Below are 110,555 nucleotides of genomic sequence, written 5' to 3'. Positions count from 1 at the left end.
AATCCAGAGCGGCTCTGCGCGACTCTGGATTGCTTCGCTACGCTCGCAATGACGAAGGTTATGTGTAGGGAGCAAATGCGGGGCAGGAAGCGGTCCGCTCCGCAGGCCGTGGCGAGGCGGCCTCCTTTTCCGCCCTTTCCATCTGGCCCCGCGCCCACTAATAGCGCGCCGATGAGCAACGTCCCCCACCAGTCCCGGCGCACTTTCGCGATCATCTCGCACCCTGACGCCGGCAAGACCACCCTGACCGAGAAGCTGCTGCTGCAAGGCGGCGCCATCCACTTGGCAGGACAGGTCAAGGCCCGCGGCGCCGCGCGCCGCGCGCGGTCGGACTGGATGAAGATCGAGCAGCAGCGCGGCATCTCCGTGACCAGCTCGGTCATGACGTTCGAGCGGGACGGGATCACCTTCAACCTGCTCGATACGCCGGGTCACGAGGACTTTTCGGAAGACACCTACCGCACGCTCACCGCCGTCGATTCGGCGATCATGGTGATCGATGCGGCCAAGGGTATCGAGCCGCAGACCCGCAAGCTCTTCGAGGTCTGCCGCCTGCGCTCCGTGCCGATCATCACCTTCATCAACAAGGTGGACCGCGAAGGCCGCGCCTGCTTCGACCTGATGGACGAAGTGGCCGACATGCTGGCGCTGGACGTCTGCCCGATGTCCTGGCCGGTCGGCATGGGCGGCCTGTTCGAGGGCATTCTCGATATCGAGAGCGGCAGGATCAGCCGTCCTGAGGGCGCGAGCAAGGAATTCCTCGGCAAGGTCGACGAGGGTGCGCCCCTGCCCGATGCCGTGGCCGAGGAACTCGAACTGGCACAAGCCGGTTATCCCGAATTCGATGTTGAGGCCTATCGCGGCGGCGACCTTACGCCGGTCTACTTCGGTTCGGCGCTCAAGAACTTCGGCGTCACCGAACTGATCGACGCGATCGAGAAGTTCGCCCCGCCGCCGCGTCCTCAGCCCTCGAACGAAGGCACGATCGAGCCCGACAACAAGGAAGTCACCGGCTTCATCTTCAAGGTCCAGGCCAACATGGACCCGATGCACCGCGACCGCATCGCCTTCATGCGTCTGGTCTCGGGCACCTTCAAGCGCGGCATGAAGCTGACGCCCTCGGGCCTGGGCAAGCCGATCGCGGTCCATTCGCCGATCCTGTTCTTCGCGCAGGACCGCGAGATCGCCGACAATGCGGAACCGGGCGACATCATCGGCATCCCCAATCACGGCACCCTGCGCGTGGGCGACACCCTGTCCGAGAAGAACCAGGTCCGCTTCACCGGCCTGCCGAACTTCGCGCCGGAAATCCTGCGCCGCGTGGCACTGAAGGATCCGACCAAGACCAAGCAGCTGCGCAAAGCGCTGGACGATCTTTCCGAAGAGGGCGTGATCCAGGTGTTCTACCCGGAGATCGGCTCGCAGTGGATCGTCGGCGTGGTCGGGCAGCTCCAGCTCGACGTGCTGATCAGCCGTCTCGAAGCCGAATACAAGGTGGAAGCCGTGCTGGAGGGCTCGCCCTTCGACACTGCCCGCTGGATCAAGGGGGACGACAAGGCGCTGCGCGACTTCGGCGAGTTCAACAAGATGAACCTCGCCAAGGACCGCGACGGCGACCCGGTGTTCATGGCCCGCTCCGCCTGGGACGTGAGCTACCAGCAGGAACGCAACCCGGACCTGACTTTTAGCGCAACCAAGGAACGCTGAGCATATCGTCGTCCCGGAGTTGATCCGGGACCGCTGGCCGTGAACGGCCCACTTTGCGGTAGGGCGCCTTTCCGCAAGCGACCGCCTAAAGAACCGACAGCGGTCCCGGATACAGTCCGGGACGACGATTAGCTATGGAACTTCGGGCCGTTTCAGCGGATTGCTACGCTATCCCCTTGGCCGGAAGTCCCTCGTTGCAGATCAAGTTCGCCAGCTACAACATCCACAAGGCCGTCGGTCTCGACCGGCGCCGCGATCCCGAGCGCATCCTGACGGTCCTGCGCGAGATCGACGCGGACGTGGTGGCGCTACAGGAAGTGGACCGCCGTTTCGGCCGCCGGATGAGCGCGCTGCCGCTCGACGCGATCCATACGACGACCGACTACGTTCCCGTGCCGCTCTCGATGAAGCCGGACAGCCTGGGCTGGCACGGCAATGCGATTCTGGTGCGCAAGGGGATCGAACTGCTCCAGGCGGAAGCGGTTCCGCTGCCGGTGTTGGAGCCGCGCGGAGCGATCCGCGCCGACCTCTCGCTCGATGGTCACCGCTTCCGGGTAGTGGGCATGCACCTCGATCTTTCCGGTCTGCGGCGCAGGTTGCAGGTGCGAAGTGTGATGGCCCATGTCCACGAATGCGAGGCCGCCGTGCCCACGGTGATGATGGGCGATCTCAACGAATGGTCGGCGGGCGGCGGCTGTTTTCGGGAATTCCACGCGCCCTGGCAGGTGCTGGCGCCCGGCCGGAGTTTTCCGTCCCGAAGGCCCCTGGCCAGGCTCGATCGCATCATAGTGTCCGAAGAGTGGGCGGTTTTGGGAACAAACGTTCATCACAGTCCCCTTGCCGCGATAGGATCGGACCACTTGCCGGTCTTTGCATCGCTTGAGTTGCCTAAAAAATAGGCAACTGCTCAGGAATCGAGCGGCGGTTCATGCTGCACTTGCGTTGAGTGGAAGAAGTTCACCGCCGAATCCTGCCGATTGGTAAATTGGCACGACCCTTGCTTATTCAGTTTCAACCGGCGCGGGGCCGGTAAGAAACAGGGGATAGGCATGAAGTTCATCATCGCCATCATCAAACCCTTCAAGCTCGACGAAGTTCGAGAGGCGTTGGGCGCAATCGGGGTCGCCGGAATGACGGTGTCCGAAGTGAAGGGCTTCGGACGTCAGAAGGGTCAGACCGAAATCTATCGTGGGGCCGAGTATTCGACCAACATGCTCCCGAAAGTGAAGATCGAAGTGGCCGCGCCGGACGATCTGGCACCGAAGATCGTGGAAACGATCCAGCAGGTCGCCAGCACCGAAGCCATCGGCGACGGCAAGATCTTCGTCCTCGACCTTGCCTCTGCCGTGCGCATCCGCACCGGCGAGTCCGGGGACACCGCGCTTTGACCGGCGCTTTCGACAGGAGGGAAACCACGATGAACCGCAAGATTCTTTGCGGCGCGGGCGCACTGGGTGCGTCGCTGTTCGCCGCCATGCCTGCCTGGGCGCAGGAAGCCGCCACGGCTCCGGCCCCGGTGCCCAACCCCGGCAACAATGCCTGGATGATGACCTCGACCCTGCTGGTCCTGCTCATGATCCTTCCCGGCCTCATGCTGTTCTACGGCGGCCTGACCCGCTCGAAGAACATGCTTTCGACGATGACGCAGATCGGCGCCGCCGCCTCGCTGGCGATGGTGCTCTGGGTCGTCTACGGTTACGGCCTGGCATTCGGCCCCGAGGGCAATGCCTTCATCAGCTGGGGCAAGTTCTTCCTCGCCGGCGTCACGCCCGACAGCACGGCGGCGACTTTCAGCGATGAAGTCATCAGCGAATATATCTTCATCTGCTTCCAGATGACCTTCGCCGCGATCACTCTGGCCCTGGTGCTGGGTTCGACGGTGGAGCGCATCAAGTTCTCGGCGGTGATGGTGTTCGGCATCGTCTGGCTGACGATCGTCTACTTCCCGATCGCGCACATGGTCTGGGCAGCCGGCGGCTTCCTGTTCGAAGGCAAGATGTTCGGCACCGAACTTCCTGCCGCGCTAGACTTCGCGGGCGGCACCGTGGTCCACATCAACGCCGGTATCGCCGCGCTGGTGGCCGCGATCGTCCTCGGCAAGCGCAAGGGCTACCCGCAGGAGCCGATGCCGCCGCACTCGCTGACGCTGACCATGGTCGGCACCGGCTTGCTGTGGGTGGGCTGGTTCGGCTTCAACGCCGGTTCGGCGCTGGAAGCCAACGGTTCGGCCGCGCTTGCCATGATCAACACGTTCGTCGCCACCGCCGCCGCAGGCCTGGCCTGGATGGTCACCGAGCGTCTCGCCGGCCACAAGGGTTCGGCTCTCGGCTTCTGCTCGGGCATCGTCGCCGGTCTTGTGGCGGTAACGCCGGCCGCCGGCAACTCCGGTCCGTTCGGTGCTCTGATCCTGGGCGCAGTCGCCTCGGTCGTCTGCTTCTTCGCGGTCAGCAAGCTCAAGCCGATGTTCGGCTATGACGACGCGCTCGACGCTTTCGGCGTGCACGGCGTGGGCGGCATCGTCGGCGCCATCGGCACCGGCATCGTCTACTCGCCTTCGCTCGGCGGCCCCGGCGGCGCCGACTTCTCGATGGGCTCGCAGGTCGCCACTCAGGTCATCGCGGTCCTGGTCGCCATCGTCTGGTCGGCCGTCGGCACCACGGTTGCCGTCCTCATCGCCAAGGCAGTCACCGGCCTGCGGGTCGCTCCTGAAGTCGAACTCGAAGGTCTCGACATCGGCGAGCATGGGGAGCGCGCCTACAACTAAGTTCAGAGTTTGGCGGCGGCGGATACTTCTTCCTCTCCTACGATCCGTCGTCGCCTACCGATGTTCCTCCTGCGAACACAAACTGAAAGGCCGGAGCCAGCCGCTCCGGCCCTTTTTTTGTACCGCGACGGTATGTGCATCCGCTTGACGGCTTGCGCGCAGAAGCCTTCCGAACGCTGAACCGTTCAGCCTTCAGCGATCATCGGGGATGGAGATAACCGGCGCGAACGACGGCACCGAGAAACTCGGTGGAGCCAGGTCCTCGTCTTCAAATCTTGAGGAGCCCTGCGAGGCAGGTCGAGCGAGCAGAACGACAAGGCGCGCGTAAGCTGCGCCCCCGCTAAACCCGAACGCTTCTCCGGATCAGTTGCCGGCGGCGAACATGTCGATCAGCTGGCGGATCGGAGAGACGTCATACCCCGCTGCTGCGGCCCTGGAGGCGATCACCGAGGGGTTATCGCCGGCTTTGGCCCGGGCGAGTGCCCAGAGCAGGGTGGAGCGCGTGCCGGAACGGCAATAGGCCAGCACCGGCCCCTCCGCCGTGGCGAGGGCATCCGCCATCGCTGCGACCTGGGCCTGGCTGAAGCCACCATGGCCTACCGGGATGGCGACATAGTCGATTCCGGCGGCGCGGGCTTCCGATTCGATCACCTCGCCGGGCGTCTGGTCGTCGCTTTCGCCTTCGGGGCGATTGTTGACGATCCGCACGATGCCCATGGCCTTCGCTTCGGCGATGGCGTCGGTGCCGATCTGCGGGCTGGCGAAAACGGTGTCGGTAATCTGGCGGAACATCTAAGCGAGTCTCCGGTATGAAGCGGGAACGTTCGGCCCCGGTTCGGCCTGAAATTCGTCCACGTCAAGGGCCCTGCTTTTGTCAAAAGCAAGCCGGACCGCCATGAAAATACGATATTTCGTCAATCGGGCGGGAATTTGGCACGTAATTGTGTTCGCCATGTGGCAGAACCTCGTGTATGACTCGCGATTGCAGATAGGATCCGGCTTGTCCCGGCTGTACTGTCTGCCGCCCGGCGCGGTTCGTCCACGTGACCGGGTTCATGCTTTTTGGGGCGCAGCGAAGGTACGTTCGTAGACATGGGTTTTGACAGAGGTCGTCGCGGAAGGGGACGCGACAAGCGCGATGGTGGTTTTGGTGAGAACGAGTTCGATCCGTTCTTTGCCGGCCAGGATCGCTTCGGTGGCGGGGACCGGTTCGGCGGCGGCGGCGATCGCTTCGGCGGTGGCGGTGATCGCGGCGGTTTCGGCGGCGGTGACCGGTTCGGCGGCGGCGGCGGTGGTGATCGCGGCGGCTTCGGTGGCCCGCGTGGCGGCGGCGGTGGCGGCTTCGGCGGCCCGCGTGGCGGCGGTGGCGGCGGCATGCCCGCCCAGGTCGTTGGCCAGGGCAAGGGCGTCGTAAAGTTCTTCAACGGTGCCAAGGGCTTCGGCTTCATCCAGCGCGATGAAGGCGGCGAAGACGTGTTCGTCCACATCAGCGCTGTCGAGCGCGCCGGTCTCGAAGGTCTGGCCGAAGGTCAGCAGCTCGAATTCCAGCTCGTCGATCGCGGCGGCAAGATTTCGGCCAGCGAACTCGTCGTCGTGGGCGACGTGATCGCGGTGGAAAAGCGCGAACCTGCACCGCAGCGTCAGCTGACCGGCGAAAAGGCCACCGGCACCGTGAAGTTCTTCAACTCCATGAAGGGCTTCGGCTTCATCACTCGCGATGACGGTCAGCCGGATGCGTTCGTGCACATCAGCGCCGTCGAGCGTTCGGGCCTTGGCGCCCTGAACGAAGGCGATCGCGTGGAGTTCGACATCGAGGTCGATCGACGAGGCAAGTACTCGGCGGTCAACCTGGCGCCGCTCCAGGCTTGATCCCGATTGCAATGTCGCCGGTCATTTGACCGGGGGCCTGCAAACACCTAAAAGCGCGCAAATGGCGGTCCGGATAGGGCCGCCATTTGTCGTTTGTGATTCCCGTTTTCACTTCACTGATTCGTTATCGAGGAATTCCGTCATGTCGATCACTCCGCTGATGCCTGTGTACCCCCGGTGCGGCGTTCGGCCCGTTCGCGGCGAACATTGCCACCTCATCAGTGAAGACGGTCGCCGATTCCTCGATTTTGCGAGCGGTATCGCCGTGAACCTTCTCGGCCATTCGCATCCGGGCCTGATTGGCGCGATCCAGAAGCAGGCCGAGACGCTGATGCACGTCTCCAATCTCTACGGCAGCCCGCAAGGCGAGGCGATCGCCCAGCGCCTGATCGATCTGACTTTCGCCGATACGGTGTTCTTCACCAACTCCGGCGCGGAGGCGGTGGAATGCGCAATCAAGACCGCGCGCGCCTATCACCAGCATGTCGGCAATGACCACAAGTACGAGCTGATCACCTTCAGGAACGCTTTCCACGGCCGCACGATGGCCACGATCAGCGCCTCCAACCAGGAAAAGATGCATAAGGGCTTCCTGCCACTTCTGCCCGGTTTCAAGTATGTGGAGTTCGACGATCTGGAAGCAGCCAAGGCGGCGATCGGGCCGAACACCGCCGGCTTCCTGGTCGAGCCGATCCAGGGCGAAGGCGGCGTGCGCATCGCTTCGGACGGATTTCTCCAGGGCCTCCGCGCACTTTGCGATGAGCATGATCTTATGCTGATCCTCGACGAAGTGCAGAGCGGTGTGGCCCGTGCCGGTACGCTCTATGCCTATGAGCAGTTCGGGATCGTGCCCGACATCATGTCGACGGCCAAGGGCATCGGCGGCGGCTTCCCGGTCGGCGCTTGCCTGGCTACCGAAAAGGCGGCGCGCGGCATGGTGATCGGTGCGCATGGCTCCACCTATGGTGGCAATCCCTTCGCCATGGCAGCCATCGGCGCGGTGCTCGATGTGGTTGCGGACGAGGCCTTTCTTGCCGATGTTCGCGCCAAGGGAGAGCGTCTGCGCGCCCGGCTGGAGCAGTTCATCGGCAACTATCCCGAGCTGTTCGAATCGGTCCACGGCCGCGGCCTGTTCATCGGCATCAAGCTGAAGATCGAGCCGCGCGCCTTCGTGGCCCACATGCGCGACAATCATCAGGTGCTTACGGTCTCGGCCGGCGACAATGTCGTGCGTGTCTTGCCGCCGCTAGTTATCGATGACAGCCACATCGATGAATTCATGGAATGTCTCTCCGCCGCAGCGGCGAGCTATCAGCCCGAAGAGGTAGCCTGATGAGCCGGGATTTCGTAGACCTGAGCGATGCCGGGGGGCCTGTCCTGTCGGCGATGATCAATGATGCCATCGATCGCAAGGCGGCGCGCCGGGGCTGGCCGAAGGGCAAGCCGGATGCCGATGCGCCGCTCGCCGGTCATGTCCTGGCGATGATCTTCGAGAAGAACTCGACCCGCACCCGCGTCTCATTCGACATGGCGATGCGTCAGCTCGGCGGCTCCGCGCTGATTCTGGAATCGGGTTCGACGCAGCTCGGCCGTGGTGAGACGGTGGCCGATACCGCCCGCGTGCTCAGCCGCATGGTAGATGCGATCATGATCCGTACGGACGATCACGCCAAGATCGAGGAACTGGCGCGTCATGCCGACGTGCCGGTGATCAACGGCCTTACCGATCTCTCGCACCCGTGCCAGATCGTCGCCGATCTGTTGACCATAGTCGAGCGTGGCTTTTCGCTGCCCGGCTTGCAGGTCGCGTGGCTGGGAGACGGCAACAACGTGGTCAATTCGCTGATCGAGGCGGCGGGCCTGATGAAGTTCACCGTCCGCGTGGGTGGCCCTCTGGGCTATGAACCCGACGCCGACTTCGTCGATCGCGCCAGGGCGGCGGGCGGCGAGGTGATCTTCACCCAGGATCCCCTGGAAGCCGTGCGCGGCGCGCATGTGGTTGTCACCGATACCTGGGTCTCCATGGGGCAGGCCGGCGGAGACGTGCATATCGCCGCGATGCAACCCTATCAGGTCGATGCGGCGCTCATGGCTTTGGCCGCCGAGAACGCGATGTTCCTGCACTGCCTTCCCGCCCATCGCGGGGAGGAAGTGACGGACGAAGTGATCGACGGCCCGCAGTCGGGCGCCTGGGACGAGGCGGAGAATCGTATCCACGGGCAGAAGTCGGTTCTGCTCTGGGCATTGGGCAAGCTGTGAGCGACGAGCTGCCCCGCACCGACGACACCGGCTTCGACCGGGTTCTGGCCTTCACCGTACCCGCGCGCAGCGCGCGCGGGCGCGTGGTGCGGCTCGGCCCGGTACTGGAAACCGTGCTTTCGGCGCATAGCTATCCCAAGGCCGTCAAGCATGTGCTGGCGGAGGCACTGGTTCTCACGGCATTGATGGGCTCGCTGCTCAAGGAGCGGGGCGCGCAGCTCACCTTCCAGGCCCAGGCCGAAGGCGGGGCGGTGGACCTGCTGGTTTGCGACTACCGAAACGGCGAATTGCGCGGTTACTTGCGCCACGATCCCGTCCTGGCGGAAAAGCTGGACGAAGATTGCTCGCTGGAGACGATCTTCGGCAACGGCTACCTTGCGATCACGTTCGACCTCGATGTTTCCAACGAGCGCTACCAGGGGGTCGTGCCGCTGGAAGGTTCCTCTCTGGCGGAAGCCTGCGAAAACTACTTCCTGCAATCGGAACAGTTGCCAACCGTGATCCGCGTATCGGTCCGTTCGAACGGGCCGCGATGCGTGGCCGGGGGCCTGCTCATCCAGCACTTGCCCGATGGCGAAGAGGGCAAGGAGCGTCTGCATGCCAAGGACATGCATCCGGATTGGGAGCACGTCTCGATCATGGCGCAGAGCATCCAGCCTGCCGAACTCGTCGACCCGGTGCTCAATCTGGAACAGCTCGTCTGGCGCCTGTTCCACGAGGAAGAGGAAGTGCGCGCGGAGCCGCTGGAACCGTTGCAGCGCGGCTGCCGTTGCTCGGTGGAATACTATCAGAGCATTCTGGGCGCGTTTCCCGAATCCGAGCGGGTCGACATGCGTGACGAGACCGGTATGGTGCCGGTCGATTGTGCCTTCTGTTCCAAGATCTTGCACGTGCCGGTATAAGTACATCATTGTTCTGCCGGGTTGTCTTACTGGCGGGTAATGACGATATGGGGCGCATGACCCAGCTCAAGGCACGAAAATTTCAGATCCCGACCCGCCGGAAATCGCGCCGGAAGTTCCTGGGCCTTCGCGGGCCTGCCGGCGCCGTGCTGCTCGCGGCGGGCGGGGCGGCCCTGGCCGTCGCCACGGGCGCAGTGGCCGAGAGCCGATCTTTGATCATGCTCGACCAGCTTGAGTCGGGCGCATGGGAACTGCGCGAGCGGGGCGTGGGAGGGGTGGTACGCAACGTCTGCGTGCGCGGCGGCCGAGAGTTGATCCAGCTCCATCATCAGGGGCTGGCCTGCAAATCGGTGGTTGTCCAGGATACGCCCGTGGAAGTCGTGGTGCAGTATACTTGCGCTGGGCAAGGGTTTGGACGGACGCGCATCCGTCGGGAAACCAACGCGTTGATCCAGATCGATACGCAGGGCATTGCGGGCGGCCAGCCTTATTCCTATGCGGGAGAAGGGCGCCGCACTGGCCCCTGCCGCGACTGACGTCTGTCGCAACTGACGCAGCAGGCGCAAGGTTGTCATCGCCCCGGCGAAAGTTTAGCTCAGGCCGATGCAGCATTCCCAAGATATCAAGGGCCGCAAGGCGGTCGTTCTTCTTTCCGGCGGGCTCGATTCCATGGTTTCGGCCGGTATCGCGCGCGAAGCGGGCTACGCGGTTAGCGCGCTGACCATCGACTATAACCAACGTCATCGCTGCGAGATCGATTCCGCCCGCACGATCGCCGATTTCGTGGGAGCGGAGCGTCATGTCGTGCTGCCGCTCGACTTGCGGCAGTTCGGCGGCTCGGCGCTGACCGCAGATATCGACGTGCCCAAGGACGGCGTGGGGGAGGGCGTGCCCGTTACTTACGTGCCGGCGCGCAACCTGGTTTTCCTGTCGCTGACCCTGGCCTGGGCCGAGGCGATCGGCGCGGCGGACATCTTCATCGGCGTGAATGCGCTGGATTACTCCGGCTATCCGGACTGCCGCCCCGAATTCATCGCCGCGTTCCAGGACATCGCACGGCTGGCGACGAAGGAAGGCGATCAGGGAACCGAATTCCGCATCCATGCGCCGCTTCAGTTCATGGGCAAGGCCCAGATCGCGCGTGAGGCACATCGTCTGGGCATGGACGCAGGCATGAGCTGGTCGTGCTACGATCCGCAACCTGGCGATCTGGCCTGCGGAGAATGCGATAGCTGCCGGCTGCGCAAGGCCGGGTTCGCGGATGCGGGGCTTGTGGATCCTACGCCTTACGCTGCCTGACCCTGGACAGTACGAGACGAAAAGCCCCGCTTTTGCGGGGCTTTTTTTTGTGGCCGGAAGGCGCGTGACGCAAGCAAAAGAAAAGGGGGCCGGATCGCTCCGGCCCCCCAATCTTGTACCGTTGCCGGTCGCTTACATGCCCGAACCCGGACCGTAAGTGATTTCGACGCGACGGTTCTGCAGCTCGCGCACGCCGTCAGCAGTCGGAACGCGCGGGTTGGCTTCACCGAAGGCCTGGCTTGAGATCGAGCCGTCCGGAATGCCGTGGCTGGTGAGGTAAGCACGAACCGAGTCGTTACGGCGAGCCGAAAGACCGAGGTTGTACTTGGGCGAACCCGAACGGTCGGTGTAACCGGCCAGCATGATCGGCACGCTGTTGCAGTTGCCATAGGCACTGACGGCGCTGTCGAGAATGGTGGCGGCTTCCGGCGTGATGTCCGACTTATCCCAGTCGAAGAACACGATGTACGGACCCTTGTTGCATTCCACAACCGGCGGAGGCGGCGGCGGAGGCGGGGGCGGCGGGGGCGGCGGGGGCGGCGGCGGGGGCGGCGGGGGAGCAGCCGGTTCGCCGAAGTTGTAGCCCAGGGTCGCCAGGAGCGAGTGCGAGCGCCAGCGGGTGCTGATCTCGTTGCCGGAAACATCGACGAAGTCGAGGTTGTTGACGTTGCTGAAGCGATACTTCAGGCCGACGTCCACGTGGCTGCTGATCGGCGCGCGGATACCCGCGATGGCCTGCCAGGCGAAGCCCGTGTCCGAATCGTCGAAGATGTCGTAGTGAACGCGACCAACGCCGGCGCCACCGCCGACATAGCCCTGAAGGCCGTCATCGGGACCGAAGTCGAGCAGACCGTTGACCATGAAGGTCAGGTTGCTGCCGTCGGGACCGTTGCTGCCCATGAACGAAGCCTGGCGATAGCTGGCTTCGGTTTCGAGACGGAACGGACCGAAGTCGTAGCCGAGAACGGCGCCGCCGTCGAAGCCCGTGCCGAATTCCGCCGTGGCGACGTTGTTTACGCCGTTCACGTCGAGATCGGCGTCTTCGACGATCATCGCGCCGGCGTCGAGCTCAAGATACCACGAGTTGTCGCGCGCAAGCGCGGGCGTGGCGATAGCTGTCGAAGCCAGCGCCAGGCCAAGGACGAGTTTCCTCATATGTTTCCCCTACTAAGAGATTTGGAGCCACCGAGTGCCTCGAGTGTCTACCCCCTCAGCTTTCCGTGTGCAAGCGCACATTGCGTGCTACTGTTGCAGAAATGTCGCGTTTTCGGGGGGTTGGTGAAGCGTGTGACCCCTTTATTGGAAATCGACTGCACCGTATTACCCCTGTCCAACGCCACTCGTTATGCTGATGAAACGATACCCAAGGCTTGCAGGACGCCGATCAGTTCAACGATCGTCGCCCGAGCCTGAACATCAACTGTCATCCCTCCAAGTGGTTCCAGGGGAAGGGAAGATTTTCTCCAAAAATTATGAAACAGGCGTTCCTGGCCGCTGGACAGGTCGAAGATCCTCAGGCCATCCCGAGGGGCGACGAACAGCCAGTTTCCGCCCTGAAAGCCGGCCAGATGCCCATCGCGACCCGCCCACATGCCGGTCGCTCCGGCGGCGACCAGCCACGTTTCGCCCGATGCGGGATTTTCCGGAGGGTCGGTCCGCTCACTGAGGACAGTGCCGTGAAGCAACATGTCGCAGCGCGACAGCGCCTCGTTGACGAAGGCTTCCTTCTGCGCCTGGCCGGCATAGAGCAGCGGCAAGTCGAATCTGGGGCTGGTGCTTTCGAACTGGATGGGATCGCTCATGGAAAATCCTCGGCTCAGGTGAGTTGGAACAGGGTGAGGGGGGCGGAAAGCGCATGGGTGCCCTGTTGGCGCACGCGGAACACGCTGCCCGGCAGCAGCGTGGAAAGTTCGGCGAGCAGGGCGGGCGACAGTTCGGCCCGTGGCTGAGTGAGGGTCCAGGTCGCGATCGGGCTTTCGTCGGGCCCGTAACCGAGCAGATAGCTTTCGACCTGTTCCACCAGCGGCACGTCGATGCCGTTCTGCCACACCCATTCTCCGCGCGCGCGCCGAACCCAGCGCAGGGACAGCACGCCGTCGCTTCCCAGCGTTGCGCGGGGATGGACCGGTGCGGGCGGACGCAGCGTCAGTCCGCTAGCGCGCACGGGCGCAAGCACGGCCGCCTGATCACCCGCACCGAGCGCGACGATCCTGCGATCGAAAGCGGTGCCGACAATCGCCGTGTCGAGCGCGACAGAGGAGCCGTCCAGCAGCACGACAGGTTCATCGGGCAAGTGAGCGGCTGCGTCCGTCGCGCCGCGACCGCGCAGGAAGCCGGAGAGCCGCCAGCGTCCGCCACCTAGCGAGTTGGCCTGGGCGAACTGGAGGATCTCATCGCCGACCAGCAGCAGGTTCGCACCTTCGGCGAGTTGCCTTGTCGTTGCGGAGGCGAGTTGCATGGCGGGGTCGATCAGCGCGATCTCCAAGCCGGATCCGCGCGCGAACAGGAGCGGGCTCGACGCCGGCAGTCCGGTCAAGGTCGTGCCCATGATCGCCCGCCGACGGCCACTCGGACCAAGCGGGTGCAGTTCACCGTCGCCGCGATCGGCAAAGAGCGCGGCGCCCCGCCAGTTCGCGCCGGCAGAGGAAACCGCGGCAAGAAGGCGCGGTCGTCCGGAATCGCCGCCGGTCGGATCAAGGGGCAGTTCGAAAGCCGTCAGGACGGTTTCGGCGGAAGGCAGGTCTTGCGGGGGATTGATCCGCCCCGGGTCCGCGCCCGCCCGACCTGGCATGTCCGCCGTGAGCGGGGCTTCGCGCGCGGCGGAAATCTCCACCCCGGAATGGCGCCACTCCCATTCCAGTACGCGCCATTGCCCCGCGATCCCCGGAAAGCTGACGAGAGCGCCCGGCGCCACCTCCGGGTCGAGAGCGCCGGTGCGCCAGGTTATCCGCTCGCGGCTCCAGTCGGCCCGTCGGCGGTTGCGCTCGATCAGGGTTCTGGCGGTATCCGCGTCAAGGGCGACCGGCAGTTCGATGGCGCGCGGCGCACCGATGGCGGCTTGTCCCGAGGCATGCTGTACGCTGGGTAGGTAATCGCGTTCGCTGTCGAAATAGCGCAGCAGCGAGACGGGCTTGTCGTCGGCCATGGCGCGGTCGCGGGAAAAGCCGCTTGCTCCGCCGAATTCGCCGTCATCGGCAGAGATCGTCGCCGCGCCGAGATTTATGCTCCGCGCTTGCCGAAGCCTTCGGGCGATGACCAGCGTTTCGGGCCCGGCATCGAGATCGAGCGGGATCACCTGGTCGATGGTTTGAAGTGCGCCGCTGAGCGGGCCGTCGCAGGTCATGCCGAGAAAGCCGTCAAGCGGCACGGAGGCTTCCACATCCTCGACTAGATCGCCCACGATGGCGGCAAGATCGAAGGTCTCGTCGGCCAGCACTTCGAAAGTCAGGGAGGGGATGCGGTTGTAGAACTCCGACAAGTCGAGATCCTCGAACACGACGTAGGCCAGATCGCGATGGGCCGGGCAGCGGGCAGCGCCCTCGGCGGCGAGCATCAGGGGGTCGCAGGTCTGATCCGCATGGCCCCGGTGGATGCGCAAGGTGCCGCCGCATTTGAGGTCTCCCTCCACCCCGCGCAGCAGGCGGCCGTCAGCCCAGATCCTGCCGAGCCCCGTGATCGGGCGGCTCGCCAGGGCCACGGCGAAGCTGGCGGTGTAGGCGTAAGACGTGATCGCGGCGCCGCTCTTGCCGCCGCCGAGCGTTTCGCTGCTTTCGACGAGGTCCGTTGCCCAGATCATCTGTCCGGCCACCCGCATGCGACCGAAATGGCGGGGCAAGGGTTGGCCATAGCTGGAGGTGGTGACTTCCAGCTCCTTCAGGCGGGCGCCTTCGCGGTGGGGCGAACCGAACACCACGGTATCGAGCTGCCGCCCCATCATCGAGCCGATCGCGCCGCCGATGGGGCCGCCGAGCGCGGTACCGACGGCGCTGAAGACGAGTGTTGCCATGTCAATTCCTTTCGATGGGCAGGCGCCAGCGGGCCAGGATCGGCCAGTCCGCGGGGATCGGGCCGAGCACGACGCGACGCAGTCCGGCATGGGCGTGGACGATGTTCGTGCGGTCCACGGCGATGGCGAGGTGGTGCTGGCAGGGGCCGGGACGGAACATCAGCACGTCGCCCGGTGCGACTGGGGATGGCTGGGTTGGATTCGGCTGCGGTGCCAGGAGCAGACCCAATTTGCCGGCGATGGCGTCGGCATCGTCGCGGCGCAGGGAGCGCAGGCGATAGCCGTTCGGCACCAGGGCCGTCGCCTCCATGGCGGCAGCAACCACGCCCAGGCAATCAAGCCCGATGCGCGGGTCTCGACCATTGAGGCGGAAGGGAATGCCGACGAAGGCGCGGGCTGCGTTGGCGAGGTCTTCTCCGGTCAGGGAGCGTGGCACGCTGCCTGTCACGTCGCTCGTCATGCTGGCCCCGAGCCATCCGGGGCGGGATAGCGGGTGAGCATGTCGTTCCCCGGCAGGAAGGGCTCGCCGCGAAAGTTCGCCGCATTGCCGAATCGCGCGCCGCAGGTTTCGAGAGTGTGGTCGCAGCCCTCGCGCAGGAACGCGCGGGTGCCCGGCGGCGCCTGAGCATCGAGCGGCGCGTCGACCATCAACCGGCTGTCGCTGATGCCGATCACGCGCATGGTCATCCCCGCCTGTGGACCTTCCAGCCAGCGCAGGACGCCACCCGCAAATAATGCCGGATCGAGTGCCGGATCGTTTGGCGCCTCAAGCGAAAGCGTGTTGTCCTCGATATCGAGATCGGCGAGCCGGACCTCGGAGGTGAAGCGCAGGGCCGCGAGATTGCAACCCGGCCCACAGAACGCGGCGCGGCAGGATGGGCTCGTGCGCGGAACGGGATCGCGGGCGAAATCCTCCTTGCGCGACACGAGATCGGCGGAGAAGGCGCCATCCTCCTGCGAAATCGATCCGATCGTACCGGTATAGAGCCTGTCGCGTTCTCCTGTTTCCCAGTCCACGAGGCCGATCGTCACGCGCGCGCCGTCGTATCGGCCGGCGGCAAGGTCGTCAGCCGAGATCGCCTCGTGGGTGAGGCTGCCTCGTACCTCGGCGTTGTCCGGCTCGAATCCGGCGGATTTGCGGATCGAGGACGGCACCATGCCCGGCGAAGCGCGGTGCAGCAGCCCGTCGAACCAGAGGTCGGCGTCATGGGTGGTAAAGCCCAGCGTCACGCCGTCGCGCCGATCGAGGCGCCAGAAGGTTGCGACCGTTTCGAGATCGCCGGTAAACCAGACGCGGCTCATGATGCCTCCCGGATCTCGACGACCGGCACGCTCGGCGCTTCACCGGCGGCAAAGGCTGCGCCTCCGATTTCGAGTTGGTCTTCGGCAAAGCGCACGGGGACGTCGAAGCGGAAGCCCGCGCTGACGGTGGCGCCGGCTGGCGGTGCCAGATCGAACAGCACGGTGCCGAGAGCATCGAGGCGCCAGCCGCCGCGCTGCAGTTCTCCGTCGATCGCGATGAGCACGCTGCCTGGCCTTGGGCGAGTGATGCGCCGGACTTGCGGTTCCTCGCCGGCGCCATAGCGCTTCACCAGCGGATAGGCGGTGCGCAGCGCGTCGCCGGTGCCAAGATGCTGATCGGCGGCGGTCGGATCGCCGGTCATGCCGTTCGAACTGAAATCGCTGGGGTCACGCAGGAGGAAACCGCGCGCGGGGCCGCGCCGGGCGCGGTAGAAGGCCAACAGTTCGCCGAGTTCGGCTTCCGAGCGAACGCCCGGCCCCAGGTCGAAACGCAGCCGCGCATCGGACCACAGGCTGTTGCGCCGCTCGAAGCCGGAGGCCGTAACCGAGATCGTCGTCGAGAACTCCGGAACGACCGTGGCGTCGCGTCCCAGGGCAAGCGGATAGGGCACTTCATCGAAAGCCTGCATCTGATCGGCTCCTGAAGGGGGGAGGGGAAGGCGGACGAAACCGTCGCGGGCGACCTGCGGTAGCGCCCAGACCACCACTTCGTGCGGGGAGCGGGTGAGCGCTTCGTCGATGCCCGCGTCGATGCGGCGCCACTGGTCGGCTTGCTCGGCCTTCAGCACGAATCCGGCGAGATAGTCCTGCTCGTGCGGCGGATAGCCAAGACGCTGGTTCACGGTGGCATAGGCGCCGCGCCGCAGTGCATCGGCACCGGCAGTGAGCCAGTCGTAGTCCTCCACCTGGAGCCGGTCGAACGCCGGGGAGGCCCAGCCGACCGGGAGGTTGGCGCGGTACATTTCAGGCATGGCGGGATCGAGCACGGTCGGGGTGAAGACCAGCGCCAGGGCTTCCACCACGCCGGGCGCGGCGGCGATGCGGACGGCCGTGACAAGATCGGCCGTGGATTGCGCCAGGATAGCACCGGCGGCATCCAGCAGAGCTTTTCGTGGTTCGTCCAGCGGTGCGCGCAAGTCCGGGATGGACGGCGGCGTGCCGCCGAAGCGCGCTTTCGCGGCATCGTCGTAGATGCAGATCCGTCCATCCGCGAAGCACCACCACCAGGGTTCGCCGACCTGGAAGCGCACCGGCGCACCGGCTTCGATCATGAGGCGCGCGAAGGCGGCTCCCACCGATTGCAGCCAGTCCATCGCCTCGACATTCGCAGGCGAGAGCAAGGTGGAGGGCGGATCCCAGCCGGTGAGGGCCGGTTTGCCTTCGAAATCCCGCTGCTTCCAGGCGGCAGGGCAGTGCTGGTCGAGCAGTTCGTAGGACAGCGAGGCGACCGGGCTGAAACCCAAGGCCATGCATTCCGCGAAGAAGGCGCGGTGCCAGGCCCGTGTGGGGGCATTAAGCGGATCGGGCGCATTTCCCACAAGGAAGGCGCCGTCCGTGGCTGCGAGCCGGAAATAATGGCTCATGCCGACATAGTGGACCAGCGAGCCCCGGTAGCCGAGTTGCCGAACGCTGCGCAGCAGGCGCGCGGGGGTCTGCACGCCCTGATCGTCGAAGCCGGTGGCCATGGCCAGCCCATTGGGCGGCAGGATGACGTCGCCGATCTCCACCATGGCCCGCGCACCGTCGGTGCGGATCTCGCTGAGTTCGATCCAGCCCTCGGCTTCGGCGCTGAGCGGATCGGCGCTGCCGTCATAGCCGGGCGGGCAGAACGAGATGAACATGCGGTCGATCGCCCCCGGCCATACCCGGTCGGCGGAAGGCAGGGAGAAGCCGGCGTCGAGTTCGGAGAAGCGCAAGGTGATCCGCGCATCCTCGCCGGTGCCCTCGGCATAGTTCCAGAGCCGCACGTACCAGACGCGCGCCGCGCCCTGTGCGTCCCGGCCCTCGACCGTCAGCGTCGGGCCGATGCCGGAATCGAGCGGAATGACGCCCGAGGAACGCCAACGGAAGCTGAGCGAGGTATGGGCATAGTCGCGGTCCGTGCGATAGGCGAGCAGGGGATGGTCGAGGCGGTCCTCACTGTCCCAGATCAGTCCGCCCAGGTCGCCCTTGCGCAGGAAGGAAGCGTCCACGCGCAAGGAGTCCGGGCCTGTGGAGACGATCGAGGCCATCATCGGGCGCGGGAAATTGACGGTCCAGAACCGAGGGTCGAAGCGGCTGATCCAGTCGCTTGCCTGTCCGTTGCGCTTTCTTGCAAGCCAGAATGCCATGGGGGTCTCCGAAAGAAGGGGATCAGCGGGCGGACAGCGCGCGGCGCACCGCGCTGGCCACTTGGCGGGACGAGCGCTGGAGCGATTGCGGCACGCTGGACCCGCGCGGGCCGGTCATGTTGATGGCCACCTTGACGTCGCGCGTGGATGCCGGTGCCCCGGTTTCGATGCGCCCGGCGGAAGTGGGAACGAAGAGTTCCGGTCCACGCTCGCCCACGACATAGCCGCGACCGGGGGAGACATTGCCCCCCGTGGCCCGGCCGGGCAGGCCCAGCAGGCCCGATACCAGCCCGGAAAGGTCAAGGGCTCCCGATGTTGCAGCGGACCCGCTGCCCGACGACCCCAACAGGCCCTGCACGGACTGCGCCGCGATCTCGCCCAGCGTGCCGAGCGCGATCCGCTTCAGGTCGTCGAAGCCGAGGCTGCCGCGCCGGATCGCGCCGGTCAGGCCCTTTTCAAGGGCTAGGCCCGCCTGCGTGAAGCCCGAGACCAGATCGCCGTCGATACTGGCGCGCATCTGCGCGATGTCGCGGGCGAAGCCTTCGGTGCCGGCGCGAACTTCCACCAGCAGGCTGTCGATGTCATCGCTCATTGTCGTGCTCCATCAGCTTTTCCAGCAGGGGCCGGTCGAGGCCCGGCGGTGCATCACCCGCGAGCAGGCCAAGCGCGGCGGCGAGTTCGGCGGGCGTGGCTGCCCAGAATTCCGGAGGGCGCCAGCCCAGCGTGCGGGCGGCCAACCCGCAAAGCGCCAGCGCGGCCGGGGCAAACCGCGTCTCGCTCATCCGCTGCCTTTCAGAATCTGGCCGAGCAATGCGCGTAGCGGCGTGGCGCAGGCGGCAAGCCCCTGTGCCACTACCGCTTCACCAACCGCCTCGCGTGCGATGGAGCGGTGTGGTTCGAGGCAATGCCAGAACAGGGCGGCCATTTCGGAGAGGCGGAGCCGGCCCTCGCCCGCTCGCTCGACGAGGGCGAACAGCGGACCGAGTTCCTCCTCGGCCGCAACCAGCGCGGTGAAGCTGGGGCGCAGGATATGCGTGCTGCCACCGATCATCAGCGAGGCTTCGCCGCGCAAGGGGTTGGCGAGCGTCATGCCGCCGCCACCGCGCCCGAGCTTTCGAGCTGGATCGTGTAGTTGCGCTCGCCGTTGAAATCGCCGGCATAGTCGAGCCGCTGAACGAGGAACCGGCCGCGCAGCTTCTCGCCGTCCTCGAAGCTGAGTTCGTAGTCGTCGAGCGTGCCGGCCATGGCATTGGCGCGGATCTTCGCTTCGGCGGTGCTGCCGAGGAAAATGCCCGCCGCGCTCACCGAGACGGAGCGGACCCCGGCGCCGGACAGCAGTTCGCGCCAGCCGCCGCTGTCCTTGCTGGTGACGACGACCGTATCGCCCGTCACCGACATCTGCGTCGTGCGCAGGCCCGCGACGGTCTGGTAGGTGGCGGGCGAGCCGCCGCTCGAGATCTTGAGAAGGAAAGCGCTGCCTTTCTGGGCGGGCATGGTGTGTCTCCTTGAACGAAAGGGGGATGAGCGGGAGGATCAGGCGGCGAGCAGGCGGAAGCGATATTCGAGCAGGACGGCGCGGCGGCTTTCTCCGCGCTGTTCGGCGCGGGCGCGCAGGAACTGGGCGGTGACGACCTGGAACCCGGCCTGATCGCGCGACAGCTCCGCGACCCGCGCCTCGATCGCGGTGACGAGCGCCGCCGCCGTATCGGGCGCATCGCCTCGGCAGTGGAGTTCCAGTGCGACGCGCACTTCGCGGCCCGGCATGGTCTTGCAGCTCCAGTCCGTGCTGGCGCTGGAGGCGATCGCCAGCCAGGGCAGGCTGGTGCGCGAGGGGGCCTCCTCGACTATGGCATTGAGCTGGGCGGCGAGCGCGGGATCGGCGGAAAGCCAGTCGATCAGGGCGGCGCGGAGGGCGATTTCCATCACTTATCCTTTCGCGAAGAGCGGCCAGACGAGGTCGGCGCGGCGCCAGCGGCTTTCATCGCCGCGTGTTTTCAGGGCGCGCATTTCGGCATGGGCGGCGGCGATCTTTCCGGCGCGATCGGCAAGGCGCCGGGCCACGGCGGCGAAGGAGGCGGTGGCGTCGGCCTGGATCATGCCGCTCATGTCAGCCGCATCCTTCGCCAGGGCCGCCACAGCGCCGCGACGGAGGCGGGCGGAAGCGGAGCCGCGCCGTCGCCGTCGCGCTGGCGATGCTGATGCGCAGCCAGCCGGATCACGCCATGGCGCAGGCCATCGGGGAGGCTTTCCCAGTCGTCGGCCAGCCCGGCGGTAAAGCGAACCGCAACCTTGTGCGCCGTGCCGGAATGGAACCGCACGCGCCCGGTGCCATCGGCATCGAGATCGACCTCGTAGGTTTCGGTGGAAAGCGCGAAGCGGGTGCCGTCGGCGCTTACGCCCTCCACCATGGTGATGGCCTGGACCGGGCGGGTGGAGAGGGCATGCCATCCCGTCCGGGCAGGCAGGATTTCCTCGCAGGCGGCGACCAGCGGCATCCGGCCGGTGAAGGCCTCGCAAGTTTCCAGCGAGCAGGCGAGCAAGGCGGAAAGCGACGCATCGTCGCGCAGGGTGGTCACGCCGAGCCACTGCTTGAGCTCGGCAAGCGTCGAGGACGGCAGCACGGCCGGCGTAAGAATGACCCGGTTCATGGAGTCTCCGATCGGAAGGAAGGAGGCGGGTGGCCCGCGCCGTCGCCCTTTTCGGCAAGGGGGACGGGCGATGACGCGGGCCGCTGCTCAAGGTGCGTGGGAAGGGGAAAGGGCGAAGGGCTTCCCACGCGACCCGGATGGCGTCAGGCCGTGATCTTGAGCAGCTTGATCGCGTCGGAATCGAGCACCTGGCCGCCGATCCGCTTGGTCGCGTAGAAGTGGACGAACGGCTTGTTGGTGAAGGGATCGCGCAGGATCGACGTCGCGCTGCGCTCGGCGATAAGATAGCCGGCGCGGAAGTTGCCGAAGGCGATCGGCAGGGCGCCCGCGGCGACGTCCGGCATGTCCTCGGCTTCGACCACCGGATAGCCCAGCAGACGGTTCGGCTGGCCTTCCATCAGCCCCGGCTGCCACAGGAACGAGCCGTCCGCCGCCTTCAGCTTGCGCACCAAGGCCAGGGTCTTGGCGTTCATCACCCAGCTCGCGCCCTGGCGGTGGCCGCTTTTCAGCGAATGGACGAGGTCGATCAGCTTGAGTTCCGGCGCGGCATCGAAGCCGGTGGCATTGCCCGAGCCCAGGAACTGGAGGGTGCCGAAGGGCCTCGCGGCATCGGTGGTGGCGGCATTGGGCGCCTGGAGGAAGCCCTTGGGCTGGTTGGTGCCCGTTCCGCTGACGAAGGCGGCGCCTTCCGCGCGGGCGAATTCCGCAGCGATCTCGTCCGCCAGCCAGGACTGGATGTCGAAGGCCGCATCGTCGAGCATGGCCTGGCTGGCTGCGGGGTTGGCATAGAGTTCGCCGGAAGGCGGTGCGATCTCGGCGAAGCTGGGCGTGGCGGTTTCGACGCGGGCACCGGTTTCGCTCACCCAGCCGGACGTGGTGCCGCCGGTGGTCACGAGCTTGCGATAGCCCGCTGTGCCGGTCTGCACGACCTGGGCGATCGCGCGGATCGGGCTGATGGCCTTCAGTCGGGCCGAGATCAGCGCATCGACTTCGCGCGGGACCGCGTAGCCGCCGTCCGAAGCCACGGTGCCGGAGATCGACTTGATCTCGCTTTCGCGGCCGGAGCGCAGGTAGCCATCGACGAAGCCCTTCACTTCGACGCTGGCGGCGGAGGCGGCGCCGCCTTCGATCACCGGACGCGCCGCCGCGCGGCTGACACGGTCAAGCCGTGCCTTCACATCCTGCACATCGCCGCGCAGGGTTTCGACGGCGGCTTCGGTGGCATCCTGCCGGGCGACGAGGTCGAACGAGGCGTCGAGCGTTTCGACGGGGAGCTTTTCGACGGGGATAGGGGATTCCATCGGGCTTGGACCTTTCGGTTAAAGCCGCCAAATCGTGGCGGCGGGAAAAAAGGAGGAGATCAGGAGATCAGGTGCACCCGTGCGCCGAACTGCATCGGGTGGGTGACGAGGCTGACCTCGAACAAGTCGAGATCGAGGAGTTCGCGGCCCTCGATGCTGTTGCGGCTGGCGCGGGCGCGGTAGCCGAACGACAGGCCCGTCACCGCGCCGCGCCGGAGCGAGAGACCGGCCGCGCCGTCCGGGTTGTCCACCGAGGCGACCACGCGCAGGCCGCGTGCGTCCTCGGCGGCGGTTTCTACCCAGCCGATTCGGAGATCGGGGCGATGCTGCCAGAACAGCGGGAGCGGATCGCGCCGTTCCGCAAGGGTGCGGGCGAACGCTCCGGGACGGATGATGTCGCGCCCCGCGTCACGCTTGCCGAACAGCGCGGCATATCCGGCGAAGCGAAGGGCGGCGCTCATCGCAGCAACCCGAAGCGTACCGCGAGGCCGAGCAGCAGCAGCGCCAGCACGCCGCGCACCAGCCAGCCGATGGCGGCGGTCTGGGCACTGGCCTTGGCATCGCGCCAGGCCTGGAGCAGCTCGCGCAGTTCCAAGAGATCGCCCGGCGCGGTGGCATCGTCCAGCCCGATCCGGGAGAGCATCCGCCGCGCGCCGACATCGCTGGCTTCCTCGACGATGGCGCGCAGGGTCACGAGTTCGCTGCCTTCGGTTGTCGCCTGCGCGAGAAGGCCGGCGAGCATATCCTTCTGGTTCATGATTTGTTCCCTTCATTGCTCGGGCGCGGCGCGAGTCCCAGCAGGGATCGCTTCTCGTCTTCGTCCAGGAAGTCGGCGGCGCTGACTTGCGCCCAGAGCCGCTCGCGGTCTTCCGCAAGGGCGGGCACCCGATCGAGGTCGATCGCAAGGCAATACCCGGGGTCTTGGTCCGGGAACCACGGCGAAAGACCCTCGCAGAGCCCGGCCAGGATCTTGCTTGCCAGCGGCAGCAGGGTGAGCCGCCAGAGTGCGCGGTTGGCCTCTCGGTAGTTTGCGTAAGTGGCGTCTCCGGGCAGGCCGAGCAGCATCGGCGGCACGCCGAAAGCCAGCGCCACGTCGCGGGCGGCGGCCGCCTTCAGCGTGGCGAAGTCCATGTCGGCCGGGGTCATGGCCATGGCCTGCCACTTGAGGCCGCCCTCCAGCAGCATCGGCCGCCCGGCATTGCCCGAACCGGCATAGGCTTGGGTCAGTTCGGTCTTGAGCCGGTCGAACTGGTCGCCGGTCAGCGTATTGCCGTCTTCCGCCTCGTAGACGAGCGCGCCCGAGGGGCGGGCCGCGTTTTCCAGCAGCTGGCGGTTCCACTGCGAGGCGGCGTTGTGCGTGGCCACGGCTTCGTCGGCGGCGGCAAGGCAGCCCGCGCCATAGTGGTCGTCCGCCGGGTGGAAATGGCGGATGTGGATCATGTTGGGAGCGGCGTCCTCATCCAGCAGGGGAATCGTCAGGCGCCGCCCGGCCACGTCGTAGGCGAAGGCGGCGGGCCAGCCGTCCTCACCCGCCACGATCGAGACACGCTCGGGCCGCAGGGCGAACAACTCGACCGGGCGTCCGCGCGCATCTTTCAGCACCTGCACATAGGCGTTGCCGTGGAGCAGGAGATGGCAGGCCAGCGTTTCCAGCAGCGACTGCCCGGCACTCGTCTCGGAAACGAGCGCCATGAGCTGGGGGTCGGCAGGCCGGAGCGGAGCGCCGCCGATGCCTTCGGCGACCAACCGCACGGCGCGCTGGGCCACAGGGTTCTCGAGATAGGCCCTGCGTACCGCCGAACCATATTCGAACGGAGCACGCCCCCCGCCGTTTTCGGCGAAAAACCAGGGCGAAGCCGCGCCGCGCGCCAGCGGCACGCGGGCACTCTCGCCCTTGAAGGCGGCAACGAGCGTATCGATGAAGGACACTGCTGGGGTTCCTTTCAATAAGGGGCCGGAGCGGTTCGGGCCGCATCCGGAGGAAATCACGCCACTCGCACCCGAGGTGCGCCGCCTTTGCCGAGCATCAGCTCACTCAAGGCCCAGACCAGCGCGTCGGCGCGGTCGGGCGAGCGCCCCGGTCCCTGATAGGAACCGCCGGCGATCAGGCCGCACATTTCGTCTTCGAGCGCCGGAAACGGTCCCGCATGGCGGACCCGTCCGGCCTCGTAGAGGGCGGCCACCGGCTCCGCGCGGGCGACCTTGCCGCGGCTGGCGTGGACCAGCCGCAGGGGCAGCGAGAGTTGCGCGGCTCGCAGCACCGAAGCGACCATGGCGCCCCCTTGGTTGGCTTCGGCCACCACGCGGTCGGCCTGCCAGGCCTCGGCCGTACCGGCAACGGCGCGGGCCCAGCGTTCCGGTCCGGCCTTTTCGACCGAGGCGTCGGCGATGACATGGGCAAGGCCGCCTTCGTCCACGCCGACCACCACGATCCCGCAGGCGTCACCGCCCTCCGAAGCCGGTGGATCGACGCCGACGACGACGCGGTTGCACGGCGGAGCGACCTCCTCCCGGCAGTTTTCCAGCAGGGCCCGGCTCCAGAGGGCGCCCTCGATATCGGCGATCAACTCGCCGTCGATTTCCTGCCGCCCCAGCAGGCTGCGCGAAAAGGAATCGCGCATGGTGTCGAGGAAACGGTCGGGCAGGTTGGCGGCATTGTCGAACGTGCTGCCGCGTGTCACCGTGACGTCGCCCCGCTCGCTTTCGGCCAGCAGGCGCATGACCAGCGGCACGCTGCGCGGCGTGGTGGTGGCGACGACGCGCGGATCCTGCCCCAGCCGCAGGCCCATGAGCAGGTTGTCCCAGCTTGCCACGGCGCGGGCCGAGGCATTGTCCCACTTGGCGACCTCGTCGCACCAGGCGTGGCTGTGCTGGGGGCCGCGCAGCGCTTCCGGCTCGGCGGCCGAATAGAGCATGGCCTGCGCGCCGTTCGGCCAGGTCAGCCGCCGCAGCGACGGTTCGAAGACGGGCCGACGCCACGGCGCGCCGACCGAAAGCAAGCCGCTTTCGCCCTCGACCATGACCGAGCGCGCCTCGCCCAGATGCGCGGCGACGAGCGCAATGCGGGCATCGGGATGCGTTTCCGCGATCTCGTTGACCCATTCCGCGCCGCAGCGGGTCTTCCCGAAACCGCGTCCGGCCATGACCAGCCAGACGCGCCAGTCTCCGGCCGGGGCGATCTGCGAAGGCCGTGCCCAGAGGCGCCAGTCCCAGCGCCATTCGCGCTGGCCGGAAGCGCCGAGCCCGATAGCGAAGGTTTCCAGTTCGCCATCGTCGGCCTGGGACAGCCAGTGCAGGGGATCGGCTTCAGCCATGTCCTGCCTCCGCATCTGTTTCCATTCCGGATTCGCCTCCGGCTTCGAGCGCTCGACGCGCGGTCACCTCGGCGCGCAGTTGCGCCAGTTTGGCGTGGATGGAGGCGCGCACGGCGGCCAGATCCTCGTTTTCACGCGCGGCGCGTTCACGCGCCACGGTCTCGCGATGAAGGCCAAGGAGGCGAAGGGCCGTGGCATTGTCGAACTTGACGTCCCCATCCTTGGGATCGCCGAAGCGCAAGCGGAAGAGAACTTCCATTTCCAGGTTCTCGTAGCCCTCCAGAAGGGCGACATGCCATTCGCGGGCGAATTCGGGATTGACGCGGCGCAGCCTGTAGGCCGTTCCGGGGGGCACCCCGGCGGCGAGACTGGCGGCGCTGACATTCGAGGTTTCGGCCAGCGCGGCCAGGAAATTCCGGCGCCAGCGCGGCTCGATCGGCTTGGCTCGCCGGCACGGTGCAGCGCCGGACGGAGCCGGGTTCGGCTCGACCATAAGGACCATCCCTGGAGTTGATTGGAGGCGGTTCGAAAGAGATCGAAGCGAATCAGTCGCTCTCGATGTTCTCTGTTTGTACCAATAGCGCATCCGAAAGTCAAGCATTTATAACCAAATGGGTTATGGCTTGCCGCTATGCCGTCGGCCTACTAAGCACGGCGTCCATCCTGATCCGGAGAACCCGATGCTGCGCCGCCTTTACGACTGGACCATGGCCAAGGCGGCGCACCGCCATGCCGAATGGTGGCTGGCCCTGTTCGCCTTCATGGAAGCAAGCTTCTTCCCCGTGCCGCCGCATCCGCTCCTCGGGCTGATGTGCCTGGCCGAGCCGAAGAAGGCGATTCGCTTCGCGATCATCGCCACGCTGGCGTCCGTGGTGGGAGGCCTGCTGGGTTATGCCATCGGTCACTTCGCCTATGCGGCGTTCGGAGAAGCGCTGCTGCAAGCGCTTGGCCTGGCGGACAGCTTCCCCAAGGCGGCGTGCTATCTGCGCGAATACGGCGCGGAAATCATCGTGGTGAAGGGCGCCACGCCGATCCCCTTCAAGCTGCTGACGATCACAGCGGGCTTCATCGGCATGAACCTCGCCGTGTTCATCGCGGCCTCGGTCGTCTCGCGCTCGATCAGCTTCATGATCGTGGGCGTGCTGTTCCGTCTGTTCGGGGCGCCGATCAAGGCGGTGATCGACAAGCACCTTGGCAAGGTGACGGCGGCTTTCGCGGTGGCCGTGGTGGCGGGCTTCCTGGCGGTGGCTTTCCTCGGCGGCGGCGCCAAGGAAACCAACCAGAAATGCGACCTGATCGCCGTCACGAAAACCGCATGACCCTGGACTCTAGCCGCTTACCCTGACGCATCGCGGCGACTACCCTCGGCTGAGAACAATCTCGCGCGAGGGTAGGCAGGGTGACGGACAGGTCCTCGAAGTTGGCGGAACTGGCAGACCGGCATGACATTCATCAGGTTCTCCTGCGCTATGCGCGCGGGCTGGACCGGCTGGACAATGCCCTTGTCCGAAGCTGCTATTGGGACGATGCAGTCGAGGATCACGGCCATTTCGTGGGTCCGCCCGACGCGTTCGTCGAATGGGCGGATCGCACGACGCTGATGTTCGAAGCGACCCAGCATGCGATTCTCAACCACGTCTGCGAGCTGGCGGGCGACGAAGCCTTCTGCGAAACCTATTACCACTTTTCGGGCGTGACGGCGCAAGGACCGAACTTCATGTCCACCGGGCGCTACATCGATCATTTCCGCAGACGTGGCGGGGAATGGCGCATCGCCGATCGGGTGACGATCGTGGAAGGTACTTATGACGTGCCCAAGGCCGCAAATGCGCCCGCGCCGTCCAGCGCTTATACCCTGGAGGAGCCCTGTCAGGCCCGGCGCGACCGGAACGACGTCAGCTATCATCGCCCACCCGTTCCGCGCCGGCCGACGCCCGACTGACGCTGCGATCCGCCTTAGCCCTCGATCACGCGGGTATGGGGGTGATGACGGTCCATGTGCTTGCGGATGATCCGCAGATTGCGGCTGTTCGAGCGGAACACGAAATCGAACAGGTCACCCGCCAGCGGAATGGCACCGAGCAACGTATCGATGCCGACATTCGCTGTCATGCGGGCAAGCTGCCATTTCGGCATGCCCAGATTGCGCGCTTCCCAGACGATATACATGCCCAGCGCGGCGGAGATCACGTCTCCGGCCACCGGGACCAGTCCCACCACGGAATCGAGCCCTACCTTTCGGCGCAGGCCGGGCAGGGCGATCGCCCGCTCCAGCACATGCTCCAGCATTTCGATGCGACGGCTGACCGAAATCGGGTCGGACCCGAGCGGCAGGTCCAGGTTCATGCGGCGGGCGGAAGTCTGTCCAGTCGCCAAATTCGTGCCTCTCCTGAAAGGTTCAGGACAATTATCTGGGGATCCATGCCAGCGGCATCAAGGGGTGCCAGCCCCAGGTGTTGGGTGCGAAACCGGCGACGCTGCCGCGCACCAGCGACCAGCGGATCGGCGGGCCGAAGGGGATGAAGACGTTGGCCGCGGTCAACTCGGCTTCCGCCTCGGTCAGCAGCGACGCGCGTTCTTCGGGAGAGGCGGTGGCGGCCTCGGCTACCCGGGCATCGGCATCGGGAGAGCAAAGACCCTGCCGGGTGCTGCACGCCAGCCGATTGAGGAACCAGGCCGCGCGGGGATAGCGGGCAACTTCGTCCATCAAGCGCAGGTCGGCATCTGCAGGATCGTCCGCGCGCTGGAGGCGAACGCCGATGGCGGCGAGATCGGCGGAAAGCTTGTCGAACAGGAGATCCGCGCCGCTTCCTGCCGGCAGCCAGATGTGAAGAACCGGACCCGGCGCTTCGTTGCCGGTCGCCGCCCAGCGACGAACGCGCCCGGCGGCGATGGCCCGGCGATCGTCGATGGGCTGCTCGCTCCAGCGTTCGCCAATGGTGCCGAGATCGCCGTCCAGGCTGGGCGATACCAAGCGCGTGGTGGGAGACCAGCCGCCAAGGCTGAACTGTGCGATCAGCCCTTCGCGGTCGATCGCCATGGCCAGGGCCTCGCGATTCGCGGGGTCTGCAAGGAAACCCTCTTCGTTCATGACCCTGAGCCCGAACAGGCCCGTTACCGGGTCCACCTGGATCGTCCCGCGCAGGATGCCCACCGAACGGGTCAGCGGGAAATGCTGGATCTCTCCGCCCAGCACGAGATCGACCTTGCCGGCGTTGAAAGCCTCTACGGCGGTCGGACCGTCCACCGCCTGAACATCGATGCGGCGGACGCGCTGCGTCCAGTTCTCCACGGCGGGCAGTCCGATCGTCGCGGGATCGATCGGGGTAAGGCGCGCCACCGCGCCATCGCGCTCCAGCCGCATCGGCCCGGCGCCGCGCTGCTTGAACGTCAGTCCAAGCTCCGGTTGTGCCAGAAGCTGGAGCAGGTAGGGCATCGGGCGAGTGAGCCGGATTTCCACGACGCGGCCGGCCATCGTCCGGATATCCTCGATACCCGCCAAGTCGTAGGCGAGCGGCGTGCCGTCCAGCGCATCGAGAGCCGTGCGGAGCGCGATCTTGGCCGATTCGGCGGTCAGCGGGTCACCGGAAGGCCAATCTCCATCGCGAAGACGGAAAATGTAGCTCTGGCCATCGTCCGTCACGATCCAGCGATCGGCAAGGGCAGGGATTACCCGGCCCTTCTCGTCGAAGGACACCAGGCCCTCGGTCGTGGAAGCCCGCACCAGCTGGCCGGCCGGGCTTGCAACCGCGTCGGCGTCGAAAGCATCGCCGGGAGAGCCGATGACGGCAATGCTCAGCGCGGAATTGTCGGTTTGTCCGCAGGCGGACAGGGCCAGCGCGATCGCCAGGTTGGCCAAGGGCCGCAGGACTTTACGCGGGGCGAGCATGCAGATGGCCTAATCGATTCGTCGCGTCGCGCAAATGGCTGGAGGCTCGCCGCGCCGATTTTTTGCCGAAGCGCGGATGAGACACGGGCACGTCGTGGGAACGGGATGCCCGCACAGCGGCATTGCCTTACCCGGATCAGAGTTTGCGAAGGTTCTTCTGAACGGTCGTCGGCGGCGCATATTGCGCTTCGTAATCGCGGACGAAATCGGGCTTGTCGTCCGGTACCGGCGTGACCGAAGAGCGGGCCAGCTTGGGGTCGATTTCCTCGGTGAAGGCCACGCCGAAGCGATTTTCCTGCACCCAGGCCACGGTACCGGAAATCCATCCGATATTGCGGATGCTCACGGCGACGAGCGTGCCGCGCATGACCTGGATACCGCCTTCGCCCATCATGCCGCCGGCGGACAGGTTGCGGACCTTGATCCGGTATTCGCCGTCCAGGCCGTCGATGCGCAAGTCGGCCATGAGGAACAGGCTGTCACGCGCGATCTGGCGATTTTCCGTCTGGGTCATGGGCTCTCGTCCGGCATTCGATCTGGCGGCATTCGATCTGGCCGATGATATCACGAACACGGGCTCGCGATAGTCATGGCCCCGCGCGCGGGACGCGGTTCCTGTCGATACCTAGAAGCGAGTGACAAAGAAAGCCTTAACACCCCGCTCCGTCCACGGGGGCCGGCAAGCGGCATCCGTGAACGAGCAGGGCGAAAGGTTCCCCTCAGAGGAAGAGGACTTACTCTTCGCGCGACACTTTCTCGCGGCGCTCGTGCGCTTCCTGCGCTTCCACGGTCATGGTGGCGATCGGGCGCGCCTCGAGACGGCCCAGGCCGATCGGTTCGCCCGTCACTTCGCAGTAACCGTATTCGCCTTCCTCGATGCGCCGCAGGGCGGAATCGATCTTGGCGATCAGCTTGCGCTGGCGATCGCGGGTACGCAGTTCGATGCCCCAGTCGGTCTCGCTGGAAGCACGGTCGTTCAGATCGGGCTCCCGAATCGGGCCGTCCTGAAGCTGTGCCAGCGTACCGGCGGCGGCATCGAGAATCGATTTCTTCCAGGCCAGAAGCAGGCGCCGGAAGTAGTCTTGCTGAGCCTCGCACATGTAGGCTTCGTTTTCTACGGGAACATAAGAACCGCCAAGCATGCGCTTGGCCTTGGCGAGGACATCAATTTCGTCAGCTAGGGCCGTTGCCATCCAGAGAATCTCCGCACGAATCCCCCCGGCCTGCCTACGCCCTACGACCCCGGATTTTTCCAGTGGCCTCCCGGCAAACCGTGGTGCGGCGGCCTATAGGACCGCCTTATTACCTGCACAAGGCTATAACCATGGCAGTCCACAAAAAACCTGAATGCCCGTTCGATCAGGCACCCGTTTCCAAAGCAACTCTACACCGTAAACTTACAGGGAATGCTTCAAGTCTATCCTTAACGCCGGGTTGCCAGTCTGGTGCCCGTCTCGAGCCCGCCTCGTCGCATCGGACCCGACGGCCGTAAAACGGAGGTTAGCGGACGATGAAACAGGCTCCGATCGGGACGGAGGCTCCGGACATGTTGCTGCCCGAACGACTTGCCGCCGCTGCGGCGGGCGACGGTTCGGCCTGCTTCGATCTGGGGGTGGTGTTTTCCACCGGCAGTCATGGCGCTGCCTGCGATCTGGTCGAAGCCCATAAGTGGTTCAACCTCGCAGCTCTGGGCGGGGACAGCGAGGCGGCGACCTGCCGGGCCGAAGTTGCGGAGGATATGACCGCGCGTGAAATCGCCGAAGCCCAGCGGCGGGCGCGCCAGTGGCTGTCAGCCAAGGCGCGGCATGCCGCTTAGGGCAGTTTACGATCCGCCCGCCTAGACCTTCCGGAAAGGCGTCCGTTCGTCCAGCAGGAGCTGGTCGCCCGCAATGCCTGCCCGCTCCCGTTCGAGATAGTCCGCGATCGCGGTGCGCAGGCCCTGGTGAACGATGTAATGGGCCGAAACCGTCCGGACCGGCTCATATCCGCGCGCCAGCTTGTGGCCGCCCTGCGCCCCCGCTTCCACGCGCGACAGGCCGAGCGCGATGGCCGCGTCTATCGCCTGGTAGTAGCAGAGTTCGAAATGCAGGAAGGGCTTGTCCACCAGCGCGCCCCAGTAGCGCCCGTAAAGCGCCTCGCTGCCGATGAAGTTAAGCGCTCCCGCCACCGGCCGACCGTCGATATAGGCGAGGAGCAGCAGGATGCGGTCGGCCATCGTCCGGCTCAGCAACGAGAACGCCTCGCGCGTGAGATAGGGCTGTCCCCACTTCCGTGCCCCGGTGGCCTGGTAGAAGGTCCAGAACGCGTCCCAATGCTCTTCGCGCAAGTCGCTGCCGGTAAGCGCGCGGATATCGACGTCTTCCTGCGCCTTCTCCCGCTCCTTGCGGATGTCCTTGCGCTTGCGGGACGAGAGCGCGTCGAGAAACCCATCGAAATCGGCATAGCCGCGGTTTTCCCAGTGGAACTGGATATCCTCCCGCAGCAGCCATCCCGCCGCTTCGAAGAACGGCACTTGTGCGGGCTCGACGAAAGTCGCGTGGGCGGAGGACAGGCCATTGTCGCGGCAGACCGATTCTGCGGCGGCGATCAGGGCCGGGGCCAGTTCGGCGTGGCGGGTCAGCAGGCGAGGGCCGGTGGCCGGGGTGAAAGGAACGGAAATCTGGAGCTTGGGATAATACGATCCTCCCGCCCGGTGCCAAGCGTCGGCCCAGGCATGGTCGAAGACGTATTCGCCTTGGCTGTGTTCCTTCAGATAGGCCGGCAGCGCCGCCGCCAGCCGTCCGTCCGGGCCGGCCACGGTGATCGGCACTGGCGTCCAGCCGCTGTCGCCACCGACGCTGCCGGATTCCTCCATGACCGCGAGGAAGGCGTGGGACACGAAGGGGTTGCCACCGTCCGTCAGAGCATCCCATTCGTCCGCCGGAAGCCCGCCCACCGCGCCATGGAGACGCGCGACGAATTCTTTGTTGTCGCGATCGCTCACGCCGGCTCTTCCGAGGGACGTTCGAAGATCACCGCATCGGCATGGATGCCGGCGCGCTCGTGGTGGTCCGGGCGACGCACGGTCCAGGTCGCCAGGGCAAGCCCACGCCTGCGCTGCGCAGCGGCGAAACGGCTGGGCAGATCGCGAATGTCGTAGGCGAGGAAGTCGGGCCCGGCCTGCCACAGTGCGAGATGCCGCCGGATCTTGCCGGGCAGGGCGCGATCCTCGCCCTCCGAAACGATAAGGCCCCGCACCGTGTGCGGAGAATGACGCCGATACCAGCGCGAGACGCGGGGGTCGAAACTCATCACCGCGTGGGGGCCGGTGTAGCCCTCCAGCACGCGCCGCACCGCCAGGCAGAGCGGGGCGATGCGGGTGCCGCGCGAGGACTTCAGCTCGATCAGCACCGGCTTGCGGCCGCCGATCAGGGTAAGGGTCTGGCGCAGGCTGGGAATGCTTTCCGCCGTTCCGCCCAGGGTCACCGTAGCCAGCTGGGCCGCGCTGCGGCGCGCGATCTCACCGGTTTCCGCCGTCAGCCGATCCAGCACCGAATCGTGGAAGACCACCGGGGTGCCATCGCCCGCGCGCTGCACGTCCAGTTCGATTCCGTAGCCTTCCTCGATCGCCAGCCGGAAGGCCGCGAGCGAATTTTCCGGTATCACTGCGCCGTGCAGCCCGCGATGGGCGTAGTCGTGCTCGCCGATCCACCCGACCTTGCGCGGATCGGGCGGCGGCGAACACCAGCGGTCAAGCAGGGCGAACGGCAACGATGGCGTCCACTTCGACAGCGGCGCCGAGCGGCAGTACGGGCACGCCCACGGCGCTGCGGGCATGCTTTCCCGGTTCGCCGAACACCGCGACCATCAGTTCCGAAGCGCCGTTGGCAACTTTGGGCTGGTCGGTGAAGTCACCCGTGGAATTGACGAAGGCGCCCAGCTTGACCACGCGCTCCACGCGGTCGAGCGAGCCGAGCGCGGCCTTGAGCTGGGCCAGGATCATCACCGCGCAGGCCTGCGCCGCTTCCACGCCGGCGTCCAGCGAGACGTCCTCGCCCAGCCGGCCGGTCACCAGCTTGCCCTCGACGAAAGGCAGCTGCCCCGAAACATGGGCCAGGCCGCCCGCGACCACCACCGGCACATAGGCCGCGACGGGTGCGGCGGGCTCGGGAAGCGTGAGGCCAAGCTCGGCCAGGCGGGATTCGATTGCACTCATCTTGGCGTCTTCCTTGTAGGGGGCGAGATGTAGGGGGCGGGGATCAGGATTCGGTCTTTACGGCCTCTGCGCGCGTCAGCCAGTCGATCAGCCAGGGCGCGGCGTCCGGCCAGCGGTCGATCCGCGCATGGGCATGGCCGGCGATATGGGCGCAGACGATATGCGGCGCGAGCAGCGGCTCGGCGCAGAAGTGCAGGCGTCCAACCTCGGGCGTCACCGCAGCCACCGAATCGTGGTGCTGCGCCAGATCGTCCACGAAGACCGCGCGCGACGGCTGGTATTCGTCGAGAATGGCTTTCAGCGCGGGGCCTTTCGGGCCCTGGTTGGTGAAGACGCGCAAGTCGAGGCCATGTTCCGCCAGTTGCAGGCGGCGGGCTTCCTGGCGGAAATCCATGAGGTTGGTCAGTACCACCACGTCGGCATGGCGGGATATCTCGCGCAGCGCCTCCACCGCGCCGTCCACCGGGGTCTGGCGATGCATCTGCCCGTCGAAGAACCTGTTCAGCAGCGACCACATCGCCGCCGGCTCCAGCACTTCGCCGGAGCCGACATGGCTCATGGCGCCCGAGAATTCGCCCCGATCGAAAGTGAAGGTGACCCCCTCTTCCTCGGCCAGCCAATCACGGAAGTGCGAGACCATGTAGAGCAGCACTTCGTCGCAATCGGTGATGAGCAGGGGGCGGCCCGCGGGGTTCGTCATGCGCCCAGCCTTTCGCGCGCGCGCGCCAGCGTTTCCGGCGTCACCTCCAGCGCATCGGCGGCGGCCAACAGGTCCGGCTCATGCGAGAAGAGGAATTCCAGCACGGCTGCCATCGTCGCAGGCTCGCCCAGCGAGGCGCGCAGCACGTCCGGCGTCAGGCCGGTGAGCGACAGGAAACGCTCGGCGCGGTCCTGGTCCGTCAGCACCCATCCGAGGGCGGCGAGCGCCAGAGCCTGCGGGTCCTGCGATGGGGATGGCGACTCTCGAAGAATTGTCAGTCTCGCTTGCGTGTCATAGAGCGGGTGTTCCCGACCTAGATGGTGATCCCGCGTCGAATGGCAAAGCGTATCCTAGTTGTCGAGGACAACGACCTCAATCGAAAGCTCTTTTGCGACGTTCTCAGGAGCCAGGGCTTCGCCGTGGAGCCGGTGGCCGACGGGCTCGACGCGCTGGAACGCGCGCGGCAGTTCGTGCCCAACCTTGTCATCATGGACATTCAGCTTCCCAATGTCTCGGGGCTGGACCTGATCGAGGCGGCCAAGAAGGACGCCGTTCTGCGCACGATTCCCGTGCTTGCCGTCACCGCCTATGCCGGCAAGGGCGACGAGGAGCGCATCCGCGAGGCCGGGGCCGAGGGCTATCTGGCCAAACCGGTTTCGATCGGGCCGTTCATGCAGGCAGTCCGGGCGCTTCTGTGATACGAGCAAGGCCGCAGATGCTTGACTTTACCCTCCGCCGCCGCTTTTGCGCCGCAATTATCGGCCAGAGCGCCGCCCGAAATTACCGGAGTTGACATGACCATGGACCGCGCAGAGACCTCGGCCCGCATCGCCGCGCTGATCGAGCCCTTCAACAAGAAGGGCGTGGCCGTGACCGACGCGACCCGCTTCACCGACGACCTGGAATTCGACAGCCTGACCGTCATGGACTTCGTGGCCGCGATCGAGGACGAATTCGACATCATCATCTCGATGAACCAGCAGGCCGAGATCGAGAACTACGGCCAGCTCGTGGACGCCGTGGTCAAGCTTCAGGGCTGAGGGATTTTCCGCGATGACCGACATGCTCAGCGAAAACGAAACGCAGGCCCACACCGACCTGTTCAGCAAGTTCGATCCCCTGATCGAAATGCGCCGCGATCTGCTTTCCACCGGCGTCACCGATCCGTTCGGCCTCGTCATGGAAAAGGTGATCTCGCCCACCGTCGCCCTGTGCAATGGCCGCGAGACGATCCTGCTCGGCACCTACAACTACATGGGCATGACCTTCGATCCGGACGTGATCGCGGCGGGCAAGCAGGCGCTGGACGACTTCGGCGCCGGCACCACCGGCAGCCGCGTCCTCAACGGCACTTACGCGGGCCACAAGGCGGTCGAGGAAGCGCTATGCGACTTCTACGACATGAAGCACGCCATGGTGTTCTCCACCGGCTACCAGGCCAACCTGGGCATCATCTCGACGATCGCGGGCAAGGGTGACTACATCATCCTCGACATCGACAGCCATGCTTCCATCTGGGACGGCTGCAAGATGGGCGACGCCGAAGTCGTTCCTTTCAAGCACAACGACATCGAGGCGATGGAAAAGCGCCTGCGCCGCATTCCCGAAGGCGCAGGCAAGCTGGTCGTGCTGGAAGGGGTCTACTCGATGCTGGGCGACATCGCCCCGCTCAAGGAGATGATCGCCGTCGCCAAGAAGTACGGCGCCATGGTGCTGGTGGACGAAGCGCACTCGATGGGCTTCATCGGCCCCAACGGGCGCGGCGTGGCCGAGGACCAGGGTTGCCTCGACGACGTGGACTTCGTGATCGGCACGTTCTCCAAGTCGGTCGGCACGGTCGGCGGCTTCTGCGTCTCGAACCACCCGAAGTTCGAGATCATGCGCCTGGTCTGCCGTCCCTACGTGTTCACCGCCAGCCTGCCGCCCAGCGTCGTCGCCACCGCCACGACCTCGATCCGCAAGCTGATGACGGCCGCCGAAAAGCGCGCCCACCTCTGGGAAAGCTCGCGCACCCTGCACAAAGGCTTGACCGATGCCGGCTTCCAGCTCGGCACGGACGAACCGCAGAGCGCGATCATCGCGGTGATCATGCCCGATCTCGAACGCGGTGCGATGATGTGGGAGGCGCTGCTGCACGAAGGTCTTTACGTGAACCTCGCGCGTCCGCCGGCAACGCCTGCCAACATGACCCTGTTGCGCTGCTCACTCTGCGCCGAACATTCGGCCGAACAGGTCCAGCAGATCATCGGCATGTTCACTCGCGCGGGAAAGACGGCGGGAATTCTGTAAGCACTCCGTCGTCCCGGACACCGATCCGGGACCGCTGGCAATACTTTAGGCGCCTCATCGCGAGCAAGGCGCGGCTCGGCCAGCGGTCCCGGATCAAGTCCGGGACGACGTTTCGGTTCAATCCTGGTGGCGGTTCACCAGCGCGAAGAACGCCTCCAGCCAGCTGCCGACGAAACCGGCCGACTGCTCGCCGATCGTGCCGTCCGGGGTGATCAGACCGTCCTTCCACTGGATGAAGGCTTCCGGCGCGCCGAGGGTCGGCATGTCGAGATAGGCCAGCACATTGCGCAAGTGCTGCTGTGCCAAGGCCGTACCGGCCGCGCCGATCGAGACGCCGATCACGCCCGCGGGCTTGCCCGCCCAGGCACTGTCGCCATAAGGGCGCGAGGCATTGTCGATGGCGTTCTTGAGCACGCCGGGGATCGAGCGATTGTACTCGGGCGTCACGAAGATCACGCCGTCGCTGCTGCGGACCAGTTCCTTGAGATCCTTCACCGACTGCGCCTGATCGCCGTCATCATCCTGATCGTAGAGCGGCAGCGAACCGATGTCCGCAAAGACGAAATCATGGCCGGAAGCGGCCGGCAGGCGGGTCAGGGCCTCTGCGAACTGGCGATTGTACGATTCGGCGCGAAGGCTTCCAACGACGACGACGATCTTCGACATGACGACTCCTCTTGGCTGTTTGCTGCCGACGACAGGTATCGGGGCAAACGGTGTCAGTGGGAAGTCCGGGAAAGCGGCAGGGTTGCGAAGGCGTTGGAAGATGACAAGCCGAGGTCGCCCATGGCTCTCCGTCATCCTGAACTTGATTCAGGATCCATGCCGAACAATCCACCGCTGATGGTCGGAAATGGATCCTGAAACAAGTTCAGGATGACGCGGTTCTATCGCGCAGGCAGGCTCGGATCGTTTGAGATGGTAACGTCTGTCGGATAGGAAATGGACATGCGAACACTCTGCCTCCTCGCCGCAACCTTGTCCCTGGCGGCTTGCGGACAGTCCGATCCATCGCCGGGGCCGGATGACGTCACGGCCGGGGAAACGGAGGCTCTGGCCGATGCCGCGGAGATGTTCGACGCTCGCCCGGAACCCACCGCATCTGCCGCGGCGCCTGCTGAGGCAGCCGCACAGGCCGAGTGAACCTCAGTCGAAACTGACTTTGCCGCGCCCGGCCTTTACCGAGCCGCGCAGTTTCTTGCCTTTCAGCCGCTGCTCCTTGCCCACTCGGTTAAGCCGGCTCTTAGCGCGCTTTTCCGGTAGTTTGAACGCCTCGCGCAGCATTTCCGCGAGACGTTCGCGCGCATCTGCGCGGTTGGCTTCCTGCGTGCGGAAACGGCGGGCGGTGAACATCAGTTCTCCACCCGAAGTCATGCGGCTGCCCGCCAGCTCCTTCAGCCGCGCGAAAACCAGTGGCGCCAGTCGCAGGGCATAGACGTTGATTCGCAGTTGAACCGCCGTCGCCACCTTGTTGACGTTCTGGCCGCCCGGCCCGGAGGCGGCGATGAAGCTCTCGCTCGCCAGGGCCTGGGCGCGGTCTATCGTGGCCTCAACCTCGCTCATTCATCGCTGAAGCCGAGCGCGGCGAAATCGCGCGGCAGCGGCGCTACCGCCACGATCGGTTCCTTGTCTCCGCGCGGCACGGTGATCCCCGCCGCGTGGAGCATGGTGCGCGGGGCGCCTTTGCTGGAGCCGTAGACCGGATCGCCGAGCAGCGGCAGGCCGAGGCCGGAAGCCGCGTGGACGCGAATCTGGTGCGTGCGGCCGGTTTCCGGGCGGAATTCCACCAGGGTGAGCCCATTCTTCTCATCCAGCTTGCGCCAGTGGGTGACGGCGGGCTTGCCCTTTTTTGCCGGGATCATGCGCCAGCCGTCTTTGACGGTGCTGACCTTGGAGAGGTTGAGCGCGATGGTCCCTTCCTCTTCCGTCAGCGTGCCCGCCACGATACCGAGGTAGCGCTTCTGGACCAGCTTCTCCTCGAAAGCGGCGGAAAAGCGCTTCAGCGCCTTTGGATTGCGGGCGAGCAGCAGGCAGCCCGAGGTGTCGCGGTCGAGCCGGTGAACCGGCGCGGGGTGCCGCTGGAAGCCAAGCTTCAGTTCGTCCAGCCGGTCTTCGAGGCTCGGCCCGCCGGCGCGCGGCGTATCGAGCGGAAGGCCGCCGGGCTTGTCGATGACCAGCGCTTCGCCGTCCTCGAAGAGGATTTCCAGTTCCATGTTACGTCAATGCTTTCTCTATGCGCCGAAGCGCCTCTTCGAGCCGCGCGTCGTCCGCGGCGAAACTGATGCGGAAACCGTCGCGCCCGCCGAAGGCAGAGGCCGGGACCAGCGCTACGCCGTGTTCCAGAAGGTGCAGGACCAGCTTCACGTCGTCCCCGCCGAACCGGTCCATCAGCGGCGCGGCGTCGATCATGCAGTAGAACGCACCGTCGGGCGAGGGCGTGGAAAGGCCGGGGATGGCGTTGATCGCGGAAACGACCTTGTCGCGCCGTTGGCGGAATCGCTCGCGCCATTCGGCCAGGAAATCCTGCGGACCTTCGAAAGCGGCGACGGCGGCGGCCTGGCTGATCGAGCAGGGGTTGCCCGAGGAATGCGACTGGAGCTTCTCCATCGCCTTGATCAGCCAAAGCGGCCCGGCGGCGATGCCGATGCGGAAGCCGGTCATCGCATGGCTCTTGGATACGCCGGAGACGGTCAGGATGCGATCTGCCAGGTCCGGGCAGAGGTTTGCCAGCGTCGCGTGAGCACGACCGGTATAGTTGAGCGGCGCGTAGATATCGTCCGACAGCACCATCACGCGCGGATGGCGGCGCAACACGTCGCCGATGCCGCGCAGCATGTCCTCGGGATAATAGGCGCCGGTCGGGTTGCCGGGGCTGTTGAGCAGCACCCAGAGCGTGCGCGGCCCGATCTGCGCTTCGAGATCGGCGGGCGTGAAGCGGAAATTGTCCTTCGCGGCGGTGAGCAGGGGAACCACCTTGCCGCCTGCGAAGCGCACGATCTCGGGATAGCTGACCCACCAGGGCGAGGGCACGATCACTTCGTCATCTTCGCCCAGCGTCGCCAGCATGGCGTGGAAGATCGCCTGCTTGCCGCCCGCGCTCACGGTCACTTGCGCGGGTGGAACCGCGATTCCGAGGTCGCGTGCAAAGTGCAGCGCGGCGGCCTGTTTCAGCTGCGAGGTTCCGCCGACCGCCGTATATTTGGTTTGCCCGGCATCCAGCGCTGCCTTAGCCGCTTCGATGACGTGGGGCGGGGTCGCGAAGTCCGGCTCGCCCACCGAGAGCGAGATCACATCGATACCGGATTCGCGCAGTTCGATGGCGCGATCCGTCATCGCGGTCGTGCCCGAAGGGGCGATGCGCGAGAGAGCGGGGGAGACGTGCATCACGCCAGCAGCCGTGCCGGCATCAGCCCGCGCAGGGCGTTGCCGATGAGGAAACCGTCCGTAAGGTCGTCCAGCGTCAATTCCGCCTCTTCCGCGCGGCCCTGCTCGATCAGCGAGCGGCGCAGCACGCCAGGCAGGAGGCCCAGCGCGGCGGGCGGGGTCAGCAGAGTGTCGCCGCGTTCCACGAAGAGGCTGGTGAAGGTGCCTTCGGTGACGAGGCCGTCATCGCGCAGGAACAGCGCTTCCTGCGCGCCGGCCGCCTGGGCCGCCGCAAGCCCAGCCTCGTAGAAGCCGCGATCGCTGGTCTTGTGGCGCAGGCGCCAGTCGCCGCTATCCACTGGCAGAGGCAGCACGCCCACGGTGACGGGGCCGGAAAACGCAGCGGGCCGTTCCGCGAGTTCGAGCGAATAGGCGCCGCTGCGGGCGGCGACCAGGCGCAGCTTCGAAGGCGCCTCGGCATCGAAGCACAGGGCCTGGATGGCATTGCGCACGGCATGGCGATCGAAACTGAAGCCCAGCGCTTCGGCGCTGGCGCGAATCCGCTCGAGATGGAGTTCGAGCAGCGGGATGCCCTTTTCGGGCGTGAAGCACATCGTCTCGATCAGGTCGAAACTGGCGGGCGAGGATGCCCCTGCCGACTCTCTCACGAAACCCCCTTTGACCAGGCATTCCCGCCATTCGGGAAGCGCTTGTGAATCGGCGACCACGGCCGAACCGACGCCGAGGATGGCGCGGCCGCTGCTACTGTCGTCGCGAGCATCCTTGCCACTGGCGCCCGGCAGCAGATGCAGAGTGCGGATTGCCACATTGAAGGCGGCATCGCCAGTGGGATCGATCCGTCCGATCGAGCCGCAATAGGCATTTCGGGCATAAGGTTCCACTTCGGCGATCAGCTCCATGGCGCGGATTTTCGGCGCGCCGGTGATCGAGCCGCAGGGAAACAGCGCCCGCAGGATATCGACGGCGCCCTTGCCCGGGGCCAGTTCGGCGCGGACGGTGGACACCATCTGGTGGACGGTCGGGTAGCTCTCGATGGCGAAGGGATTCTCCGCGTGGACGGTGCCGGGTTCGGCCACGCGCGACAGGTCGTTGCGCATGAGGTCCAGAATCATGAGGTTCTCGGCCCGGTCCTTGACGGATGCGGCCAAGTCCGCGCGCAGGGCCGCATCACCGGCTTCGTCCCGGCCGCGTGGGCGGGTGCCCTTCATCGGCCGCACCATGACCTGCCCGCCTTCCAGAGCGAAGAACAGTTCCGGCGAGAAGCTGAGCAGCCAGTGCGATCCATCGCAGACCACGCCGCCGTGGCCTGCCGCAGCCGCCGGGCGGATCGCGGCATAGAGCGCCAGCGGATCGCCATGCCACGGCCCGGCCAGGGGAAACGTATGGTTTGCCTGATAGATGTCGCCCGCCGCGATGGCTTCGTGGAGTCTCGCGAAAGCGCGGCCATAGTCACCGGTGGAGATCTGCGGTTCGAGCGGTCCGATGCCGATGGGGCCGGGCCGGGCGTCGCGGGCCAGCCAGTCCGGTACCTCGGCGGCAGGGAGCGTCTCGTAACCGTCGAAGGCGCCGAACCAGACCAGCGGTCCGTGGCCGCTCGCACTCTCGGGTAGCAGCGCGGCCAGTCGCGGTTCGAGCGCCAGTCCCGCTTCGTAGGCCATGTATCCCGCCAGATGGAGGCCCTCGTTCGACAGCACCTCGATCCGGGCAAGCGCGTCCACTACTTCGTGGGCATGGCGCGCCACCACCAGTTCCACCGGCGTCCGGTAGATCCGGGCATCCGCTGCATTGCCGCCACGGGCATCATCAAGGAGAACGAAGGGATCGGGCATGGTCCTGGCCGCGCCTGTAGCGATGAACGCGGGCTCTGGCAAAATCCCTGTCGCCCTAAATCCCTGTCGCCCTAAATCCCTCTCGCTCTTGTGCGCAGGCGTCTCTATCACTTCACATGGGTGCAAGGGAGCGGTTGAATGGACGAGATTTTCCTGGGACTCGGTGAAAACGGCGAACGGCAGGTGCTGCGGCTGGGGCGGGCCAACCGCCACGGCCTGATCGCGGGCGCCACCGGCACCGGCAAGACGGTCACGCTCCAGGCGATGGCCGAGCAGTTCTCCGCCGCCGGGGTGCCGGTGTTCCTTGCAGACGTGAAGGGCGACCTCTCCGGGATCGCCATGGCCGGAAGCCCGCAGTTCAAGAACGCCGCCATCCTGGAGGCGCGCGCGAAGGAAATCGGCATCGCCGACTACGGCTATTCCGATAATCCGGCGATTTTCTGGGACATCTACGGCGAGCAGGGCCATCCGGTCCGCACCACCATCTCCGAAATGGGGCCGCTGCTGCTGGCGCGGCTGATGGACCTCAACGATACGCAGGAAGGCGTACTCAACATCGTCTTCCGCTATGCCGACGAACAGGGCCTGCTGCTGCTCGACCTGCCCGACCTTCAGGCCATGCTGGCCCACGTGGCCGAGAATGCCGCCGCGCTTTCGGCTAAGTACGGCAATGTCACCAAGGCCAGCGTCGGCACGATCCAGCGCCAGGTTCTGGCGCTCGACAGCCAGGGCGCCGCGCAGTTTTTCGGCGAACCGGCGTTGGAAATCGTCGATTTCATCCGCAGCGACGAGAAGGGGCGCGGCTACATCAACGTGCTGGCGGCCGACAAGCTGATGCGCAGCCCCAAGCTCTACGCCACGTTCCTGCTGTGGCTGCTGTCCGAGCTGTTCGAGGTGCTTCCGGAAATAGGCGATCCCGACAAGCCGAAGCTGGTGTTCTTCTTCGACGAGGCGCACCTGCTGTTCGACGATGCGCCCAAGGCGCTTCAGGACAAAGTCGAGCAGGTGGTCCGCCTGGTGCGTTCGAAGGGGGTGGGGGTCTACTTCGTCACCCAGAACCCGATCGACATTCCCGAGGATATCGCCGGACAGCTTGGTAATCGGGTGCAGCATGCGCTGCGGGCGTTCACGCCGCGTGACAAGAAGGCGATCAAGGCGGCGGCGGAGACGTTTCGCATCAATCCCGATCTGGATGTCGAAGCCGCGATCACCGAGCTGAAAGTGGGCGAGGCGCTGGTTTCCACGCTGGATGACGAAGGTGCTCCCACCGTGGTCCAGCGCACGCTGATCGCGCCGCCGCGCTCGCGGCTGGGGCCGGTGGAGCCGAAGGAGCGGGCGATCGTGCAGTCGATCAGCCCTTGCGAGGGCAAGTACGACACCCCCGTCAATCGCGAGAGCGCCGAAGAAGTGCTCGCCGCGAAGGCCGCCGATGCAGCGGCGACCGCGCAGGAAGTGGCGGACAAGGGAAGGGAGGAAGTCTCTCGGCAGGAGCGCAAGAACCCCAGCTTGTGGGACGGTCTCGGCGGCAAGGTGGCCAAGGCTGCGGCCGGCGCGGCGGCGGCCAGCGCGGGCTCGATCCTGGCCCAGTCGGTGCAGGGAAAGAAGAGCCGGGCCAACCCCAAGGCCTCGGCAGCCAGCGCGGCAGCCGGCACGGTGGGAGACGCTTTCGGCAAGGCCATCGGCTTTCCGGGGCTGGGTCGCTTCGCCCGCAATCTCATCGGGGGCCTGATGCGCTGACCTGCCCGATCGATGTAATGAGAATGGGCCTTCTGAGATCAGGCCCCCTGAGATTGGGCCCCCTGAGATTAGGTCGGCCGGTCCTGCTGGCAATGCTGCTGCTGGGTTCCGGCGCGGCCCAGGCGGATGCGGACTTGCAGCCTGCCGCCAGCGGCATCGTGATTGCAGATCGTAAGCCCGATCTGCCGTTCGGTCGTCTCGATGCCGTGGTCCAGCCCGCGGCCTATCGACTGGACGTGACCCTCGATCCCGCCAAGCCCCGCTTTTCGGGTCATGTCGAGATCGACGTGACGGCGGCGGAGCAGACGTCCCGGATCTACCTTCACGGCCGAGACCTCGACATGACCCGCGCCGAGGCGCAAATCAGAACGGGGATCGGCACGCGGATCGTCCAGGGACACTGGCGGCAATTGGACGCACTCGGCCTGGCCGAACTGCGTTTCGACGAGCCGCTTCCGGCAGGGCCGGTAACGCTCTCGTTCGACTATTCGGCAGCCTTTGCCCAAGGCCCGGCGGGCCTGTTCCGGGTGAACGTGGACGGCGCCTGGTATGCCTGGAGCCAGTTCCAGTCGATCGATGCGCGCGCGGCCTTCCCCTGCTTCGACCAGCCCGGCTTCAAGACGCCTTTCGACATCACGTTGCGAACCCCGGCGGGCCTGTCCGCGATCAGCAACGGGCCGGAAATCGGTGCGCCGGGCATGGAAGATGGCCTTGCCGTCCACCGCTTCGGGTCTGGACCGCCGCTGCCCACCTATCTGGTGGCGATGATGGCGGGGCCTTTCGCCATGCTCTCGGGCGAGGTGCCGCCAACGCCGCAAAGGCCCGAGCCGCTGCCGCTGCGGATCGTCTCCACCGGCCAGAACGCTGCGAACCTGGCTTTCGCTCTGGAGGGCAGCAAGCGCATCGTCGCTCTGCTCGAAGACTATTTCGGCGAGCGGTTTCCCTTTCCCAAGCTCGACCAGGTGACCACCCCGATCCTGCCCGGCGCCATGGAGAATCCCGGCGCCGATCTCTATCGCGACGATATACTGGTCATGGACGAGAATGCCCCGGTGGAGCAGCAGCGCCAGTTCGGCATGATCGTCGGGCACGAACTTGGCCATCAGTGGTTCGGCGATCTCGTGACGCCGGAATGGTGGGACGACCTCTGGCTTAACGAGAGTTTCGCCAATTGGATCGGCTACCGCGTGGGCGAACAGTGGCGCCCGGACCTGGGTATCGCCGGGGACGCGTTGGGCACCGGCTATCAGGCGATGGATACCGATGGGTTGCTGGCGGGGCGGCCGATCCGCCAGCCGATCGACACCAGCGAACGAATAGATTCGGCCTTCGATTCGATCACTTACGGCAAAGGCGGGCATGTCGTCGGCATGGTCGCCCAGTGGCTCGGCGAGGATCGGTTTCGCGAGGGTGTGCGCCGTTATATCGCCGCGCATCGGCAAGGCACTGCCACCAGCGCGGACTTTTTCGGCGCCCTGGCCGAAGTGGCGGGCGATCCCCGGCTCGTTCCGGCCATGCGCAGCTTCGTCGAGCAGCAGGGCGTGCCGCTCCTGGCATTGCGCCAGAGCGGAGACAGGATCGCCGTCACCCAGCTCCGCTACACTACTGCAGGCGTGGCGCCGCCCGAAGTGCGCTGGACCATCCCGCTCTGCTTCCGGCGCGGCGCGCAGCGCACCTGCGCGATCATGGATCGGCAGAACCAGAGCTTCACCGTTCCGGGCCAGGGGCCGGTCTTCCCCAATGCGGGCGGCAGCGGCTACTATCGGTTCGAACTGACGGCCGGGCACTGGCAGCAACTGATCGCCGGAGCCGATGGTCTTCCCGGTGGCGAAGCGCTGGCTCTGGTCGATTCTCTCGATGCCTCGATCCGTGCGGGAAGGGGCAACGTATCGGAAATGGCCGAACTGGCGCGCAAGCTGATCCACCACGCCGATCCGCATGCCGCCGACGCGCCGGACAAGGCGCTTTCCCGCTATCGCATGCAGGGCTTCGTCGGCCCACGGGGCCGCCTTGGCTTCAATCGGCTGCGCGAGAGGCTCTATGCGCCGATGCTCAAGGATCTCGGCTTCGATCCGGCTTTCGGCGTCTATGCGCATGATGCCCGCCCACGCAAGCAGCGGCGGGTGCAGGTCGTCTCCACGCTGCTGGGTACCGGGCGGGGGGCACAACTGCGCGATCGCCTTGCCGATGCCATGGTGGCTTACTTGGCAGGGGACAAGGCGGCTCTCGATCCCGCCTGGTTCGATCATGCGCTGGATCTCTACCTGAACAAGCGCGACATCAAGGCCGCGCGCGATCTGGTGGACCGGGCGCTGGCCTCCGAAGACCCGGTGTTTCGACCGGCGGCGCTGGCGGCGGCGTCACGCACCAGCGATCCCAAGCTCGCCGCCTGGCTTCTGGCGCTGGACGATCCCCGCCTGCGGGACAGCGAACGTCGTGATCTGCTGGACGGGATCATGGCCCGCAGCGCGACGCGGGACATGGGCTACGATTGGGCTCTGGAAAATCTCGACGTCCTGCTGGATGGCAGCGACGGCCCGTTTCTGGTCACGCGCCTGCCGCAGATGCTGGGGCGGTTCTGCTCGGTAGATCGCGCGGCGCGCATCGCCCGCGACTTCGAGGCACGGCTGGCGGGGACGCCCGGCGCGCTGGAACTCGATCGCGCCATCGAACGCGTGCGCAATTGCGGGTTGCTCGACGACATGCTGGGCGCGCAGATCGACACCGAATTCGCGAGAATGAAGTAAGCTCGCCGATCAGTTGAGCGGCAGTTCCAGCCTTGCGTCCAGGCCCTCGACGACACCTTCCGCCGAAACCCGGTTCGACAGGACCAGCGCGCCGCCATGCTGGTCGGCGATGGCACGAGCGAGCGCCAGGCCCAGGCCAGCGCCGCCGGTGGCGCTGTTGCGCGAAGGGTCACCGCGCGTGAAGGGGTTCATCATCGCATCGATGGAATCCTCCGGAATGCCGGGGCCATCGTCCTCTATCAGGATGACCGCGCGCGAAGAACCGTCGCGTTCGGTCTCCTTCGCTAGCGAAACGCGGGCACGTTCGCCATAGCGCAGGGCGTTGCCGATCAGGTTGCGCAAGGCGCGGCGGATCCAGGTGGGGCGCAGTTCCAGCGCCATCCGCTCGGTTTCGCCCACTTCCACGGGCTCGCCCATGTCCTCGTACTCCTCGATCACCGAGAACATCAGCGCGGATAGCTCGGTGCGTTCGAGAGGATCGCTGGGGCGACCGACGCGGGCGAGCGAGAGGATGTCGTCCAGCGTATGCACGATGTCCTCGATGGTGGCCGCCATGCGTTCGCGCTCGGCATCGTCGGTAACGGATTCGATCCGGACGCGCAGGGCCGCGAGCGGGGTCTTGAGATCGTGGCCGATGGCGCCGAGCATCACGTTCTTCTCGTCGAGCAGGGCGGCGATGCGCGATTCCATGGCATTGTGGGCAACGATCAGCCGCTGCATGTCCTCGGGACCGGACGGCGGAAGCTGGCCGTCGAGGTCCTGCGTGGCGGCGAAGCGCTCCAGGCGGCGAGTCAGCGCCGCCAGAGGCCGGGTGATGCGGCGCAGGATCAGCGCGACGGCGCCCATGACCACGACGTAGATCAGGATCGTCTGGACCAGGATCGGCGTCAGCAGCACGTTCTCGGGACGCGGTGCGCGCACCCGCGAGATGATCCAGCTGCCGTTCTCTTCGGTGCGCACGCCGACCACGAGCAGGTTGGAGCGCAGCATGCGCTCGGTGTCTTCCTGCGAGAGGCCATAGTCGGCCGCGCGGTCGAGGGCATTGCGACGGGCCACCCGGTCGCGGCCGACGTCGCGGTGGACGACCACGATCTCACGCACAGGGAACTCCTGGTCGGCGAGGATCTTGGCCAGGCCGACCTCGGCCTCGGCATCGCGGCTCTCGCCGGGGGCAGCGGGCGAACGGGTGCTGTATTCGAGATGGTAGCCCTTGGGCGGCGGCCCGGAGAGCGGCACGCGGGGGCCGTCGCGTTGGCCGTCGCGATGGCGCGACAGGGCGCGGGGCCCGCGCGTTTCCATGATCAGGCGGAAGGCGGAGGCATTGAGCATGCTCGCTTCGTAGCCGTCGCGTTGGGCGCGGTAGACGAAGAATGCGCCGAGGCCCTGCACGAGCATCAGCGCCACGGCCACTGCCAGCAGCATCTGGCCCATCAGGCTGTGGGGGCGCGGCATCTTGAGGGTCGACATGGCCAAGCTCGACATGGTCAGGGCTGGCTCAGTCCGCTTCCAGCGGCACGCGCCGGACGTCCGTGGCCAGCATGTAGCCGCCGCCCCAGACGGTCTGGATCAGTTGCGGATTGCGCGAATCCACCTCGATCTTGCGGCGCAGGCGGCTGACCTGGTTGTCCACCGCGCGGTCGAACAGGTGGGCCTCGCGGCCCTGCACCATGTCGAGCAGGCGATCGCGGTTGAGCACCTGGCGCGGATGTTCGAGGAAGGCCATCAGCAGGCGAAATTCTACCGAAGAAATCGGCACGGTCGCGCCTTCGGCATCCGAAAGGCGGCGCTTGAGCGGATCGAGCAGCCAGCCTTCGAAAGCGAAAGCCTCGTTTTCGGGGGCCTGCGCGGGAACGCGGGCGGCGCGGCGCAGGACGGAGCGGATGCGGGCGACCAGTTCGCGCGGTTCGAACGGCTTTACCACATAGTCGTCGGCGCCGATTTCCAGACCGACGATGCGATCGGTCGCCTCGCCGCGCGCAGTGAGGAAGATCACCGGAACGTCCTGCGCCTCCACCAAGTGCCGGCAGAGCGACAGGCCGTCCTCGCCGGGCATCATGATGTCCAGCAGGACGAGATCGGGCTTCTCGTCGCGCAGCCTGTTGCGGGCGTCGGCGGCGCTGGTTGCCGGCGTTACGGCAAACCCCTGGCGCGACAGATAGTCGGCCAAGGGTTCGCGAAGGGCGGCTTCGTCATCGACCAGCAGGATGCGGGCAGGTGAGATGTCGTTCATTCCATTCCTTTTCCGGCCGTCTTTCGGGGCGGAACCATCACTTCGGAGCAGGCGCTGCTGGTGGGGCGGGCGGCGGCGAATCCTGACGCCTGTCTCCCTTGCTGCCCTTCCATTCGGCCCGCATCCGCTCGTGCGCGGCGCGGCGTTCCTCGGGCGTGACCTTGCCGTCCTTGTTGCCGTCCATCCCGTCGAAACGCTGGAGCGCGGCGGCGACGAATTCTGCACGGGTGATGCTGCGGTCGCCATCGGCATCGGCCTTGCCGAAGCCCATCATCGGGCCCTTCATGCCGTGACGGTCCCCATGCCGGTCACCGTGACCACGACGTCGCTCGGGATGATCGCGGGCCGGGCCGTCGCTTTCGGGACCGGCCACACCAGGAGCGGCCATATCGGGGGCGCCGGGCGGCGGGGGCATGTCCCGCATCCGCTCTCCGTCGGGCCGGGGACCACGATCGCCTTCGGGGCCGCGATCGGCAAGGAATTCGGCCTTGGAGATCGAGCCGTCCTTGTTGGTATCAAGCCGGTCGAACATCGCTTCGCGCATCTGCTGACGGCGAGCCTCACGGTCGGCGCGGTCGAGCCTGCCGTCCTTGTTCACGTCCAGGCGGACGAACATTTCTTCGGCGCGAGCCTGCGCTTCCGCGCGAGTTTCCGTGCGTTCGGGGCCTCTTTCGGGGGCGGGAGAAGGCGTTGCGGGCGTCTGGGCGCAGGCCACGCCTCCGATGGCCAGCGCGGCGGCGGAAAGGCCGAGGGTGATCTTGGTAAAGCGGTTCATCCTCGTGGCTCTCCTTCTGCGGGAACTTGCGAAAGCCGTGGGGCGGGGAAGGGAGGGGGAAGAACAGCCCCGCGGCTTTCTGTGATCCTGTCTAATCCCGGCCTGTCGCTCAGTTGTGCCGAACGGCGGCTTTATTGTCGCCAATTGTCACAGGCTTGGCAGCCCGCTTGGCAGGAGGCAAGCCCTGCGCCCGGTCGTTGGCGGATGTCATCGCGGGCGATGCTGCGTTCCCGCACCGGCGGTAACGAACAGCGCCGTGGCGTAGCCTTCGACATCGGCCGTATGCCAGGCGCCGGGCGGGTTGATCGCATATTCTCCGGGCCGCAGCACCACCGTGCGCGCGGTGCCGTCCGCAAGCTCCTGATGCAGGGTGATGGCGCCGCCCAAACATACGACCAGTTCATCCCCGGCGGGGTGCATTTCCCAACTGTCCCAGCTTTCGGCGAAATCGTACATCGAGACGAGCCGCCCCTCGGCGCCGTCGGCTGCCGTGCGCTCTATGTAGCCGGCGTACCATTCCATGCCGGTGAAGGCCGGCTGCGACCGCGCCGAGGCGCCGAGGCCGAGGTGGACCGGATGAGTCCTGAGATCGTGCACTTCGTCCGCCATGGAAACGACTCCTCCCGACACCGTGCTGCCGGGAGGATGCGCCATCATGGCGCTGTCGTCAAAAAAGCCCCCTCATCAAAACGGAAGGCACTGCTGCTCCAGCCAGGCCTTCACGTCGCCTTCCAGTTGCGGGCCGATCACATCGAGAACCCGTGCATGGTAGTCGTTCCACCATGTCACTTCGTCGGCGGTGAGGAGAGCGAGGTCCACCAGGCGACGATCGATCGGAGCCAGCGTCAGGGTCTCGAACCCGAAGTATTCGCCGTCCGCGCCCGGGAAGCTGCGAGGTTCGACCAGCACCAGGTTCTCGATGCGGATGCCGTACTCGCCTGCCTTGTAGTAGCCCGGCTCGTCGCTGAGGATCATGCCCGCGAGCAGTTCCTGCGAGGTGCCCGCCTGTCCGCCTGCGGGCTTGCCGATGCGCTGCGGTCCTTCGTGGACGGAGAGGAAGCTGCCGACGCCGTGGCCCGTGCCGTGGGCGTAGTCCAGGCCCACCTGCCAGAGGAACTGGCGGGCGAGCGCGTCGAGCTGGCCGCCGTTGGTGCCCTTGGGGAAGACCGCGCGGTCGATGGCCATGGTGCCTTTCAGCACGCGGGTGAAGCGGTCCTTCACTTCGGCCAGCGGTTCGCCGTTCCCGATCCACACGGTGCGGGTGATGTCGGTGGTGCCGTAAGGATACTGCCCGCCCGAATCGACCAGGTAGACGCTCTCGGGAACCAGCGTCAGGCTCGATTCCTCGGAGACGCGGTAGTGCGGGCTGGCCGCATTGGGGCCGGCCCCCGAGATCGTGTCGAAGGAGAGATCGCGCAGGTCGCCGCATTCCTTGCGGAAGGCGTGGAGGCGGTCCGAGGCGCTCATCTCGGTCACTTCGCCCTTGGGGCCTTCCACCGAGAGCCAGTGCAGGAAGCGGGTCACCGCCACGCCGTCGATCGCCTGGGCCTGGCGCTGGCCTGCCTGCTCGACCGGGTTCTTCACGGCCTTGGGCAGGATGGTGGGATCGCGTTCCTCGACGATGGTGGCGCCTGCCGAACGCAGCGTCTCGAACACGGCGGCCACGGCATTGTCCGGATCCACCGAGACGCGCTTGCCCGCCAGCTTGCCCAGCCCCGCCACGAAGGCGCCGCGCGGCTGCACGGTCACGGCATTGCCCAGATGCCGGAGCAGTTCGGGCGTGACCTTTTCCTCGGCGATGTAGAGGTCGGCCGTGCCATTGGCATGGGCGACCACGTAGGACAGGGCGACGGGCGTGCGTTCCACGTCGGTGCCGCGAAGGTTGAGCAACCACGCGACCGAATCGAGCGCGGTGATGACCGTGGCGTCGAGGCCGCGCGCGGTCAGCCATTCGGAAACGGCGGCGCGCTTGGCCTTGCCCGACTGGCCGGCAAGGCCGTCATCATGGACCAGCGCGGGGGCGGGGGAAGGCGCGGGCTGGTCCTGCCACACCGCGTCGATGGGGTTGCCCTCCACCGCGACGAGCGTGCCGCCGCTACGGGCCAGCGCGGCCCTTGCGGCTTCCACCCATGTCGAACCGTGAAGCCAAGCGTCGTAGCCGATCTTCGCACCTTTCGGCGCATTCTCGCCCAACCAGCGGGCGGGGCTGGTCTGCGGCACGCTTTCATAGGCATAGAACTTGCCGTCCACCTGTTCGCGCACCTGAAGCGTGTAGCGCCCGTCCACGAACATGGCGGCGGCGGGCGAAAGCGTGGGGTCGGTCAGCACCACGGCGCTGCCGGCCGATCCTCCGAAGCCGGTGAGCCAGGCGAGGCGCTGCGCATAGGCGCCCACGTACTCGCTCATATGCTCGTCGGAAATGGGAATCACGAAGCCGTCGAGGCCCCGCGACTTGAGTTCCTGGCGCAGCGCGTCGAGGCGCGCTTCGTGGGTATTCATCAACATGAGTAAGGTATCCGGCTTGCGGGGGTCATGTGCGCAACATAGATGGTGCTCATGGCAGATTCCACCCAGACCCTTTCCGGTCCTCCACAGGCGGCGAAGAAGCCGCATAGCTTCACCCACCATGGCCTGACCGTCGAAGACGACTACGCCTGGCTTCGCGACGCCGGTTATCCCGAGGTCACCGACAAGGCGGTGCTGGAGCATCTCGAGGCGGAAAACCGCTGGTTCGAGGCGCGCATGGCGGATCGCAAGGGCCAGATCGACGCCCTGTTCACGGAAATGCGCGCCCGCATCAAGGAAGCCGACAAGTCGGTGCCCCAGAAGGACGGCGATTTCCTGTACTGGATCGAGTTCGAGGAAGGCGCGGAATACAAGAAGTGGTGGCGGCGCCCCGTCGGCGCGCCCGACGATGGCAGTGCCGACCAGCTGATCCTCGACGAAGTGGCGCTGGCCGAGGGCAAGGAATACTTCAACCTCGGCGCGATTTCCACCAGCGCCAACGGCAAGCTGCTGGCCTACGCCTATGACGACAACGGTTCCGAGCGCTTCACGGCGCGGATCAAGAATCTGGAAACCGGCGAACTTCTGGCCGACGAGATCCCCGGCACGCTCTCCGCGCTCGTCTGGGTCGCGCAGGACAAGGGCCTGGTCTACTCGCTGGCCAACGAGCAGTGGCGCACCGACAATGCCCGCCTGCACTGGCTGGGCCAGCCGCTGGAAAGCGACGTCGAGCTCTATCACGAGGACGACGAGGGCTTCCGCGTCGGCTCCTCGCTCTCCTCGAACGAGAAGTGGCTGCTGATCGGCAGCAGCGACCATGAGACCAGCGAGTGCCGCATGGTCCCCGCCGACGATCCGCTGGGGCCACAGATCCTGGTGAAGCCGCGCGCCAAGGGCGTGGAATACGATGTCGATGAGCGCGAGGGCGTGCTCTACATCCACACCAACGACACCCATGAGAACTTCCGCCTCGCCACCGCGCCGCTCGAAAATCCGGGCGAGTGGACGACCCTGATCGAGGGCTCCAACGCCTTCTATCTCACCGGCGCCGACCTGTTCCGCGATTTCTACGTGATCGAAGGTCGCAAATCGGCGGGGCAGGGCGCGGGGCTCGACCGGATCGAACTGCGCTACTACGACGATCCCGCCCGCGTGGAGCCGATCGAATTCCCGGAAGCCAGCTATTCTGCCGGTCTTTCCAACAATCCCGAATGGCACATGGACGTGCTGCGCCTGACCTACGAATCGATGGTCAGCCCCTCGTCCGTCTACGACTATGACGTGAAGACGCGCCGGCTGGAGCTGCTCAAGGTCCAGGAGATTCCCTCGGGCTACGACGCTTCGCTCTATGCCACCGAGCGGCTGGAAATCCCGGCGCGCGACGGCACGGCGATCCCCGTCTCGATCGTCTATCGGCGTGACCGGGTCGGCGCAGGACCGCTGCATCTCTACGGCTACGGCGCCTATGGCATTTCGATCGATCCCGGCTTCTCGACCGCGCGGCTCAGCCTGGTCGATCGTGGCTTCGCTTATGCGATCGCGCATATCCGTGGCGGCGACGACCTCGGCCGCGCCTGGTACAAGGCCGGCAAGCTGGAGAAGCGGGCCAACACCTTCAACGACTTCGTCGATGTGGCACGGGGTCTGATCACGCGCGGCTTCACCCAGGCGGGCCGGATCTCGATCTCGGGCGGCTCGGCCGGTGGCGAGCTGATGGGCGCGGTGGTCAACTCCGATCCCGACCTGTTCGGCGCGGTGGTGGCACATGTGCCCTTCGTGGACGTGCTGAGCACCATGCTCGACGATAGCCTGCCGCTGACGCCCGGTGAATGGCCGGAATGGGGCAACCCCATCGAGGACAAGGCGGCTTTCGAACTGATCCGCAGCTATTCGCCCTACGATCAGGTCAAGCCGCAGGCCTATCCGCCGCTGATGGTGACGGCCGGCCTCAACGACCCGCGCGTGACCTACTGGGAGCCCGCCAAGTGGGTGGCAAAGCTGCGCGAGCTGAAGACCGACGACAACGAACTGATTCTCAAGACCAACATGGGCGCGGGCCACGGCGGCAAGTCGGGCCGGTTCGAGAGCTTGAAGGAGACGGCCGAGGAGTTCGCCTTCATCCTCTGGCAACTGGGCGTGGAAGGATGAAGCCGCCATTCACCCGGACCTTCACGGCGCAGGCCCATGACATCGACATCATGGGCCACGTCAACAATGCGGTCTGGGTGCAGTGGATGGAAGCGCTCGCTACCGCGCATTGGGAAGCAGCGGCGCTTCCCGAGCATCAGGAGAAGTACGCCTGGGTCGTGACTCGTCATGAGATCGACTATCGCGGCAACATCGCCGAAGGCGAAAGCGTGACCGGGGAGACGTTCATTCCCGAAGGCCCCACCGGCGCGCGCTTCGTGCGCCGGGTGGATTTCCGGAACGAAGCAGGCAAAGTGCTGGTGTCGGCCCGGACGACCTGGGCCATGGTCGAAATCGCCTCCCAGCGATTGATGCGCGTGCCGCCCGAGGTGGCCGCGCCGTTCTGGGACGGCGAAGAATGATCGCCCACGTATGAGCCCGTCGTCCCGGACTTGATCCGGGACCGCTGGCAATTCTTCAGGCGCCATCTCGCAGGACGGCGCCTTGCCGAGAGTTGGGTGAGGCGAGGCCAGCGGTCCCGGGTCAAGCCCGGGACGACGTATTGGTGCGAAGTCAGCCCAGCACTTCGCTTACCGGCACATAGTCGTAGCCAAGCTCGGTCGCCACGGCTTCGAAAGTCACTTTTCCGGCATGGACGTTGAGGCCCTCGGCCAGGTGTGGATCGGCCTTCAGGGCCGCCTTCCAGCCCAGGTTGGCGATCGCCAGCGCATGAGGCAGGGTCACGTTGTTCAGCGCATAAGTGCTGGTGCGCGCGACGGCGCCGGGCATGTTGGCCACGCAATAGTGAACGATACCGTCCACCACGAATGTCGGCTCGGCATGGGTGGTGGCATGGCTGGTCTCGAAGCAGCCGCCCTGGTCGATGGCGACATCCACCAGCACGGCGCCGGGCTTCATCGTGCCCAGCATTTCGCGCGTCACCAGCTTCGGCGCGGCGGCGCCGGGGATCAGTACGGCGCCGATCACCAGGTCGGCCTCGGCCACGCTCTCGGCGAGGTTGGCGGTGCTGGAGAAGCGGGTCTTGGCGCGCGCCTCGAAATGGATGCCCAGGCGTTCGAGCACATCGGGGCTGCGGTCGAGGATCGTCACGTCGGCACCAAGGCCCACGGCCATCTGCGCGGCATTGAAGCCCACCACGCCGCCACCGATCACCGCGACCTTGCCCGGCATCACGCCGGGAACGCCGCCCAGCAGCACGCCGCGGCCGCCATGCGCCTTCTCCAGCGCGGTGGCGCCGGCCTGGATCGACATGCGGCCCGCCACCTGGCTCATCGGCTTGAGCAGCGGCAATTGCCCGCCGGGGCCGGTCACCGTCTCATAAGCGATGGCGGTGACGCCGGACTTCACCAGGTCGGCGGTCTGTTCGGGATCGGGGGCGAGGTGCAGGTAGGTATAGAGGATCTGACCTTCGCGCAGCATGGCGCGCTCGCCCGCTTGCGGTTCCTTGACCTTCACGACCATCTCGCAGCCTTCGAAGACCTCCTTCGCGGTTGCGACGATCTTGGCGCCCTGGCGGGTGTAGTCGGCGTCGCTGGCGCCGATGCCCTGGCCGGCGCCGCTCTCCACCCAGACTTCATGCCCGTGGGCCACAAGTTCGCGGGCGCTCTCCGGCGTCAGGCCGACGCGGTATTCGTGGTTCTTGATTTCCCTGACGGTCCCGACACGCATAATCTTCACTCCGGCAAAATTCTCTCCTGCCCGTGAGATACACCCATGGCCCTGCAAAGTTTCACCGAATTGGGCCTTGTCAGAAAGGCGAACAGGAATATTTCCCACTCTTGAAACAAACGATAAGAGATTTTCTCATGGACCGGGCGGATCGCGCACTTCTCGAAGCGTTGCAGGTGGACTCCTCGCGTTCCATTGCCGAACTGGCCGCGCAAGTCACACTCTCGCCTTCGGCATGCCATCGCCGCATCCGGGCGCTGGAGGAGCAGGGCCTGATCATGGGCTATGCCGCGAGGGTCGATGCGAAGCGGCTGGGCCTGTCGATGGAGGTCTTCGTGGAAATCACGCTGACCAGCCAGAGCCGCGAAGCCATGGAGCGCTTCGAACGCGCGGTGGGCGATTTCGACGATATCCTCGAATGTCACCTTATGTCGGGCGCGGCGGACTACCAGTTGCGGGTCGCTGCCTCGGACCTTGACCACTACGACCGCATCCATCGCGACTGCCTGGCCCGCCTGCCGGGGGTGTCCTCGATGCGGACCAGTTTTTCGCTGCGGCGGATCAAGCGGTTTCAGGGCTATTCGGTCCCCTGAATTGCTCTCGGGGGTGTGGGGATACACCCTTAATGGGCGTCGCGCAGGTCCTGGGTCAGGATATGGTCCCGCGCGGCGCGCAAGTCGCCGGTTTCGTACTGGATCGAGAGACGCTCCTTGTCGCTCGAGCGGTACATTTCCTCGGCATTGTCGATCTGCTCGACCGAAAGGCCCAGGTCTTCGAGAGCCGAGCGGGCCATGGTCACGGCCGATTCCATCACTTCACGGACCATGAACGTAACTGGGGCGTCCATCAGCCGGATCATCGCGCGCCGATCATAGACGCGGGCGAGAATGCGGGCGTCGGGGAAGGCCTCATGGACATTCTGGAGGAAGCTTTCGGACAGTTGGTCGCCGTCGATGCAGAACACGATCATCTGCGCATGGCCCGCCCCCGCCTGGCGCAACAGGTCGATGCGGGTGCCGTCTCCGAACCAGACTTTCGCGCCGAAGCCGCTGGCGACGTCGATCATCTCGATGTCGGTGTCGATCAGCGTGACCTGAATCTCGGCGGCGATCAGCACTTGCGCCACGGTCTGGCCGAAGCGCCCGTAGCCTACCACCAGCGCGCTGGCGCCGTCCTTGCGGGGGCCTTCGCGGGTTTCCTTGGATGTGGGCATCTCGCGAATGCGCGCCGTCGCCATCATCAGGAACGGGGTGGTGACCATGGACAGCGTGACGATCGCGCTGAACAGGCTGGCGGCCTGCGGCTCGATCAGCCAGGCGTTCTGGGCCTGTGCGAACAGTACGAAGCCGAACTCGCCGCCCTGGCTGAGCAGCAGGCCCAGCGCGAGCGCGCTGCGCCAGTTCATCCGGAACAGCAGGCCCAGGCCGAAGATGACGGAGGCCTTCACCGCGATCAGCGCCAGCGCCATGGAAGCCACGAACAGCGGCCGTTCCGCAATGGCGGAAAGGTCCAGCATCATGCCCACCGACATGAAGAACAGGCCGAGCAGGATCGAGCGGAACGGCTCGACATCGGCTTCAAGCTCGTGGCGGTAGGGGGTGTCGGCCAGCATGACGCCGGCGATGAAGGCGCCCAGCGCGGTGGAAAGGCCCAGCACCTCCATCAGCGCGGCCGAGGCGATGACCGTGAACAGCGCCGCGAAGACGAACATCTCGCGCTCGCCAAGATTGCCGATCAGGCGGAACAGCGGCCGGATCACGAACCGGCCGGCCAGGATCAGGCCGACGATGGCGGCCAGCGTCTCCAGCACCAGGATCCAGCCCGGAGGTCCCTCCGGCAAGTGCGGGTTGCGGTTCATCGCCGCGATGATCGTGATCAGCGGGATGATCGAGAGATCCTGGAACAGCAGGACCGCAAAGGAACGTTCTCCGAACGGCGTGTTCAGCCGTCCCGCGCTCTGGAGCATCGGCAGCACCTGGGCGGTGGAAGAGAGCCCCAGCGGCAGGCCCAGCGCCAGCGCGGCGGCGACGCTGAAGCCGGTGGAGTAATAGATCACCGCTGAAACGGCGAGGCCACAGAGCGCCACTTGCAGGAAGCCGAGGCCGAAAATTTCGTTGCGCATCCGCCATAGCCGTCGCGGCGCCAGTTCCAGGCCGACGATGAACAGCAGCAGCGTAATGCCCAATTCGGCAATGCCCAGCTTGTTCTCGGCGTCGCCAACGAGGCCGAAGGCGTAGGGGCCAAGGATGGCGCCCGCGAGCAGGTAGCCCAAAGTCGCACCCAGGCCGAGGCGGCGGAACAGCAGCACGAAGGCCAGTGCGGTGCCGAGCAGCAGGAAGCCGTCCTTCAGCAGGAATGCCTGGGTATGATCTTCCATCGGGGTCTTTCGGGCCGGAGGCGAAACGGTGTGGTGAAAAGGCTGCTTAGAGGCTCTCGCCGCGCTGCGTAACCCTGGATGAAGGGAGGGGGCGCGTTATTCGTCGTCCCGGACTTGATCCGGGACCGCTGGCAGTACTTGAGGCGCGGAATCGCGAGCAGGGCCTTGCCGATGGCTCGGCTGGTCACGGCCAGCGGTCCCGGATCAAGTCCGGGACGACGGGATATTTCTTATCGATATTCAGCGCGGCAGAACGCCGGTGCAGACGTATTTCAACACCAGCCCGTCTTCCCCCGCCCATTGCACGCGGGAAACGGTGGGGCTGGCATCGCTCCAGTCGCGCAGGACCGTGCCGTTCGGCTGGACGATCCGCCAGTGATGGGACAGCACGCGGCTTCCGGCGCAGTCCACCGCGCGATCCGTATAGAGCACGGTGCCTTGCGGATAACCGGCATTGGCGCGCAGCAGAACCTGCATCTGGCGGAACTGACGGCCGATCAGGCCCGGCCCGACGCTGGCCTTGTCGATATAGATGCTGCGGCCGAGCGTGTTTTCGACGCTGGGCACGAAAAGACGCTGCCACTGCGCTGCCGTCTCGGCTGCAAGGGCGGGCATGGCCAGCAGGCCCAGCAGCACCAGGCAGCGTCTCAATGACCGCATCAGAGCGGGCTGCCGTTCTCGTCGCGATAGATGTCGCGGCGGCCGACGTGGTTGGCGGGGCCGACGTAGCCGTCGTTCTCCATGCGCTCCACCCATTTGGCGGCGGTGTTGTAGCCCACGCCCATTTGGCGCTGGAGCCAGGACACCGAAACCTTCTGGTTCTCGAACACCAGCTGGCAGACCTGCCGGTACTTGCGCTCTTCCGGCTGGTCGGAGGCGGTGGCGTCGAGATCGTCGAAGCCGAACGAGCCTTCCTCCGGCTCGTTGGTGACGGCATCGACGTAATCGGGCTTGCCCTGACCGCGCCAGTGATCGGCGACGTGCTCCACTTCCTCGTCCGAGACGAAGGGGCCGTGAACGCGCTTCACCGGGTCGGAGCTGGGCTTGTAGAGCATGTCGCCCTTGCCCAGCAGCTGCTCGGCGCCCTGTTCGCCAAGGATGGTGCGGCTGTCGATGCGGCTGGTGACGGCGAAGGATACGCGGGTCGGCAGGTTGGCCTTGATGACGCCGGTGATGACGTCCACCGAAGGGCGCTGCGTCGCCATGATCAGGTGGATGCCCGCCGCGCGGCTCTTCTGCGAGAGGCGTTGGATAAGGACTTCGATTTCCTTGCCGACGGTGACCATGAGGTCGGCCAGTTCGTCCACGATGAGGACGATCTGCGGCAGCGTCTCGTAATCGAGCTGGCGGTCTTCGTAGAGTTCCTCGCCCGTCTCGGGGTCGAAGCCGATCTGGATGCGGCGGCCGAGCGGCTTGCCCTTGGCGGCGGCGGCGCGGACCTTTTCGTTGAAGCTGGCGAGGTTGCGGACGCTGATCTCGCTCATCTGGCGATAGCGGCGCTCCATTTCCTCCACCGCCCACTTCAGCGCGCGCACGGCCTTGGGCGGTTCGGTGACGACCGGCGAGAGCAAGTGCGGGATATCGTCGTAGCTCTTGAGTTCCAGCACCTTGGGATCGACCAGGATCAGGCGGCACTGCGCGGGCGTCAGGCGGTAGAGCAGCGAGAGCAGGATCGTATTGAGGCCAACCGATTTACCCGAACCGGTGGTACCGGCGACCAGCAAGTGCGGCATCGTCGCAAGATCCGCCACCACCGGTTCGCCGGCGATGTCCTTGCCCAGGATGATCGGCAGCATGCCCTTGTGGTTGGCGAAGGCTTCGGAGGCGACCATTTCCTTGAACGAGACCATCTGGCGGTCGGCATTGGGGAGTTCGATGCCCATCACGGTGCGCCCCGGAATCGACGAGACGCGGGCGGAGATGGCGGACATGTTGCGGGCGATATCGTCGGCCAGGCCGATCACGCGGCTGGACTTGATACCGGGCGCGGGCTCCAGCTCGTACATGGTGACGACCGGCCCGGTGCGCACGGCGGTGATCTCGCCCTTCACATTGAAGTCGTCCAGCACGGTTTCCAGCAGGCGCGCGTTGCGTTCCAGGCTGAGCTTGTCGATCTTCGGCTGCGAGTTCGGCGGCGGATCGTTCAGCAGATCCAGGCCGGGCAGCGCGAACTTGTCGAACATGTCCTTCTGGCGATTGCCGATATTGAGTTGCGCGGGCGTGGGGCTAGCCTTGGGGTCGCTGATCTCCGGCGCCTTGCGCGGCTTTTCGGCCGGACCATCGAAACCGGCGGGGGCGGGCGCATCGATGCGCCGGGCAGGACGCGGCTTGTCCTCGGCCTCGTCCTCCGGCTTGGCGCGCTCGGCGGCGGTGGCGGCAATCTTGGCGGGAGCAGGAGCGCCGTCCTTGTTGAGGCGGCCGATGCGTCCGGGAAGGGTCAGCAGGCGCAGCCAGTCGACCGCGAAGACCTGCCCGATCAGGGCGACCCCGGCAAGCGCGCAAAGCAGCGCCAGCACGAGCTTAATCCAGCCCTGCACCACTTCGGGCGCGAAACCGGCGAGCCCCGCAATGCCCTTGGCGCCGAGCAGCCCGGTGATGCCGCCCATCGAAGCGGGCAGCACGCCGCCGGGGGCGGTGAACACCATGGACATGACGGTGGCGATCAGGGTCATGGCGATGGCCAGCACCGCCACCGGGCGCCACCAGCGCTGGTTGGAATGCTCGATCTCGTTGTCGTCCTCTTCCACCAGCAGCCAGAGCTTGCGGGCGAAGACGTAGAGCAGGGGAACGAACAGCGCGGCAACCGGACCGAACAGCACCAGCGCGCGCTCCGCCACCCAGGCGCCGACCGGACCCATCCAGTTCTGCGCCGGACCGCCCGCCGCAGTGGAAGCGGAAGGGTCTGTCTGGTGATAGCTCACCAGCGACAGCGCCAGGAACGCCATGGCCGCGAACAGCGCCAATGCCCCGCTCAATTCGGAGGCGCGGCGCAGCGAGCGCTTGAGGACGGCGCGCCAGTTCGGCTTGGTGATGCGCCGTCCGGGCGCGAGGGGCCGGGTGGCCATTGGAAATTCCCCTGAAGATCGGGCCGTTGATCAGGCCTCGGATAATGCGCCGTGGCGGGACTCGCCGTCAAGAATGGATCGGGAACAGGCTTGTGGGCTAACCGGCAAGCCCCTGAATTGCGGCCCATTTCCTCGACGGCAATGTGCGTGCCCGATGCACCGTCATGCCGCCCAGTGCAATCGCCGGGACGCCGGCACGCGCCGCGAGGAGGTGGAAGCGCACCCGGCCGAGCGATGCGGCGCCGGGATGGGAGCGGGTTGGGAACACCGGCGATAGCAGCACGGCATCGGCGCGGGAGCGATGGGCGGCGGCCAGTTCGCGTAGGGAATGCACGGTGACGAAACGCAGGACGGCGGGGCCTGAGGCCAGCTTTTCGGCCGCGCCATAAGCGCCGTCCGCTTTCCAGGCACGCGCTTCCCGTGCCGATCCGGATAGCACCATGCAGTGCCCGAAACGTCGCGCGATCCGGCGGAGAACCTCGAACCGGGCGCGCCGATCGGCGGGGGCGAGATGATAGTGCCGATAGATCAGCCCCGATCCGCGCGGCAGACGGGCGAGCGTCCGCTCCAGCAAGTGGTCGTTGCGGGCATCGCTGATCAGCCAGATATGGGGAAGAGGCGGGTGGCGGTTCGGCACGAAGCCGCTATAGCAGCGCGCCATGGATCAGCCAGCAACTCCTCTCGCAGATATTCGCGCCCGCATCGCCCAGTCCGCCCGCATTGCCGGACGCAAGGCGGATTCGGTCGAACTCGTCGCCATTTCCAAGACGCATCCGGCCGAGGCCATCGCCCCGCTCATCGCCCAGGGCCAGCGCGCGTTCGGCGAGAATCGCGTGCAGGAAGCCGAGGCCAAGTGGCCCGCGCTGCGCGAGGAAAACCCCGAAGTGCGGCTGCACCTCGTCGGCCAGCTCCAGTCCAACAAGGCCGAGGACGCACTGGGCCTGTTCGATTGCATCCATTCGGTAGACCGTCCCTCGCTGGTGGCCGCGCTGGGCAAGGCGATGGAAAAGACCGGGCGCCGCGTGCCCTGCTTCGTGCAGGTCAACATCGGTGCCGAGGAGCAGAAGGGCGGCTGCGCGATTTCCGAAGTGTCTGCCTTGCTGGCGGCTGCGCGCGAGAAGCAGATCCCGGTGGAAGGGCTGATGTGCGTACCGCCGCTGGGCATCGAGGCCGCGCCGTTCTTCGCGCTTCTGGCCAAGATCGCGGATGATAACGGGGTGTCGCAGCTGTCGATGGGCATGAGCGAGGACTTCGAAACGGCGGTAATGCTGGGCGCGACGCATGTGCGCGTGGGCAGCGCGCTGTTTGGCGCGCGAGGTTAAACCTCTGCAACAGCCGTCGTCCCGGACTTGATCCGGGACCGCTGTCAAAGCCACGCTACGCCCGATGGGAAGCGGCGGCTTCACCTACATCATGACGAACCGTGAATTCGGCGTGCTCTACGTCGGAGTCACGGCGGATATCCACGCGCGAATAGCGCAGCACCGCCACGGACGTGGTTCGGAGTTCTGCCGGAAATATGGGCTCGACCAGCTCGTTTGGTCGAGCCTCACGCGACGATTCAAGAAGCCATTGCGCGCGAGAAGCAGCTCAAGCGTTGGCGTCGGGAATGGAAACTTGAGCTGATCGAGAGCGCCAATCCGCTTTGGGGGGACTTGGCGGTTTACTTTTAGGTGGGTGGGCGCGGCCAGCGGTCCCGGATCAAGTCCGGGACGACGTTTTCGACCGCGCCCCCCTTTGTCTCAGTTCGGCCTTGTCTCAGTTCGGCGTATCCAGTTCGTTGCCGGTCAGCGTCACCACATGGAGCAGGTTCGTCGAACCCGGAGTGCCGAAGGGCACGCCCGCCAGCGCCACGAGGCGGGTGCCGGCGGCGCCGAAGCCGTGGCGCAGGGCCATGCGCTTGCCCTTGGCGATCATCTCCTCGAAGCTGCCGATGTCCTTGGTGATCACGGCATGCGTACCCCAGAGCAGGGCAAGGCGGCGCGCCGTCTTCGGCGAAGGCGTGAGCACCAACATCGGTGCCGCGGGACGCTCGCGGGCAACACGACGCGCCGAGCCGCCCGAGCCGGTGAAGACGATGATGCCTTCGATCGGTAAGGTATCCGCGATCGTCGCGCAGGAGGCCGAAAGCGCGTCGGCGGTGGTGGCGTCGGGCGGGGTGTGGGTCAGGTGGATACGCTCGCGATAGGTGGAGTCGGTTTCCACCTTCACGGCAATGCGGTCCATGATCGTCACCGCTTCCACCGGCCATTGGCCCGCCGCCGTCTCGGCCGAAAGCATGACGGCATCGGCGCCGTCGTATACGGCATTGGCGACGTCGGACACTTCCGCGCGGGTGGGCGAGGGGCTGGTGATCATCGATTCCAGCATCTGCGTGGCCACCACCACCGGCTTGCCGATGGCACGCGTCTTGGCGATGATGTGCTTCTGGATCGGCGGCACTTCCTCGGGCAGGAGTTCCACGCCCAGATCGCCGCGGGCCACCATGATACCGTCCGAAAGCTCGATGATCCCGTCGATCGCATCGACTGCCGCCGGCTTCTCGATCTTGGACATCAGCGCGCAGGCCCCGCCGATCAGCCGCCGCGCCTCGGCGACGTCTTCAGGCCGCTGGACGAAGGACAGGCCGATCCAGTCCGCGCCCTGCTCCACCGAGAAGGCGAGGTCGCGGCGATCCTTGTCGGTCAGCGCGGGGACGGGGACGATCGCGTCCGGCACGTTCACGCCCTTGCGATCGGAGATGAAGCCGCCGACTTCGGCGGTGCAGAGGATCGAATCGGCTTCCGGCTTGATCACCACGAGGCGCAGCTTGCCGTCGTCGATCAGCAGGCGCTGGCCTTTCTGGAGGATGCCGAAGAGTTCGGGATGCGGCAGGCAGACGCGGTTTTCGTCGCCGGGGGTGGGGTCACGGTCGAGGGTGAAGTGGGCGCCGTGGCGGATGAAAGCCTTGCCTTCCGCGAAAGTGCCGACGCGCAGCTTCGGGCCCTGGAGGTCGCAGAGGATCGCCACGGGACGCATCAGGTCTTTCTCGACCGCGCGAATATTGGCGATGGTTTCCCGGTGGGTGTCGTGGTCGCCGTGGCTCATGTTGACGCGGAAAGCGTCGGCCCCGGATTTCAGAAGCTTGGCGATCGTCTCCTTGTCGCGGCTGGCCGGGCCCAGCGTGGCGAGGATCTTCACCTTGCGCTGGCGCTTGATCCCGCGATGGTGCGGCGAACGGCGAAACGGAGGGGTGGTTGCCAAAATCTGTCTGCCTCTCTTTCGATATTTCGCCGACATATGGCAAAGGCGGCATGACAAACCAAGGACGATCGGCAGAATTATGAATGTAAACGACCAGATCGACGAACTCGACGACGCCGTGGCCGCCGCCGCGTTCCGTCGGCTCGTGCGTCACCTCCAGACCCGTCACGACGCGCAGAACATCGACCTCATGGGGCTGGCCGGGTTCTGCCGGAACTGTCTGGCGGATTGGATCCGCGATGGGGGCTTCGCAGGCGACAAGGCGGCTGCCCGCGAAGTGATCCACGGCATGCCGTTCGGCGCGTGGAAGGACGCATACCAGACCGAAGTGACGCCCGAGCAACTCGCGCGCATGGAAGAGAGCCTGAAGAAAAACGGGGGTGGGCACTGAACCTGCCGGTCACTGGCCCCCTATGAAACTTGCGGGCTGAAACTCGTGGGTTTCAGGAACTCGCGAGTTTCATCAGGACCAGCCCGACCAGGATCAGGCCGGCCGCCGCAAGGCGCATGGCGCTGACCGATTCGCCCAGCATGACGATGCCGAAGATGAACGCACCCAGCGCGCCGATGCCGGTCCAGACCATGTAGGCCGTGCCCAGCGGCAGCACGCGCATCGACCAGGAAAGCAGGCCGAAGCTGACGAACATCGCGACGATCGTGATCACGCTGGGCCAGAGTCGGGTGAAGCCGTGCGACTGCTTCATGGCCGAAGCCCAGACGACTTCGAAAAGTCCAGCGATGACGAGAACGATCCAGGGCATTTACGGCAACCTTCTTCAACGGGTTGCCGGGCCGTCCCGGTCTTGAAGCTTCGCCGCCGGCCGATTCCGGCGGTGAAGGCGGGAACGTTGTCGCCGCGCGGGCGCGTCTTAGAATAACGGGGACGGAGAGGCAACTTCGTCACTTATTCCCTGTTTGCGCACAGGATTTCCACAGGCTACCGCTTTGCCCGAATCCGCGACTGCCGCTATCAGCGCGCGCCACACCGAATTCACACCAGATTTTTCCGGAGCATTACCCGATGGCCGAAACCACCGACGATCGCCTGCGCCTGCTGATCGAGCGCGTCGAGCGCCTCGAAGAGGAAAAGAAGGGCATCTCGGACGACATCCGCGACGTCTACAACGAAGCCAAGGCCGTCGGCTACGACGTCAAGATCATGCGCCAGATCGTCCGCATCCGTAAGATGAAGCCGGACGACCGCCGCGAAATGGACATGCTGCTCGACACCTACAAGACGGCGCTCGGCATCGACTGAGGGGACTGTCTGGAAATTCGCTGAAGGCGAATTTTGCGGCGGTGCCGTTCTAAAATGCCCTTCGGGCATTTTTCAAACTAATATCACCCGAGATGCACCAGCAGCATGGTCGCCGCATTGGCGCCGGCATGCTGGAGCATCGCGGCGGGCAAGCCGATACGCTGGCGGGTGAAGCCCAGCAGCAGTGCCGCCCAGAGCTGCGGCAATACCAGCGGCAGCGACAGCACCGAAATGCTCGGATAGTTCGACAGGTGCACCCCTGCGAAGATGAGCGCCGCGATCCAGAACACCGCGGGATAGGCCGCGACATACCAGCCTGGCGGCATCCGTCGCTTGCGCAATGCGATCCAGCCACCGATCGCGCCGACAAGCACGGCCAGCACCAATCCACTCAGCACCAATCCACTCAGCACCAGCGGCGCCATGGCCGCCGCCGAAGCGGTCAGGACCGCGAAAAGCACACCGCCGCCCAACAGCCACAGCGCACGGGGATAGCCGGTCTGCCAGCCGCGAAAGGCAATCTCCTCGGCCACCGGTGCGATCAGGATCGTGAACGGCAAAAGCCAGCCTGACGGCAGCTTCTCGAAGGCGTCCGGCGTCGGCAATTGCATGGCCTGTTGCCAGAACGTTATCAGCGGCAGCACCACCAGAAGCAGGCCGCCGACATGAAGCGCCTCCAGCATGCCCAGGGCCGCCCAGCCTTCGCGCGAGCGCAGTCCCACGGGCGCGAGGATGGCCGGACGTTTCAGATACTGCGGCAGCTCGCGCAGCACGCCGAGGGAATGACGCGGTGCGACAGGGTGGGTACGGGTAGCCATGAGCGCTTTCTAGGCCCGTTTCCTTTTCAAATCGTTTGGGCACTCTGCTGCCGCCACGCCTCACCTTGAGCAGGCTCTACGGGAACGGGCGGTTGCCCTTGGGTGCCGCCCTGTTGTAAGGCGCGCCCTGCGTCATTTGGCACATATCATTCACTGGACCTCATTGACCGGGCCTCGCGGAAATCCGCAGGCAGGCAGAAGAGCGAAGCAAGAGCGGACCCATGGCAGGCCATTCCAAATTCAAGAACATCATGCACCGCAAGGGCGCGCAGGATAAGAAGCGCTCGGCGCAGTTCAGCAAGCTCAGCCGCGAAATCACGGTCGCGGCGAAGATGGGCATGCCCGACCCGGACATGAACCCGCGCCTGCGCGCCGCCGTCAACGCGGCCAAGGCGCAGTCGATGCCCAAGGACAACATCCAGCGCGCGATCGACAAGGCCAGCAAGGGCGATGCCGAGAACTACGAGGAAGTGCGCTACGAAGGCTACGGCCCCGGCGGCGTTGCCCTCATCGTCGAGGCGCTGACCGACAACCGCAACCGCACCGCCACCAACGTGCGCACGGCCTTCTCCAAGAACGGCGGCAATCTCGGCGCGAGCGGCGCGGTTTCGCATGGTTTCGAGCGTCTCGGCCTGATCGAGTACCCCGGCAGCGCGGGTGACGAGGACAAGGTTCTCGAAGCCGCCATCGAAGCCGGCGCGCAGGATGTCGAAAGCGACATGGGCGATGGCGACGAGAATCCGGGCAGCCACCAGATCTGGGTACCGGTCGATTCCCTTCACGAAGTCGCCCGCGAACTGGAAAAGGTTCTCGGCGAGGCCGAGGGCGTGAAGCTGGCGTGGAAGCCCAATCTCTCCGTGGACGTCGACGCCGACACCGCCGGCACCCTGATGAAGCTGGTCGATACCCTCGAAGACGACGACGACGTCCAGACCGTCTGGGGGAACTACGAAATCTCCGACGAGGTCATGGAAAAGCTCGGCTGATTTGACCCATACCGGGCTGCGAATGGGCGTTTTCTGCGCTTCCGGTGCTCGCGTACTGAAGTACGCTGCGCTCCGGTTCTCGATAATGCCCATTCTCACTCCGATCTGGGCCAAATCTTCTGAGAGGCGGATAGCATGATCATCATCGGGCTCGATCCGGGCCTGACCTGCACGGGCTGGGGGATAGTCGCCAAGAGCGGCAGTCGCCTCAGCCACGTCGCCAACGGACAGATCCGCACCGATGCCAAGGCCGGTATGGCCGAGCGGCTGGTCGAGCTGGACGCAGCGCTCACCGACGTGATCCTCCACCATCGCCCCGATACCGGCGCGGTGGAGGAAGTCTTCGTCAACGTGAACCCGCAGTCCACGCTCAAGCTGGGCCAGGCACGGGGCGTCGCCATGCTGTCGATCGCGCGGGCGGGCCTGCCGGTGGCCGAATATTCCACCAAGGTCATCAAGAAGGCGCTGGTCGGCACCGGCGGGGCCGACAAGAAGCAGATCCAGCACATGCTCAAGGTGCTGCTGCCCGGCGTGAAGCTGGCGGGCGAGGATGCTTCGGACGCGCTGGCGGTCGCCATCACCCATGCGAACATGCTCGGCAGCCATCGCTGATCCGATTGCGCAGCCCGCGCATCAACAGCCATGGCTTGACGGGGCTGGCGCGGGGCGAATGTTCCTGCCATAGGAACAAACCATGATCGCCAAGCTTACAGGTCTGCTCGACGACACCGGCCCCGACTGGGCAATCATCGACGTGAACGGCGTCGGTTATCTCGTCCATTGTTCGGCGCGCACGCTCGACCATCTCGGCATCCGGGGGGACAAGGTCGTCGTCCACACCGAGATGCAGGTTTCCGAAACCGATCAGCGCCTCATCGGCTTCACCAGCGGGGCGGAACGCAACTGGTTCCGCCTGCTGACGGCGGTACAGGGCGTCGGTTCGAAAGTGGCGCTGGCGATCCTCTCGGCGCTGACCACCGAGGAATTGCAACGCGCCTGTGCGGGCGGCGACAGCGCCATGGTCGCGCGCGCCAACGGCGTCGGGCCGAAACTGGCGAGCCGCATCGTCAACGAGTTGAAGGACAAGGCCGGCGGCATGCCCACCGCGCCGGGAGCACCCGGCCTCGGCGCCGTTTCCGCACCGGCCGGGTTCTCCAGCGCCGATGCGGTTTCCGCCCTCCAGAACCTCGGCTTCAAGCCCGCGATCGCCAGCATGGCGGTCGGCAAGGCGGTGGAGGAACTGGGCGAGGATGCAGGGCTGAACGACCTCGTCCGCGTGGCACTGAAAAAGGCTGCCGGGTGATCAGGCCGCTTAACCAAACACCACGTCATCCTGAACTCGTTTCAGGATCCATCCCGCGGTTTGCCCGGAACCCTCGCCGGCAAGCCAAACTTTACCGCCAGATCCCGCCACTCCGGGTTTTCGGCATTGATAAGGCTGATCTTCCACTGACGATGCCAGCGCTTCAGCTGCTTCTCCCGCAAGATAGCGCGCTCCATGTCGCCGAACAGCTCGAAATGGACAAGGCGGTGGACGGCGTATCGCGCCGTGAAGCCGGGAAGAATGTCGTTCCGGTGCTGCCACAACCGACGGAGAAGGTTCGAAGTCACGCCGATGTAGAGCGTGCCGTAGTGCCCGCTCGCAAGGATGTAGACGCAAGGCTGGCGTTCGTCCCGCATAGGGCGGGGTGTGCGGCCCGATGGATGCTGAAACAAGTTCAGCATGACGGAGTTGCCAAGATTTCATCCACGACACACCCAATTCAGCATCGTCATCCTGAACTTGTTTCAGGATCCATTTCTCGACAGACGCCGAGGCTATGACCGACAACCCGATCCTCACGCCCACGCGCCAGCCCGAGGACGCCGACGCGGCGCTGCGGCCGAAAACGCTCGCCGAATTCGTCGGGCAGGCGGCGGCGAAGGACAATCTTCGCGTCTTCATCGAAAGCGCCAAGTCGCGGCGCGAGGCGATGGATCATACGCTGTTCTTCGGTCCGCCGGGCCTCGGCAAGACGACGCTGGCGCAGATCGTCGCGCGCGAACTGGGCGTGGGCTTCCGCGCCACGTCCGGGCCGGTCATCGCCAAGGCGGGCGACCTTGCCGCGCTGCTGACCAATCTCGAACACGGCGACGTGCTGTTCATCGACGAGATCCACCGCCTCAATCCGGTGGTCGAGGAAGTGCTCTACCCGGCGATGGAAGACCGCGCGCTAGACCTGATCATCGGGGAGGGCCCCTCGGCGCGATCGGTGCGCATCGACCTGCCGCCCTTCACGCTGGTCGGCGCGACGACCCGTCAGGGCCTGCTGCAAACGCCGCTGCGCGACCGCTTCGGCATCCCGGTGCGGCTGCAGTTCTACACCGTGGATGAACTGGAAAAGGTCGTCACGCGCGGCGCGGGTCTGCTGGGCATCGGCATGGACAAAGGTGGGGCGACTGAAATCGCCCGCCGTGCGCGTGGGACTCCGCGCGTCGCGGGCCGGCTGATGCGCCGGGTGCGCGATTTCGCCCATGTCGCGGGCAGCGATGTCATCACCCACGAGATCGCGGATGATGCCCTGACGCGGCTGGAAGTCGATTCCATCGGCCTCGATGCGCAGGACCGCCGTTACCTCAAGATGATCGCGGGAATCTACAAGGGCGGCCCGGTCGGCGTCGAAACGCTGGCGGCCGGCTTGTCCGAGCCGCGCGATACCATCGAAGAGGTGATCGAGCCCTACCTGATCCAGCTCGGGCTGATCGCGCGGACCGCGCGGGGGCGTTGCCTCAACGATCATGGGTGGCAGCATCTCGGCATGACTCCACCCAACGGCGGTCCCCAGGGCGGCCTTTTCGATTCGGATGGAGACTGATCGGGCAGCGTTTTTCGCGCAATAAACTGTCGGGCGCGTTTACAGATGGGCGGTGCGACAGTCCCGCTTCGGCACAGCTTCGCGGTTGTCTCCGAAAACTAACGCATTTTCTGCGTCGGCACTGTCGAATCTCGGTAAATGCCATTGTTCCGTTAGCCGCTCTCTGCGTTTGTTCAGTTCAAGTCGGTTCCGATTTTTCCCGATGGAGTTCATCTCCGAGGGTGCGGGGTCGAACAGAACGAAGAGAGAGACGATCATGTCGGTTCGGATGGCCCTCGCTAAATTGTCTGCCTGCGCAGCGGGCTGCGCCATCATCGGTGGCGGTGCGGTGCATGTCGCCGAGACGCAGAGCAAGAAGGTCGAATACCGCAAGGTCAAGCAGGCCAAGACCGCCAAGCCGGTGCGCCCTGCCAAGCGGCTGGTGCGCAAGGATCCGCCGCGCGAGATAAGCCGCGCGCGCCGTATCATCGATCGTCCGGACATGCCGCAAACGGCCTATGTCCCGTTGCCACCCGCTTATGTCCCGCCTGCGCCCGCCCCGGTCTATGCCGGCGGCGGAGGCGGCGCGCCGGCGGTGATCGGCGGTGGCGGCGGCGGTTTCGGTGGCTTCGGGGGGGGCTTCTTCGGAGGGTTCTTCGGTGGCGGTGGGTCTGGCGGCGGCAATGTCATCATCTCGTCCACCTCCAGCGGCGGTTCCACATCCAGTTCCTCCTCGACCGGCGGTCTGACGACGACCGGCGGATCGACTTCGACGTCCAGCTCGACGGGCGGCCTCACCACCACCACTACGGGGGGATCGACTTCGACCTCCAGTTCCACGGGCGGCCTGACCACGACGACGACCACCGGCGGGATCACCTCGACCACCACCTCTTCCAGTTCGGGCGATGTCTCGACCAGCACCAGTACGTCGAGTTCCTCGTCCACCTCGTCCTCGACCTCTTCGAGCACGTCGTCATCGAGTTCGACGTCTTCCTCCACCTCCGGTTCGTCCTCGACGTCGACTTCGTCCGGCGGCGACAATCCGCCGCCTCCGCCGCCGCCGACCGACGTTCCCGCGCCGCCGATGCTCATCCTGTTCGGTGCCGCCGCCGCTGCGGTGATCGGCCGCCAGCGTCTGGCCCGCAAGAAGTCTGCCTGAGGGGGCGCAACCAGCCAGGAGCCGCGCATGGCGGCCGGGCTGGAGAAGGGGTGAGCGTCGGGGGGCGCTCACCCCTTTTTCGTGCTCCGCTCATGATTTGGCTCGCAAACCGGCGTCGTCCTGAACTTGGTTCAGGATGACGAGGGATATCAGGGTCGCGAGGGATAGATGGTTTGGGGGCGCGCGCGTCCGGCAGCTTCGCCCAACGAAAAACCCCGCCCCGCGCGAACGCGGGACGGGGTTTTTTCTCAGCCTTGCGGCTGGCTGCGTTTTAGGCGGCCAGCTTGCGCAGCACGTACTGCAGGATGCCGCCGTTGTTGAAGTATTCCACTTCGTTGGCGGTATCGATGCGGCAGAGCGCGGTGAAGGTGAAGGTCGAACCGTCGGGACGGGTAACTTCGACTTCCACGTCCTGGCGCGGCTTCAGGCTGGCGACGCCCTTGATCGTAAAGGCGTCGTCGCCGGTCAGGCCGAGCGACTGGCGGCTGTCGCCATCCTTGAACTGAAGCGGAAGCACGCCCATGCCGACCAGGTTCGAGCGGTGGATACGCTCGAAGCTCTCGACGATCACGGCGCGGACGCCCAGCAGGTTGGTGCCCTTGGCTGCCCAGTCGCGCGACGAACCGGTGCCGTACTCCTTGCCGGCCACGACCACCATCGGCGTGCCCTGCTCCTTGTACTTCTGCGCGACGTCGTAGACCGGCAGAATCTCTTCACCGAAGCGGCTCATGCCGCCTTCGATGCCGGGGACCATTTCGTTGCGGATGCGGATGTTGGCGAAGGTGCCGCGCATCATCACTTCGTGGTGGCCACGGCGCGAGCCGTAGGAGTTGAAGTCCGCCTTGGCGACCTGGTGCTCCATCAGCCACTGGCCCGCCGGGCTGTCGGCCTTGATCGAACCGGCCGGCGAGATGTGGTCGGTGGTGATCGAATCGCCGAGGATCAGCAGGGGCTTGGCCTCGATGATGTCGTTCACCGGCGCCGGGGTCATTTCCATGCCCTCGAAGTACGGCGGGTTGGCGACATAGGTCGAACCGGCGCGCCACGAGTAGGTGTCCGAACCGACGACGTTGATCGCCTGCCAGTGCTTGTCGCCCTTGTAGACGTCTGCATAGCGGGCCTGGAACATGCCGCGGTCGACGCAGGCGTTCATCGTGGTGCTGACTTCGAGGTTGGTCGGCCAGATGTCCTTGAGGAACACGTCCACACCGTCCTTGCTGACGCCGATCGGGGTGGTGGTGAAGTCTTCCACCACAGTGCCCTTGAGAGCGTAGGCGACGACCAGCGGCGGCGAGGCCAGGAAGTTGGCGCGCACGTCGGGCGAGACGCGGCCTTCGAAGTTGCGGTTGCCCGAGATCACGGCGCTGGCGACCAGGCCGTTCTCGTTGATCGCCTTCGAGATCGGCTCCGCGAGCGGGCCCGAGTTGCCGATGCAGGTGGTGCAGCCGTAGCCGACGAGGTTGAAGCCGATGTTGTCGAGGTGCGACTGGAGACCGGCCTTTTCGAGGTAGTCGGTGACGACCTGCGAACCCGGCGCCAGCGAGGTCTTGACCCAGGGCTTGGGCTTCAGGCCCAGTTCGTCTGCCTTCTTGGCGACGAGACCGGCGGCAACCAGAACGCCCGGGTTCGAGGTGTTGGTGCAGCTGGTGATGGCGGCGATCATGACGTCGCCGTCACCGATGTCGAAGTCCTTGCCTTCCACGGGAACGCGGGCGGCGGTCTTCTTGTAGGTTTCGGCCATGTCCTTGTTGAACACGTCGTCCACGTCCGGCAGCGCGACCCAGTCCTGCGGACGCTTCGGGCCGGCGAGCGACGGCACGACGGTCGACATGTCGAGTTCGAGGGTCGAGGAGAAGATCGGGTCGGCAGCGGCCGGGTCGATCCAGAAGCCCTGTTCCTTGGCATAGGCTTCGACGAGAGCGATCTGCTCTTCCTCGCGGCCGGTGAGGCGCAAGTAGTCGATGGTCTTGTCGTCGATGCCGAAGAAGCCGCAAGTGGCGCCGTATTCCGGGGCCATGTTGGCCAGCGTCGCGCGGTCGGCAAGGCTCAGCGAGGCGAGGCCGGGGCCGAAGTATTCGACGAAGCGGCCGACCACGCCGTGCTTGCGCAGCATGGCGGTGCAGGTGAGCACGAGGTCAGTGGCGGTCACGCCTTCCTTCAGTTCGCCGGTCAGCTTGAAGCCGACGACTTCGGGGATGAGCATCGAGACCGGCTGGCCGAGCATCGCGGCTTCCGCCTCGATGCCGCCGACGCCCCAGCCCAGCACGCCCAGGCCGTTGACCATCGTGGTGTGGCTGTCGGTGCCGACGCAAGTGTCGGGATAGGCGACCAGTTCACCGTTCTGGTCGTTGCTGGACCATACCGTCTTGGCGATGTTCTCCAGGTTGACCTGGTGGCAGATGCCGGTGCCCGGGGGAACGGCATAGAAGTTGTCGAGCGACTTCGAGCCCCACTTGAGGAAGTCGTAGCGCTCCATGTTGCGCTGGTATTCGATTTCCACGTTCTCTTCGAACGCCTTGGGGTGGCCGAATTCGTCGACCATGACCGAGTGGTCGATCACCAGGTTCACGGGGACCAGCGGGTTGATCTTGCTGGTGTCGCCGCCCAGGGTGGCGATGGCATCGCGCATGGCGGCAAGGTCGACCACGCAGGGAACGCCGGTGAAGTCCTGAAGCAGAACGCGGGCCGGGCGGTACTGGATTTCGTCACCCGTGACCGGGTTCTTCTGCCAGTCGGCAATCGCCTGGATGTCCTTGGTGGCGACGGTGAAGCCGCCGTCCTCGAAGCGCAGCAGGTTCTCGAGAAGGACTTTCATCGAGAACGGAAGGCGCGAAACGTCGCCGATCTTTTCGGCGGCCTTCTTGAGGGAGTAGTAGGCGATCTGCTTGCCGCCGACTGTCATGGTGCTGCGGGTGCCGAGCGTGTCCTGTCCGACCTGGGTCATTTGGGTATTATCCCCTTCTGTATGGAGCGTGCCACGGTAGAAGCGCAGCTATTCCGAAACCCACTAGCCCAGGTTGCGGAAATCATCGCCGTGCTGCATCGCGACAAGCGGATTCTTCGGCCCCGCCGATGCGCGCTCGCGGCCTTAAGGTCAAGGGGGCGCGGCGTGGTGACTAGGACTCCACTTTTGCGTTTCTTGCACCTATCCAGCAGCCGATAACGATCGTTATCGCACCGGCAACAGTCGGGAGATCGAGCCGTTCCCCGAACATGAGCCAGCCCAACAGCGCGGCCCAGAGAAAGCCGGTATACTCGATCGGCAGCAGCACTTGCGTCTCGGCGCGGGCATAGCCCCAGGACAGGAACAGCAGCGCGAAGGTCGCCAGCGCCGCTCCGGCCAGGATCAGCAGGAGGCTGTGAGGATCCGGCATTACCGCCAGCCACGGCGCGAAGATAAGAAAAATCAACGAAACCAGAAGGTTCTGGAACTGCGCGATCTCCACGGGGCCAGCAAGCAGCGCCTGCTTGCGCTGGAGGACAAGGTTCATTGCGTAGAACCCGGCCGAAAGCAGCACAGCCATCGTTCCCTCGATCGCCTGGTCCGAGTAAGTGCCCAAGCCGAACCGTCCCAGGGCGATTACCATCACGCCGGCAATGCCGAGAAGCGAAGCGAGGATACTTTTGGGGCGGATCGTTTCGCCCAGGACCAGCGCCGCGAAATAGAGCGCGATGATCGGAGAAACGAAGGAAATCGCGATTCCCTCGGCCATTGGAATTCGTACGAGGCCATAGAAAAAGAGTGCAGCCATCGCCGATGTGATCGCTGCGCGCAGGACATGGACCTTCAGCACGGGGCGCGAAGGCATCGGCCGACCGACCATGAGCCAGAGCGGCAACGTGAGGAACGTGCCGAAAAGATTGCGCAAAAGCAGCGCCGTATAGACGCCCACCGCGATCGAGGCGCCCTTGATCATGGCATCCATGGCGCTGAAGGTGGCGATACCTGCCACGACCGCTAGCACCGGCAGAACGGACCCGTGATCTCGGGAATCGGGGTTTGCGGCTGTGCTCATCGCGTTGCGGCTGTTGCGGCCCGAGCGCTCGCGTGCAAGCGGCAATGCACGCAATTCATCGCAGCGACAGGCGAAATCCTTGAAGAAAGGATTATATGGGGGCAAAGCGGGATACCAATCGCAGCCGATTTTTCGCGGCTGCGTTTCCTCCCACATCACTCCAGCATACCAAGGGCGGGTTCAGATCAAGATGGCGAGTTTGAAGAGCATCGGTTGCAGCGTGCTGGCGGTCGTGGCGGCGACGGGTCTTGTCGCGCAACCTGCCCTGGCCCAGAAATCAGACGCGAAGAGCGAAGCGGCGAAGAAGGATGCGGGCAAGAAGAAGACCGTCTCTTCGCCCACGTCGATCCTGCCGACTTCGCAACCGACCGCGACGCCGACCCCTTCGGCCAAGGCCTCCTCGAAGCCGAAAAGCCAGCAGGCCGTTCAGCCCGTGGTCGCGCCGGTTGCCGTGCCGACCGCAATCCCCACGGTTTCGCAACCCATGGTGCAGGATACGATCCTGGCCGAGCCGGTCATGGCCTGGTCGCTGGCCGATGCGAAGGCGCTGCTCTCCACCGTCGAATATATCGGCAAGGAAGGCCTGATCCCCGCCGACTACCAGCCTTCGGCCCTGCGCGCCGCCATCGCCAAGGGCGAGGGCGACGAACTCGATGCGCTGGCAAGCCGCGTGTTCGGCTGGCTGATCGAGGATCTTCGCGACGGCCGCACGCCGATGACCGCGCGCGTCCAGTGGTTCGCCGTCGATCCCGACCAGGATCTCATGCCCACCGCGCAGATCATGGCTCAGGCGCTTTCCGAGCACGACGTGGCCGGCGTGGTCGCCAAGCTGGCGCCAACCAATCCCGACTATGCCGCGCTCAAGGCTGACCTTAACGCCACGCCCATGGCCAACAAGACGCGCCGCGCGCTGATCCAGGCCAACATGGATCGCTGGCGCTGGCTCGCGCGCGACCTGGGCGACGTCTACCTCATGACCAACGTTCCGGAGTTCCAGCTGCGCCTGGTGGTCAAGAACAAGATCATCCGCAGCTACAAGACCGTGGTCGGCAAGCCCGGCCGCACGGCGACGCCGCAGTTGGCCGAGACGGTGAGCGCGGTCGTGTTCAACCCCACCTGGACGGTGCCGCAGTCGATCGTGAAGGGCGAAGGCCTCGGCGCGAAAGTGCTGAACAACCCCGGCTGGGCGCGCTCGGCCGGTTACAAGGGCACCAAGAACGGCGACGGCACCATCACCGTCGTCCAGCAGCCGGGCCCGAACAACTCGCTCGGCCTGATGAAGATCGACATGCCCAACCCGCACGCGATCTATTTCCACGACACGCCCGCCAAGCAGTATTTCAACTCGGAAGTGCGCGCGTTCAGCCATGGCTGCATCCGCACCGAGCGCGCCGTGGAGCTGGGCATGACCATGGCGATCCTGGGCGCGCAGAAGTCGGCCACCGAGGCGGCCGAAATCTCGCGCTCCGGCAAATATACCAAGGTCGAGATGACCCGGACTTTCCCGGCCTACCTGACCTATTTCACCTACGCCCGCTCGATCGACGGCCAGCTCAAGCCGTTCACCGATCTTTATGCCCGCGACAAGCCGGTGCTCGACAGCTTCGCTGCCGCGCGCCAGCTCAAGACCACCCAGCGCGCGAGCGAGGAAGAGATCATCAAGCTCGACAATCCGCTCTGATGCATTTTACGTCCCCCGGTTAACGCGAGAGCGATAGCCGGGGGCTTGCCTCTAACCCGCCCGGTGGCCACCTAGAGCGGATCGACATTCAGCCCATGCGGGCCTGCGAAGCGGCTCCACCTGGCCTAAATGTCGATCGGCTCTAGTTTGCAGGAATGGTCGGGAGACGAAGGATGAGCGAGCAGACCACCGGCAGCGATGCCCGGATCGAGGAAGCCACCGCGCGCATCGTCGAACTGGAAGCCGAACTGGAAGCTTCCGGCACCACCACCCGCAAAGCCGCCGAACTGGCGCGGGCCAAGGCGCTGCTGCATTATTGGGTGGAAAGCGTCGTTGCAGTGGTGGCGACGCCGGGCGTGGGCCGCGCCGTCCTGATCCACGAAAACGGCACGGAATCCCGCATCGCCTCGCCCGACCTGCCGTTCCGGTTGGCCATCCCGGTTTCTTTCGAACCTCGCGAAGTTTAGAGCATTTTCTAATCAGATGGAATCATCTGATGACTCGGAAAATGCGTCAAAACAAAATCTAAGCTGGAAACCGGCGCCGCAATTGCACCAGCGTCTGATCCAGGCTGGAGAGGTAGCGCGAGCGGTCCGTCTTGCTGAAAGGCGGCGGTCCACCCACTACGTCGCCACCAGCCCTGAGGTCGGCCATGATCGCGCGCGTGGCGATGGCGCCGCCGATGGATGCCGTGGTGAACGGCTTGCCGTTGGGCGCCATCACGTCCGCACCAAGCTTGAGGCAGCGGTCCGCCAGCAGAATGTCGGCCGTGATCACCACGGTGCCGGGCGCGGTGTTCTCCACGATCCAGTCATCGGCGGCATCGAAAGCGTCGCTCACCAGCTTGCGCGAAATCAGCGGCGACTGCGGCACGCGGATCGGGCTGTTGCTGACTACTACGACCGGCACCTTGTAGCGCGCGGCGACTTTGTAGGTTTCGTCCTTCACCGAGCAGGCGTCGGCATCGATCAATATGCGGATCATGCGGCCTCTTAACGCCTTCGTGGGCGGATGGCGAATGGCTGTAACGGCCATGGCTTGAAAATGACGATGGTTTGAAAAGATCGTCGTCCCGGACTTGATCCGGGACCGCTGGCTGAGCCGCGCCCAACTCTGGGCAGGGCAATCCGCTTGCCAGAGGCGTGTCATCGCAAGGGGGCGCCTAAAGATTTGACAGCGGTCCCGGATCAAGTCCGGGACGACGGCCAAACCGGGTTGGTTCAAAACTGCCGCAGCACTCCGAGAAACGCCTCGCCATAGGCTTCCAGCTTGCGAGCACCGATGCCGCCGATCTCTCCCAGTTCCGCCAACGACGAGGGACGCGCGGCGGCCATTTCGCGCAAGGTGGCGTCGTGGAACACCACATAGGGCGGTACTCCGGCCTCTTGCGCCAGATCGCGGCGCAGGGTGCGCAGGGCGTCGAACAGCGGATCGCCCACCGGATTCGCGCCGCCGTCCGCCGCACTGCGGCCGCCGCGCCGCTTCTTCTCGCGCTTGGGCGGAACGACGATCAGGACGGACGCCTCGCCCTTCAGGATCTCACGCGCATCGCCGCCCAGCGACAACCCGCCGTGTTCGGTTGGCAGCAGGCTGCCCCGCGCCTGAAGCGCGCGGGCCAGGGGCTTGAGCAACGGTTGCTCGTCAGCTGTGAGAATGCCGAAGACCGAAAGCTGGTCATGCCCGCGCTGGAGCACGCGATCGTCGCTGGCGCCGGTCAGCACTTTTTCCAGATGGCCCAGGCCGTAGCTCTGGCCGGTGCGATAGACCGCCGAGAGCAGCTTGCGAGCCAGTTCGGAAACATCGATCACGCCCGCCGGTTCGAGGCAATTGTCGCAATTGCCGCAAGTCTGCGCGGGCGTCTCTCCGAAATGGCGGAGGAGCACGGCGCGGCGGCATTCGGCGGTTTCGACAAGCCCGGCCAGGGCATCGAGGCGCTGGCGTTCGCTTTGCAGGCGGTGCGGCTCGATCTCCGAGAGGCGCTGGCGGGCGCGGGCAAAATCGTCGGCGCCCCAGAACATCACCGCCACGGAGGGATCGCCGTCTCGTCCGGCGCGGCCGGTTTCCTGGTAATAGGCCTCGATCGACTTGGGGATGCCCGCGTGGGCGACGAAGCGCACGTCCGGCTTGTCGATACCCATGCCGAAGGCGACCGTGGCCACCATGACCATGTCTTCCGAGGCGACGAAAGCCGCCTGGTTGCGGGCGCGCACTTCGGGATCGAGCCCGGCATGATAGGGCAGCACGCGGCGGCCGGTGGCCGAGGCAAGCGTTTCCGCCAGTTGCTCGACGCGGGCGCGGGTGGGCGCGTAGACGATGCCGGGGCCGGGGTTCTCGTCCATCACCGCCTTCAGCTGCCGCATCGCATTGTCGCGCGGGCGGATGGTGTAGCGGATGTTGGGGCGGTCGAACCCGGCGACGATCAGGCCTTCATCGGGGATGCCGAGCTGGGCGAGGATGTCTGTGCGGGTGTGATGGTCTGCCGTGGCCGTCAGCGCGAGGCGCGGGACTTCGGGGAAGGCTTCGAGCAGCGGCCTCAGTAGCCGGTAGTCGGGACGGAAATCGTGGCCCCATTCGGAGACGCAGTGCGCCTCGTCGATCGCGAAGAGGGCGACGCGCGACTGTTCCAGCAGTTCGCGGAAATGCGGTTGGCTGGCGCGTTCCGGGGCAATGTAGAGCAAGTCCAGCTCGCCCGCCCGGAACCGGTCCATGGTGAGGCCGCGATCGGCATCGGCGCTGGTCAGGGTGGCGGCGCGAATGCCGTTGGCGGTGGCAGAGCGCAGCTGGTCGTGCATCAGCGCGATTAGCGGGGAGACGACGACGCAGGTCCCTTCCAGCATCACCGCCGGAAGCTGGTAGGTCAGCGACTTGCCCGCGCCGGTGGGCATGACGGCCAGGGTGGAGCGACCCGAAAGCGCACGGGTGACGACCTGTTCCTGTACGCCGCGAAAGGCGTTGAACCCGAAGGTGGCGTGGAGCGCTTCGTGCGCGTCAGGCAGGAGGTCGGCGGAATGCACGGGAGCGCTTATGGCAGAGCGATGACCGGTCTGAAAACCGCCGAACCGATGATTTCCTCCGTTTCCGCCGCAATACCTTGCGATTCGATCGCGCGAGTAGTCGAAATGGTGCCAACGAGATTAGAGGAGAGAGATATGGCAGGTCGCGTGGCGGTCGTGACGGGGGCAAGCTCGGGAATCGGACTGGAGACGGCGCGGGCTCTGGCCGGGCAGGGGTTCCGGGTGATCGGTGTGGGCCGCGATCCGGGGCGCTGCGCAAAGGCGGAGGCCGACCTGGCCGCGAGCGGAACGCCGGTCGAGATGCTGCGCGCCGATCTTTCGCTGCTGGCCGAGGCCGACCGGCTGGGGCAGGAGATCGCGGGGAAGGTCGATCGGATCGACGTACTTGTGAACAATGCCGGCGGCATGGCGCGCGAGCAGGTGATGACGCCAGAGGGCCTGGAGGCGAACTATGTCGCCAATTTCCTTGCGCCTTTCGTGTTGACCGCGCGGTTGCTGCCGTTGCTGCGCAAGGCCGCGAAGCAGGCACCCGAAGGCAGCGTCAGGATCGTCAACACGGCATCCGACGGGAGCGAGATGATCCCCGGCATAAACCTTGCCGACTTGCAGAACCTCGCCAACTGGAATCCCGGCGCGGCCTATTGCAGCGGGAAGCTGGCCAATGTGCTTCACGCAAGGGCGCTGGCGCCGCGTCTGGCGGCGGACGGCATCGTCGCCCATTCCGTGCATCCCGGTACGGTCGGCAGCAATTTCTTCGCGCACACGCCCGATAGCGTGCAGGCGGCCTATGGCGACGCGCCGAAACTCACCACGGCGCAAGGCGCGGATACGGTGATCTGGCTCGCCACGGCAGATGAGCCGGGCCGGTCCAGCGGCGGCTACTGGTTCGAACGCGCGCTGCGAAAGCCCAATCCTCTGGTGGAGGATGAGGCTTTCGTCGAGGCGTTTTGGCAGGCTGCGGAAACGCTGGCGGGGCGTCCGGGCACCTGAGGTGTCAGGAAAGCTCCATTAGTCGAGGTTCGGGCGCAGCCAGCGCTCGGCCACGGCAACATCCACGTCGCGCCGCTCGGCATAGTCTTCCAGCTGGTCGCGGCCGATGCGGGCGACGCCGAAATATTGGCTTTCCGGGTGGCCGAAGTAGAAGCCCGAGACGGCGGCCGTGGGCAGCATGGCCTGGCTTTCGGTCAGGGTGATCCCGGCGTTGTCCTGGGCCTTGAGCAGGTCGAACAGGATCGGCTTCAGCGAGTGATCCGGGCAGGCCGGATAGCCGGGCGCCGGTCGGATGCCGCGATATTCCTCGCGGATCAGCGCTTCGTTGGTGAACTGTTCGTCCGGCGCATAGCCCCAGAGCGTGGTGCGGACGTGGCCATGCAGACGCTCGGCGAAAGCTTCGGCAAAGCGGTCGGCTAGGGCCTTGAGCAGGATGTCCGAGTAATCGTCATGCGCGGCCTGGAAGCGTTCGAGGTGCGGTTCGATCCCGTGGATGCCGACCGCAAAGCCGCCCAGCCAGTCGCCCGCCGGATCGACGAAGTCGGAGAGGCAGTAGTTGGCGCGGCCGCGGCTCTTCTTGAACTGCTGGCGCAGGAACGGCAGGCGCACGAAGTCCGGGCCTTCGTGGACGCCCTGCTGGATGGCGTCGTAGATGACCTGCGGATCCATGGCGCCGGTGCCGAGGATCACGTCGTCGCCCTTGGTCGCGGCCGGCCAGAACGCGCAGACGCCCTTGGCGGTGAGCCACTTTTCCTCGACGATCCTGGCGAGCATCGCCTTGGCATCGGCGAACAGGCTGCGCGCGCTTTCGCCCACCACTTCATCGTCGAGGATGGCGGGGTAGGTACCTGCGAGTTCCCAGGCGCGGAAGAACGGCGTCCAGTCGAAAGTCTCGACCAGTTCGGTGAGATCCCATTCCTCGAAAACATGGAGGCCCGGCTTGAGCGGTGCGCCGGGCTTCTGCGAAAAGTCGGCGCCGAAGCTGTTGGTACGGGCAGCGGCAATCGAGAGCAGTTCGCTCTGCCCCTTGCCTTCGCGGGCGACGCGGACCTTCTCGTATTCGTCGGCCACCGAGGCGACGAAGGGTTCGGCCTGGGTGTCGGACAGCAGTTGCGAGGCGACGCCGACCGCGCGGCTGGCGTCCAGCACATGGACGACCGGACTCTTGTAGGCCGGGTCGATGCGCAGGGCGGTGTGGACCTTGGAGGTGGTGGCGCCGCCGATCAGCAGCGGAATGTTCATTTCCGCGCGCTGCATTTCTTCGGCCACGGTCACCATCTCGTCCAGCGAGGGGGTGATGAGCCCGGAGAGACCGATGATGTCGGCTTCGTTCTCGTTGGCCGATTCGAGGATCTTCGACCAGGGTACCATGACGCCGAGGTCGATCACTTCGTAGCCGTTGCACTGGAGCACGACGCCGACGATGTTCTTGCCGATGTCATGCACGTCACCCTTGACGGTGGCCATGACGATGCGGCCTTTCGCCTTGGTCTTGGCGTCCTTTTCCGCTTCGATGAAGGGGATGAGGTGGGCCACGGCCTTCTTCATGACGCGCGCGGACTTCACGACCTGCGGCAGGAACATCTTGCCCGAGCCGAACAGGTCGCCGACGACGTTCATGCCGCCCATCAGCGGGCCTTCGATGACCTCGATGGGCCGACCGCCGCGTGCGGCGATCGCGGCGCGGGCTTCCTCGGTATCCTCGACCACATAGGCATCGATGCCGCGCACCAGCGCATGTTCGATGCGCTTCACCACGTCCCAGCCGCGCCATTCCTCGGCGGCCTTTTCAGCGACGGTGTCCTTGCCCTTGTAGCTTTCGGCCAGTTCGATCAGGCGTTCGGTGGAGGTCTTGCCGTCTTCGCCCACGCCGGGGCGGCGCATCATGATGACGTCTTCGCAGGCTTCGCGCAGGGCGGGGTCGATCTGGTCGTAGACGTCGAGCTGGCCGGCATTGACTATCGCCATGTCGAGCCCGGCGGGGATCGCGTGGTAGAGGAAGACGGAGTGCATGGCGCGGCGCACCGTCTCGTTGCCGCGGAACGAGAACGAAAGGTTGGAAAGGCCGCCCGAGAAGTGGACGTGCGGGCAGGCCTTGCGGATCTCGACGACCGCCTCGATGAAGTCGAGCCCGTAGCGGTCATGCTCCTCGATGCCGGTGGCGACCGCGAAGACGTTGGGGTCGAAAATGATGTCCTCGGGTGGGAAACCGATGCCGGTCAGCAGGTTGTAGGCGCGGGTGCAGATCTCGATCTTGCGCTCGCGGGTGTCGGCCTGGCCGGTTTCGTCGAAAGCCATGACGACCACGGCGGCGCCGTATTCCATGCATTTGCGGGCCTGGGCCAGGAACGGCTCGACGCCTTCCTTCATCGAGATCGAGTTGACGATCGGCTTGCCCGACACGCACTTGAGCCCGGCCTCGATCACCTCCCACTTGGAGCTGTCGATCATCACCGGCACGCGGGCGATGTCCGGCTCGGCCGTGATCAGCTTGAGATAGGTCGTCATTGCGTGGACCGCGTCGAGCAGGCCCTCGTCCATGTTGACGTCGATCACCTGCGCGCCGTTTTCCACCTGCTGGCGGGCCACTTCGATGGCGGCGGGATAGTCACCGGCCATGACCAGTTTCTTGAACCGGGCGGAGCCGGTGACGTTGGTGCGCTCGCCGATGTTGACGAAACGGGCGCCGGAATGAATCGAGGTCATGGTCTGTCGTTCTCGTTAAGTCAGTTCGCGAGGCTCAGGGCGAGCACGTAATCGTCGTAGGTCTTGCCGCCGACGTCGAAAGTCCGGGTGCCGATCGTCTGGAAGCCGTGCTTGGCGTAGAAGGCGAGGGCGCGGTGGTTGTCGTTCTTCACGCCCAGCAGCAGCCGCTTGTGGCCTAGGGCTGTCGTCGCTTCGCGCACGATGCGCATCATGGCGCCCGCGATCATCGATCCTTGGAAGCGCGAGAACAGATAGATGCGCTTCAGTTCGAGATCGCCGTCCCGTGCGGCTTCCAGTTCGGGTGCGCAGATCAGCGCATAACCCACCGGGGCATGGCCCGGCTCGACTTCGGCCAGCCACGCCTTCGCACCCTGGGCCAGGTACTTGCGGTAGTTCTCGGCAGTGTGTTGCCTGCGGCAATGCGCCACGATTCCCGCACCGTCCACGAAGCCCGCGAAGCTTTCGAGGAACGTCGCGGAAGCCACCAGCGCAAGCGCTTCGGCATCGTCGGCCGTGGCCGGGCGGATGCGCCAGATGGGAAATTCGGTCATCGGCTCAGCCCACCATGGTGAAGGGTTCGAGCCCGGCCAGCCGCGTGACCGGCGTCAGTTCCGGCAATTTGCGCGGCGACAGGCCGGCGACCTTCTGCGCCATGGCGGCGATGTGGTCCGGGGTGGAGCCGCAGCAGCCGCCCAGCACGTTGACTTGTCCCGCGACCGCCCATTCGCCCACGAAGCCCGCCGTGGTTTCCGGCATCTCGTCATAGGCGCCCAGTTCGTTGGGCAGGCCAGCGTTCGGGTAGATCATGATCAGCGTGTCCGCGAGTTCGGACAGGGTCTTCACATGGGGGCGCAACTGGGTGGCGCCGAACGAGCAGTTGAGCCCGATCGTCACCGGCTTCGCGTGCCGCACCGCGTGCCAGAACGCCTCGACCGTGTGGCCCGAGAGGTTGCGGCCCGAGAGGTCGGTCAGAGTCATCGACATCATGATCGGCACTTCGCGGCCCAGTTCGGCCTCGAGGTGGCGCACCGCCATGATTCCGGCCTTGGCATTGAGCGTGTCGAACACCGTCTCGATCAGGATGAAGTCCGCGCCGCCTTCGACGAGGGCGGCCGCCTGCTCCTTGTAGACGTCCACCAGGTCGTCCCATTCGATCTCGCGGTAACCGGGGTCGTTGACGTCGGGGCTGAGCGACAGCGTCTTGTTGGTCGGTCCGATCGCGCCGGCCACGAAGCGGGGGCGCCCGTCCTTGGCCTGGTACTCGTCGGCGAGACGGCGGGCGAGTTTCGCCGATTCGATGTTGATCTCGCGCACGAGATGCTCGGCGCCGTAGTCGGCCTGGCTGATGCGGTTGGCGGAGAATGTGTTGGTTTCGGCAATGTCGGCACCGGCCTCGAAATAGGCGCGGTGAATCGATTCGGGCACTTCGGGCTTGGTCAGAGCCAGGATGTCATTGTTGCCCTTCTGGTCGTGGGAAAGGCCCAGGTTGCCGGCATAGTCCGCTTCGCTGAGCTTCCAGCGCTGGATTTCGGTGCCGAAAGCACCGTCCGTGATGAGGATGCGCTTGGCCGCTTCGGCGAGGAACTGTTCTCTGGCACTCATGGTCTTCATCCTTGATCGCCCGGTCCGGGCTCGGTCCTGCCGAACCGTTCGCGCGCGCCTTGCTGCACGAACGGTTCGGAGACAAGTCTGCTCAGGCGCCTGCTTTGGGGCGCAGGCCCAGAAGCTGGCAAATCGCATAGGCCTGCTCGGCGCGGTTGAGCGTGTAGAAGTGGAAATCGCGCACGCCGCCCTGGTACAGCCGGCGGCACAAGTCCGCGGCGGCGACGGCGGCCACCAGCGCGCGCGGGCCGGGGCGCTCATCGAGACCGTCGAACATTTTTTCCAGCCAGCCCGGAATTTCAGTGTTGCCGGACATCCGGCGAATCGCGGCGAAACTGGTCACCGGCATGATGCCCGGCAGGATCGGCGCGGTGATTCCGGCCGCCAGCACTTTGTCGAGAAAGTGGAAATAGGCGTCGGTCGAGAAAAAGAACTGCGTGATCGCGCGATTCGCACCGGAGTCGAGCTTGCGCTTCAAGTTGTCGAGATCGGCATCGGCGCTTGCCGCTTCGGGATGGATTTCGGGATAGGCAGCCACCGAGATATCGAAATCATGGCGGGCCTTCAGTCCGGCCACGAGATCGGCGGCGCCGGTATAGCCTTCGGGGTGCGGGATGAAGACGCCGCCCTGTGCCGGTGGCGGATCGCCACGCAGCGCCACGATATGGCGCACGCCCGCTTCCCAATACTGGTCGGCGATCTCGGCGATCTCGTCCTTGCTGGCACCGACGCAAGTCAGGTGGGCGGCGGGAACCAGCGCGGTTTCGCGCACCAGCCGTGAAACCGTGGAATGCGTCCGCTCGCGAGTCGAACCACCTGCGCCATAGGTCACCGAAACGAAGCTGGGCGCCAGCGGGGCAAGCTGGGTGATCGCGTCCCAGAGCTGTTCCTCCATCTTCTCCGTCTTGGGCGGGAAGAATTCGAAGGAGACGGAAATATCGCCCGGCAGGTCCTCGAAAAGCGGGGCCGAGACCGGTCGTGGAGCAGGAGTCATGAGAGTTCGGTCTTTCTGTCTTGAATCTCGGAAATAGCGTCGGGTTCGGCCGATGGCAGGCGGTGCGCCGTCCAGATTTTCACCGTCAGCGGATCGCCGGGCAGTATGGTCGGCAATTCCGGCGCGAATCCGGCTTCGGCCAGCAAGGCCTCCATCTGCTCGTCGGAAAAGCCGAGGCGGGCGTGGGCGTGGCGCTCGCGCAGATCCTCGCGATCGTGCGCGGCAAGATCCACCACGGCCACGCGTCCGCCCGCGCCGGTGACGCGCGCGGCCTCCGCCAGGACGATGCCGGGATCCTGCGCATAATGCAGGACCTGGTGGAACAGTACCGTGTCGAAGCTGCCGGCGGGGAAGGGCAGAGCGGTGAAGTCTCCCTGTACGAGCGAAATCTTGTCCGCCGGCAGAGTTTGCAGCCGGGCGCGGGCGATCCGCAACATGTCCGGGCTCTTGTCCAGCGCGGTGACGTGATCGGCGGTTTCGGCAAGGAGTTCGGCCATGCGTCCGGTGCCCGTGCCAACATCGAGTAGCGCGCCCAGCCCCTCGCGGCCGAAAGCGGCAAGCAGGGCCGCTTCCACGGGGCCGTCGGCGCCATGAAGCAGGCGCAGCGTATCCCATTCCGCAGCATGCACGGCGAAATAGGCTTGGGCGCTGGCTTCCCGCGCATCGCGAATCGCGGCCAGCTGGCGTCGATCCTCGGAGCAGCGCGCGGAAAACGCCGGATCGTCCCGTTCGGCAATGGTCAGGAGCTGGGCGGCCGCGGCGCCCATCGGCGGCTCGCTCTTTTCCTTCACGGCCGTGCGAAGGAAGACCCAGCTACCTTCTTTGCGGCGCTGCGCGAGGCCCGCGTCGCACAGGATCTTGACGTGCCGGGAGACGCGCGGCTGGCTCTGGCCGAGCACCTGCGCAAGTTCTCCGACCGCCAGTTCCATATGCGCGAGCAGGCGCATGATACGCAGCCGCGTCGGCTCGGAAAGAGCCCTCAGAAGGGGGTCGATTTTCATGCGATGGCATATAAAGATATCTTTATATGTGTGCAAGCCCTAGGATTTCTGCGGATTTCCGGCCTGTTACTTCCTATTTGCGTTGCACCATTGTCTCGTCTAAAGAATGGCACCGCAGGCTTGCCTGCAAGCGTTGGCCTATGCGCCAAACAATGCAAGGGGATTCGCATGAAGAAGATTGCTTTTGCCGCGTTCGCGTCGGCTGCCGCTCTGTCGCTCGCTGCTTGCGGTGGCGAAAAGCCCACCGAAGCTGCTACCGAGTCGGTTGAGACCCTGCCCGAGGAAACTCTGGCTGCTACCACCGAAGCGGCTACCGAAGAAGCCACCGCGGCTGCCGAGTAATCGGTTCGGGGGCTGCGCACCGACCCGTTCGGTTTGCCGGCCCCCAGATGCTTTCCGCCCTTCGGGGATCACGGAAAGTCCGTCCGAGACGGAAAAAGCCCTCCCCTCCGGGAGGGTTTTTTATTGCGCGCCTTATTCTGCGCGACAGGGTGACGGGTCATCTGTCGCGGCCTTGTGTCAGGGACACGGTGAGAACTGACCCTTCTTCGGGCCGGACGCATAGCGACACTTGCCGTCCTTCCCTTTGACCACGCTGTTGGTGACCTTCGCAGTCGTCACCTTGGTGGTCGTCTTCTTCGTGACCACGGTCTTGCAGGGTATAGGCTTGCCCTTGCTGTCACGGCAGGAATCCGCCGCGATGGAAGGGGTGGCTGCCAATATCCCGCCCATGGCGGCAATGGCGATAAATTTGCGAATCATGATCGCTCTCCCTTTCGCACCCTCTCGATACCGCCTCTATCTTCTGACTGCGCTGGATGAGGTTTCGCTTCGATGAACCTCGAAACCGCCATTCTGCCGCAGCACCCATTATAACTTTCGCCGCGCGTGAATGTTTCTCTTGTCAGATTGAAAAAGCCGATCTAGAGGGCTGCCTCCCACGCCGCAGCGCCTACGCAGCAGTGAGGGACCGGATCGCCCGCCCAGGTGCGATCCGCTGAAATGGACGGGGCCTTAGCTCAGCTGGGAGAGCGCCTGCATGGCATGCAGGAGGTCAGCGGTTCGATCCCGCTAGGCTCCACCATTTCCACCACGCTCATGCGAACATCCCGAAATCTCGAACCTCTCGCCAGGATGATAGCCTGAAAGCGGTGTGCGTTTTCAACGCCTTTCCATCGGCTAAAAACCTGCCCATAGGCCGGCGATGATTTCCAGACTTCCGCCGCTCGCCTCCTGGACCTCCGCTCTTATCGCTGCCCTGATCGGGTTCGGTGGAACCGTCGCGCTCGTCGTCCAGGCGATGGAGGGGCTGGGCGCCGATGCGGGGCAAGTAGGTTCGGCTGTGACCGCGCTGTGCCTCGGCATTGCCGTAGCCGGCGCGATTCTCTCGCTGTGGCTGCGGATGCCGGTTGTGCTTGCCTGGTCCACGCCCGGCGCCGCCCTGCTCGCGGCAAGCAACGGAGCGGTGGGTTGGTCGGTGGCGATCGGCGCCTTCCTCGTGGCGGCGGCGCTGATGTGCCTGCTGGGACTGGTGCCCGCGCTCGGCCGACTGGCGGCGCGCATTCCGCCCTCGGTCGCCTCGGCGATGCTGGCGGGCGTGCTGCTGCCGTTCTGTCTCCAGCTTTTCCGCACTTTGCAGACCGATGCGCTGCTGGTGATCGTTCTGCTGCTGGTCTTCGTGATCGCCCGGCAGCGCTTTGCGCTCTACGCGCTGCTGCTGGTTCTGGTTTCCGGCGTGGCTGTGGTGCTTCTTCGCGGAGATGTGGCGGGATTCGCCCCGCGTTCGCTGATCGGCGGGCTGGAGCCGGTCGTTCCCACCTTCGATCTCAAGGCCGTGGCGAGCATCGGTGTGCCCCTGTTCCTGGTGACGCTGGTTTCGCAGAACCTGCCGGGCCTCGTGGTGCTGCGAAGCGCAGGCTACGAACCGAAGCCGCAGCCCCTGCTGCTCGGCACTGGCCTTGCGACCATGCTGCTCGCACCCTTCGGCGCCCATGGGGTCAATCTTGCCGCGATAACGGCGGCGATCTGCACCAGTAGCGATGCGCACCCGGACCAGCGCCGCCGCTGGACGGTGGGGCTGGTCTACGCCGGTTTCTACCTGGCGCTGGCCCTGTTCTCGGCGCCGCTGGTGCAGTTCTTCCTGACGATGCCCAAGGCCTCGATCGCCGCCTTCACCGGGATCGCACTGATCGTTCCGCTGACGGGGGCGGTGGAGAACATGCTGGCGGAGAAGACGGAGCGCGATGCCGCGATTCTCACTTTCGCCGCAACCGCCTCGGGCGTCTCGCTGTTCGGTATCGGCTCGGCGTTCTGGGGTCTGCTCGCGGGGTTCGCGGCCTTGGCGGCGAAGGCGGTTTTCGCGCGCCGAAATTGACCTCTCGCCCGCCCCGCCGTAACGCGCGGAGCATGACCGTAACGCGCTTCGCTCCATCGCCCACCGGGCACCTCCACGTCGGCAATATCCGCACGGCGCTGCACAACTGGCTGTTGGCAAAACAAGCGGGCGGCCGGTTCCTGCTGCGCATCGACGACACCGACGCCGCGCGCTCGAAGGAAGAATATGTCGATGGCATCCATGCCGACCTCGCCTGGCTTGGCATCGAATGGAACGGCGAGGAACGCCAGTCCGCGCGCTTTGCGCTTTACGAGCGCGAATTCGAGCGACTGCAAGCGGCCGGGCGCGTCTACCCGTGTTGGGAAACCCCGCAGGAACTGGAACTGAAGCGCAAGGTCCTGCTCGGGCGCGGGCTGCCGCCGATCTACGATCGCGGCGCGCTGAAACTCACCGAGGAGGAAAAGGCCGCCCGGATCGCCGTCGGCGACCTGCCGCACTGGCGCTTCCTGCTCGACCATGACGAGCCGATCGCCTGGGAAGACGGTATTCGCGGACCGCAGAAATTCGATGCAGCGCAGATGAGCGACCCGGTGATTCGCCGCGCCGACGGTTCGTGGCTCTACATGCTGCCTTCCGCCATCGACGACGTGGATATGGGCGTCACCCAGATTCTGCGCGGCGAGGATCACGTGTCCAACACCGCCGCACAGGTCCAGATGTTCACCGCGCTGGGTGCCGAGGTGCCCGCCTTCGCCCACGAGGCGCTGTTGGTCGGCACCGAGGGCAAGCTTTCCAAGCGGCTCGGCTCGCTGGGCGTCGCGCATTTCCGCGAGATCGGCATCGAACCGCAGGCGGTGGTGGCGTTGCTCGGGCGTCTCGGCACCAGCGATCCGGTCGATCCTTCGCTGGATGCCGAAGCGCTGGCCGCCGCCTTCGATCTTTCGCACTTCGGCCGCGCGCCTGCGCGTTTCGACGAAGCCGAGCTGGAGCGGGTCAATGCCGCCGTGGTTCATGCGCTGCCTTTCGAGGCGGTTGCCTCCCGTCTGCCCGAGGAAATGGACGCGGGCGCATGGGAAACGATTCGCCCCAACCTTGCGCATGTCCACGAAGCGCACGATTGGTGGCGCGTCGTGATCGGCCCGGTCGAGGCGCCCGCGCAGGTCGAGGAAGATCGGGCCTATCTGGCGCAGGCGGTCGAGGTTCTGGCCGGGATCGAATGGAGCGCGGGCGTGTGGAAGGCGCTGACCGGCGCGCTCAAGGATGCCACCGGGCGCAAGGGCAAGGGCCTGTTCCTGCCGCTGCGTCTGGCGCTGACGGGCATGGAGCACGGGCCGGACATGGGCGCGCTCCTGCCGCTGATCGGGCGGGATGAGGCTTTGGCGCGGTTGAAGGTCGCGGCGGGGTAAAAAGGAAGGGGGATGATCCCCCAGACCCTCGGAATGGCAGCATCGCGCGCCGCTTAGCCGTAGTGCGCTCCTTGCGGCGCAGCCATGGGCGCACGAGGCTGTTGGCCCTCCCGACCTCGACAGTAATGGGGGTGCAGGGGGGCTATGCTCCCCTGCTTCTCTCTGCCCGTTCTTACTCCATGAACCACCCATGGCTCGCAATCAGCGACTGCCCGGTCAGGGCATTGGTTTCGAAGCCTGCAAAGAACAGCGCCACTTCGGCGATATCGTCCACGGTAGTGAACTCGCCGTCCACGGTCTGGCCGAGCATGACGCGGCTGATGACTTCTTCTTCCGGGATGCCGAGTTCCCTGGCCTGCTCCGGGATTTGCTTGTCCACCAGCGGCGTGCGTACGAAGCCGGGACAGATCACGTTGGTGCGCACGCCCTTCCGGCCGCCTTCCTTGGCGATCACGCGCGACAGGCCCAGCAGGCCGTGCTTGGCCGTGACGTAGGCGCTCTTGAGCGGGCTGGCTTCCTTGGAATGCACCGAGCCCATGAAGATGATCGAGCCGGATTTCTGCGCGTACATGTGCGGCAGCACCGCCTTGGAGGTGAGGAAGGCGCCGTCGAGGTGGATGGCCAGCATCTTCTTCCAGTCGGCATAGGCGAAATTCTCGACCGGGTTCACGATCTGGATACCGGCGTTGGAGACCAGCACGTCCACCGTACCCCAGGCCGCGACCACTGCCGCGACGCCCGCGTTCACCTGCTCCTCGCTGGTCACGTCCATGGCCACGGCCAGTGCCTCGGTGCCATATCTGGCCTTGATGTCCTCGGCGGCCTTTTGCGCCGCTTCGAGATTGAGGTCCGCGATCGCCACTTTGCCGCCGGCGGCGGCGTATTTGTGGGCAATGGCGTTGCCGATGCCGCTGGCGGCGCCGGTGACGATGCAGGACTTGTCCTTCAGCTTCATGGATCGTCTCTCCTCGAATATGCGGTTCAGTGTCCGTTACGGGGGCGGTCGGCCGAAAGGTCGAACGTCATGATCTCATCCGGCTTCAGAGCGCGCCCGGTCCAGTCCGCCTTCCGCAGCGACCAGAGCGCGTCGGCCTTGCCTGCTTCCCAGTGCTCGGCAACCGTCATCCGCGAAAATTCGTAGTCCTTGGACATGGTCTCGTAGCCACGCGGACGGTTGATCAGATGCATCACCGCCACCGCGCCGGCGGGACGGCAGCCGAGCAACTGATGCAGGTCGGGATCGTCGCGCATGCCTTCGGGCAGCTTTCCCGCCAGTCGCTGGGCGGCGGCGCGCATGTCCTGGAGTCGCTTGGAAAGGTCCGTGTTCATGCGCGTGCGGCTGGAAAAGCGGATGTCCTTCTCTCGCTGGGCGATGTCGGCCATGGTCTTGGGCACGGCCCCGCGCGAGGGGAACAGGTCGACCTGGAATATCGTCATCTCGCAAGGGCTGCGGTTGTCGAGCACGTATTGCAGCGGTGTGTTGGAGACGAGGCCGCCATCCCAATACCATTCGCCGTCGATCTCGACCGGGGGGAAACCGGGGGGCAGGGCGCCGCTGGCCATGATGTGCTCGGGGCCGATCCGGCGGTCGGTATCATTGTCGAAATAGGCGAAATTGCCGGTCATCATGTTGACCGCGCCGACCGAAAACCGCGTCTCGCCGTGGTTGATGCGATCGAAATCGACGAGGTCGAGCAGGGTCTGGCGTAGCGGCGTCGTATCGTAATAGCTCAGGCGGTCGAGTTCGTTCGGCCACTCGGGCAGGGGAGTGGGCAGGCGAGGCGTGAAGAAGCCGGGAATGCCGAAAGTCGCGGCCCAGGCGGCAGAGCTCTCGTTGAAGGCGCGGCGGGCGAACCCGTTGCCGACGTCCAGCCGGTAAAGCAGTTCATGGCTCACCCCGTCCCAGAAGGCGCGGAGTTTGCGCACGCGATCCTCGGGGGCATTGCCGGCGATGATGGCGGCATTGATGGCGCCGATCGAAATGCCGGCCACCCAGTCCGGGGCATGGCCTTCCGCCGAGAGCGCCTCATAGACCCCGGCCTGATAGGCGCCGAGGGCCCCACCGCCCTGGAGGACGAGCACCGACTGCAGGGCGTTGGAAGACGAAGGCGAAACGACAGCGTTTTCGGCATTCATGGGCAGGATCCTGCGCATGGGGATGTTGCGATGCAACAAGTGGGGCCATCGGCTCGGGGTTGCAATAGTTTACGTGCGATTTTGTAGAGTCGACGCGGCGGCCTCTGCCCACGTCATCCTGAACTCGTTTAGCTGCGCTGGCCTTCGGCTCAGGATCCATTTCTGACCATTAACGGCGGTCTGTTCGGCAAGATGGATCCTGAAACGAGTTCAGGATCACGCCGCCACTTCGGTAAGGTTTCCGTCACTGGCCGCTTCCAGCAAGCGGCGCTCGAGCGTCTTGATACGGCTGGTGGAGGTGAGTTTCTCGCCCAGCAGATCGGTGACGTAGAACGTATCCGCGGCCCGTTCGCCATAGGTGGCGATGTGGGCGGAGTGAACCATGAGCTTCGATTCGAACAGCGCATGGGCCAGCCGGTTGAGCAGGGCCGGACGGTCGCGGGCGTTCACCTCGACCACGGTGAGGCGGTTGGAGGCCTTGTTGTCCACCAGCACGCGCGGGCGCACGTCGAAGGCATCGGCGCGGGGGCGGGCATCGGGCCGGGCCACGAGTTGCGGCAGGATCTTGATGCGGTTGGCCAGGGCGTTCTCGATCGAGGAACGCAGGCGGGCAAGCTGGGTCTCTTCCATGAACGGCCGGCTGAGCGGATCCTGGACCAGGAAGTTGTCCACCGCACGGCCGGTACGGGTGGTGTGGATGCGTGCGTCGATGATGTTGCCGCCGGCCAGATGGATGCCGCCGGCGATGCGATAGAACAGGCCCGGATGGTCCGAGGCGATCACCGTGACCAGCGTCGCCCCGCGCGCCGGATAGTATTCGGTCGCGATCGACAGGGGTTCGTCCTGCGAGCTGTGGAACTGCGCGAGGTTCTTGGCGATGACGTCTTCCGGCTCGGCAATCCAGTAGGCATCGGCAAACTGGGTGCCGAGTTCCTCGACGAGCGCGGCGGTTTCAGGAGTACCGTCAGCGACGATGGCCTTCTTTGCGGCCACGCGCTTCTCGCGGCCGAATTCGACATGGCCGAGGCGAAGGCGCTCTTCGGTGGCGCCGTAGAGTTCGCTGATGAGCTGGCGCTTCCACGAGTTCCAGGTGCCGGGGCCGACCGCACGAATATCGACGATCGTCAGCAGGGTCAGCTGGCGCAGGCGGTCCACCGATTGCACGAGCGCCACGAAGTCGGTGATCGTCTTGGCGTCCGACAGGTCGCGCTTGAACGCGGTGGCGGAAAGCACGAGGTGGTGCAGCACCAGCCAGGAGACAAGTTCCGTCTCCTCCTCGTCCAGGCCGAAGCGGGGGCAGAGCTTCAGCGCGATCTCGGCACCGATCTCGGAGTGGTCGCCGCCGCGCCCCTTGGCGATGTCGTGCAGTAGCACGGCCGCATAGAGCGCGCGGCGCGAGCGGACCTTGTGGATGATCTCGTGGCTGAGCGGATGGTCCTGCTTCAGCTCGCCCTTCTCGATGCGCGATATCAGCCCGATGGCGCGGATGGTGTGCTCGTCCACCGTGTAGTGGTGGTACATGTCGAACTGCATCTGCGCGTTGACGCGGCCGAATTCGGTGACGAAGCGGCCGAACACCCCTGCTTCGTTGAATGAGCGAAGCGCCGTCTCGGGATTGTTGCGGCTGGTGAGCAGTTCCATGAACAGCTCGTTGGCGCGCGGGTCGCGGCGCACGTCCTCGCGGATGAGGGCGGCATCGCGGGAGACGAGGCGCATGGTCTCGGGGTGGATTTCCAACCCCTCGCGGTCGGCGATGACGAAGATTTCGATCAGGCGCACCGGATCGGCCTCGAACCAGGTCTCGCCGGGCGCCATGATGCGCCCGCCGAACACCTTGTAGCCCCTGACCGAGCGCGGCCGGGCGCGGAAGCCCGCCAGCAGCCCGCGCGGCTGGCGCTTGGCGAACTGGTCGTCGAGCTGGGCAAGGAACACGCCGGTGAGGGTGCCCACCATCTTCGCCTGCAGGAAGAACATCTGCATGAACCGCTCGACCGCGCTCTTTCCGGGCCGGTCGGAATAATTCATCCGCGCCGCAACCTCGCGCTGGAGGTCGAAGGTCAGGCGGTCCTCGGCGCGGCGGGTGATCGTGTGGAGGTGGCAGCGCACCGCCCAGAAGAAGTTCTCGGCCCGGCGGAAGGCGCGGTATTCCTTGTGGGTGAGCAGGCCCACGTCCACCAGTTCGCTGGGATCGCGCACTTTGTGGATATATTTGCCGATCCAGTAGAGCGTGTGCAGGTCGCGCAGGCCCCCTTTGCCTTCCTTCACATTGGGTTCGACCACGTAGCGGCTGTCGCCCATCCGCTTGTGGCGTTCCTCGCGCTCGGCCAGCTTCTCGACCACGAACTGGCGCTCCGTCCCGGCGACGACGTCCTTCCAGAAGCGGGCGCGCACGTCCTCGTAGAGGTCCTGGTCGCCCCAGACGTAGCGGCCTTCCAGCATGGCAGTGCGAATCGTGAGGTCCGAACGGCTCATGCGGACCATATCGTCCACCGAGCGGCTGGAATGGCCGATCTTGAGGCCCAGATCCCAGAGGAAATAGAGCATCGCCTCGATCACCTGCTCGCACCAGGCGGTCTGCTTGATCGGGGTGAGGAAGGCGAGGTCGACGTCGGAATGGGGCGCCATCTCGCCGCGTCCGTAACCGCCCACGGCGATGATCGAGAGGCGTTCGCCCTTCGAACGGTTCATCGCCGGGTAGACGTGGGTGGAGACATGGTCGTGGATCACCCGCAGCAACTGGTCGACCAGATAGGCCTGCGCTTCGGCGACTTCGTGCCCGGCGGAAGGCTTTTCCACGAGGCGGCGGGCGATTTCCGCGCGACCCTGCTCCAGCGCCTCGCGCAAGTGTTCCACCACCTGCTTGCGGCCCTTCGCGGCGCCGATTTCGGCAACGACGGCTTCGAGGCGCTCGACCAGCGCGCGGCGGTCGATCACGGAACGGGGCGAAGGGATGCGGATCACGCTCATGTCCGGTGATATCTAGACATTCAACGGCTTGAGGGGAACAGCGCGCTGCCCTCTCCCCGCCGATTTTGCGGGAGAGGGACGAAATCCAGCCTACCATCGCCCTGCAGGCTATGCCAGAAGGCCCGACAACAGCACCTGTCCCAGTTCCGCCAGGCCGTCCGGCCCGGCGATCTTACGATATCTACGAGGTCGAGCACTTGTCCCTGACAGCACTTGCCGCAGCCGCCGCCGCAGAGGCGCACCAGCCGATCTACTGGGTCGACCTGGGCCTCAAGAACTACCTGTTCCGCATCGGCAGCTTCGAACTGCGCTGGTATTCGCTGGCCTATCTGGCGGGCATCATGCTGGGCTACTGGCATCTGACGCGCATGATAAAGTCGCCCGGCGCGCCTCTGGCGCAGCGCCATGCAGATGACCTGTTCTTCTACTGCACGATCGGCATCATCCTGGGCGGCCGCCTGGGCTATGCGACGTTCTATACCGGGGGAGACACCGGGATTCCCAGCCTCTGGGCGGATCCCGCCGCGCTGCTCTCGCTGTGGCACGGCGGCATGAGCTTCCACGGCGGGTTGATCGGCGTGCTGCTGGCGATGGCTTGGGTTTCCTGGCGCGGAGAACTCGATTTCCTGCGCGTGGCGGACTACATCGCGGTCTGCGTGCCCTTCGGCATGCTGTTCGGCCGCTTGGCCAACTTCGTGAACGGCGAACTGTGGGGCCGGGTGGTGACCAATCCGGACCTGCCCTGGGCCATGGTCTTCCCCGACGCCGGCCCGCTGCCGCGCCATCCCAGCCAGCTTTACGAGGCCGGTCTTGAGGGGCTGCTGCTGATCGTGGTGATGCTCAGCCTGTTCTGGAAGACGCGCGCGCGGTTCCGTCCCGGCCTGCTGGTCGGCGTCTTCACCACCGGTATCGCCTGCGCGCGCTTCACCGTGGAGTTCTTCCGCGAGCCCGACGCCCAGCTTCAGGATTTCGCGGCGCGCACCGGCCTGTCGATGGGCCAATGGCTGACCATTCCGCTGATCCTGCTCGGCCTCGCGCTGATCGCGCGGGCGCTGTCCAAGCCGGCGCTGGCCACCGTTCGCCCCATCACTGCCTGAGCGATGTCCAGAGCCGAACCGCTCTCGGCCGTGTTCCAGCGGCTGATCGCGACCTACGGGCCGATCTCGCTGCTGCACTACATGGGCGAATCGAATGCCCGCTACTATGCCGACAAGGATCCGCTCGGCGCGGCGGGGGACTTCATCACCGCGCCGGAAATCAGCCAGATGTTCGGCGAACTCGTCGGGCTATGGCTGGCGGACGTCTGGATGCGGGCGGGCAGTCCCACCCCGGTCCACTATGTCGAGATGGGGCCGGGACGCGGCACCCTGGCGCGCGATGCCCTGCGCACGATGAAGCGGGTGGGGCTCGATCCGCAGGTCCATTTCGTGGAAGGCTCGCAGGCACTGAGGGCGCTTCAGGCCGAAGCCGTGCCGCAGGCGCAGTGGCATCACGACCTCGGCAGCGTGCCCACCGATGCACCCCTGCTGGTGGTGGGCAACGAGTTTCTCGATGCGCTGCCGGTACGCCAGCTCGTCAAGGCCGCCGAAGGCTGGCGCGAGCGCATGGTCGATTGGGCCGAGGATCGCTTCCGCCCCGTCGCCGGGGACAAGCCGATGGATGCCGCCGTGCCGGATGCGTTCAGGGACATGCCCGAGGGTACCTTGCTGGAAACCTGCCCCGGCGCGGCCGCCGTCATGCAAGAGCTTTCCGCAAGGCTTGCGGCACAGGGCGGCGCCGCGCTGGTGATCGACTATGGCTATGCCGAGCCGCAGACCGGCTCCACCCTGCAGGCGCTGCGGGCGCATACCAAGGTGGATCCCTTCGCGACGCCCGGTGAAGCGGACCTCACCTGCCTTGTGGACTTCGCCATTCTGGCCGAGATCGTCGGCAGGGAAGGCGCGAAGTGGCAGGGCACGGTGACGCAAGGGAATTTCCTGCGCGCGCTGGGCATCGAGACTCGGGCCGCCAACCTCGCCTCGGCATCGCCGCATCACGCGGATACGATCGGCAGGGCCATGGATCGGCTCATCGGTGACGATCAGATGGGTACGCTGTTCAAGGTCATGGGCGTGAGCGCGCCGGACTGGCCGCAAGGCGCGGGTTTCTAGAACCGGACCCGCCTTTTCGAAGGTCCATATGAAAAGGGGAGCGGACTGGCCCGCTCCCCTTTCGTCTTCCGGGCTCTCAGCGCGCCTGGGGCGTCCGGTCCTCTTCGGGCACCTGGCGCACCGGCACGGCGCCAAGCCAGTCTTCCAGCGCGTCGAGGTCGATCGCACCGCGCGTGCGGTCCTTACCCTGGATGAAACCGCTGAAGCCGTCGCCGCCCTCCGCGAGGAAGTTCACCACGCTGACGCGATAGGTCTTTGCCGGGTCGAGCGGCTTGCCGTCCAGCATGATGGCGGTGATGCGCGAACCGGAGGGACGGCGCATGTCGAAGGCTATCCGCGTGCCCTGGCTTGGCGAGAGCATCTGCTGATCACCCGCATCGTCCAGCCCCTGCTCCAGCGTCGCGCGGATCTGCGCTCCGGTGAGCGACATCGTGACGATTTCGTTGTTGAACGGCTCGACCGCGTAGATCTGGCCGAACGTCACGGTGCCGTCGGCCGCCGGAACCAGCGCGGCGCGGATGCCGAAGGGGTTGAGGAAGGCGATCTGCGCACCGGCCTTGCGCGAGGCGGCAAGCTGCGAATCCGCGATCAGGCTGCCGAGCGCGCCGCCGGTGGCGACGCCGTTGCCTTCCTCCTTGCCGAGCGGCGCGGAGAGGCGGCCCACAGGTCGGGCCACGAGGTGCAGCGAGGCGTCCTTGTAGCGCTGGACGTATTCCGCCACGTCCGCGCGCGGCTGGAACTGCGGGAAGGCGGCGGTGTTCGGCACGTCGCCCTTGGCCGACTTATAGGCCGGGGACTGGACGATCACGTTGCTCGCCTGCTTGCCGAGCAACTTGTGGGTCGTTGGATCGAAGCGCAGGGTGATGTCGGTGACCAGCTTGCCGTAGACTCCGGCGCTGGTCAGCAGGATCGGGCCGGCCTTGGCATTGGCGGTATAGTTGCAGACGTAGGCCCAGTGGGTATGGCCGGAGACGACCACGTCCACGCCGGGGTCGAGCCGATCGAGGATCGGCTGGATATCTCCTGACGCCTGGTCGCAGCCGTTGGGATCGGCGGCGCCGCCGGTGCGCAGGCCCTGGTGGATCAGCACGACCACGGCATCGGCACCGGCCGCCTTGAGCGACGGCACGGCGCGGTTGATTGTCTCTGCCTCGTCCGCGAAGGCCAGCCCGGCAACCCGGTCCGGCGCGACGAGGGTGGGCACGGACTTGAGGGAAAGCCCCACGAACCCGATGGTGATCCGGTTCGCTCCTTCGCCGAAAGTCTTGATGCCGGTGCCGGGGAACAGCGGGGAACCATCGGCCAGCGTGGTGCTGGCGGCAAGGTACTTGTAGCTGGCGCCCTTGAACGGTTCGAGCTGGCACGGCTCGCCGCGCGTATTCTTTTCGCAGCCGCCGTTCTGGAGGCGGCGCAGTTCCTGCCAGCCTCGGTCGAATTCATGATTGCCGACCGCGTTGAACTCCACGCCGACGCGGTTCATCACGCCCACCGCCGGTTCGTCGAGATAGAGCGAGGACGCAAGCTGCGAGGCGCTGGTGAGATCGCCCGCGGCCACCACGACGTTATTGGCATGCCGGGCCTTCAGCGAATCGACCGCCGAGGCCAGCCAGGCGCCGCCGCCTGCGGGCACCGCAACGGAGCGGCCCTGACCGTCCGGCGCATCCACCGACTGGTTCGGCGGCTCCAGCGCACCGTGGAAATCGTTGATGGCGATCACGCCTACTTCGATCGGCGCGCTGGCTTGCGAAGAGTTCGGCGATGAAGGCTGGCGGGAAGCCGGCGTCGTTGCGCAGCCGGCAAGCAGGCCAGCCAGCAGCGAGGCGGATAGCAGCGGGGTGGGCAGCAGCGGGAAACGGCGAGTGAATGGGAGAGTCATGGCCGCGTCCTATCGGATCATTTCGTGACAGGGCAATGGCTTTTCCTGTCCGTTGGCTCCGATTCCGAGCGGCTATTCGTCTTCCAGGGCGTGCATGTCGTCGTCGGAAAGGCCGAAGTGATGGCCTACCTCATGCACCACGACATGGGTGACCAGATCCTCCAGCGTGACGCCCGTCTCGCACCATTCCGCCAGCAGCGGTTGGCGATAGAGCGTGATGCGCGGGCGGAATTCCCCCGCGACCCAGACCGACTCCTCGTCCAGCGGGCGGCCATGGTAGAGGCCCGTGAGTTCCCAGGCATCCTCCAGGCCAACGGCATGGAGCGTCTCCTCGTCCGCGAATTCTTCGACGTGGACGGTGATCCCTTCGAGGTGCTGCGCGAAAGGCTGCGGGATACGCGCGAAGGCGGCGTGGGCAAGCGCCTCGAACACCTCGGGGCCGGGCGCGTTGCCGAAGCGTTGCGAAAGGGGGGACGTCATCCGGGCCTCATTCCTTGGCGGCGGGAGGATCGATCATGCGTTCGATCCCGGCGGCCGTGGAGGGATGATAGCTCGCGCGAGCCTCCGCGAACAGGCTGCGCGCGAGCGGCTGGCCCCATTCGCCCTGATCCAGCAGGCCACGGTAAAGCGGATAGACGAGCAGCCCGCGGCCGATCGTCGAGAGATAGCGGCGCAGCACCGGCACCGCCGGATCGTAGCGATTGGCGATGGCCAGTTCCAGCCAGGCGGACTGGACATAGGCGTTGCCCGAGGCGGAGAGGCCCAGCGTCTCGTCCAGTTCCTTGAGCCGCGCGGGCGTCTGGCTGCGGGGGATGCCGTTGAGGAAGCGCAGCCACTGCTGCGTGGTCCAGCCTTGCGGCTGCACGGCGCTCGCCGCGCCGCCCGTGTTGAAGGCGGCGAGCTTCTCGTCGATCCGCGCCAGCGTCTCGCTGTGCACTCGCCGCGCATTGTCGGGCAGACCGGCGGCATAGGCCCAGCGGTCGAGCTGGAGCGAGAGTTCGAGTTCCGGCTGGCCCTTCAGCAGGTTCGCGCGCAAGTCGGCCAGGAAGCCGGCCGTGGTCTGGGGCTGGAAGGCGTGACGGTCGAAATAGGACTTCAGGTAGGCGTCCCACTTCGCCCGGCCCACGGTGTTTTCGATCGTGCGCAGGAAGTTGGAGCCCTTGAAGTAGTCGAGCTGGCCGCCCGTGGCGCCCGGATCGCCGTGCAGCCGGGTTGCCGCCCCGGTCTGGCCGCCATTGTCGGCAATGTCCCGTTCCAAGCCGTCCCAATCGAGATCGGCATACATCGCGGCGCGCTCCTTGCCGTAGAGCGATTCCATGATGCGGTTCTCGAAATAGGTGGTGAAACCTTCGTTCAACCAGGAATCCGACCATGTCGCATTGGTGACGAGGTTGCCAGACCAGGAATGCGCCAGTTCGTGCGCGACGACGTCGGTGTTCGAGCGGTCGCCCGTCACGATCGTCGGCGTCAGGAACGTGAGCATGGGGTTTTCCATACCGCCGTAAGGGAAGGCCGGCGGCAGGACCAGCATGTCGTAGCGACCCCAGCGGTACGGGCCATAGAGCGCGGAGGCGGCGTCGATCATCTTCTCGACATCGACGAATTCCTTCGCCGCGCGGTCGAGCATCGGGGCTTCCGCCCAGACGCCGGAGCGCGGGCCGAGCGGCTTGAACTTCAGGTCGCCCACCGCGAAGGCGATGAGGTAGGGCGGCACGGGCTTGTCCATGCGGAAGCGGAAGGCGCGGCGGCCGTCGGGCAGCGGCTCGCCCTTGTCGCCCGAGAGCTTCTCGGCGCTCATCACCGCCACGAAATCGCCGGGGACGCGCAAGGTGGCTTCCCAGGTCTGGCGAATGCCGGGGCTGTCCTGCGTGGGCACCCAGGTGCGGTTGAGGATCGCCTGCCCCTGGCTGAACAGGAACGGCTTCTTCTTGCCGAACGTCATTTCCGGCGGCAGCCATTGCAGCGCCATGGCGCCGGGTTTGGAGCGGTAGACGATCCGGATCTTGCGGGCTCCGGCAAGTTCCACCGTCAGGGCCGAGCCGATATCGGCGTTCGCGGTATCCTTGGGGCCGACCGCCCACTTGAGGGGATTGCCGCCGGAAGCATCGGTGATCGCCTCGATATCGAGGTCGTTGACGTCCAGAACGATCCGCGCGGCGTCAGGCGCGGCGAGAATATCCAGCACGGCGCTTCCCGCCAGGATCTTCTTCGCGAAATCGACGTCGAGATCGAGCGCTACGTGGGTGACGCGGGCCACTTGCGGTTCGGCGTGGGTCCAGGCGTCCTTCGCCTCGGGCGTGGTCAGGATCGGGGCCACGGCGCCGGTCCGTGCGGTGCCTTGGGCGGCGGCGGGCGCTTGGGCGAGGGCTGGCATTTGGGCGGTTCCGGCAAGCAGCGCGGCGACGAGGAGAATACGCATGGACGCGGGTTATGGTCGCGGCCATGGCGGCGCGCAAGCTCCGGCCGGTCAGGATGCCGGGATTTTACAGTTTCTTCAGAACGCCGGTCACCGGGATCGCGATGCTCGATCCTCCGGCGACGGGAGCGCCGTCAAACGCAGCGCTTGTGCCGTCCTCGGCAGTGACGTTCACGGTATTGCCGGCTTGCGTAAAGGTCAGTGTGCCGCCACCCAGCGTCGGCAACTGCACTTTGCCCTCCTTGTTCGCCCGGATGGCGGCGGCGATGTCCTGCGGCGTCAGGTAGCCGGTCAGGATGTGGTCCTTGAGCAGGGCGGCCAGGGCGGTGTGATCGTCGGCCTGGGTGACCTGCCTGGCTGAATCCCCGAGCCGGGCGAAGGCGGAGTCTTCCGGCGCGATCAGGGTGTAGCTTGCGTTTTCGCGAAATGCGCCCGCCATGCCGGTTTCCTTGAGCGCCTCGGCCACGGTCTGGAGACCCGCTGCATTGTCCAGCGCTTGCGGCAGCGTTTCTGCCGGCTTCCCGGCTTGCGCCGTGTTAGGGCTGTTTTCGGAACAGGCAGCGAGCATGAGCCCGACTGCGGCAAGAATGCCAAGAGCGAGAGTTAGCTTGCGCATTCATTCCCTCCTGTCCGGCCCCTCGGGCGAGTGGTTCGACAGGAGGATGATAGGCTTCCCGGTCCGGCTTGTCGCCGGTCGCGGGGGCGGAACGTCGCGCGGCAGGTGCAGGTCGGCCAACGAAAAGGGCGCCCGGATCGCTCCGGGCGCCCCACTCGGCGAACTGATGCTCCTTCCCTGAAAGGAAGGAAGCGCGATCAGGCGCTGTAGTACATGTCGAATTCGACGGCCGACGGCGTGGTTTCCCAGCGCAGCACTTCCGGCCACTTCAGTTCGAGGTAGGATTCGATCTGGTCCACGGTGAACACGCCGCCTTCGAGAAGGAAGGCATGGTCGGCCTGGAGCGAATCCAGCGCTTCACGCAGCGAACCGCAGACGGTCGGCACTTCGGCGAGTTCGGCCGGGGGCAGATCGTAGAGGTTCTTGTCCATGGCTTCGCCCGGATGGATCTTGTTCTTGATCCCGTCGAGGCCGGCCATGAGCAGCGCGGCGTAGCAGAGGTAGGGGTTGGCCATCGCGTCGGGGAAGCGGAATTCCACGCGCTTTGCCTTGTCGCCCGCACCGTAGGGGATGCGGCACGAGGCCGAGCGGTTGCGGGCCGAGTAGGCCAGCAGCACGGGGGCTTCGTAGCCCGGCACCAGGCGCTTGTAGCTGTTGGTGGTCGGGTTGGTGAAGGCGTTCAGGGCCTTGGCGTGCTTGATGACGCCGCCGATGAAGTAGAGGCACATGTCGGACAGACCGGCATAGCCGTTGCCGGCGAACAACGGGTTGCCCTTGTCCCAGATCGAGATGTGGGTGTGCATGCCCGAGCCGTTGTCCTTCATGATCGGCTTCGGCATGAACGTGGCGGTCTTGCCGTATGCCTGTGCGACCATGTGCACGACGTACTTGTAGATCTGCATGCGGTCGGCGGTCTGGACCAGCGTGCCGAAGGTCAGGCCGAGTTCGTGCTGGGCAGCGGCCACTTCGTGGTGGTGCTTGTCGCAGGGCAGGCCCATTTCGAGCATGGTGGTGACCATCTCGCCGCGGATGTCGACGGCCGAGTCGACCGGAGCCACGGGGAAGTAGCCGCCCTTGGCGCGCGGACGGTGGGCAAGGTTGCCGGTGTCGTAGTCGCGGTTCGAGTTGCCCGGCAGCTCGATGTCGTCGATCTTGAAACCGTTGCCTTCGTAGCCGTCATAGAACTTCACGTCGTCGAACATGAAGAATTCGGCTTCGGGGCCGACGTAGACGGTGTCGCCGAAACCGGCCGATTTGACGAACGATTCGGCGCGCTTCGCGGTCGAGCGCGGATCGCGGGCGTAGAGATCGCCGGTCGAGGGTTCCACGATGTCGCAGAACAGGATGAGCATCGGAGTGGCCGAGAACGGATCGACGTAGACGGCGTCGAGGTCCGGCTTGAGGATCATGTCCGACTCGTTGATGGCCTTCCAGCCTTCGATCGACGAACCGTCGAACATCAGGCCGTCTTCCAGCTCGTCCTCGCCGAGGATCGAAGCGACCATGGTGAGGTGCTGCCACTTGCCCTTCGGGTCGGTGAAACGCAGGTCAACCCACTCGATCTCTTCGTCCTTGATGCGCTTGAGGACGTCCTTTGCACTCGCCATTAGAGTAGTCTCCAGTGATGCTCTTCCGATCCCGAAAGAGGCTTTGATGTTCATTGTCTTCGGGCGTCCCCGCTGCCGGGTTCCCGATCCGACCGAGGCCGGGGCAATCTGTTTCCGGCGCGGGCCGGGGGATTACAGCTTGATCTTACAGGGCGTCGTCGTCGCGCTCGCCGGTGCGGATGCGCACGGCGGTTTCCACGGGCACGACGAAGATCTTGCCGTCACCGATGCGGCCGGTCTGGGCGGCATCGGCAATGGCTTCCACCACGCGTTCGGCCAAGGCATCGGGAACGACCACTTCGAGCTTCACCTTGGGCAGAAAGTCCACCACGTATTCGGCGCCGCGATAAAGCTCGGTATGGCCCTTCTGGCGGCCGAAGCCCTTGGCCTCGGTGACAGTGATGCCCGAGACGCCAACTTCGTGCAGTGCTTCCTTCACTTCGTCCAGCTTGAACGGCTTGATGATAGCTTCGATCTTTTTCACGCCTGTGTTGACCCCTGCATGGTCCCGGATTTTTTCCGAAGACAATTCCGGTCCGGGAACCGGATGCCTCGCGCGCGATTGTTGAAATCGAGCATCCCTTATCGGGGATGTTAATCAAGAATCGTGCCAGTGCGGTTGGGCCCCTCGTAGGCTAACTGGGCCGCCGCGAAAAGACCGGAAAAGCAGGTTTCGACACACCGAATGCACTGAGTCATGCGAGTGATGCCGGGTTGGCGACATTATGTGTTCAACTTTCAGGCACGCCCTGCCTTAAAATTGTGCACGCCAGGTAAATGTCCTTTGAGCTTCAACTTGAGCACACGCAAGAAGGCGCCGGAAACCGCAGGGGCTTCCGACGCCTTCTTGCACTGGCGAAATGTCGGCCGCGTTACAGCCTCAGGCCAGCGGTCTCGGGCAGGCCCGCCATCAGATTAAGGTTCTGCACGGCAGCGCCACTGGCGCCCTTGCCCAGGTTGTCGAGCATGGCGACCATGCGCGCCTGAGAGCCGTCCCCGGCGCCGAGCACGCGCAGCGCCAGCGTATCGACCGGCGCCATCGAGCCGCGCAGCAGCAGTTCGTCGGGCTGGTCGTCGACAACGGTCACGATCTCGCTGCCCGCATAGAATGCGGCCAGGGCGGCGCGCAAATCGGCGGGGTTGCCGGCGTTGGGCATCATCGAGAGGTGCAGCGGCACTTCCACCAGCATGCCGCGATGGGCGGGAACCACGGCCGGGGCGAAGATCGGCGCATGGGCCAGGCCGACATGCGCGGTCATCTCCGGCACATGCTTATGGCCGAGCGCCAGGCCATAGGCGCGGAAGGCGATGTCGCGGTCTTCCTCGAAACGGCCGATCAGCGCCTTGCCGCCGCCCGAATAGCCCGAGACGGCGTGGCAGACGTAAGGCCAGTCGGCCGGCAGCAGGCCCGCTTTCACCAGCGGCGCAACCAGGGCGATGAAGCCGGTGGGGTAGCAGCCGGGATTGCTAACGAAGCGCGCGGCGGCAACGGCGTCACGGCCCACCACTTCCGGGAAGCCGTAAGTCCAGCCCGGCGCCACGCGGTGCGCCGAGGAGGCGTCGATCACGCGGGTCGTATCGTTGCGGATCATGCCGACGGCGGCCTTGGCGGCGTCGTCGGGCAGGCAGAGGATCACGAAGTCCGCCGCGTTCAGGGCTTCGGCGCGGGCGGCGTCGTCCTTGCGGCGGGCGTCATCGAGGACGATCAGTTCGAACTCGGCACGGCCCGCGAGCCGATCGGCGATTTCCAGGCCGGTGGTGCCGGCGGCGCCGTCGATAAAGACCGTCTTCGTCATCAGGCTTCCGTCTCCAGAGCGTCGAGCGCGACATAGCCGACCTGGCCCTGTTCGCCCAGCTGGCCCCAGGCCCAGCTGCCGGCGATGTCGAGCACGTTGAACGTTTCACCGGCCGGAAGCTCGCGAACCGGTTCGGCGTCGGCGCGGCTCATGACGCGCAGCACGGCACCCGGCAGAATCCTGCGAGGCATCGGCACGGCATAGTGAGGCACGAAGTAAAGACCCGCCAGCCTGATATGCGCCAGATCGCCGCGCACGGGAAGGCATCCGGGATCCGCGGTCACGCTCGGCCCGGTCATGGCAAGCAGTCCATCGATCCGGGGAGGGCGGGTATAGGAATCCTCGGTGGCCAACGCGGGTGCTTCTCCAAATGCAAAGATGCGCGCGCTTAGCGGGGGCATGGCGAAGACGCAAGTTCAGCCATGGTCGCCGGTGTAGCGCCGCTGCAACATCAGCCACGCCGCGCGCAGGCCGAGTGCATCGCCGCCCTTGGGCCGACCCGGCTTGGCGGCGGGGCGCCAGGCGAACGTATCGAAGTGCGCCCAGTCCACGCCCTTGGGCACGAAGCGGTCCATGAACAGCGCCGCCGTGCTGGCACCGGCAAAGCCGCTGGACCCGGCATTGTTGATGTCGGCAATGTCCGACTTCAGGTATTCGCGGTAGCCTTCGTAGAGCGGCAGGCGCCAGCAGGGGTCTTCCACGGCGAGGCCTGCGTCGAGAATGTCCTGCGCCGTCTTGTCCTCACGCGTGAACAGGGCGGGCAGGTCCGGGCCGACGGCGACGCGCGCGGCGCCGGTGAGGGTGGCGAAGTCGATCACCAGTTCCGGCTCCTTCTCTCCCGCTCGCGTGAGCGCGTCGGCCAGGATGAGGCGGCCTTCGGCGTCGGTATTGCCGATCTCCACGGTGATGCCGGCACGGCTGCGCAGCACGTCGCCGGGGCGGAAGGAATTGCCCGAGATCGCATTCTCGACCGCCGGGATGACGAGATGGAGCCGCACCGGCAGCTTCGCGCCCATGATAAGGCGGGCGAGGGCCAGCGCATGGGCGGCGCCGCCCATGTCCTTCTTCATCAGCAGCATCCCCGCACCGGGCTTGATGTCGAGCCCGCCTGAATCGAAGCAGACGCCCTTGCCGACGACCGCGATCCGGGGGTGCTTGGAATCGCCCCATTCCAGCTCGATCAGGCGCGGTGCATGGGCACGTCCCGCCGCGCGGCCCACGGCATGGACCATCGGATATTCCCGCTCCAGCATCTCGCCGCGCGTGATTTTCACTTCCGCGCGGAAGGCCTTGGCGAGCGATTCCGCTTCGGATTCGAGCTGGCCGGGCCCCATGTCCTCGGCCGGAGTGTTGACGAGGTCGCGCACGAGTTCGATCGCCTCGCCCTCGGCAATGACAGCGTCGATCGCCTTGACCTCGGTGGTCAGGAGAATGCGCGGGCCTTCATCGGAAGGTTCGGAACGATAGCGATCGAAGCCGTATTGCCCGGCGATCCAGCCGAGGGCGGCTTTTCCGAGCTCTCCCCCAAGTTTTCCCGGAGCGCGGCGATAAGTGCCCGCGGGCAAGACGTCGGCCAGTTTGGCGAGACACCAGGTCGACAGCGCATCCGGATCGGCCACGCCCGCAACGACGAACCAGCCGTCGCCATCGGGAACGATCGCATGGCTGCCCGTGTCGCCGACGAACTTTTGCGCTGCGAGCGCGGCGCGCTGGGGGGCGGACAGTCCTTTGACGAAGGACTCGAAGCTATCCTTGGCAAGCAGGTGGATAGCGACGGCCTTCTGGCCGCGATCGGGCTGAATCAATGCGTTCTTGTCGGTCATGATTACATTCTCTAGCCTCGCCGCGAACCTGAGCCGAGAGGAAAAATGATGCGATTTGGTGCCTGGTGCCTGGCTTCCGCTGCAACCGCGGCCCTGCTGCTTGGCGGCTGCAAGGGCGAGACGCCCGCTCCCACCGCATCGGAAACCGCCTCGGCCGAAGCGCCGAGCCAGACCGAAGCCGCAACCGAACCTGTCGCGGACGCCAGCGAAGTCGCGGTGGGCGGCGGTCGCGCGGAGAAGGTGGAAAACGACACTTACGAATTCAGCTATGCCTATCCCGATGCGGCAGGCGCGATTCCGGGGCTGAAGGCCAACCTCGACAAGCAGCTTGAGACATCGCGCACCGATCTCGTCGGTAGCGCCAAGGAAGGGCAGGCCGACTCCAAGGAAAACGATTATCCCTACCACGCCTACAGCTACGGCGAGGAGTGGAAGGTCGTCACCGACGTGCCGAACTGGCTTTCGCTGTCCTCGGAAATCTACACCTATTCCGGCGGTGCGCATGGCATGACCACCTTCGACGCCCTGCTGTGGGATCGCCATGCAAAGACGGCGCGCAAGCCGATCGATCTCTTCACCAGCAAGGACGCGCTTTCGAAGGCCATCCGCACGCCCTTCTGCGCGGCGCTCGACAAGGAGCGCGTCAAGCGTCGGGGTAGTCCGATCGACAAGAGCGACGAGATGTTCTCGGAATGCATCGATCCGGTGGAGCAGGTGGTGATCCTGGGTTCATCCAACGGGCAGACCTTCGATCGCATCGGCCTGCTGGTGCCGCCCTACAATGCCGGTCCTTATGCGGAGGGCAGTTACGAGGTGACGGTGCCGGTAACCGGCGCGGTGATGGCCACGTTGAAGCCGCAGTATCGGTCGAGTTTCTCCATCGCGAAATAGAACCGGGCGGGCGAGTTCACGCCCGATCTCGCAATTTGCGGGCACAATCGTTATGTAGGCGTCATGACCGAATACCAGATCGTCGAACCCGGAAGCGAAACCGTCCTGCGTGACGGCACCATCAAGCTGCACGGCCCGGAAGGGTTCGAGGGCATGCGCAAGGCCGGGCGCCTTGCCGCCATGATCCTCGACGAGATTGCGCCCATGGTGCAGCCGGGGGTCACCACTGCCGCGATCGACGACAAGGTGCGAGAACTGACGCTGGACGGCGGCGCCGTGCCCGCGACCCTCGGCTACCGGGGCTATGCGCATTCGTGCTGCATCTCGATCAACCATGTGGTCTGCCACGGCATCCCGTCGGAAAAGGCGATCAAGGACGGGGATATCGTCAATATCGACGTGACCCCGCTGCTGGACGGCTGGCACGGCGACACCAGCCGCATGTACCTGGCGGGTGACGTTTCGCTGAAGGCGCGCCGCCTGGTCGAGGTGACCTACGAGTGCCTGATGATCGGCATCGAGCAGGCCAAGCCGGGCAACCGCGTGGGCGACATCGGCGCGGCGATCCAGTCCTATGCCGAATCGTTCCGTTACGGTGTAGTCCGTGAATTCTGCGGGCACGGGCTCGGCCGCCTGTTCCATGACGCGCCCGAAGTGGTCCATGCCGGTCGCCCCGGCACCGGCCCGCTGCTCAAGCCCGGCATGTTCATGACCATCGAGCCGATGATCAACCTGGGCAAGCCGCCGGTGAAGCTGCTTTCGGATGGCTGGACGGCGGTAACGCGGGACAAGTCGCTTTCGGCGCAGTTCGAACACTCGATCGGCATTACCGAGACCGGCTGCGAGATCTTCACGACCAGTCCCACAGGCCTCCACAAGCCGCCTTACGCCTGATCCCGTCGTCCCGGACTTGATCCGGGACCGCTGTCAGGTCTTTAGGCGCTTCCTCGCGAGCAAGGCGCGGCTCGGCCAGCGGTCCCGGATCAAGTCCG

Annotated in this window: 110 protein-coding genes, 1 tRNA gene and 1 pseudogene; 42 read left to right on the top strand and 70 right to left on the bottom strand. The window is 65.7% G+C overall.

Features of this window, described 5'->3' with window-relative positions:
• Positions 1 to 171 precede the first annotated feature (171 nt).
• The 4 genes from RT424_RS05550 to RT424_RS05535 all read left to right on the top strand — a co-directional run bounded on the left by RT424_RS05550 (position 172) and on the right by RT424_RS05535 (position 4,471).
• Positions 172 to 1,707, top strand: a complete 1,536-nt coding sequence (locus RT424_RS05550; protein ID WP_313435123.1) for a peptide chain release factor 3 — start codon at positions 172 to 174, stop codon at positions 1,705 to 1,707.
• Between the two features lie 194 nt (positions 1,708 to 1,901).
• Positions 1,902 to 2,606, top strand: a complete 705-nt coding sequence (locus RT424_RS05545) for an endonuclease/exonuclease/phosphatase family protein (protein WP_313435121.1) — start codon at positions 1,902 to 1,904, stop codon at positions 2,604 to 2,606.
• A gap of 150 nt (positions 2,607 to 2,756) precedes the next feature.
• Complete coding sequence (locus RT424_RS05540; RefSeq protein ID WP_054442177.1) at positions 2,757 to 3,095, top strand: P-II family nitrogen regulator; 339 nt, start codon at positions 2,757 to 2,759, stop codon at positions 3,093 to 3,095.
• 29 nt (positions 3,096 to 3,124) lie between these two features.
• Entirely contained in the window at positions 3,125 to 4,471 is a 1,347-nt protein-coding gene (locus tag RT424_RS05535; RefSeq protein WP_313435118.1) for an ammonium transporter, read from the top strand.
• Positions 4,472 to 4,834: 363 nt separating this feature from the next.
• On the opposite strand, the gene RT424_RS05530 is transcribed toward RT424_RS05535, so the two are convergent.
• Positions 4,835 to 5,263 (bottom strand): TIGR01244 family sulfur transferase, encoded by a 429-nt coding sequence (locus tag RT424_RS05530; protein WP_313435116.1) that lies wholly within the window; start codon positions 5,261 to 5,263, stop codon positions 4,835 to 4,837.
• A 300-nt stretch (positions 5,264 to 5,563) separates the two neighbouring features.
• Between RT424_RS05530 and RT424_RS05525 the strand changes: the two genes are divergently transcribed.
• From RT424_RS05525 to queC, 6 genes are all read left to right on the top strand, one after another.
• Positions 5,564 to 6,340, top strand: coding sequence for a cold-shock protein (locus RT424_RS05525; protein WP_313435114.1), 777 nt, complete (start codon positions 5,564 to 5,566; stop codon positions 6,338 to 6,340).
• A gap of 142 nt (positions 6,341 to 6,482) precedes the next feature.
• Positions 6,483 to 7,673 (top strand): aspartate aminotransferase family protein, encoded by a 1,191-nt coding sequence (locus RT424_RS05520; protein WP_313435112.1) that lies wholly within the window; start codon positions 6,483 to 6,485, stop codon positions 7,671 to 7,673.
• Entirely contained in the window at positions 7,673 to 8,599 is a 927-nt protein-coding gene (argF, locus tag RT424_RS05515) for an ornithine carbamoyltransferase (RefSeq protein ID WP_313435110.1), read from the top strand. The genes RT424_RS05520 and argF overlap by 1 nt, the downstream gene beginning before the upstream one ends.
• Positions 8,596 to 9,501, top strand: a complete 906-nt coding sequence (locus tag RT424_RS05510; RefSeq protein ID WP_313435108.1) for an Hsp33 family molecular chaperone HslO — start codon at positions 8,596 to 8,598, stop codon at positions 9,499 to 9,501. Before argF ends, RT424_RS05510 begins: the two co-directional genes overlap by 4 nt.
• A gap of 56 nt (positions 9,502 to 9,557) precedes the next feature.
• Positions 9,558 to 10,037, top strand: coding sequence for a hypothetical protein (locus RT424_RS05505; protein ID WP_313435106.1), 480 nt, complete (start codon positions 9,558 to 9,560; stop codon positions 10,035 to 10,037).
• A 67-nt stretch (positions 10,038 to 10,104) separates the two neighbouring features.
• On the top strand, positions 10,105 to 10,800 hold the full coding sequence (queC, locus tag RT424_RS05500) for a 7-cyano-7-deazaguanine synthase QueC (protein ID WP_313435104.1): 696 nt from the start codon (positions 10,105 to 10,107) through the stop codon (positions 10,798 to 10,800).
• A gap of 132 nt (positions 10,801 to 10,932) precedes the next feature.
• On the opposite strand, the gene RT424_RS05495 is transcribed toward queC, so the two are convergent.
• The 19 genes from RT424_RS05495 to RT424_RS05405 all read right to left on the bottom strand — a co-directional run bounded on the left by RT424_RS05495 (position 10,933) and on the right by RT424_RS05405 (position 26,194).
• Positions 10,933 to 11,955: an OmpA family protein gene (locus tag RT424_RS05495; RefSeq protein ID WP_313435102.1), complete on the bottom strand. Its 1,023-nt coding sequence runs from the start codon at positions 11,953 to 11,955 to the stop codon at positions 10,933 to 10,935.
• Positions 11,956 to 12,143: 188 nt separating this feature from the next.
• On the bottom strand, positions 12,144 to 12,602 hold the full coding sequence (locus tag RT424_RS05490; protein ID WP_313435100.1) for a DUF2793 domain-containing protein: 459 nt from the start codon (positions 12,600 to 12,602) through the stop codon (positions 12,144 to 12,146).
• A 14-nt stretch (positions 12,603 to 12,616) separates the two neighbouring features.
• Positions 12,617 to 14,806: a phage tail protein gene (locus RT424_RS05485; protein ID WP_313435098.1), complete on the bottom strand. Its 2,190-nt coding sequence runs from the start codon at positions 14,804 to 14,806 to the stop codon at positions 12,617 to 12,619.
• Position 14,807: 1 nt separating this feature from the next.
• Positions 14,808 to 15,266, bottom strand: coding sequence for a hypothetical protein (locus RT424_RS05480; RefSeq protein ID WP_313435096.1), 459 nt, complete (start codon positions 15,264 to 15,266; stop codon positions 14,808 to 14,810).
• A complete protein-coding gene (locus RT424_RS05475) occupies positions 15,263 to 16,108 on the bottom strand; it encodes a DUF2163 domain-containing protein (protein WP_313435094.1) in 846 nt (281 codons plus the stop codon). Before RT424_RS05475 ends, RT424_RS05480 begins: the two co-directional genes overlap by 4 nt.
• The gene (locus RT424_RS05470) at positions 16,105 to 18,438 is read right to left on the bottom strand and encodes a DUF2460 domain-containing protein (protein WP_313435090.1); all 2,334 of its coding nucleotides are present in this window, start codon (positions 18,436 to 18,438) and stop codon (positions 16,105 to 16,107) included. The genes RT424_RS05475 and RT424_RS05470 overlap by 4 nt, the downstream gene beginning before the upstream one ends.
• Before the next feature lie 22 nt (positions 18,439 to 18,460).
• Entirely contained in the window at positions 18,461 to 19,030 is a 570-nt protein-coding gene (locus RT424_RS05465) for a tail tape measure protein (RefSeq protein WP_313435088.1), read from the bottom strand.
• Positions 19,020 to 19,220, bottom strand: a complete 201-nt coding sequence (locus RT424_RS05460) for a phage tail assembly chaperone (protein WP_313435086.1) — start codon at positions 19,218 to 19,220, stop codon at positions 19,020 to 19,022. The genes RT424_RS05465 and RT424_RS05460 overlap by 11 nt, the downstream gene beginning before the upstream one ends.
• Positions 19,217 to 19,528, bottom strand: a complete 312-nt coding sequence (locus RT424_RS05455; RefSeq protein WP_313435084.1) for a gene transfer agent family protein — start codon at positions 19,526 to 19,528, stop codon at positions 19,217 to 19,219. Before RT424_RS05455 ends, RT424_RS05460 begins: the two co-directional genes overlap by 4 nt.
• Positions 19,525 to 19,932, bottom strand: coding sequence for a phage major tail protein, TP901-1 family (locus tag RT424_RS05450; protein WP_313435082.1), 408 nt, complete (start codon positions 19,930 to 19,932; stop codon positions 19,525 to 19,527). Before RT424_RS05450 ends, RT424_RS05455 begins: the two co-directional genes overlap by 4 nt.
• Before the next feature lie 39 nt (positions 19,933 to 19,971).
• Complete coding sequence (locus RT424_RS05445) at positions 19,972 to 20,361, bottom strand: DUF3168 domain-containing protein (RefSeq protein WP_313435080.1); 390 nt, start codon at positions 20,359 to 20,361, stop codon at positions 19,972 to 19,974.
• A 3-nt stretch (positions 20,362 to 20,364) separates the two neighbouring features.
• Positions 20,365 to 20,544 carry a hypothetical protein gene (locus RT424_RS05440; protein WP_313435078.1) on the bottom strand — a complete coding sequence of 60 codons (180 nt, stop codon included), beginning with the start codon at positions 20,542 to 20,544 and terminating at the stop codon, positions 20,365 to 20,367.
• Positions 20,541 to 21,086 (bottom strand): hypothetical protein, encoded by a 546-nt coding sequence (locus RT424_RS05435; protein WP_313435076.1) that lies wholly within the window; start codon positions 21,084 to 21,086, stop codon positions 20,541 to 20,543. Before RT424_RS05435 ends, RT424_RS05440 begins: the two co-directional genes overlap by 4 nt.
• A gap of 143 nt (positions 21,087 to 21,229) precedes the next feature.
• The gene (locus RT424_RS05430; protein WP_313435074.1) at positions 21,230 to 22,387 is read right to left on the bottom strand and encodes a phage major capsid protein; all 1,158 of its coding nucleotides are present in this window, start codon (positions 22,385 to 22,387) and stop codon (positions 21,230 to 21,232) included.
• 59 nt (positions 22,388 to 22,446) lie between these two features.
• Positions 22,447 to 22,848: an HK97 family phage prohead protease gene (locus tag RT424_RS05425; protein ID WP_313435072.1), complete on the bottom strand. Its 402-nt coding sequence runs from the start codon at positions 22,846 to 22,848 to the stop codon at positions 22,447 to 22,449.
• The gene (locus tag RT424_RS05420) at positions 22,845 to 23,144 is read right to left on the bottom strand and encodes a DUF6127 family protein (protein ID WP_313435070.1); all 300 of its coding nucleotides are present in this window, start codon (positions 23,142 to 23,144) and stop codon (positions 22,845 to 22,847) included. The genes RT424_RS05425 and RT424_RS05420 overlap by 4 nt, the downstream gene beginning before the upstream one ends.
• Complete coding sequence (locus tag RT424_RS05415) at positions 23,141 to 24,316, bottom strand: phage portal protein (RefSeq protein ID WP_313435068.1); 1,176 nt, start codon at positions 24,314 to 24,316, stop codon at positions 23,141 to 23,143. Before RT424_RS05415 ends, RT424_RS05420 begins: the two co-directional genes overlap by 4 nt.
• A gap of 56 nt (positions 24,317 to 24,372) precedes the next feature.
• Complete coding sequence (locus tag RT424_RS05410) at positions 24,373 to 25,701, bottom strand: terminase large subunit domain-containing protein (RefSeq protein ID WP_313435066.1); 1,329 nt, start codon at positions 25,699 to 25,701, stop codon at positions 24,373 to 24,375.
• The gene (locus tag RT424_RS05405) at positions 25,694 to 26,194 is read right to left on the bottom strand and encodes a hypothetical protein (protein ID WP_313435064.1); all 501 of its coding nucleotides are present in this window, start codon (positions 26,192 to 26,194) and stop codon (positions 25,694 to 25,696) included. The genes RT424_RS05410 and RT424_RS05405 overlap by 8 nt, the downstream gene beginning before the upstream one ends.
• Positions 26,195 to 26,381: 187 nt before the next feature.
• Here RT424_RS05405 and RT424_RS05400 point away from each other — a divergent pair, with 187 nt between their 5' ends.
• Together RT424_RS05400 and RT424_RS05395 are read left to right on the top strand one after the other, a co-directional pair.
• Complete coding sequence (locus RT424_RS05400; protein WP_313435062.1) at positions 26,382 to 27,020, top strand: YqaA family protein; 639 nt, start codon at positions 26,382 to 26,384, stop codon at positions 27,018 to 27,020.
• Positions 27,021 to 27,100: 80 nt separating this feature from the next.
• Complete coding sequence (locus RT424_RS05395; RefSeq protein WP_313435060.1) at positions 27,101 to 27,643, top strand: nuclear transport factor 2 family protein; 543 nt, start codon at positions 27,101 to 27,103, stop codon at positions 27,641 to 27,643.
• A gap of 14 nt (positions 27,644 to 27,657) precedes the next feature.
• On the opposite strand, the gene RT424_RS05390 is transcribed toward RT424_RS05395, so the two are convergent.
• The 4 genes from RT424_RS05390 to dksA form a co-directional block, all read right to left on the bottom strand.
• On the bottom strand, positions 27,658 to 28,047 hold the full coding sequence (locus RT424_RS05390) for a DUF4112 domain-containing protein (RefSeq protein ID WP_313435131.1): 390 nt from the start codon (positions 28,045 to 28,047) through the stop codon (positions 27,658 to 27,660).
• Between the two features lie 61 nt (positions 28,048 to 28,108).
• A complete protein-coding gene (locus RT424_RS05385; protein ID WP_313435058.1) occupies positions 28,109 to 29,590 on the bottom strand; it encodes an ABC transporter substrate-binding protein in 1,482 nt (493 codons plus the stop codon).
• 136 nt (positions 29,591 to 29,726) lie between these two features.
• Positions 29,727 to 30,104, bottom strand: coding sequence for a PilZ domain-containing protein (locus tag RT424_RS05380; RefSeq protein WP_313435056.1), 378 nt, complete (start codon positions 30,102 to 30,104; stop codon positions 29,727 to 29,729).
• 220 nt (positions 30,105 to 30,324) lie between these two features.
• Positions 30,325 to 30,783, bottom strand: a complete 459-nt coding sequence (dksA, locus tag RT424_RS05375; RefSeq protein WP_086492403.1) for an RNA polymerase-binding protein DksA — start codon at positions 30,781 to 30,783, stop codon at positions 30,325 to 30,327.
• A 317-nt stretch (positions 30,784 to 31,100) separates the two neighbouring features.
• Here dksA and RT424_RS05370 point away from each other — a divergent pair, with 317 nt between their 5' ends.
• Positions 31,101 to 31,406, top strand: coding sequence for a hypothetical protein (locus tag RT424_RS05370; RefSeq protein WP_313435053.1), 306 nt, complete (start codon positions 31,101 to 31,103; stop codon positions 31,404 to 31,406).
• 21 nt (positions 31,407 to 31,427) lie between these two features.
• Here the strand turns inward: RT424_RS05370 and RT424_RS05365 are convergent, their stop codons facing one another.
• From RT424_RS05365 to RT424_RS05345, 5 genes are read right to left on the bottom strand one after another with little or no spacing between them, the layout of a single operon-like run.
• Positions 31,428 to 32,573: a GNAT family N-acetyltransferase gene (locus RT424_RS05365; protein ID WP_313435051.1), complete on the bottom strand. Its 1,146-nt coding sequence runs from the start codon at positions 32,571 to 32,573 to the stop codon at positions 31,428 to 31,430.
• A complete protein-coding gene (locus tag RT424_RS05360) occupies positions 32,570 to 33,340 on the bottom strand; it encodes a glycerophosphodiester phosphodiesterase family protein (protein WP_313435049.1) in 771 nt (256 codons plus the stop codon). Before RT424_RS05360 ends, RT424_RS05365 begins: the two co-directional genes overlap by 4 nt.
• Positions 33,321 to 33,785, bottom strand: a complete 465-nt coding sequence (locus tag RT424_RS05355; RefSeq protein ID WP_313435047.1) for a RidA family protein — start codon at positions 33,783 to 33,785, stop codon at positions 33,321 to 33,323. Before RT424_RS05355 ends, RT424_RS05360 begins: the two co-directional genes overlap by 20 nt.
• Before the next feature lie 43 nt (positions 33,786 to 33,828).
• A complete protein-coding gene (locus tag RT424_RS05350; protein WP_313435045.1) occupies positions 33,829 to 34,485 on the bottom strand; it encodes an HAD family hydrolase in 657 nt (218 codons plus the stop codon).
• The gene (locus tag RT424_RS05345; RefSeq protein WP_313435129.1) at positions 34,482 to 34,757 is read right to left on the bottom strand and encodes a DUF3572 domain-containing protein; all 276 of its coding nucleotides are present in this window, start codon (positions 34,755 to 34,757) and stop codon (positions 34,482 to 34,484) included. Before RT424_RS05345 ends, RT424_RS05350 begins: the two co-directional genes overlap by 4 nt.
• A gap of 63 nt (positions 34,758 to 34,820) precedes the next feature.
• On the opposite strand from RT424_RS05345, the gene RT424_RS05340 reads away from it, so the two are divergent.
• From RT424_RS05340 to spt, 3 genes are all read left to right on the top strand, one after another.
• Entirely contained in the window at positions 34,821 to 35,183 is a 363-nt protein-coding gene (locus tag RT424_RS05340) for a response regulator (protein ID WP_147216554.1), read from the top strand.
• A 102-nt stretch (positions 35,184 to 35,285) separates the two neighbouring features.
• Entirely contained in the window at positions 35,286 to 35,525 is a 240-nt protein-coding gene (locus tag RT424_RS05335) for an acyl carrier protein (protein WP_031341387.1), read from the top strand.
• Between the two features lie 13 nt (positions 35,526 to 35,538).
• Entirely contained in the window at positions 35,539 to 36,774 is a 1,236-nt protein-coding gene (gene spt / locus RT424_RS05330; protein WP_313435038.1) for a serine palmitoyltransferase, read from the top strand.
• Positions 36,775 to 36,891: 117 nt separating this feature from the next.
• Here the strand turns inward: spt and RT424_RS05325 are convergent, their stop codons facing one another.
• Entirely contained in the window at positions 36,892 to 37,440 is a 549-nt protein-coding gene (locus RT424_RS05325; protein WP_313435036.1) for an NAD(P)H-dependent oxidoreductase, read from the bottom strand.
• 282 nt (positions 37,441 to 37,722) lie between these two features.
• Between RT424_RS05325 and RT424_RS05320 the strand changes: the two genes are divergently transcribed.
• Positions 37,723 to 37,917 (top strand): hypothetical protein, encoded by a 195-nt coding sequence (locus RT424_RS05320; RefSeq protein ID WP_313435034.1) that lies wholly within the window; start codon positions 37,723 to 37,725, stop codon positions 37,915 to 37,917.
• Positions 37,918 to 37,920: 3 nt separating this feature from the next.
• Here the strand turns inward: RT424_RS05320 and arfB are convergent, their stop codons facing one another.
• From arfB to pabB, 4 genes are read right to left on the bottom strand one after another with little or no spacing between them, the layout of a single operon-like run.
• Complete coding sequence (arfB, locus tag RT424_RS05315; RefSeq protein WP_313435032.1) at positions 37,921 to 38,337, bottom strand: alternative ribosome rescue aminoacyl-tRNA hydrolase ArfB; 417 nt, start codon at positions 38,335 to 38,337, stop codon at positions 37,921 to 37,923.
• A complete protein-coding gene (locus tag RT424_RS05310; RefSeq protein ID WP_313435030.1) occupies positions 38,334 to 38,987 on the bottom strand; it encodes an RluA family pseudouridine synthase in 654 nt (217 codons plus the stop codon). The genes arfB and RT424_RS05310 overlap by 4 nt, the downstream gene beginning before the upstream one ends.
• A gap of 1 nt (position 38,988) precedes the next feature.
• On the bottom strand, positions 38,989 to 40,158 hold the full coding sequence (locus RT424_RS05305; RefSeq protein WP_313435028.1) for a pyridoxal phosphate-dependent aminotransferase: 1,170 nt from the start codon (positions 40,156 to 40,158) through the stop codon (positions 38,989 to 38,991).
• Positions 40,158 to 41,987 (bottom strand): aminodeoxychorismate synthase component I, encoded by a 1,830-nt coding sequence (gene pabB, locus RT424_RS05300; RefSeq protein WP_313435026.1) that lies wholly within the window; start codon positions 41,985 to 41,987, stop codon positions 40,158 to 40,160. The genes RT424_RS05305 and pabB overlap by 1 nt, the downstream gene beginning before the upstream one ends.
• Positions 41,988 to 42,125: 138 nt before the next feature.
• On the opposite strand from pabB, the gene RT424_RS05295 reads away from it, so the two are divergent.
• Positions 42,126 to 43,724 (top strand): helicase HerA-like domain-containing protein, encoded by a 1,599-nt coding sequence (locus RT424_RS05295; protein WP_313435024.1) that lies wholly within the window; start codon positions 42,126 to 42,128, stop codon positions 43,722 to 43,724.
• 92 nt (positions 43,725 to 43,816) lie between these two features.
• The gene (locus RT424_RS05290; protein WP_313435022.1) at positions 43,817 to 46,471 is read left to right on the top strand and encodes a M1 family metallopeptidase; all 2,655 of its coding nucleotides are present in this window, start codon (positions 43,817 to 43,819) and stop codon (positions 46,469 to 46,471) included.
• Between the two features lie 9 nt (positions 46,472 to 46,480).
• On the opposite strand, the gene RT424_RS05285 is transcribed toward RT424_RS05290, so the two are convergent.
• The 5 genes from RT424_RS05285 to RT424_RS05265 all read right to left on the bottom strand — a co-directional run bounded on the left by RT424_RS05285 (position 46,481) and on the right by RT424_RS05265 (position 51,981).
• Entirely contained in the window at positions 46,481 to 47,938 is a 1,458-nt protein-coding gene (locus RT424_RS05285; protein ID WP_313435020.1) for an ATP-binding protein, read from the bottom strand.
• Between the two features lie 28 nt (positions 47,939 to 47,966).
• On the bottom strand, positions 47,967 to 48,701 hold the full coding sequence (locus tag RT424_RS05280; protein ID WP_313435018.1) for a response regulator: 735 nt from the start codon (positions 48,699 to 48,701) through the stop codon (positions 47,967 to 47,969).
• A gap of 37 nt (positions 48,702 to 48,738) precedes the next feature.
• Entirely contained in the window at positions 48,739 to 49,476 is a 738-nt protein-coding gene (locus RT424_RS05275; protein WP_313435016.1) for an EF-hand domain-containing protein, read from the bottom strand.
• A gap of 207 nt (positions 49,477 to 49,683) precedes the next feature.
• Positions 49,684 to 50,085, bottom strand: a complete 402-nt coding sequence (locus tag RT424_RS05270; protein WP_313435014.1) for a cupin domain-containing protein — start codon at positions 50,083 to 50,085, stop codon at positions 49,684 to 49,686.
• Positions 50,086 to 50,160: 75 nt separating this feature from the next.
• Entirely contained in the window at positions 50,161 to 51,981 is a 1,821-nt protein-coding gene (locus RT424_RS05265) for an aminopeptidase P family protein (protein WP_313435012.1), read from the bottom strand.
• Positions 51,982 to 52,032: 51 nt separating this feature from the next.
• On the opposite strand from RT424_RS05265, the gene RT424_RS05260 reads away from it, so the two are divergent.
• Together RT424_RS05260 and RT424_RS05255 are read left to right on the top strand one after the other, a co-directional pair.
• The gene (locus RT424_RS05260) at positions 52,033 to 54,129 is read left to right on the top strand and encodes a S9 family peptidase (protein WP_409521444.1); all 2,097 of its coding nucleotides are present in this window, start codon (positions 52,033 to 52,035) and stop codon (positions 54,127 to 54,129) included.
• Complete coding sequence (locus tag RT424_RS05255; RefSeq protein ID WP_313435008.1) at positions 54,126 to 54,530, top strand: acyl-CoA thioesterase; 405 nt, start codon at positions 54,126 to 54,128, stop codon at positions 54,528 to 54,530. The genes RT424_RS05260 and RT424_RS05255 overlap by 4 nt, the downstream gene beginning before the upstream one ends.
• 151 nt (positions 54,531 to 54,681) lie before the next feature.
• On the opposite strand, the gene ald is transcribed toward RT424_RS05255, so the two are convergent.
• A complete protein-coding gene (gene ald / locus RT424_RS05250) occupies positions 54,682 to 55,797 on the bottom strand; it encodes an alanine dehydrogenase (RefSeq protein ID WP_313435006.1) in 1,116 nt (371 codons plus the stop codon).
• Between the two features lie 137 nt (positions 55,798 to 55,934).
• Between ald and RT424_RS05245 the strand changes: the two genes are divergently transcribed.
• A complete protein-coding gene (locus tag RT424_RS05245; protein WP_313435004.1) occupies positions 55,935 to 56,390 on the top strand; it encodes an Lrp/AsnC family transcriptional regulator in 456 nt (151 codons plus the stop codon).
• A gap of 29 nt (positions 56,391 to 56,419) precedes the next feature.
• Here RT424_RS05245 and RT424_RS05240 read toward each other — a convergent pair whose 3' ends face one another.
• From RT424_RS05240 to RT424_RS05225, 4 genes are all read right to left on the bottom strand, one after another.
• Positions 56,420 to 58,174, bottom strand: a complete 1,755-nt coding sequence (locus RT424_RS05240; protein ID WP_313435002.1) for a cation:proton antiporter — start codon at positions 58,172 to 58,174, stop codon at positions 56,420 to 56,422.
• Positions 58,175 to 58,414: 240 nt separating this feature from the next.
• Entirely contained in the window at positions 58,415 to 58,825 is a 411-nt protein-coding gene (locus RT424_RS05235; protein WP_313435000.1) for a hypothetical protein, read from the bottom strand.
• Positions 58,826 to 58,833: 8 nt separating this feature from the next.
• Entirely contained in the window at positions 58,834 to 61,239 is a 2,406-nt protein-coding gene (locus tag RT424_RS05230; protein ID WP_313434998.1) for a DNA translocase FtsK 4TM domain-containing protein, read from the bottom strand.
• Between the two features lie 97 nt (positions 61,240 to 61,336).
• Positions 61,337 to 61,900 carry a thiamine phosphate synthase gene (locus RT424_RS05225; RefSeq protein WP_313434996.1) on the bottom strand — a complete coding sequence of 188 codons (564 nt, stop codon included), beginning with the start codon at positions 61,898 to 61,900 and terminating at the stop codon, positions 61,337 to 61,339.
• Between RT424_RS05225 and RT424_RS05220 the strand changes: the two genes are divergently transcribed.
• Positions 61,899 to 62,561, top strand: a complete 663-nt coding sequence (locus RT424_RS05220; RefSeq protein WP_313434994.1) for a YggS family pyridoxal phosphate-dependent enzyme — start codon at positions 61,899 to 61,901, stop codon at positions 62,559 to 62,561. The two genes, RT424_RS05225 and RT424_RS05220, sit on opposite strands and share 2 nt — an antisense overlap.
• 64 nt (positions 62,562 to 62,625) lie before the next feature.
• A pseudogene (locus tag RT424_RS05215) lies at positions 62,626 to 62,912 on the top strand (GIY-YIG nuclease family protein).
• Between the two features lie 85 nt (positions 62,913 to 62,997).
• On the opposite strand, the gene pyk reads toward RT424_RS05215, so the two are convergent.
• Positions 62,998 to 64,482 (bottom strand): pyruvate kinase, encoded by a 1,485-nt coding sequence (pyk, locus tag RT424_RS05210; RefSeq protein ID WP_313434992.1) that lies wholly within the window; start codon positions 64,480 to 64,482, stop codon positions 62,998 to 63,000.
• Positions 64,483 to 64,561: 79 nt separating this feature from the next.
• On the opposite strand from pyk, the gene RT424_RS05205 reads away from it, so the two are divergent.
• Positions 64,562 to 64,873: a DUF1244 domain-containing protein gene (locus RT424_RS05205; RefSeq protein WP_313434990.1), complete on the top strand. Its 312-nt coding sequence runs from the start codon at positions 64,562 to 64,564 to the stop codon at positions 64,871 to 64,873.
• Positions 64,874 to 64,925: 52 nt separating this feature from the next.
• Here RT424_RS05205 and sugE read toward each other — a convergent pair whose 3' ends face one another.
• Positions 64,926 to 65,243: a quaternary ammonium compound efflux SMR transporter SugE gene (sugE, locus tag RT424_RS05200; RefSeq protein WP_313434988.1), complete on the bottom strand. Its 318-nt coding sequence runs from the start codon at positions 65,241 to 65,243 to the stop codon at positions 64,926 to 64,928.
• Positions 65,244 to 65,503: 260 nt separating this feature from the next.
• Between sugE and RT424_RS05195 the strand changes: the two genes are divergently transcribed.
• Complete coding sequence (locus RT424_RS05195; protein ID WP_086492369.1) at positions 65,504 to 65,740, top strand: DUF2312 domain-containing protein; 237 nt, start codon at positions 65,504 to 65,506, stop codon at positions 65,738 to 65,740.
• A gap of 83 nt (positions 65,741 to 65,823) precedes the next feature.
• Here RT424_RS05195 and RT424_RS05190 read toward each other — a convergent pair whose 3' ends face one another.
• The gene (locus tag RT424_RS05190) at positions 65,824 to 66,558 is read right to left on the bottom strand and encodes a type II CAAX prenyl endopeptidase Rce1 family protein (RefSeq protein ID WP_313434985.1); all 735 of its coding nucleotides are present in this window, start codon (positions 66,556 to 66,558) and stop codon (positions 65,824 to 65,826) included.
• Positions 66,559 to 66,779: 221 nt separating this feature from the next.
• Here RT424_RS05190 and RT424_RS05185 point away from each other — a divergent pair, with 221 nt between their 5' ends.
• The 3 genes from RT424_RS05185 to ruvA all read left to right on the top strand — a co-directional run bounded on the left by RT424_RS05185 (position 66,780) and on the right by ruvA (position 68,847).
• Positions 66,780 to 67,544 carry a YebC/PmpR family DNA-binding transcriptional regulator gene (locus RT424_RS05185; protein ID WP_313434983.1) on the top strand — a complete coding sequence of 255 codons (765 nt, stop codon included), beginning with the start codon at positions 66,780 to 66,782 and terminating at the stop codon, positions 67,542 to 67,544.
• 135 nt (positions 67,545 to 67,679) lie between these two features.
• The gene (ruvC, locus tag RT424_RS05180) at positions 67,680 to 68,156 is read left to right on the top strand and encodes a crossover junction endodeoxyribonuclease RuvC (protein WP_313434981.1); all 477 of its coding nucleotides are present in this window, start codon (positions 67,680 to 67,682) and stop codon (positions 68,154 to 68,156) included.
• An 82-nt stretch (positions 68,157 to 68,238) separates the two neighbouring features.
• Positions 68,239 to 68,847 carry a Holliday junction branch migration protein RuvA gene (gene ruvA, locus RT424_RS05175; RefSeq protein WP_313434979.1) on the top strand — a complete coding sequence of 203 codons (609 nt, stop codon included), beginning with the start codon at positions 68,239 to 68,241 and terminating at the stop codon, positions 68,845 to 68,847.
• A 41-nt stretch (positions 68,848 to 68,888) separates the two neighbouring features.
• Here the strand turns inward: ruvA and RT424_RS05170 are convergent, their stop codons facing one another.
• On the bottom strand, positions 68,889 to 69,224 hold the full coding sequence (locus RT424_RS05170; protein WP_313434977.1) for a GIY-YIG nuclease family protein: 336 nt from the start codon (positions 69,222 to 69,224) through the stop codon (positions 68,889 to 68,891).
• 140 nt (positions 69,225 to 69,364) lie between these two features.
• Between RT424_RS05170 and ruvB the strand changes: the two genes are divergently transcribed.
• Positions 69,365 to 70,399, top strand: coding sequence for a Holliday junction branch migration DNA helicase RuvB (gene ruvB / locus RT424_RS05165; RefSeq protein ID WP_313434975.1), 1,035 nt, complete (start codon positions 69,365 to 69,367; stop codon positions 70,397 to 70,399).
• Between the two features lie 256 nt (positions 70,400 to 70,655).
• The gene (locus RT424_RS05160) at positions 70,656 to 71,540 is read left to right on the top strand and encodes a PEP-CTERM sorting domain-containing protein (protein WP_313434973.1); all 885 of its coding nucleotides are present in this window, start codon (positions 70,656 to 70,658) and stop codon (positions 71,538 to 71,540) included.
• 271 nt (positions 71,541 to 71,811) lie between these two features.
• Here RT424_RS05160 and acnA read toward each other — a convergent pair whose 3' ends face one another.
• Both acnA and RT424_RS05150 read right to left on the bottom strand, forming a co-directional pair.
• Positions 71,812 to 74,484 carry an aconitate hydratase AcnA gene (gene acnA, locus RT424_RS05155; RefSeq protein WP_313434971.1) on the bottom strand — a complete coding sequence of 891 codons (2,673 nt, stop codon included), beginning with the start codon at positions 74,482 to 74,484 and terminating at the stop codon, positions 71,812 to 71,814.
• A 172-nt stretch (positions 74,485 to 74,656) separates the two neighbouring features.
• Positions 74,657 to 75,556 (bottom strand): DMT family transporter, encoded by a 900-nt coding sequence (locus RT424_RS05150; protein ID WP_313434970.1) that lies wholly within the window; start codon positions 75,554 to 75,556, stop codon positions 74,657 to 74,659.
• Between the two features lie 190 nt (positions 75,557 to 75,746).
• Between RT424_RS05150 and RT424_RS05145 the strand changes: the two genes are divergently transcribed.
• Complete coding sequence (locus RT424_RS05145) at positions 75,747 to 77,237, top strand: L,D-transpeptidase family protein (protein WP_313434968.1); 1,491 nt, start codon at positions 75,747 to 75,749, stop codon at positions 77,235 to 77,237.
• A gap of 173 nt (positions 77,238 to 77,410) precedes the next feature.
• The gene (locus tag RT424_RS05140) at positions 77,411 to 77,704 is read left to right on the top strand and encodes a hypothetical protein (RefSeq protein ID WP_313434966.1); all 294 of its coding nucleotides are present in this window, start codon (positions 77,411 to 77,413) and stop codon (positions 77,702 to 77,704) included.
• A 58-nt stretch (positions 77,705 to 77,762) separates the two neighbouring features.
• Here the strand turns inward: RT424_RS05140 and RT424_RS05135 are convergent, their stop codons facing one another.
• On the bottom strand, positions 77,763 to 78,221 hold the full coding sequence (locus tag RT424_RS05135; protein ID WP_313434964.1) for a YaiI/YqxD family protein: 459 nt from the start codon (positions 78,219 to 78,221) through the stop codon (positions 77,763 to 77,765).
• 236 nt (positions 78,222 to 78,457) lie between these two features.
• On the bottom strand, positions 78,458 to 80,251 hold the full coding sequence (gene recQ / locus RT424_RS05130; RefSeq protein WP_313434962.1) for a DNA helicase RecQ: 1,794 nt from the start codon (positions 80,249 to 80,251) through the stop codon (positions 78,458 to 78,460).
• Between the two features lie 135 nt (positions 80,252 to 80,386).
• Here recQ and RT424_RS05125 point away from each other — a divergent pair, with 135 nt between their 5' ends.
• A complete protein-coding gene (locus tag RT424_RS05125; RefSeq protein ID WP_313434960.1) occupies positions 80,387 to 81,241 on the top strand; it encodes an SDR family NAD(P)-dependent oxidoreductase in 855 nt (284 codons plus the stop codon).
• 18 nt (positions 81,242 to 81,259) lie between these two features.
• On the opposite strand, the gene metH is transcribed toward RT424_RS05125, so the two are convergent.
• The 5 genes from metH to RT424_RS05100 form a co-directional block, all read right to left on the bottom strand.
• The gene (metH, locus tag RT424_RS05120; protein WP_313434958.1) at positions 81,260 to 83,947 is read right to left on the bottom strand and encodes a methionine synthase; all 2,688 of its coding nucleotides are present in this window, start codon (positions 83,945 to 83,947) and stop codon (positions 81,260 to 81,262) included.
• A gap of 20 nt (positions 83,948 to 83,967) precedes the next feature.
• Positions 83,968 to 84,498: a GNAT family N-acetyltransferase gene (locus RT424_RS05115; protein ID WP_313434956.1), complete on the bottom strand. Its 531-nt coding sequence runs from the start codon at positions 84,496 to 84,498 to the stop codon at positions 83,968 to 83,970.
• 4 nt (positions 84,499 to 84,502) lie between these two features.
• Positions 84,503 to 85,549: a homocysteine S-methyltransferase family protein gene (locus RT424_RS05110; RefSeq protein WP_313434954.1), complete on the bottom strand. Its 1,047-nt coding sequence runs from the start codon at positions 85,547 to 85,549 to the stop codon at positions 84,503 to 84,505.
• 91 nt (positions 85,550 to 85,640) lie between these two features.
• Positions 85,641 to 86,543: a methylenetetrahydrofolate reductase [NAD(P)H] gene (gene metF / locus RT424_RS05105; RefSeq protein WP_313434952.1), complete on the bottom strand. Its 903-nt coding sequence runs from the start codon at positions 86,541 to 86,543 to the stop codon at positions 85,641 to 85,643.
• Positions 86,540 to 87,544, bottom strand: a complete 1,005-nt coding sequence (locus RT424_RS05100) for a metalloregulator ArsR/SmtB family transcription factor (protein WP_313434950.1) — start codon at positions 87,542 to 87,544, stop codon at positions 86,540 to 86,542. Before RT424_RS05100 ends, metF begins: the two co-directional genes overlap by 4 nt.
• 168 nt (positions 87,545 to 87,712) lie before the next feature.
• Between RT424_RS05100 and RT424_RS05095 the strand changes: the two genes are divergently transcribed.
• A complete protein-coding gene (locus RT424_RS05095; protein WP_021232409.1) occupies positions 87,713 to 87,886 on the top strand; it encodes a hypothetical protein in 174 nt (57 codons plus the stop codon).
• A gap of 177 nt (positions 87,887 to 88,063) precedes the next feature.
• Here RT424_RS05095 and RT424_RS05090 read toward each other — a convergent pair whose 3' ends face one another.
• A complete protein-coding gene (locus RT424_RS05090) occupies positions 88,064 to 88,306 on the bottom strand; it encodes a hypothetical protein (protein WP_313434948.1) in 243 nt (80 codons plus the stop codon).
• Positions 88,307 to 88,552: 246 nt separating this feature from the next.
• On the opposite strand from RT424_RS05090, the gene RT424_RS05085 reads away from it, so the two are divergent.
• From RT424_RS05085 to gltX, 3 genes are all read left to right on the top strand, one after another.
• Positions 88,553 to 88,628: transfer RNA gene (locus RT424_RS05085), tRNA-Ala, on the top strand.
• A 120-nt stretch (positions 88,629 to 88,748) separates the two neighbouring features.
• Positions 88,749 to 89,918: a benzoate/H(+) symporter BenE family transporter gene (locus RT424_RS05080; protein ID WP_313434946.1), complete on the top strand. Its 1,170-nt coding sequence runs from the start codon at positions 88,749 to 88,751 to the stop codon at positions 89,916 to 89,918.
• Positions 89,919 to 89,950: 32 nt separating this feature from the next.
• Positions 89,951 to 91,285, top strand: a complete 1,335-nt coding sequence (gltX, locus tag RT424_RS05075; protein ID WP_313434944.1) for a glutamate--tRNA ligase — start codon at positions 89,951 to 89,953, stop codon at positions 91,283 to 91,285.
• A 172-nt stretch (positions 91,286 to 91,457) separates the two neighbouring features.
• Here the strand turns inward: gltX and RT424_RS05070 are convergent, their stop codons facing one another.
• From RT424_RS05070 to RT424_RS05060, 3 genes are all read right to left on the bottom strand, one after another.
• The gene (locus tag RT424_RS05070) at positions 91,458 to 92,240 is read right to left on the bottom strand and encodes a 3-hydroxybutyrate dehydrogenase (RefSeq protein WP_313434942.1); all 783 of its coding nucleotides are present in this window, start codon (positions 92,238 to 92,240) and stop codon (positions 91,458 to 91,460) included.
• Between the two features lie 26 nt (positions 92,241 to 92,266).
• Entirely contained in the window at positions 92,267 to 93,421 is a 1,155-nt protein-coding gene (locus RT424_RS05065) for a patatin-like phospholipase family protein (protein WP_313434940.1), read from the bottom strand.
• Between the two features lie 216 nt (positions 93,422 to 93,637).
• Positions 93,638 to 96,388: a [protein-PII] uridylyltransferase gene (locus RT424_RS05060; RefSeq protein WP_313434938.1), complete on the bottom strand. Its 2,751-nt coding sequence runs from the start codon at positions 96,386 to 96,388 to the stop codon at positions 93,638 to 93,640.
• Positions 96,389 to 96,585: 197 nt separating this feature from the next.
• Here RT424_RS05060 and lgt point away from each other — a divergent pair, with 197 nt between their 5' ends.
• Positions 96,586 to 97,485 (top strand): prolipoprotein diacylglyceryl transferase, encoded by a 900-nt coding sequence (gene lgt / locus RT424_RS05055; RefSeq protein ID WP_313434936.1) that lies wholly within the window; start codon positions 96,586 to 96,588, stop codon positions 97,483 to 97,485.
• Between the two features lie 3 nt (positions 97,486 to 97,488).
• Positions 97,489 to 98,538, top strand: coding sequence for a class I SAM-dependent methyltransferase (locus tag RT424_RS05050; protein ID WP_313434934.1), 1,050 nt, complete (start codon positions 97,489 to 97,491; stop codon positions 98,536 to 98,538).
• Between the two features lie 76 nt (positions 98,539 to 98,614).
• Here RT424_RS05050 and RT424_RS05045 read toward each other — a convergent pair whose 3' ends face one another.
• From RT424_RS05045 to RT424_RS05005, 9 genes are all read right to left on the bottom strand, one after another.
• The gene (locus tag RT424_RS05045; RefSeq protein WP_313434932.1) at positions 98,615 to 100,414 is read right to left on the bottom strand and encodes a bifunctional metallophosphatase/5'-nucleotidase; all 1,800 of its coding nucleotides are present in this window, start codon (positions 100,412 to 100,414) and stop codon (positions 98,615 to 98,617) included.
• A gap of 72 nt (positions 100,415 to 100,486) precedes the next feature.
• Positions 100,487 to 100,894 (bottom strand): metallopeptidase family protein, encoded by a 408-nt coding sequence (locus tag RT424_RS05040; RefSeq protein ID WP_313434930.1) that lies wholly within the window; start codon positions 100,892 to 100,894, stop codon positions 100,487 to 100,489.
• Between the two features lie 7 nt (positions 100,895 to 100,901).
• Positions 100,902 to 102,833, bottom strand: coding sequence for a M1 family metallopeptidase (locus RT424_RS05035; RefSeq protein ID WP_313434928.1), 1,932 nt, complete (start codon positions 102,831 to 102,833; stop codon positions 100,902 to 100,904).
• A gap of 64 nt (positions 102,834 to 102,897) precedes the next feature.
• Complete coding sequence (locus RT424_RS05030) at positions 102,898 to 103,446, bottom strand: fasciclin domain-containing protein (protein ID WP_313434926.1); 549 nt, start codon at positions 103,444 to 103,446, stop codon at positions 102,898 to 102,900.
• Between the two features lie 197 nt (positions 103,447 to 103,643).
• Positions 103,644 to 105,053, bottom strand: a complete 1,410-nt coding sequence (gene glnA, locus RT424_RS05025) for a type I glutamate--ammonia ligase (RefSeq protein WP_147220732.1) — start codon at positions 105,051 to 105,053, stop codon at positions 103,644 to 103,646.
• 145 nt (positions 105,054 to 105,198) lie between these two features.
• On the bottom strand, positions 105,199 to 105,537 hold the full coding sequence (locus tag RT424_RS05020) for a P-II family nitrogen regulator (RefSeq protein ID WP_008832116.1): 339 nt from the start codon (positions 105,535 to 105,537) through the stop codon (positions 105,199 to 105,201).
• A 388-nt stretch (positions 105,538 to 105,925) separates the two neighbouring features.
• Positions 105,926 to 106,849 (bottom strand): N-acetyl-gamma-glutamyl-phosphate reductase, encoded by a 924-nt coding sequence (argC, locus tag RT424_RS05015; RefSeq protein ID WP_313434912.1) that lies wholly within the window; start codon positions 106,847 to 106,849, stop codon positions 105,926 to 105,928.
• On the bottom strand, positions 106,849 to 107,148 hold the full coding sequence (locus RT424_RS05010) for an SH3 domain-containing protein (RefSeq protein ID WP_313435125.1): 300 nt from the start codon (positions 107,146 to 107,148) through the stop codon (positions 106,849 to 106,851). Before RT424_RS05010 ends, argC begins: the two co-directional genes overlap by 1 nt.
• A gap of 117 nt (positions 107,149 to 107,265) precedes the next feature.
• Positions 107,266 to 108,672, bottom strand: a complete 1,407-nt coding sequence (locus RT424_RS05005) for a leucyl aminopeptidase family protein (protein WP_313434910.1) — start codon at positions 108,670 to 108,672, stop codon at positions 107,266 to 107,268.
• A gap of 48 nt (positions 108,673 to 108,720) precedes the next feature.
• On the opposite strand from RT424_RS05005, the gene RT424_RS05000 reads away from it, so the two are divergent.
• Positions 108,721 to 109,563, top strand: coding sequence for a PdaC/SigV domain-containing protein (locus RT424_RS05000; protein ID WP_313434908.1), 843 nt, complete (start codon positions 108,721 to 108,723; stop codon positions 109,561 to 109,563).
• Positions 109,564 to 109,626: 63 nt separating this feature from the next.
• Positions 109,627 to 110,457, top strand: a complete 831-nt coding sequence (gene map / locus RT424_RS04995) for a type I methionyl aminopeptidase (protein ID WP_313434906.1) — start codon at positions 109,627 to 109,629, stop codon at positions 110,455 to 110,457.
• The last annotated feature ends 98 nt before the right edge of the window (positions 110,458 to 110,555 follow it).

It is taken from the genome of Novosphingobium sp. (genome assembly GCF_032093395.1).
Classification (GTDB): Bacteria; Pseudomonadota; Alphaproteobacteria; order Sphingomonadales; family Sphingomonadaceae; genus Novosphingobium.
The sequence above is the reverse complement of the archived record's forward strand: the minus strand, read 5'-3'. Positions and strand labels throughout refer to the sequence as shown.

What these genes read in the sequence shown, in the direction of transcription:
- RT424_RS05550 (WP_313435123.1), top strand. Translation starts at nt 172, where the DNA reads ATGAGCAACGTCCCCCACCAGTCCCGGCGCACTTTCGCGATCATCTCG.
- RT424_RS05540 (WP_054442177.1), top strand. Translation starts at nt 2,757, where the DNA reads ATGAAGTTCATCATCGCCATCATCAAACCCTTCAAGCTCGACGAAGTT.
- RT424_RS05535 (WP_313435118.1), top strand. Translation starts at nt 3,125, where the DNA reads ATGAACCGCAAGATTCTTTGCGGCGCGGGCGCACTGGGTGCGTCGCTG.
- RT424_RS05530 (WP_313435116.1), bottom strand. Translation starts at nt 5,263, where the DNA reads ATGTTCCGCCAGATTACCGACACCGTTTTCGCCAGCCCGCAGATCGGC.
- RT424_RS05525 (WP_313435114.1), top strand. Translation starts at nt 5,564, where the DNA reads ATGGGTTTTGACAGAGGTCGTCGCGGAAGGGGACGCGACAAGCGCGAT.
- RT424_RS05520 (WP_313435112.1), top strand. Translation starts at nt 6,483, where the DNA reads ATGTCGATCACTCCGCTGATGCCTGTGTACCCCCGGTGCGGCGTTCGG.
- argF (WP_313435110.1), top strand. Translation starts at nt 7,673, where the DNA reads ATGAGCCGGGATTTCGTAGACCTGAGCGATGCCGGGGGGCCTGTCCTG.
- RT424_RS05505 (WP_313435106.1), top strand. Translation starts at nt 9,558, where the DNA reads ATGACCCAGCTCAAGGCACGAAAATTTCAGATCCCGACCCGCCGGAAA.
- queC (WP_313435104.1), top strand. Translation starts at nt 10,105, where the DNA reads ATGCAGCATTCCCAAGATATCAAGGGCCGCAAGGCGGTCGTTCTTCTT.
- RT424_RS05495 (WP_313435102.1), bottom strand. Translation starts at nt 11,955, where the DNA reads ATGAGGAAACTCGTCCTTGGCCTGGCGCTGGCTTCGACAGCTATCGCC.
- RT424_RS05490 (WP_313435100.1), bottom strand. Translation starts at nt 12,602, where the DNA reads ATGAGCGATCCCATCCAGTTCGAAAGCACCAGCCCCAGATTCGACTTG.
- RT424_RS05485 (WP_313435098.1), bottom strand. Translation starts at nt 14,806, where the DNA reads ATGGCAACACTCGTCTTCAGCGCCGTCGGTACCGCGCTCGGCGGCCCC.
- RT424_RS05480 (WP_313435096.1), bottom strand. Translation starts at nt 15,266, where the DNA reads ATGACGAGCGACGTGACAGGCAGCGTGCCACGCTCCCTGACCGGAGAA.
- RT424_RS05475 (WP_313435094.1), bottom strand. Translation starts at nt 16,108, where the DNA reads ATGAGCCGCGTCTGGTTTACCGGCGATCTCGAAACGGTCGCAACCTTC.
- RT424_RS05470 (WP_313435090.1), bottom strand. Translation starts at nt 18,438, where the DNA reads ATGGCATTCTGGCTTGCAAGAAAGCGCAACGGACAGGCAAGCGACTGG.
- RT424_RS05465 (WP_313435088.1), bottom strand. Translation starts at nt 19,030, where the DNA reads ATGAGCGATGACATCGACAGCCTGCTGGTGGAAGTTCGCGCCGGCACC.
- RT424_RS05460 (WP_313435086.1), bottom strand. Translation starts at nt 19,220, where the DNA reads ATGAGCGAGACGCGGTTTGCCCCGGCCGCGCTGGCGCTTTGCGGGTTG.
- RT424_RS05455 (WP_313435084.1), bottom strand. Translation starts at nt 19,528, where the DNA reads ATGACGCTCGCCAACCCCTTGCGCGGCGAAGCCTCGCTGATGATCGGT.
- RT424_RS05450 (WP_313435082.1), bottom strand. Translation starts at nt 19,932, where the DNA reads ATGCCCGCCCAGAAAGGCAGCGCTTTCCTTCTCAAGATCTCGAGCGGC.
- RT424_RS05445 (WP_313435080.1), bottom strand. Translation starts at nt 20,361, where the DNA reads ATGGAAATCGCCCTCCGCGCCGCCCTGATCGACTGGCTTTCCGCCGAT.
- RT424_RS05440 (WP_313435078.1), bottom strand. Translation starts at nt 20,544, where the DNA reads ATGAGCGGCATGATCCAGGCCGACGCCACCGCCTCCTTCGCCGCCGTG.
- RT424_RS05435 (WP_313435076.1), bottom strand. Translation starts at nt 21,086, where the DNA reads ATGAACCGGGTCATTCTTACGCCGGCCGTGCTGCCGTCCTCGACGCTT.
- RT424_RS05430 (WP_313435074.1), bottom strand. Translation starts at nt 22,387, where the DNA reads ATGGAATCCCCTATCCCCGTCGAAAAGCTCCCCGTCGAAACGCTCGAC.
- RT424_RS05425 (WP_313435072.1), bottom strand. Translation starts at nt 22,848, where the DNA reads ATGAGCGCCGCCCTTCGCTTCGCCGGATATGCCGCGCTGTTCGGCAAG.
- RT424_RS05420 (WP_313435070.1), bottom strand. Translation starts at nt 23,144, where the DNA reads ATGAACCAGAAGGATATGCTCGCCGGCCTTCTCGCGCAGGCGACAACC.
- RT424_RS05410 (WP_313435066.1), bottom strand. Translation starts at nt 25,701, where the DNA reads ATGGCTGAAGCCGATCCCCTGCACTGGCTGTCCCAGGCCGACGATGGC.
- RT424_RS05405 (WP_313435064.1), bottom strand. Translation starts at nt 26,194, where the DNA reads ATGGTCGAGCCGAACCCGGCTCCGTCCGGCGCTGCACCGTGCCGGCGA.
- RT424_RS05400 (WP_313435062.1), top strand. Translation starts at nt 26,382, where the DNA reads ATGCTGCGCCGCCTTTACGACTGGACCATGGCCAAGGCGGCGCACCGC.
- RT424_RS05390 (WP_313435131.1), bottom strand. Translation starts at nt 28,047, where the DNA reads ATGAACCTGGACCTGCCGCTCGGGTCCGACCCGATTTCGGTCAGCCGT.
- RT424_RS05385 (WP_313435058.1), bottom strand. Translation starts at nt 29,590, where the DNA reads ATGCTCGCCCCGCGTAAAGTCCTGCGGCCCTTGGCCAACCTGGCGATC.
- RT424_RS05380 (WP_313435056.1), bottom strand. Translation starts at nt 30,104, where the DNA reads ATGACCCAGACGGAAAATCGCCAGATCGCGCGTGACAGCCTGTTCCTC.
- dksA (WP_086492403.1), bottom strand. Translation starts at nt 30,783, where the DNA reads ATGGCAACGGCCCTAGCTGACGAAATTGATGTCCTCGCCAAGGCCAAG.
- RT424_RS05370 (WP_313435053.1), top strand. Translation starts at nt 31,101, where the DNA reads ATGAAACAGGCTCCGATCGGGACGGAGGCTCCGGACATGTTGCTGCCC.
- RT424_RS05355 (WP_313435047.1), bottom strand. Translation starts at nt 33,785, where the DNA reads ATGAGTGCAATCGAATCCCGCCTGGCCGAGCTTGGCCTCACGCTTCCC.
- RT424_RS05350 (WP_313435045.1), bottom strand. Translation starts at nt 34,485, where the DNA reads ATGACGAACCCCGCGGGCCGCCCCCTGCTCATCACCGATTGCGACGAA.
- RT424_RS05340 (WP_147216554.1), top strand. Translation starts at nt 34,821, where the DNA reads ATGGCAAAGCGTATCCTAGTTGTCGAGGACAACGACCTCAATCGAAAG.
- RT424_RS05335 (WP_031341387.1), top strand. Translation starts at nt 35,286, where the DNA reads ATGGACCGCGCAGAGACCTCGGCCCGCATCGCCGCGCTGATCGAGCCC.
- spt (WP_313435038.1), top strand. Translation starts at nt 35,539, where the DNA reads ATGACCGACATGCTCAGCGAAAACGAAACGCAGGCCCACACCGACCTG.
- RT424_RS05325 (WP_313435036.1), bottom strand. Translation starts at nt 37,440, where the DNA reads ATGTCGAAGATCGTCGTCGTCGTTGGAAGCCTTCGCGCCGAATCGTAC.
- RT424_RS05320 (WP_313435034.1), top strand. Translation starts at nt 37,723, where the DNA reads ATGCGAACACTCTGCCTCCTCGCCGCAACCTTGTCCCTGGCGGCTTGC.
- arfB (WP_313435032.1), bottom strand. Translation starts at nt 38,337, where the DNA reads ATGAGCGAGGTTGAGGCCACGATAGACCGCGCCCAGGCCCTGGCGAGC.
- RT424_RS05310 (WP_313435030.1), bottom strand. Translation starts at nt 38,987, where the DNA reads ATGGAACTGGAAATCCTCTTCGAGGACGGCGAAGCGCTGGTCATCGAC.
- RT424_RS05305 (WP_313435028.1), bottom strand. Translation starts at nt 40,158, where the DNA reads ATGCACGTCTCCCCCGCTCTCTCGCGCATCGCCCCTTCGGGCACGACC.
- pabB (WP_313435026.1), bottom strand. Translation starts at nt 41,987, where the DNA reads ATGCCCGATCCCTTCGTTCTCCTTGATGATGCCCGTGGCGGCAATGCA.
- RT424_RS05295 (WP_313435024.1), top strand. Translation starts at nt 42,126, where the DNA reads ATGGACGAGATTTTCCTGGGACTCGGTGAAAACGGCGAACGGCAGGTG.
- RT424_RS05290 (WP_313435022.1), top strand. Translation starts at nt 43,817, where the DNA reads ATGCTGCTGCTGGGTTCCGGCGCGGCCCAGGCGGATGCGGACTTGCAG.
- RT424_RS05285 (WP_313435020.1), bottom strand. Translation starts at nt 47,938, where the DNA reads ATGTCGACCCTCAAGATGCCGCGCCCCCACAGCCTGATGGGCCAGATG.
- RT424_RS05280 (WP_313435018.1), bottom strand. Translation starts at nt 48,701, where the DNA reads ATGAACGACATCTCACCTGCCCGCATCCTGCTGGTCGATGACGAAGCC.
- RT424_RS05275 (WP_313435016.1), bottom strand. Translation starts at nt 49,476, where the DNA reads ATGAACCGCTTTACCAAGATCACCCTCGGCCTTTCCGCCGCCGCGCTG.
- RT424_RS05270 (WP_313435014.1), bottom strand. Translation starts at nt 50,085, where the DNA reads ATGGCGGACGAAGTGCACGATCTCAGGACTCATCCGGTCCACCTCGGC.
- RT424_RS05265 (WP_313435012.1), bottom strand. Translation starts at nt 51,981, where the DNA reads ATGTTGATGAATACCCACGAAGCGCGCCTCGACGCGCTGCGCCAGGAA.
- RT424_RS05260 (WP_409521444.1), top strand. Translation starts at nt 52,033, where the DNA reads ATGGCAGATTCCACCCAGACCCTTTCCGGTCCTCCACAGGCGGCGAAG.
- RT424_RS05255 (WP_313435008.1), top strand. Translation starts at nt 54,126, where the DNA reads ATGAAGCCGCCATTCACCCGGACCTTCACGGCGCAGGCCCATGACATC.
- ald (WP_313435006.1), bottom strand. Translation starts at nt 55,797, where the DNA reads ATGCGTGTCGGGACCGTCAGGGAAATCAAGAACCACGAATACCGCGTC.
- RT424_RS05245 (WP_313435004.1), top strand. Translation starts at nt 55,935, where the DNA reads ATGGACCGGGCGGATCGCGCACTTCTCGAAGCGTTGCAGGTGGACTCC.
- RT424_RS05240 (WP_313435002.1), bottom strand. Translation starts at nt 58,174, where the DNA reads ATGGAAGATCATACCCAGGCATTCCTGCTGAAGGACGGCTTCCTGCTG.
- RT424_RS05230 (WP_313434998.1), bottom strand. Translation starts at nt 61,239, where the DNA reads ATGGCCACCCGGCCCCTCGCGCCCGGACGGCGCATCACCAAGCCGAAC.
- RT424_RS05220 (WP_313434994.1), top strand. Translation starts at nt 61,899, where the DNA reads ATGGATCAGCCAGCAACTCCTCTCGCAGATATTCGCGCCCGCATCGCC.
- RT424_RS05225 (WP_313434996.1), bottom strand. Translation starts at nt 61,900, where the DNA reads ATGGCGCGCTGCTATAGCGGCTTCGTGCCGAACCGCCACCCGCCTCTT.
- RT424_RS05205 (WP_313434990.1), top strand. Translation starts at nt 64,562, where the DNA reads ATGAATGTAAACGACCAGATCGACGAACTCGACGACGCCGTGGCCGCC.
- sugE (WP_313434988.1), bottom strand. Translation starts at nt 65,243, where the DNA reads ATGCCCTGGATCGTTCTCGTCATCGCTGGACTTTTCGAAGTCGTCTGG.
- RT424_RS05195 (WP_086492369.1), top strand. Translation starts at nt 65,504, where the DNA reads ATGGCCGAAACCACCGACGATCGCCTGCGCCTGCTGATCGAGCGCGTC.
- RT424_RS05190 (WP_313434985.1), bottom strand. Translation starts at nt 66,558, where the DNA reads ATGGCTACCCGTACCCACCCTGTCGCACCGCGTCATTCCCTCGGCGTG.
- RT424_RS05185 (WP_313434983.1), top strand. Translation starts at nt 66,780, where the DNA reads ATGGCAGGCCATTCCAAATTCAAGAACATCATGCACCGCAAGGGCGCG.
- ruvC (WP_313434981.1), top strand. Translation starts at nt 67,680, where the DNA reads ATGATCATCATCGGGCTCGATCCGGGCCTGACCTGCACGGGCTGGGGG.
- ruvA (WP_313434979.1), top strand. Translation starts at nt 68,239, where the DNA reads ATGATCGCCAAGCTTACAGGTCTGCTCGACGACACCGGCCCCGACTGG.
- RT424_RS05170 (WP_313434977.1), bottom strand. Translation starts at nt 69,224, where the DNA reads ATGCGGGACGAACGCCAGCCTTGCGTCTACATCCTTGCGAGCGGGCAC.
- ruvB (WP_313434975.1), top strand. Translation starts at nt 69,365, where the DNA reads ATGACCGACAACCCGATCCTCACGCCCACGCGCCAGCCCGAGGACGCC.
- RT424_RS05160 (WP_313434973.1), top strand. Translation starts at nt 70,656, where the DNA reads ATGTCGGTTCGGATGGCCCTCGCTAAATTGTCTGCCTGCGCAGCGGGC.
- acnA (WP_313434971.1), bottom strand. Translation starts at nt 74,484, where the DNA reads ATGACCCAGGTCGGACAGGACACGCTCGGCACCCGCAGCACCATGACA.
- RT424_RS05150 (WP_313434970.1), bottom strand. Translation starts at nt 75,556, where the DNA reads ATGAGCACAGCCGCAAACCCCGATTCCCGAGATCACGGGTCCGTTCTG.
- RT424_RS05145 (WP_313434968.1), top strand. Translation starts at nt 75,747, where the DNA reads ATGGCGAGTTTGAAGAGCATCGGTTGCAGCGTGCTGGCGGTCGTGGCG.
- RT424_RS05140 (WP_313434966.1), top strand. Translation starts at nt 77,411, where the DNA reads ATGAGCGAGCAGACCACCGGCAGCGATGCCCGGATCGAGGAAGCCACC.
- RT424_RS05135 (WP_313434964.1), bottom strand. Translation starts at nt 78,221, where the DNA reads ATGATCCGCATATTGATCGATGCCGACGCCTGCTCGGTGAAGGACGAA.
- RT424_RS05125 (WP_313434960.1), top strand. Translation starts at nt 80,387, where the DNA reads ATGGCAGGTCGCGTGGCGGTCGTGACGGGGGCAAGCTCGGGAATCGGA.
- metH (WP_313434958.1), bottom strand. Translation starts at nt 83,947, where the DNA reads ATGACCTCGATTCATTCCGGCGCCCGTTTCGTCAACATCGGCGAGCGC.
- RT424_RS05115 (WP_313434956.1), bottom strand. Translation starts at nt 84,498, where the DNA reads ATGACCGAATTTCCCATCTGGCGCATCCGCCCGGCCACGGCCGACGAT.
- RT424_RS05110 (WP_313434954.1), bottom strand. Translation starts at nt 85,549, where the DNA reads ATGAGTGCCAGAGAACAGTTCCTCGCCGAAGCGGCCAAGCGCATCCTC.
- metF (WP_313434952.1), bottom strand. Translation starts at nt 86,543, where the DNA reads ATGACTCCTGCTCCACGACCGGTCTCGGCCCCGCTTTTCGAGGACCTG.
- RT424_RS05100 (WP_313434950.1), bottom strand. Translation starts at nt 87,544, where the DNA reads ATGAAAATCGACCCCCTTCTGAGGGCTCTTTCCGAGCCGACGCGGCTG.
- RT424_RS05095 (WP_021232409.1), top strand. Translation starts at nt 87,713, where the DNA reads ATGAAGAAGATTGCTTTTGCCGCGTTCGCGTCGGCTGCCGCTCTGTCG.
- RT424_RS05090 (WP_313434948.1), bottom strand. Translation starts at nt 88,306, where the DNA reads ATGATTCGCAAATTTATCGCCATTGCCGCCATGGGCGGGATATTGGCA.
- RT424_RS05080 (WP_313434946.1), top strand. Translation starts at nt 88,749, where the DNA reads ATGATTTCCAGACTTCCGCCGCTCGCCTCCTGGACCTCCGCTCTTATC.
- gltX (WP_313434944.1), top strand. Translation starts at nt 89,951, where the DNA reads ATGACCGTAACGCGCTTCGCTCCATCGCCCACCGGGCACCTCCACGTC.
- RT424_RS05070 (WP_313434942.1), bottom strand. Translation starts at nt 92,240, where the DNA reads ATGAAGCTGAAGGACAAGTCCTGCATCGTCACCGGCGCCGCCAGCGGC.
- RT424_RS05065 (WP_313434940.1), bottom strand. Translation starts at nt 93,421, where the DNA reads ATGAATGCCGAAAACGCTGTCGTTTCGCCTTCGTCTTCCAACGCCCTG.
- RT424_RS05060 (WP_313434938.1), bottom strand. Translation starts at nt 96,388, where the DNA reads ATGAGCGTGATCCGCATCCCTTCGCCCCGTTCCGTGATCGACCGCCGC.
- RT424_RS05050 (WP_313434934.1), top strand. Translation starts at nt 97,489, where the DNA reads ATGTCCAGAGCCGAACCGCTCTCGGCCGTGTTCCAGCGGCTGATCGCG.
- RT424_RS05045 (WP_313434932.1), bottom strand. Translation starts at nt 100,414, where the DNA reads ATGACTCTCCCATTCACTCGCCGTTTCCCGCTGCTGCCCACCCCGCTG.
- RT424_RS05040 (WP_313434930.1), bottom strand. Translation starts at nt 100,894, where the DNA reads ATGACGTCCCCCCTTTCGCAACGCTTCGGCAACGCGCCCGGCCCCGAG.
- RT424_RS05035 (WP_313434928.1), bottom strand. Translation starts at nt 102,833, where the DNA reads ATGCGTATTCTCCTCGTCGCCGCGCTGCTTGCCGGAACCGCCCAAATG.
- RT424_RS05030 (WP_313434926.1), bottom strand. Translation starts at nt 103,446, where the DNA reads ATGCGCAAGCTAACTCTCGCTCTTGGCATTCTTGCCGCAGTCGGGCTC.
- glnA (WP_147220732.1), bottom strand. Translation starts at nt 105,053, where the DNA reads ATGGCGAGTGCAAAGGACGTCCTCAAGCGCATCAAGGACGAAGAGATC.
- argC (WP_313434912.1), bottom strand. Translation starts at nt 106,849, where the DNA reads ATGACGAAGACGGTCTTTATCGACGGCGCCGCCGGCACCACCGGCCTG.
- RT424_RS05010 (WP_313435125.1), bottom strand. Translation starts at nt 107,148, where the DNA reads ATGACCGGGCCGAGCGTGACCGCGGATCCCGGATGCCTTCCCGTGCGC.
- RT424_RS05005 (WP_313434910.1), bottom strand. Translation starts at nt 108,672, where the DNA reads ATGACCGACAAGAACGCATTGATTCAGCCCGATCGCGGCCAGAAGGCC.
- RT424_RS05000 (WP_313434908.1), top strand. Translation starts at nt 108,721, where the DNA reads ATGCGATTTGGTGCCTGGTGCCTGGCTTCCGCTGCAACCGCGGCCCTG.
- map (WP_313434906.1), top strand. Translation starts at nt 109,627, where the DNA reads ATGACCGAATACCAGATCGTCGAACCCGGAAGCGAAACCGTCCTGCGT.